Annotated in this window: 105 protein-coding genes, 9 tRNA genes and 1 riboswitch (1 of these 115 running past the window's edge); of the genes, 36 read left to right on the top strand and 78 right to left on the bottom strand. The window is 55.5% G+C overall.

Going from position 1 to position 115,343, the window contains the following annotated elements:
- The first annotated feature begins 472 nt into the window (after positions 1-472).
- Positions 473-2,062, top strand: coding sequence for a bifunctional phosphoribosylaminoimidazolecarboxamide formyltransferase/IMP cyclohydrolase (gene purH / locus L350_RS04465; protein ID WP_022646715.1), 1,590 nt, complete (start codon positions 473-475; stop codon positions 2,060-2,062).
- Between the two features lie 15 nt (positions 2,063-2,077).
- The gene (gene purD, locus L350_RS04460) at positions 2,078-3,370 is read left to right on the top strand and encodes a phosphoribosylamine--glycine ligase (protein ID WP_022646714.1); all 1,293 of its coding nucleotides are present in this window, start codon (positions 2,078-2,080) and stop codon (positions 3,368-3,370) included.
- Between the two features lie 48 nt (positions 3,371-3,418).
- Here the strand turns inward: purD and L350_RS04455 are convergent, their stop codons facing one another.
- From L350_RS04455 to nudC, 6 genes are all read right to left on the bottom strand, one after another.
- The gene (locus L350_RS04455) at positions 3,419-4,111 is read right to left on the bottom strand and encodes a DUF1481 domain-containing protein (protein ID WP_032626488.1); all 693 of its coding nucleotides are present in this window, start codon (positions 4,109-4,111) and stop codon (positions 3,419-3,421) included.
- A gap of 11 nt (positions 4,112-4,122) precedes the next feature.
- Entirely contained in the window at positions 4,123-4,395 is a 273-nt protein-coding gene (hupA, locus tag L350_RS04450) for a nucleoid-associated protein HU-alpha (RefSeq protein WP_002445246.1), read from the bottom strand.
- Positions 4,396-4,581: 186 nt separating this feature from the next.
- Positions 4,582-5,172 carry a YjaG family protein gene (locus L350_RS04445; RefSeq protein WP_032626491.1) on the bottom strand — a complete coding sequence of 197 codons (591 nt, stop codon included), beginning with the start codon at positions 5,170-5,172 and terminating at the stop codon, positions 4,582-4,584.
- 41 nt (positions 5,173-5,213) lie between these two features.
- Positions 5,214-5,885, bottom strand: coding sequence for a deoxyribonuclease V (nfi, locus tag L350_RS04440; protein ID WP_003862312.1), 672 nt, complete (start codon positions 5,883-5,885; stop codon positions 5,214-5,216).
- Between the two features lie 9 nt (positions 5,886-5,894).
- Positions 5,895-6,959 (bottom strand): uroporphyrinogen decarboxylase, encoded by a 1,065-nt coding sequence (gene hemE, locus L350_RS04435; protein WP_023299076.1) that lies wholly within the window; start codon positions 6,957-6,959, stop codon positions 5,895-5,897.
- 38 nt (positions 6,960-6,997) lie between these two features.
- Positions 6,998-7,771, bottom strand: a complete 774-nt coding sequence (gene nudC, locus L350_RS04430) for an NAD(+) diphosphatase (RefSeq protein WP_022646710.1) — start codon at positions 7,769-7,771, stop codon at positions 6,998-7,000.
- A 95-nt stretch (positions 7,772-7,866) separates the two neighbouring features.
- Between nudC and L350_RS04425 the strand changes: the two genes are divergently transcribed.
- The 10 genes from L350_RS04425 to L350_RS04380 all read left to right on the top strand — a co-directional run bounded on the left by L350_RS04425 (position 7,867) and on the right by L350_RS04380 (position 16,652).
- Complete coding sequence (locus L350_RS04425) at positions 7,867-8,364, top strand: Rsd/AlgQ family anti-sigma factor (protein ID WP_023299075.1); 498 nt, start codon at positions 7,867-7,869, stop codon at positions 8,362-8,364.
- 54 nt (positions 8,365-8,418) lie between these two features.
- A riboswitch (TPP riboswitch) is annotated at positions 8,419-8,528 on the top strand.
- A gap of 78 nt (positions 8,529-8,606) precedes the next feature.
- Positions 8,607-10,502, top strand: coding sequence for a phosphomethylpyrimidine synthase ThiC (gene thiC, locus L350_RS04420; protein WP_032626494.1), 1,896 nt, complete (start codon positions 8,607-8,609; stop codon positions 10,500-10,502).
- The gene (thiE, locus tag L350_RS04415; RefSeq protein WP_032626496.1) at positions 10,502-11,143 is read left to right on the top strand and encodes a thiamine phosphate synthase; all 642 of its coding nucleotides are present in this window, start codon (positions 10,502-10,504) and stop codon (positions 11,141-11,143) included. The genes thiC and thiE overlap by 1 nt, the downstream gene beginning before the upstream one ends.
- A complete protein-coding gene (gene thiF, locus L350_RS04410) occupies positions 11,130-11,885 on the top strand; it encodes a thiazole biosynthesis adenylyltransferase ThiF (protein WP_032626498.1) in 756 nt (251 codons plus the stop codon). The genes thiE and thiF overlap by 14 nt, the downstream gene beginning before the upstream one ends.
- A complete protein-coding gene (gene thiS, locus L350_RS04405) occupies positions 11,869-12,069 on the top strand; it encodes a sulfur carrier protein ThiS (protein WP_032626499.1) in 201 nt (66 codons plus the stop codon). Before thiF ends, thiS begins: the two co-directional genes overlap by 17 nt.
- A 1-nt stretch (position 12,070) precedes the next feature.
- Positions 12,071-12,838: a thiazole synthase gene (gene thiG, locus L350_RS04400; RefSeq protein WP_023299071.1), complete on the top strand. Its 768-nt coding sequence runs from the start codon at positions 12,071-12,073 to the stop codon at positions 12,836-12,838.
- Entirely contained in the window at positions 12,838-13,971 is a 1,134-nt protein-coding gene (thiH, locus tag L350_RS04395; RefSeq protein ID WP_032626501.1) for a 2-iminoacetate synthase ThiH, read from the top strand. Before thiG ends, thiH begins: the two co-directional genes overlap by 1 nt.
- 333 nt (positions 13,972-14,304) lie before the next feature.
- A complete protein-coding gene (locus L350_RS04390; protein WP_032626503.1) occupies positions 14,305-15,846 on the top strand; it encodes a sensor domain-containing diguanylate cyclase in 1,542 nt (513 codons plus the stop codon).
- A gap of 180 nt (positions 15,847-16,026) precedes the next feature.
- Positions 16,027-16,335, top strand: coding sequence for a PTS sugar transporter subunit IIB (locus L350_RS04385; protein WP_010425948.1), 309 nt, complete (start codon positions 16,027-16,029; stop codon positions 16,333-16,335).
- Positions 16,335-16,652, top strand: a complete 318-nt coding sequence (locus L350_RS04380) for a PTS lactose/cellobiose transporter subunit IIA (protein WP_003862327.1) — start codon at positions 16,335-16,337, stop codon at positions 16,650-16,652. The genes L350_RS04385 and L350_RS04380 overlap by 1 nt, the downstream gene beginning before the upstream one ends.
- 115 nt (positions 16,653-16,767) lie before the next feature.
- On the opposite strand, the gene rpoC is transcribed toward L350_RS04380, so the two are convergent.
- The 13 genes from rpoC to L350_RS04315 all read right to left on the bottom strand — a co-directional run bounded on the left by rpoC (position 16,768) and on the right by L350_RS04315 (position 30,830).
- A complete protein-coding gene (gene rpoC / locus L350_RS04375; RefSeq protein WP_023299069.1) occupies positions 16,768-20,991 on the bottom strand; it encodes a DNA-directed RNA polymerase subunit beta' in 4,224 nt (1,407 codons plus the stop codon).
- 76 nt (positions 20,992-21,067) lie between these two features.
- Entirely contained in the window at positions 21,068-25,096 is a 4,029-nt protein-coding gene (rpoB, locus tag L350_RS04370; RefSeq protein ID WP_023299068.1) for a DNA-directed RNA polymerase subunit beta, read from the bottom strand.
- Between the two features lie 319 nt (positions 25,097-25,415).
- Complete coding sequence (gene rplL / locus L350_RS04365) at positions 25,416-25,781, bottom strand: 50S ribosomal protein L7/L12 (RefSeq protein WP_002445276.1); 366 nt, start codon at positions 25,779-25,781, stop codon at positions 25,416-25,418.
- Between the two features lie 66 nt (positions 25,782-25,847).
- Entirely contained in the window at positions 25,848-26,345 is a 498-nt protein-coding gene (gene rplJ / locus L350_RS04360; protein WP_003862338.1) for a 50S ribosomal protein L10, read from the bottom strand.
- Between the two features lie 289 nt (positions 26,346-26,634).
- Positions 26,635-27,339, bottom strand: coding sequence for a 50S ribosomal protein L1 (gene rplA, locus L350_RS04355; protein ID WP_006810530.1), 705 nt, complete (start codon positions 27,337-27,339; stop codon positions 26,635-26,637).
- Between the two features lie 3 nt (positions 27,340-27,342).
- The gene (gene rplK, locus L350_RS04350) at positions 27,343-27,771 is read right to left on the bottom strand and encodes a 50S ribosomal protein L11 (RefSeq protein WP_003862340.1); all 429 of its coding nucleotides are present in this window, start codon (positions 27,769-27,771) and stop codon (positions 27,343-27,345) included.
- A gap of 156 nt (positions 27,772-27,927) precedes the next feature.
- Positions 27,928-28,473 carry a transcription termination/antitermination protein NusG gene (gene nusG / locus L350_RS04345; protein WP_003862341.1) on the bottom strand — a complete coding sequence of 182 codons (546 nt, stop codon included), beginning with the start codon at positions 28,471-28,473 and terminating at the stop codon, positions 27,928-27,930.
- A 1-nt stretch (position 28,474) separates the two neighbouring features.
- A complete protein-coding gene (secE, locus tag L350_RS04340; protein WP_003862342.1) occupies positions 28,475-28,858 on the bottom strand; it encodes a preprotein translocase subunit SecE in 384 nt (127 codons plus the stop codon).
- Between the two features lie 227 nt (positions 28,859-29,085).
- Positions 29,086-30,270 (bottom strand): elongation factor Tu, encoded by a 1,185-nt coding sequence (tuf, locus tag L350_RS04335; protein ID WP_022646700.1) that lies wholly within the window; start codon positions 30,268-30,270, stop codon positions 29,086-29,088.
- Positions 30,271-30,388: 118 nt separating this feature from the next.
- Positions 30,389-30,464 (bottom strand) — tRNA-Thr (locus tag L350_RS04330).
- Positions 30,465-30,470: 6 nt separating this feature from the next.
- A tRNA-Gly gene (locus tag L350_RS04325) sits at positions 30,471-30,545 on the bottom strand.
- Positions 30,546-30,661: 116 nt separating this feature from the next.
- Positions 30,662-30,746: transfer RNA gene (locus tag L350_RS04320), tRNA-Tyr, on the bottom strand.
- 8 nt (positions 30,747-30,754) lie between these two features.
- Positions 30,755-30,830, bottom strand: a tRNA-Thr gene (locus L350_RS04315).
- A 317-nt stretch (positions 30,831-31,147) separates the two neighbouring features.
- Between L350_RS04315 and coaA the strand changes: the two genes are divergently transcribed.
- Complete coding sequence (coaA, locus tag L350_RS04310; RefSeq protein WP_032622068.1) at positions 31,148-32,098, top strand: type I pantothenate kinase; 951 nt, start codon at positions 31,148-31,150, stop codon at positions 32,096-32,098.
- Positions 32,099-32,140: 42 nt separating this feature from the next.
- On the opposite strand, the gene dppF is transcribed toward coaA, so the two are convergent.
- From dppF to L350_RS04265, 9 genes are all read right to left on the bottom strand, one after another.
- Entirely contained in the window at positions 32,141-33,139 is a 999-nt protein-coding gene (gene dppF / locus L350_RS04305; RefSeq protein ID WP_032626505.1) for a dipeptide ABC transporter ATP-binding subunit DppF, read from the bottom strand.
- Positions 33,136-34,119 (bottom strand): dipeptide ABC transporter ATP-binding protein, encoded by a 984-nt coding sequence (gene dppD, locus L350_RS04300; RefSeq protein ID WP_032626506.1) that lies wholly within the window; start codon positions 34,117-34,119, stop codon positions 33,136-33,138. Before dppD ends, dppF begins: the two co-directional genes overlap by 4 nt.
- A 10-nt stretch (positions 34,120-34,129) precedes the next feature.
- Entirely contained in the window at positions 34,130-35,032 is a 903-nt protein-coding gene (gene dppC / locus L350_RS04295; protein WP_022646697.1) for a dipeptide ABC transporter permease DppC, read from the bottom strand.
- Positions 35,033-35,041: 9 nt separating this feature from the next.
- Positions 35,042-36,061, bottom strand: coding sequence for a dipeptide ABC transporter permease DppB (dppB, locus tag L350_RS04290; protein WP_022646696.1), 1,020 nt, complete (start codon positions 36,059-36,061; stop codon positions 35,042-35,044).
- 161 nt (positions 36,062-36,222) lie between these two features.
- Complete coding sequence (dppA, locus tag L350_RS04285) at positions 36,223-37,830, bottom strand: dipeptide ABC transporter periplasmic-binding protein DppA (RefSeq protein WP_022646695.1); 1,608 nt, start codon at positions 37,828-37,830, stop codon at positions 36,223-36,225.
- A gap of 621 nt (positions 37,831-38,451) precedes the next feature.
- Positions 38,452-38,528, bottom strand: a tRNA-Pro gene (locus L350_RS04280).
- A gap of 91 nt (positions 38,529-38,619) precedes the next feature.
- Positions 38,620-40,314, bottom strand: a complete 1,695-nt coding sequence (gene eptB / locus L350_RS04275; protein WP_032626508.1) for a kdo(2)-lipid A phosphoethanolamine 7''-transferase — start codon at positions 40,312-40,314, stop codon at positions 38,620-38,622.
- 239 nt (positions 40,315-40,553) lie between these two features.
- Positions 40,554-41,756, bottom strand: a complete 1,203-nt coding sequence (locus L350_RS04270; protein ID WP_023299065.1) for an L-lactate MFS transporter — start codon at positions 41,754-41,756, stop codon at positions 40,554-40,556.
- Between the two features lie 236 nt (positions 41,757-41,992).
- Positions 41,993-42,535, bottom strand: coding sequence for a lipase (locus L350_RS04265; RefSeq protein WP_023299064.1), 543 nt, complete (start codon positions 42,533-42,535; stop codon positions 41,993-41,995).
- 160 nt (positions 42,536-42,695) lie between these two features.
- On the opposite strand from L350_RS04265, the gene tag reads away from it, so the two are divergent.
- Positions 42,696-43,277, top strand: coding sequence for a DNA-3-methyladenine glycosylase I (tag, locus tag L350_RS04260; RefSeq protein WP_032626511.1), 582 nt, complete (start codon positions 42,696-42,698; stop codon positions 43,275-43,277).
- Positions 43,255-43,695: an N-acetyltransferase gene (locus tag L350_RS04255; protein ID WP_022646690.1), complete on the top strand. Its 441-nt coding sequence runs from the start codon at positions 43,255-43,257 to the stop codon at positions 43,693-43,695. Before tag ends, L350_RS04255 begins: the two co-directional genes overlap by 23 nt.
- Here L350_RS04255 and L350_RS04250 read toward each other — a convergent pair.
- Complete coding sequence (locus L350_RS04250; RefSeq protein WP_050595084.1) at positions 43,664-46,033, bottom strand: molybdopterin guanine dinucleotide-containing S/N-oxide reductase; 2,370 nt, start codon at positions 46,031-46,033, stop codon at positions 43,664-43,666. The two genes, L350_RS04255 and L350_RS04250, sit on opposite strands and share 32 nt — an antisense overlap.
- Positions 46,034-46,155: 122 nt before the next feature.
- On the opposite strand from L350_RS04250, the gene L350_RS04245 reads away from it, so the two are divergent.
- The 6 genes from L350_RS04245 to ghrB all read left to right on the top strand — a co-directional run bounded on the left by L350_RS04245 (position 46,156) and on the right by ghrB (position 52,185).
- Positions 46,156-46,818, top strand: a complete 663-nt coding sequence (locus L350_RS04245; protein WP_022646688.1) for an OmpA family lipoprotein — start codon at positions 46,156-46,158, stop codon at positions 46,816-46,818.
- Between the two features lie 157 nt (positions 46,819-46,975).
- Complete coding sequence (locus L350_RS04240; protein WP_032626516.1) at positions 46,976-47,992, top strand: LacI family DNA-binding transcriptional regulator; 1,017 nt, start codon at positions 46,976-46,978, stop codon at positions 47,990-47,992.
- Between the two features lie 102 nt (positions 47,993-48,094).
- On the top strand, positions 48,095-48,844 hold the full coding sequence (locus tag L350_RS04235) for a sugar phosphate isomerase/epimerase family protein (protein ID WP_032626518.1): 750 nt from the start codon (positions 48,095-48,097) through the stop codon (positions 48,842-48,844).
- Between the two features lie 3 nt (positions 48,845-48,847).
- Positions 48,848-49,786, top strand: a complete 939-nt coding sequence (locus L350_RS04230; RefSeq protein WP_032626520.1) for a sugar kinase — start codon at positions 48,848-48,850, stop codon at positions 49,784-49,786.
- 117 nt (positions 49,787-49,903) lie between these two features.
- Positions 49,904-51,184 carry an MFS transporter gene (locus tag L350_RS04225; RefSeq protein WP_001089079.1) on the top strand — a complete coding sequence of 427 codons (1,281 nt, stop codon included), beginning with the start codon at positions 49,904-49,906 and terminating at the stop codon, positions 51,182-51,184.
- Between the two features lie 26 nt (positions 51,185-51,210).
- On the top strand, positions 51,211-52,185 hold the full coding sequence (gene ghrB, locus L350_RS04220) for a glyoxylate/hydroxypyruvate reductase GhrB (RefSeq protein WP_032626523.1): 975 nt from the start codon (positions 51,211-51,213) through the stop codon (positions 52,183-52,185).
- Positions 52,186-52,243: 58 nt separating this feature from the next.
- Here the strand turns inward: ghrB and cspA are convergent, their stop codons facing one another.
- Positions 52,244-52,456, bottom strand: a complete 213-nt coding sequence (cspA, locus tag L350_RS04215) for a transcription antiterminator/RNA stability regulator CspE (RefSeq protein WP_003860775.1) — start codon at positions 52,454-52,456, stop codon at positions 52,244-52,246.
- A 243-nt stretch (positions 52,457-52,699) separates the two neighbouring features.
- Complete coding sequence (locus tag L350_RS04210; protein ID WP_023299059.1) at positions 52,700-53,410, bottom strand: DUF3053 domain-containing protein; 711 nt, start codon at positions 53,408-53,410, stop codon at positions 52,700-52,702.
- A gap of 330 nt (positions 53,411-53,740) precedes the next feature.
- Here L350_RS04210 and L350_RS04205 point away from each other — a divergent pair, with 330 nt between their 5' ends.
- Complete coding sequence (locus L350_RS04205) at positions 53,741-54,028, top strand: HTH-type transcriptional regulator (RefSeq protein WP_003860776.1); 288 nt, start codon at positions 53,741-53,743, stop codon at positions 54,026-54,028.
- A gap of 38 nt (positions 54,029-54,066) precedes the next feature.
- Here L350_RS04205 and L350_RS04200 read toward each other — a convergent pair whose 3' ends face one another.
- The 3 genes from L350_RS04200 to ubiD form a co-directional block, all read right to left on the bottom strand.
- A complete protein-coding gene (locus L350_RS04200) occupies positions 54,067-55,686 on the bottom strand; it encodes an ABC-F family ATP-binding cassette domain-containing protein (RefSeq protein WP_032626525.1) in 1,620 nt (539 codons plus the stop codon).
- Positions 55,687-55,903: 217 nt separating this feature from the next.
- Positions 55,904-56,605 (bottom strand): NAD(P)H-flavin reductase, encoded by a 702-nt coding sequence (gene fre / locus L350_RS04195; RefSeq protein WP_032626527.1) that lies wholly within the window; start codon positions 56,603-56,605, stop codon positions 55,904-55,906.
- Positions 56,606-56,644: 39 nt separating this feature from the next.
- Positions 56,645-58,138, bottom strand: a complete 1,494-nt coding sequence (gene ubiD / locus L350_RS04190; protein ID WP_088581798.1) for a 4-hydroxy-3-polyprenylbenzoate decarboxylase — start codon at positions 58,136-58,138, stop codon at positions 56,645-56,647.
- A gap of 172 nt (positions 58,139-58,310) precedes the next feature.
- On the opposite strand from ubiD, the gene rfaH reads away from it, so the two are divergent.
- On the top strand, positions 58,311-58,802 hold the full coding sequence (rfaH, locus tag L350_RS04185) for a transcription/translation regulatory transformer protein RfaH (RefSeq protein ID WP_032626529.1): 492 nt from the start codon (positions 58,311-58,313) through the stop codon (positions 58,800-58,802).
- Here rfaH and tatD read toward each other — a convergent pair.
- The 9 genes from tatD to udp form a co-directional block, all read right to left on the bottom strand.
- Positions 58,799-59,581 (bottom strand): 3'-5' ssDNA/RNA exonuclease TatD, encoded by a 783-nt coding sequence (tatD, locus tag L350_RS04180; RefSeq protein ID WP_032626531.1) that lies wholly within the window; start codon positions 59,579-59,581, stop codon positions 58,799-58,801. The two genes, rfaH and tatD, sit on opposite strands and share 4 nt — an antisense overlap.
- A gap of 41 nt (positions 59,582-59,622) precedes the next feature.
- Complete coding sequence (gene tatC / locus L350_RS04175; protein ID WP_022646678.1) at positions 59,623-60,393, bottom strand: Sec-independent protein translocase subunit TatC; 771 nt, start codon at positions 60,391-60,393, stop codon at positions 59,623-59,625.
- A 2-nt stretch (positions 60,394-60,395) separates the two neighbouring features.
- The gene (tatB, locus tag L350_RS04170) at positions 60,396-60,938 is read right to left on the bottom strand and encodes a Sec-independent protein translocase protein TatB (protein ID WP_032626534.1); all 543 of its coding nucleotides are present in this window, start codon (positions 60,936-60,938) and stop codon (positions 60,396-60,398) included.
- A 3-nt stretch (positions 60,939-60,941) separates the two neighbouring features.
- Positions 60,942-61,196 (bottom strand): Sec-independent protein translocase subunit TatA, encoded by a 255-nt coding sequence (gene tatA, locus L350_RS04165; protein WP_022646676.1) that lies wholly within the window; start codon positions 61,194-61,196, stop codon positions 60,942-60,944.
- Between the two features lie 76 nt (positions 61,197-61,272).
- Complete coding sequence (gene ubiB, locus L350_RS04160; RefSeq protein WP_022646675.1) at positions 61,273-62,913, bottom strand: ubiquinone biosynthesis regulatory protein kinase UbiB; 1,641 nt, start codon at positions 62,911-62,913, stop codon at positions 61,273-61,275.
- Positions 62,910-63,515 (bottom strand): ubiquinone biosynthesis protein UbiJ, encoded by a 606-nt coding sequence (ubiJ, locus tag L350_RS04155; RefSeq protein ID WP_022646674.1) that lies wholly within the window; start codon positions 63,513-63,515, stop codon positions 62,910-62,912. The genes ubiB and ubiJ overlap by 4 nt, the downstream gene beginning before the upstream one ends.
- A gap of 13 nt (positions 63,516-63,528) precedes the next feature.
- The gene (ubiE, locus tag L350_RS04150) at positions 63,529-64,284 is read right to left on the bottom strand and encodes a bifunctional demethylmenaquinone methyltransferase/2-methoxy-6-polyprenyl-1,4-benzoquinol methylase UbiE (RefSeq protein ID WP_022646673.1); all 756 of its coding nucleotides are present in this window, start codon (positions 64,282-64,284) and stop codon (positions 63,529-63,531) included.
- Between the two features lie 66 nt (positions 64,285-64,350).
- Positions 64,351-65,808, bottom strand: coding sequence for a DNA recombination protein RmuC (rmuC, locus tag L350_RS04145; protein ID WP_032626536.1), 1,458 nt, complete (start codon positions 65,806-65,808; stop codon positions 64,351-64,353).
- Between the two features lie 138 nt (positions 65,809-65,946).
- Complete coding sequence (udp, locus tag L350_RS04140) at positions 65,947-66,708, bottom strand: uridine phosphorylase (RefSeq protein WP_003860792.1); 762 nt, start codon at positions 66,706-66,708, stop codon at positions 65,947-65,949.
- Between the two features lie 259 nt (positions 66,709-66,967).
- Here udp and L350_RS04135 point away from each other — a divergent pair, with 259 nt between their 5' ends.
- Positions 66,968-67,774 carry a dienelactone hydrolase family protein gene (locus tag L350_RS04135; RefSeq protein ID WP_023299052.1) on the top strand — a complete coding sequence of 269 codons (807 nt, stop codon included), beginning with the start codon at positions 66,968-66,970 and terminating at the stop codon, positions 67,772-67,774.
- A gap of 47 nt (positions 67,775-67,821) precedes the next feature.
- On the opposite strand, the gene metE is transcribed toward L350_RS04135, so the two are convergent.
- The gene (metE, locus tag L350_RS04130; protein WP_032626541.1) at positions 67,822-70,083 is read right to left on the bottom strand and encodes a 5-methyltetrahydropteroyltriglutamate--homocysteine S-methyltransferase; all 2,262 of its coding nucleotides are present in this window, start codon (positions 70,081-70,083) and stop codon (positions 67,822-67,824) included.
- Between the two features lie 115 nt (positions 70,084-70,198).
- On the opposite strand from metE, the gene metR reads away from it, so the two are divergent.
- Positions 70,199-71,152: an HTH-type transcriptional regulator MetR gene (metR, locus tag L350_RS04125; protein WP_015570000.1), complete on the top strand. Its 954-nt coding sequence runs from the start codon at positions 70,199-70,201 to the stop codon at positions 71,150-71,152.
- On the opposite strand, the gene L350_RS04120 is transcribed toward metR, so the two are convergent.
- The 3 genes from L350_RS04120 to pldB form a co-directional block, all read right to left on the bottom strand.
- Positions 71,040-71,939 (bottom strand): carboxylate/amino acid/amine transporter, encoded by a 900-nt coding sequence (locus tag L350_RS04120; protein WP_003860795.1) that lies wholly within the window; start codon positions 71,937-71,939, stop codon positions 71,040-71,042. The two genes, metR and L350_RS04120, sit on opposite strands and share 113 nt — an antisense overlap.
- Before the next feature lie 82 nt (positions 71,940-72,021).
- Positions 72,022-72,822, bottom strand: coding sequence for a sugar/pyridoxal phosphate phosphatase YigL (gene yigL / locus L350_RS04115; protein ID WP_023299050.1), 801 nt, complete (start codon positions 72,820-72,822; stop codon positions 72,022-72,024).
- Between the two features lie 31 nt (positions 72,823-72,853).
- Positions 72,854-73,846 (bottom strand): lysophospholipase L2, encoded by a 993-nt coding sequence (pldB, locus tag L350_RS04110; protein ID WP_022646668.1) that lies wholly within the window; start codon positions 73,844-73,846, stop codon positions 72,854-72,856.
- A gap of 111 nt (positions 73,847-73,957) precedes the next feature.
- On the opposite strand from pldB, the gene rhtB reads away from it, so the two are divergent.
- Positions 73,958-74,578 (top strand): homoserine/homoserine lactone efflux protein, encoded by a 621-nt coding sequence (rhtB, locus tag L350_RS04105; protein WP_006812363.1) that lies wholly within the window; start codon positions 73,958-73,960, stop codon positions 74,576-74,578.
- Here the strand turns inward: rhtB and rhtC are convergent.
- From rhtC to pldA, 3 genes are all read right to left on the bottom strand, one after another.
- Positions 74,575-75,195, bottom strand: a complete 621-nt coding sequence (rhtC, locus tag L350_RS04100; protein WP_006179256.1) for a threonine export protein RhtC — start codon at positions 75,193-75,195, stop codon at positions 74,575-74,577. The two genes, rhtB and rhtC, sit on opposite strands and share 4 nt — an antisense overlap.
- 61 nt (positions 75,196-75,256) lie before the next feature.
- Positions 75,257-77,086, bottom strand: coding sequence for an ATP-dependent DNA helicase RecQ (gene recQ, locus L350_RS04095; RefSeq protein ID WP_032626543.1), 1,830 nt, complete (start codon positions 77,084-77,086; stop codon positions 75,257-75,259).
- A gap of 90 nt (positions 77,087-77,176) precedes the next feature.
- Entirely contained in the window at positions 77,177-78,046 is an 870-nt protein-coding gene (gene pldA / locus L350_RS04090; RefSeq protein ID WP_022646666.1) for a phospholipase A, read from the bottom strand.
- A 160-nt stretch (positions 78,047-78,206) separates the two neighbouring features.
- On the opposite strand from pldA, the gene yigI reads away from it, so the two are divergent.
- Entirely contained in the window at positions 78,207-78,674 is a 468-nt protein-coding gene (gene yigI, locus L350_RS04085; protein WP_006812366.1) for an acyl-CoA thioesterase YigI, read from the top strand.
- Positions 78,675-78,725: 51 nt separating this feature from the next.
- Entirely contained in the window at positions 78,726-79,622 is an 897-nt protein-coding gene (gene rarD, locus L350_RS04080) for an EamA family transporter RarD (protein ID WP_023299047.1), read from the top strand.
- 43 nt (positions 79,623-79,665) lie between these two features.
- On the opposite strand, the gene corA is transcribed toward rarD, so the two are convergent.
- The 8 genes from corA to lptM form a co-directional block, all read right to left on the bottom strand.
- On the bottom strand, positions 79,666-80,616 hold the full coding sequence (corA, locus tag L350_RS04075) for a magnesium/cobalt transporter CorA (RefSeq protein ID WP_003860807.1): 951 nt from the start codon (positions 80,614-80,616) through the stop codon (positions 79,666-79,668).
- A gap of 150 nt (positions 80,617-80,766) precedes the next feature.
- A complete protein-coding gene (gene ysgD, locus L350_RS24565; RefSeq protein ID WP_212743980.1) occupies positions 80,767-80,823 on the bottom strand; it encodes a YsgD/CorL family protein in 57 nt (18 codons plus the stop codon).
- Between the two features lie 149 nt (positions 80,824-80,972).
- The gene (gene uvrD / locus L350_RS04070) at positions 80,973-83,135 is read right to left on the bottom strand and encodes a DNA helicase II (RefSeq protein ID WP_017383586.1); all 2,163 of its coding nucleotides are present in this window, start codon (positions 83,133-83,135) and stop codon (positions 80,973-80,975) included.
- 74 nt (positions 83,136-83,209) lie between these two features.
- The gene (gene yigB / locus L350_RS04065; protein WP_022646664.1) at positions 83,210-83,926 is read right to left on the bottom strand and encodes a 5-amino-6-(5-phospho-D-ribitylamino)uracil phosphatase YigB; all 717 of its coding nucleotides are present in this window, start codon (positions 83,924-83,926) and stop codon (positions 83,210-83,212) included.
- Positions 83,926-84,828, bottom strand: a complete 903-nt coding sequence (xerC, locus tag L350_RS04060) for a tyrosine recombinase XerC (protein ID WP_022646663.1) — start codon at positions 84,826-84,828, stop codon at positions 83,926-83,928. The genes yigB and xerC overlap by 1 nt, the downstream gene beginning before the upstream one ends.
- Complete coding sequence (locus L350_RS04055; protein ID WP_023295731.1) at positions 84,825-85,532, bottom strand: DUF484 domain-containing protein; 708 nt, start codon at positions 85,530-85,532, stop codon at positions 84,825-84,827. The genes xerC and L350_RS04055 overlap by 4 nt, the downstream gene beginning before the upstream one ends.
- Entirely contained in the window at positions 85,529-86,353 is an 825-nt protein-coding gene (dapF, locus tag L350_RS04050; protein WP_023299045.1) for a diaminopimelate epimerase, read from the bottom strand. The genes L350_RS04055 and dapF overlap by 4 nt, the downstream gene beginning before the upstream one ends.
- Positions 86,354-86,388: 35 nt before the next feature.
- Positions 86,389-86,592 carry an LPS translocon maturation chaperone LptM gene (gene lptM / locus L350_RS04045; RefSeq protein ID WP_003860815.1) on the bottom strand — a complete coding sequence of 68 codons (204 nt, stop codon included), beginning with the start codon at positions 86,590-86,592 and terminating at the stop codon, positions 86,389-86,391.
- Positions 86,593-86,727: 135 nt separating this feature from the next.
- Between lptM and cyaY the strand changes: the two genes are divergently transcribed.
- Positions 86,728-87,048: an iron donor protein CyaY gene (gene cyaY, locus L350_RS04040; protein ID WP_032626549.1), complete on the top strand. Its 321-nt coding sequence runs from the start codon at positions 86,728-86,730 to the stop codon at positions 87,046-87,048.
- Between the two features lie 137 nt (positions 87,049-87,185).
- Here the strand turns inward: cyaY and cyaA are convergent, their stop codons facing one another.
- Positions 87,186-89,729: a class I adenylate cyclase gene (cyaA, locus tag L350_RS04035; protein WP_032626550.1), complete on the bottom strand. Its 2,544-nt coding sequence runs from the start codon at positions 89,727-89,729 to the stop codon at positions 87,186-87,188.
- Between the two features lie 349 nt (positions 89,730-90,078).
- Here cyaA and hemC point away from each other — a divergent pair, with 349 nt between their 5' ends.
- From hemC to hemY, 4 genes are read left to right on the top strand one after another with little or no spacing between them, the layout of a single operon-like run.
- The gene (gene hemC / locus L350_RS04030) at positions 90,079-91,020 is read left to right on the top strand and encodes a hydroxymethylbilane synthase (protein WP_023305227.1); all 942 of its coding nucleotides are present in this window, start codon (positions 90,079-90,081) and stop codon (positions 91,018-91,020) included.
- A complete protein-coding gene (gene hemD, locus L350_RS04025; protein ID WP_023299041.1) occupies positions 91,017-91,757 on the top strand; it encodes a uroporphyrinogen-III synthase in 741 nt (246 codons plus the stop codon). The genes hemC and hemD overlap by 4 nt, the downstream gene beginning before the upstream one ends.
- Positions 91,758-91,777: 20 nt before the next feature.
- Positions 91,778-92,971: a uroporphyrinogen-III C-methyltransferase gene (gene hemX / locus L350_RS04020; RefSeq protein ID WP_022646657.1), complete on the top strand. Its 1,194-nt coding sequence runs from the start codon at positions 91,778-91,780 to the stop codon at positions 92,969-92,971.
- Between the two features lie 2 nt (positions 92,972-92,973).
- A complete protein-coding gene (hemY, locus tag L350_RS04015; protein WP_032622057.1) occupies positions 92,974-94,173 on the top strand; it encodes a protoheme IX biogenesis protein HemY in 1,200 nt (399 codons plus the stop codon).
- Between the two features lie 539 nt (positions 94,174-94,712).
- On the opposite strand, the gene L350_RS04010 is transcribed toward hemY, so the two are convergent.
- From L350_RS04010 to trxA, 17 genes are all read right to left on the bottom strand, one after another.
- A tRNA-Pro gene (locus L350_RS04010) sits at positions 94,713-94,789 on the bottom strand.
- Between the two features lie 44 nt (positions 94,790-94,833).
- Positions 94,834-94,920: transfer RNA gene (locus L350_RS04005), tRNA-Leu, on the bottom strand.
- Positions 94,921-94,941: 21 nt separating this feature from the next.
- A tRNA-His gene (locus tag L350_RS04000) sits at positions 94,942-95,017 on the bottom strand.
- 67 nt (positions 95,018-95,084) lie between these two features.
- Positions 95,085-95,161 (bottom strand) — tRNA-Arg (locus L350_RS03995).
- Between the two features lie 102 nt (positions 95,162-95,263).
- Positions 95,264-96,649 carry a bifunctional threonine/serine APC transporter ThrP gene (locus L350_RS03990; RefSeq protein WP_023305225.1) on the bottom strand — a complete coding sequence of 462 codons (1,386 nt, stop codon included), beginning with the start codon at positions 96,647-96,649 and terminating at the stop codon, positions 95,264-95,266.
- A 197-nt stretch (positions 96,650-96,846) separates the two neighbouring features.
- Positions 96,847-97,587 (bottom strand): lipopolysaccharide N-acetylmannosaminouronosyltransferase, encoded by a 741-nt coding sequence (gene wecG / locus L350_RS03985; RefSeq protein ID WP_015570015.1) that lies wholly within the window; start codon positions 97,585-97,587, stop codon positions 96,847-96,849.
- Positions 97,588-97,599: 12 nt separating this feature from the next.
- Positions 97,600-98,952: an ECA oligosaccharide polymerase gene (gene wzyE / locus L350_RS03980; RefSeq protein WP_017693948.1), complete on the bottom strand. Its 1,353-nt coding sequence runs from the start codon at positions 98,950-98,952 to the stop codon at positions 97,600-97,602.
- Positions 98,949-100,028 (bottom strand): TDP-N-acetylfucosamine:lipid II N-acetylfucosaminyltransferase, encoded by a 1,080-nt coding sequence (locus L350_RS03975; RefSeq protein WP_032626551.1) that lies wholly within the window; start codon positions 100,026-100,028, stop codon positions 98,949-98,951. The genes wzyE and L350_RS03975 overlap by 4 nt, the downstream gene beginning before the upstream one ends.
- Positions 100,025-101,275 (bottom strand): lipid III flippase WzxE, encoded by a 1,251-nt coding sequence (gene wzxE / locus L350_RS03970; RefSeq protein ID WP_032626552.1) that lies wholly within the window; start codon positions 101,273-101,275, stop codon positions 100,025-100,027. The genes L350_RS03975 and wzxE overlap by 4 nt, the downstream gene beginning before the upstream one ends.
- A 1-nt stretch (position 101,276) precedes the next feature.
- Positions 101,277-102,407, bottom strand: a complete 1,131-nt coding sequence (gene rffA / locus L350_RS03965; protein ID WP_032608214.1) for a dTDP-4-amino-4,6-dideoxygalactose transaminase — start codon at positions 102,405-102,407, stop codon at positions 101,277-101,279.
- 4 nt (positions 102,408-102,411) lie between these two features.
- Positions 102,412-103,089, bottom strand: a complete 678-nt coding sequence (gene rffC / locus L350_RS03960) for a dTDP-4-amino-4,6-dideoxy-D-galactose acyltransferase (RefSeq protein WP_032626554.1) — start codon at positions 103,087-103,089, stop codon at positions 102,412-102,414.
- Entirely contained in the window at positions 103,086-104,348 is a 1,263-nt protein-coding gene (gene wecC / locus L350_RS03955) for a UDP-N-acetyl-D-mannosamine dehydrogenase (protein ID WP_032626557.1), read from the bottom strand. The genes rffC and wecC overlap by 4 nt, the downstream gene beginning before the upstream one ends.
- Positions 104,345-105,475, bottom strand: coding sequence for a non-hydrolyzing UDP-N-acetylglucosamine 2-epimerase (wecB, locus tag L350_RS03950; protein ID WP_032626559.1), 1,131 nt, complete (start codon positions 105,473-105,475; stop codon positions 104,345-104,347). The genes wecC and wecB overlap by 4 nt, the downstream gene beginning before the upstream one ends.
- 56 nt (positions 105,476-105,531) lie before the next feature.
- Complete coding sequence (gene wzzE, locus L350_RS03945; protein WP_032626561.1) at positions 105,532-106,578, bottom strand: ECA polysaccharide chain length modulation protein; 1,047 nt, start codon at positions 106,576-106,578, stop codon at positions 105,532-105,534.
- Between the two features lie 13 nt (positions 106,579-106,591).
- Positions 106,592-107,695 carry a UDP-N-acetylglucosamine--undecaprenyl-phosphate N-acetylglucosaminephosphotransferase gene (gene wecA / locus L350_RS03940; RefSeq protein ID WP_022646645.1) on the bottom strand — a complete coding sequence of 368 codons (1,104 nt, stop codon included), beginning with the start codon at positions 107,693-107,695 and terminating at the stop codon, positions 106,592-106,594.
- A 240-nt stretch (positions 107,696-107,935) separates the two neighbouring features.
- Positions 107,936-109,195 (bottom strand): transcription termination factor Rho, encoded by a 1,260-nt coding sequence (rho, locus tag L350_RS03935; RefSeq protein WP_001054528.1) that lies wholly within the window; start codon positions 109,193-109,195, stop codon positions 107,936-107,938.
- A gap of 341 nt (positions 109,196-109,536) precedes the next feature.
- Positions 109,537-109,866: a thioredoxin TrxA gene (gene trxA, locus L350_RS03930; RefSeq protein WP_006812392.1), complete on the bottom strand. Its 330-nt coding sequence runs from the start codon at positions 109,864-109,866 to the stop codon at positions 109,537-109,539.
- A 144-nt stretch (positions 109,867-110,010) separates the two neighbouring features.
- On the opposite strand from trxA, the gene rhlB reads away from it, so the two are divergent.
- Both rhlB and gppA read left to right on the top strand, forming a co-directional pair.
- Entirely contained in the window at positions 110,011-111,279 is a 1,269-nt protein-coding gene (rhlB, locus tag L350_RS03925; protein WP_022646644.1) for an ATP-dependent RNA helicase RhlB, read from the top strand.
- 6 nt (positions 111,280-111,285) lie between these two features.
- Positions 111,286-112,770, top strand: a complete 1,485-nt coding sequence (gene gppA, locus L350_RS03920) for a guanosine-5'-triphosphate,3'-diphosphate diphosphatase (protein WP_032626729.1) — start codon at positions 111,286-111,288, stop codon at positions 112,768-112,770.
- 51 nt (positions 112,771-112,821) lie between these two features.
- Here gppA and rep read toward each other — a convergent pair whose 3' ends face one another.
- Positions 112,822-114,846, bottom strand: a complete 2,025-nt coding sequence (rep, locus tag L350_RS03915) for a DNA helicase Rep (protein WP_022646642.1) — start codon at positions 114,844-114,846, stop codon at positions 112,822-112,824.
- An 85-nt stretch (positions 114,847-114,931) separates the two neighbouring features.
- Between rep and ppiC the strand changes: the two genes are divergently transcribed.
- The gene (gene ppiC / locus L350_RS03910) at positions 114,932-115,213 is read left to right on the top strand and encodes a peptidylprolyl isomerase PpiC (protein ID WP_006812396.1); all 282 of its coding nucleotides are present in this window, start codon (positions 114,932-114,934) and stop codon (positions 115,211-115,213) included.
- A 54-nt stretch (positions 115,214-115,267) separates the two neighbouring features.
- On the opposite strand, the gene cysE is transcribed toward ppiC, so the two are convergent.
- Positions 115,268-115,343: the final stretch of a serine O-acetyltransferase gene (gene cysE, locus L350_RS03905; RefSeq protein WP_022646641.1), read on the bottom strand. The gene runs 746 nt beyond the window's last position; 76 of the gene's 822 nt are visible here — the last part of the coding sequence; the start codon falls outside the window, past its right edge; its stop codon occupies positions 115,268-115,270.

Consider the following 115,343-nt stretch of genomic DNA (forward strand, 5'->3'; position numbering starts at 1 on the left):
GAATCCATGTCACTTTGAGTGCCCACACAGATTGTCTGATAAATTGTTAAAGAGCAGTTGCGACGCGCTTCAGCGCTCTGTCGCGAGGTGGCGTATATTACGCTTTCCTCTTTCAGAGTCAACCCGTTATTTCAGGATTTTTTCTCTTCAACCGACCGGGTTGTCTGTGAAGTGATTCACATCCGCCGTGTCGATGGAGGCGCATTATAGGGAGTTCCCAAGCGACCGCAACAGAAAAGTTGCAAAAAAATGACTGACTGCTGTATTCCCCAGCAAAACCCCGCCTTATACCCTTTTACGCACAGAGTTATCCACAGCGCTTCGAAAAAGTGAAAATATGCGAGCGTTGCGCAAACGTTTTCGTTAAAATGCTCGCGCTTAACAAGGAGGCCTCGTCAGGTGTGTTAGATGAGTTTTTCGCTGGAAAATTCATCTAACGCTCTCTGTAATCGTGAAATCCAGGGGATTTACCATGCAACAACGTCGTCCAGTCCGCCGCGCTCTGCTCAGTGTTTCTGATAAAGCCGGTATCATCGAATTCGCTCAGGCACTTTCCGCACGTGGTGTGGAGCTGCTTTCTACAGGCGGTACCGCTCGCCTGTTAGCAGAGAAAGGTCTGCCGGTAACCGAAGTGTCCGACTACACCGGTTTCCCGGAAATGATGGATGGACGCGTCAAAACCCTGCACCCGAAAGTGCACGGCGGCATTCTGGGTCGTCGCGGTCAGGACGACGGCATTATGGAGCAGCACAATATTGCCCCCATCGACATGGTTGTCGTTAACCTCTATCCCTTCGCCCAGACCGTCGCCCGCGAAGGCTGTTCTCTGGAAGATGCCGTAGAGAACATTGATATCGGCGGCCCGACCATGGTGCGCTCCGCAGCCAAGAACCATAAAGATGTGGCCATCGTAGTGAAGAGCAGCGACTACAGCGCCATTATTAATGAGATGGACGCCAACGAAGGGTCCCTGACGCTTGATACGCGTTTCGACCTCGCCATCAAAGCCTTCGAACACACCGCCGCGTACGACAGCATGATCGCCAACTACTTCGGTAGCCTGGTTCCTGCCTACCACGGTGAAAGCAAAGATCCATCTGGTCGCTTCCCGCGCACCCTGAACCTGAACTTCATTAAGAAGCAGGATATGCGCTACGGCGAGAACAGCCACCAGCAGGCAGCCTTCTATATAGAAGAAGAGGTGAAAGAAGCCTCTGTTGCGACTGCTCAGCAGGTACAGGGCAAAGCCCTCTCTTATAACAACATTGCTGATACCGACGCCGCGCTGGAATGCGTGAAAGAGTTCAGCGAGCCGGCCTGCGTTATCGTCAAGCACGCCAACCCATGCGGCGTCGCAGTAAGCACCTCCATTATGGATGCCTACGATCGCGCCTACAAAACCGACCCGACCTCCGCGTTCGGCGGCATTATCGCCTTCAACCGCGAGCTGGATGCGGAAACCGCGCAGGCCATCATCTCCCGTCAGTTTGTCGAAGTGATCATCGCGCCATCCGCATCCGAAGAAGCGCTGAAAATCACCGCGGCGAAACAGAACGTGCGCGTGCTGGTTTGCGGTCAGTGGGCGGAACGCGTGCCGGGCCTGGACTTCAAGCGCGTGAACGGCGGTCTGCTGGTTCAGGATCGCGATTTGGGTATGGTGACAGAAGCCGACCTGCGCGTGGTGACCAAACGTCAGCCGACCGAACAGGAGCTGCGCGACGCGCTGTTCTGCTGGAAAGTGGCGAAGTTCGTGAAGTCTAACGCCATTGTTTACGCCAAAGAGAACATGACCATCGGGATAGGCGCAGGCCAGATGAGCCGCGTTTACTCTGCGAAAATTGCGGGTATTAAAGCAGGTGACGAAGGTCTGGAAGTCAAAGGTTCCGCCATGGCCTCTGACGCCTTCTTCCCGTTCCGCGACGGTATTGATGCGGCCGCTGCTGTGGGCATCACCTGTGTGATCCAGCCTGGCGGTTCAATCCGTGATGACGAAGTGATTGCCGCTGCCGACGAACACGGCATCGCAATGATCTTTACCGACATGCGCCACTTCCGCCATTAATTTCCGGAGCAGAAAATGAAAGTATTAGTGATTGGTAATGGCGGGCGCGAGCACGCTTTGGCGTGGAAAGCAGCGCAGTCTCCGCAGGTTGAAACCGTCTTTGTGGCACCGGGTAACGCCGGTACCGCACTGGAGCCCGCGCTACAGAACGTCGCCATCGGCGTAACCGATATCCCGGCGCTGCTGAGCTTTGCCCGGAACGAGAATATCGATCTGACGATTGTGGGCCCGGAAGCGCCGCTGGTGATCGGCGTTGTAGATGCCTTCCGCGCCGCGGGCCTGAAAATTTTCGGCCCAACGGAAGGTGCCGCACAGCTGGAAGGTTCAAAAGCCTTCACCAAAGATTTCCTCGCGCGTCATAACATCCCGACGGCGGAATATCAGAACTTCACCGAGGTAGAGCCTGCTCTGGCTTACCTGCGTGAAAAAGGCGCGCCGATTGTGATTAAAGCCGACGGTCTGGCTGCCGGGAAAGGCGTTATCGTGGCGATGACCCTTGAAGAAGCGGAAGCCGCTGTGCAGGATATGCTGGCGGGTAACGCCTTTGGCGATGCGGGCCACCGCATCGTGATTGAAGAGTTCCTCGACGGCGAAGAAGCGAGCTTTATCGTGATGGTTGACGGTGAGCACGTCCTGCCGATGGCCACCAGCCAGGATCACAAGCGCGTAGGCAATGCCGACACGGGTCCAAACACCGGCGGGATGGGTGCTTACTCCCCTGCTCCAGTGGTCACTGACGAAGTACACCAGCGCACCATGGACCGCATCATCTGGCCAACCGTAAAAGGGATGGCGGCGGAAGGCAATACCTACACCGGTTTCCTCTACGCAGGCCTGATGATCGACAAGCAGGGTAACCCGAAGGTGATTGAATTCAACTGCCGCTTCGGCGATCCGGAAACTCAGCCGATCATGCTGCGCATGAAGTCCGATCTGGTTGATCTGTGTCTGGCGGCGTGCGAAGGCAAGCTGAATGAGAAAACTTCCGAGTGGGACGAGCGTGCCTCTTTAGGTGTGGTGATTGCTGCGGGTGGCTATCCGGGTAGCTACAACACCGGGGATGAGATCCACGGCCTGCCGCTGGAAGAGATTGACGGTGCGAAGGTGTTCCACGCCGGTACAAAGCTCTCTGACGATGACCGCGTGCTCACTAATGGTGGACGCGTGCTGTGTGCGACCGCGCTGGGTCATACCGTGGCAGAGGCGCAGAAGCGCGCCTATGCGTTGATGGCGGATATTCACTGGAACGGCAGCTTCAGCCGCCAGGATATCGGCTATCGTGCCATTGCGCGGGAGCAGGGGGAGTAATTTCACACCCTCACCCTAACCCTCTCCCAAAGGGAGAGGGGATTTACGTCAGAAACTCTTTTCTGTCGGCTGCCAGGTGCAGAAATCTTCGTTCGCCACCAGCAACAGCTGAGAGCCTTCCGGCGCTTCCAGCCATGCCACACTCACCTCAACAGATGAATGCCGCTGACGACGCTGAATGTGTTCGGTTGCCCAGGATTCAAGCTCAGGTTTCACTGTCTGCCCTTCGCAGGTGGTCACCGTGCCGTCGGCATGCCAGCGCCCCTGGCGCAGCACCACGCGGCCCTGACGCAGCGCATCGCTGGTCTGGCGAAGTTGTTCAGCACGGTAGCGGTAGAGCGCGACCTGATCGCTGGAAAGCTGCTGTTTCAGTCCACTGACCTCATGCTGCATAAAGCTCAGCTCGCCGTGGTCGTCAAAACGCACCTTCACATGTTCGGGAGTCTTACTGTAGATATTCAGTTCAATGAGCGACAGCGCATCGCCCTGCCAGCGGTATTCTGCGGTCGAGGTATTGCCGTTATGCCACGGACTGAACGCGGTAAGCATATGCACTTCATCGCTGGAATCTTTGCGCCAGATCCTGACCGCACCCTGGTTGTCAGCGTAGCCGCTGGCGGTAAACGGGGGGAGTGAGGAATCATGACTACAGGCAGACAGCAACAGTACGCCTGCCAGCGCGAGCGGTCCACGCCATAATGACAAAAGGGGCGTTGCCGCCCCTTCGTTAAAACTGTTCACTGCCACGCGTCTTACTTAACTGCGTCTTTCAGTGCTTTACCAGAAACAAATGCCGGCACGTTAGCTGCGGCGATTTTGATTTCTTTACCGGTCTGCGGGTTGCGGCCAGTACGCTCAGCGCGGTGGTTCACTTTGAAGGTACCGAAACCAACCAGTTGTACAGCATCGCCTTCTTTCAGAGACTCAGTAATAGCAGCCAGGGTAGATTCCAGAGCAGCTTTAGCCTGCACTTTAGACAGATCAGCCTTGTCCGCAATTACATCAATCAGTTGAGTCTTGTTCATAAGTTATCCTTTCAATGTGTTTATCGCTTGCTAAGCATCGAGTGCGACGAAAATGCCAAAAAAGCACTCTCCTGCATACACGCACCGATAGCCACTTTTTTTCGCCCCCCAAATGTAGACCAGACGGGGGGCGAAAGGGAAGAGTCGAGGAGTGACAAAACAGGCGTTAAATCACGTTTTGTTGTCTCATTGGTTAAAAATTATACCAATATTGCTCTCACCGGCCTCGCGCAGGTCCGCGCGAAGCCCTTTGATCAGCTCAATATCACGTTCTTCACACTCCGCCAGCAGACGGAAAATTTCCCACTGAATATCCCATTCCTGTTCAACCCCCGGGTTAGCACGCAGCTCTTCGTCGGTCATTTCACGGCCTTCCTGGGTCATTTCCAGCATCGCGACGGTCGTGATGGATGCCTTACTGACTTCAATGGCGTGCTCCAGGGTTTCACCGCTCAGACGGGAGTGGATCAGCTCGCTCAACGCCACACAGGCATCGATAGCCGGGTAGACACCATACAGGTCGTAATCGTCCGCCGCAGGGATTGCCTCTTCCAGCTTTTCAAGCTGAGAGTCGAAGTTTACCTTTGCGTCTTTGACCGTCAGCGTCTCCCAGATCAAATCCAGGATACGTCGATAAATCTGGCCTTCGCCAAACTCCGTTTGCTTACAGAACGCGGCATAGTTGGGGTACATGCGCTCGCACAGGCAAGCCATAAACGTCACGTGCTGCCAGCTTTCCAGCTTCTCAAGGCGCAGATGAATCGGGTTTTGTAACATGATGATGTCTCGAATCGAAAATTAGCCGCAGTTTACCTGAATCACGGCTGAATTTCCTGCCAACGAATGAATGCCGGACGTGAAGAGGCAACGGCGTCAGCCCAGCGGGTAGGCTCAGGTAAGCGGTAGCCCTTCATACAGCGTTGCACCCATGCCAGGGCGCTGTCCATGCTGACCCGATGCCCGGTTGCGATAAACAGCGGATTGCAGCGCGCTTTACTGCGCCAGACCCACGCCAGCTGCTCGCCTTTATGGATAAGCGGCGCCAGCGCGCCCGGTTCGGCAGAGAGCGGCTCAAACGCGCCGCACAGGCGTTTTTTCGCCACGCCGATGGTCGGCACGTCTACCAGCAGACCAAAGTGGCTGGCAACGCCCAGGCGACGCGGATGGGAGATGCCGTGCCCATCCACAAACAGCAGATCGGGTTTTTGCGAGAGTTGCTCCCACGCGGCCAGCAGCGCGGGATATTCGCGGAAGGAGAGAAAGCCGGGGATATAGGGCATGGTGGTGGCGATACGCGCCACCTTGTACTCCACCAGCTCCAGCGACGGGTATTTCAGCACCACCATCGCCGCTCGCGTCACTTCACCGCCTTGCTCAAACCCGACATCCGCCCCGCCAATGTATCGCGGAGGGTCCGTATCCAGACGATCCTCGCGGATCACCGATGAAGCCAGTTCGATTTGCTGAGCGCGTAGCGACGCGAGATCCATAACCACTCCTTACTTGTGATACTGGGCAGAAAGCCGATGCACCGCCTCCACAAATACGCCAGCGTGTTCTGGCGGTACATCCTGATGAATACCGTGACCAAGGTTGAAGACGTGGCCTTCGCCCTGGCCGAAACCAGACAGTATAGTCGACACTTCTTCTTCGATACGGGCAGGCTGTGCATAGAGCATGGACGGGTCCATGTTGCCCTGGAGCGCCACTTTATCCCCCACGCGACGACGCGCATCGGCAATATCAGTGGTCCAGTCGAGGCCCAGCGCATCACAGCCGGTGGCCGCCATCGCTTCCAGCCACTGACCGCCGCCTTTCGTAAACAGCGTTACCGGCACGCGACGGCCTTCGTTTTCACGCAGCAGACCATCGACAATTTTGTGCATGTAGTACAGGGAGAACTGCTGATAATCACGCCCGGTCAGCACGCCGCCCCAGGTGTCGAAAATCATCACCGACTGCGCGCCCGCTTTAATCTGCGCGTTGAGATAGAGCGTGACGCTCTTCGCCAGCTTGTCGAGCAGGGCATGCAGGGCCTGCGGCTCTGCGTACATCATCTTTTTGATGACGGTAAAGGCTTTGCTGCTGCCACCTTCCACCATGTAGGTTGCCAGCGTCCACGGACTACCGGAGAAGCCAATCAGCGGCACGTCGCCTTTGAGCTCGCGGCGGATGGTGCGCACGGCGTTCATCACATAGCCCAGCTCGCCTTCCGGATCGGGGATCGGCAGCTTATCAACGTCGGCTTTGCTTTTGATCGGTGAGGTAAAACGCGGCCCCTCGCCGGTTTCGAAATAGAGCCCAAGGCCCATCGCGTCCGGAATGGTAAGAATGTCCGAAAAAAGAATGGCGGCATCGAGCGGGAAGCGGCGCAGCGGCTGGAGCGTCACCTCACAGGCCAGTTCGGCGTTTTTGCACAGCGACATAAAATCGCCCGCCTGCGCACGCGTGGCTTTGTACTCTGGCAGATAGCGTCCCGCCTGGCGCATCATCCACACCGGGGTGACATCAACGGGCTGGCGCAGCAGCGCACGCAGATAACGATCGTTCTTCAGTTCGGTCATTTTGCAGTTCCTTATTGCGTCAGTCCGTCAGTGTAACACTACTCATACTCGGCCCGACACATTGCCACGGTATCTTCTATCAGGCGACGCGCCACCGTTCCCGGCGGGGGCAGCAGCGGTAAATCGTCGTAGCGATACCAGTTCGCCTCCAGCAGCTCTTTCTGATCGATAACAATCTCGCCGCTGTCGTATTCCGCCATAAACGCGGTCATCAGGGACATCGGGAACGGCCACGGCTGCGACGTCACATAGCGCAGGTTTTTCACCTTAATGCCGCTCTCCTCCATCACCTCGCGCGCCACCGCCTGTTCCAGCGTTTCGCCGACTTCCACGAACCCGGCGAGGACGGTGTGAATGCCGTTGCGATGGCGGGTATGCTGCGCCAGCAGGATGGAATCATCACGGCGGATGGCGACAATGATGCACGGTGCGATTTGCGGGTAGTAACGTTCACGGCAGTGGCCGCAGAGCAGCGCCCACTCGGTTTTGCTCGGGTGCATGGTGTGGCCGCAGTAACCGCAGTATTTGTGCGAGCGGTAAAACTCCGCCAGCTGTACGCCGCGCCCCGCCAGCTGGAACAGGCCGACGTCCAGATCCAGCACCTGACGTACGGATCCCATATCCTGACGGCGCGCCTGTTGGATCAACCACACGGGATCGCCCTGCCACTCGCCGATCTTCAGCGCGGACTGGCCCACCAGATCGAACGTTTCCGCGGCACCGTAGGGCAACTCTCCTGAGGGTAGCCATAATTTTTGTTCGTGGCTGACGATCCACCAACCCAGATCTGATTTTTCAATAATACGATCCATATCTATTGCACTACCTTCGCTTCACTGACATGTTGTTAGCATTGTGGTTACATTTTGGATAAGCAGATCCCATTTTAAACCTTATGGAGTCGACCATGTTAAACCAGCTGGAAAGCCTGACTGAGCGCGTTGGAGGAAGTAACACCCTGGTGGATCGCTGGCTACATGTGCGCAAGCATCTCCTTGTGGCGTATTACAATCTGGTTGGACTTAAGCCTGGCAAAGAATCCTTTATGCGACTCAATGAAAAAGCGCTGGACGACTTTTGTCAGAGCCTGGTCGACTACCTCTCCGACGGCCATTTCAACCTTTATGAACGCATTATCCGCGAAATGGAAGGGACAACGCCGTATTTAGCGGCCAGTAAACTCTGTCCGTTGCTTGAAGCCAACACCCAGCAGATCATGGACTACTACGATTCCACGCTGGAGAACGCTATCGATCACGATAACTATCTTGAGTTTCAGCAGGCGCTTTCCGACCTTGGCGAAGCACTGGAAGAGCGATTCACGCTGGAAGACAAGCTCATCGCCCTCGTGCTGGACAACAACCTGACTATCAGCACCAGCGATAACGTTGCGCGCCCTGCTTGAGTTCTTAATCGTTAACGAGTAATTTACAACCATTCGCCCCTCTGCGGAGGGGGATTTTTCTTGTCGGAGTGCCCAGTGTGAAAGCACGGGCTGAGACCGTTAATTCGGGATCCGCGGAACCTGATCAGGTTAATACCTGCGAAGGGAACAAGAGTCACACTGCTGTTGTATCGCCCTCGGGCGATCTTCTCTTGCTTCATCCGTCGTCTGACAAGCCATGTCCTTCACATCTGGAATGAGCTATGTCTACAACAAAACTGACCCGCCGCGAACAGCGCGAACACGCACAACGCTTCATCGACACCCTGGAAGGCACCGCTTTCCCGAACTCAACGCGCATCTACATCACCGGTTCACAGGCCGATATCCGCGTGCCGATGCGCGAAATCCAGCTCAGCCCGACGCTTATCGGCGGCAGCAAAGAGCACCCGCAGTTTGAAGACAACGAAGCCGTGCCGGTGTATGACACCTCCGGCCCGTACGGCGATCCTGATGTTGCTATCAACGTGCAGCAGGGTCTGGCAAAGCTTCGCCAGCCGTGGGTTGATGCCCGTAACGACTGCGAAGAACTGAGCGTGCGCAGCTCGGCGTACACCAACGCGCGCCTGGCCGACGACGGTCTGGACGAGCTGCGCTTTACTGGCCTGCTGACGCCGAAACGCGCTAAAGCGGGCAAATGCGTAACCCAACTGCACTACGCGCGACAGGGTATCGTCACGCCGGAGATGGAGTTCATCGCCATCCGCGAAAACATGGGCCGCGAGCGCATTCGCAGCGAAGTGCTGCGCCACCAGCATCCGGGTGAAGGGTTTGGCGCTCGCCTGCCGGAGAACATCACGCCGGAATTCGTGCGTGATGAAGTAGCCGCCGGGCGCGCGATTATTCCCGCCAACATCAACCACCCGGAATCCGAGCCGATGATTATCGGCCGCAACTTCCTGGTGAAGGTCAACGCCAACATCGGCAACTCTGCCGTCACCTCTTCCATCGAAGAAGAGGTGGAAAAGCTGGTCTGGTCGACGCGCTGGGGCGCGGACACGGTGATGGACCTCTCCACCGGCCGTTACATTCACGAAACCCGCGAATGGATCCTGCGTAACAGCCCGGTTCCGATTGGCACCGTCCCGATTTATCAGGCGCTGGAGAAGGTCAACGGCATCGCCGAAAACCTTACCTGGGAAGCGTTCCGCGACACGCTGCTGGAGCAGGCGGAACAGGGCGTGGACTACTTCACCATTCACGCGGGCGTACTGCTGCGCTACGTGCCGATGACCGCGAAGCGTCTGACCGGTATCGTTTCACGCGGCGGTTCGATTATGGCGAAATGGTGCCTTTCCCATCATCAGGAAAACTTCCTCTACGAGCACTTCCGCGAAATCTGCGAGATCTGCGCCGCTTATGACGTTTCTCTGTCGCTGGGCGACGGCCTGCGTCCTGGCTCCATCCGTGACGCGAACGACGAGGCGCAGTTTGCCGAGCTGCACACGCTGGGCGAGCTGACCAAATTCGCCTGGGAGTACGATGTGCAGGTGATGATTGAAGGCCCGGGCCATGTGCCGATGCAGATGATCCGCCGCAACATGACCGAGGAGCTGGAGCACTGCCACGAAGCACCGTTCTACACCCTGGGGCCGTTGACCACCGATATTGCGCCGGGCTATGACCACTTCACTTCCGGGATCGGCGCGGCGATGATCGGCTGGTTCGGCTGCGCCATGCTCTGCTACGTGACGCCGAAAGAGCACCTCGGGCTGCCAAACAAAGAGGACGTGAAGCAGGGGCTGATCACCTACAAGATTGCCGCCCACGCGGCGGATCTGGCGAAAGGCCATCCGGGCGCGCAAATTCGCGACAACGCCATGTCCAAAGCGCGCTTTGAATTCCGCTGGGAAGACCAGTTCAACCTGGCGCTGGATCCGTTCACCGCCCGCGCCTACCACGACGAAACCCTGCCGCAGGAATCGGGCAAAGTCGCGCACTTCTGCTCCATGTGTGGGCCGAAGTTCTGCTCGATGAAAATCAGCCAGGAGGTACGCGATTACGCCGCCGCGCAGACCATTGAAGTCGGCATGGCAGACATGTCCGAAACCTTCCGCGCCAAAGGCGGCGAAATCTACCTCAAAAAGGAGGAGGCGTAATGTACCAGCCCGATTTCCCACCTGTCCCCTTCCGCTTAGGGCTTTACCCGGTGGTGGACAGCGTGGCGTGGATAGAGCGCTTGCTGGAGGCAGGCGTTCGCACCCTCCAGCTGCGCATCAAGGATAAACGCGACGAAGAGGTGGAGGCCGACGTGGCCGCCGCTATCGCGCTGGGACGTCGCTACCACGCCCGCCTGTTTATCAACGACTACTGGCGGCTGGCGGTTAAACACCAGGCGTATGGCGTGCATCTGGGACAGGAAGATCTGGAAACGACCGATCTCAACGCAATCCGTGACGCCGGTCTGCGGCTGGGCGTTTCCACCCACGATGATATGGAGATCGACGTGGCGCTGGCGGCCCGCCCCTCCTACATCGCCCTCGGCCACGTTTTCCCGACGCAAACCAAACAGATGCCGTCTGCCCCACAGGGTTTGGCTCAGCTGGCAGCCCACGTTAAGCGCCTTGCCGATTACCCCACCGTCGCCATCGGCGGAATCAGCCTTGAACGTGCGCCCGCCGTGCTGGAAACCGGCGTCGGCAGTATCGCCGTCGTCAGCGCTATCACCCAGGCCGCAGACTGGCAGACCGCCACCGCACGGCTTTTACAACTGGCAGGAGCAGGCGATGAAAGATCGTGATTTTATGCGCTACAGCCGCCAGATCCTGCTGGAGGATATCGCCATTGACGGGCAGCAAAAGCTGCTCGCCAGCCGGGTACTGATTGTCGGTTTGGGTGGCTTGGGCGCGCCCGCCGCGCTGTATCTGGCCGGGGCGGGCGCGGGAACGCTGGTACTGGCCGATGACGATGAGGTACACCTCAGCAACCTGCAACGGCAAATCCTCTTCACGACAGAAGATGTTAACCAGCCTAAAGCACAGGTTACGCGCAAGCGGCTGAACCAGCTTAACCCCGATATTGAACTGGTGGCGCTCCAGACGCGGCTGAGCGGAGAAGATCTGCAACGCGAAGTTGCCCTTGCCGACGTGGTGCTGGACTGCACGGACAATATGGCGACGCGTCAGGCCATTAATGCGGCCTGTGTTGCACAGAACACGCCGCTGATCACCGCCAGCGCGGTCGGTTTCGGCGGGCAGATAATGGTGCTTACGCCGCCGTGGGCGCAGGGCTGCTACCGCTGCCTGTGGCCGGACGAGGCTGAACCGGAGCGTAACTGCCGCACGGCTGGCATTCTTGGGCCGGTGGTGGGCGTGATGGGTACCCTTCAGGCGCTGGAAGCCATCAAGTTGCTCAGCGGCATGGAAACAGAGCGCAACACGCTCCGGCTGTTCGACGCCCGTTCCAGCGGCTGGTGCCATCTGGCGTTAAACCGCGCCAACCGCTGCCCGGTATGCGGAGGCCGCGATGCGCATTCTGTTTAACGATGAGCCGATGACGTGTGACGACGATCTCACCGTTGCCGCCCTGCTCGACACGCTGCGCCAGCTGAAGCCGGGAACGGCACTGGCGCTCAATCAACAGATCCTGCCGCGCGAGCGGTGGGAACATCAGCAGGTCATTGAAGGCGACCAGATCCTGCTGTTTCAGGTTATCGCAGGGGGCTGAGATGTTACGTATTGCCGACAAAGTCTTTGATTCACATCTGTTTACCGGAACCGGAAAATTCGCCTCCCCGCAGCTAATGGTGGATGCTATTCGTGAAAGCGGCAGCCAGCTGGTAACGCTGGCGATGAAGCGCGTGGATCTGCGTCAGCACAACGATGCCATACTTGCGCCGTTACTGGAGGCAGGCGTGACGCTCTTACCCAATACCTCCGGTGCGAAAACGGCCGAGGAAGCAATTTTCGCTGCGCATCTGGCCCGGGAAGCCCTCGGCACCTGCTGGCTGAAGCTGGAAATTCATCCGGACGCCCGCTGGCTGTTGCCCGATCCGATCGAAACCCTGAAAGCGGCAGAGACGCTGGTGCAGCAGGGATTCACCGTTCTGCCCTACTGTGGTGCCGATCCCGTGCTGTGTAAGCGTCTGGAAGAAGTCGGCTGCGCGGCCGTGATGCCGTTAGGGGCGCCCATTGGCTCCAACCAGGGACTGGAGACCCGCGCGATGCTGGAGATCATCATCGAGCAGGCGACCGTGCCCGTGGTGGTGGATGCGGGCATCGGCGTACCCAGTCACGCCGCGCAGGCGCTGGAGATGGGGGCCGATGCGGTGCTGGTCAATACCGCGATTGCGGTGGCCGACGACCCGGTGATGATGGCGCGTGCGTTCCGCCTTGCCGTGGAGTCCGGTCTGCTGGCACGACAGTCCGGCCCCGGCTCGCGCAGCTTTCAGGCGCAGGCCACCAGCCCGCTGACCGGTTTTCTGGAGGCACTCTGATGGCTACCTTTATCGATCGCTGGCGTCAGCTTAACTGGGACGATATTGCCTTACGCATCAACAGTAAAACCTCTGCGGACGTAGAGCGGGCATTAACAGCCCGGCATGTGACCCGCGAGGATTTGATGGCCCTGCTTTCTCCGGCAGCCAGCGCATACCTTGAACCGATGGCGCAGCGCGCGCAACGCCTTACCCGCCAGCGCTTTGGCAACACGGTGAGCTTTTACGTGCCGCTTTATCTCTCTAATCTGTGCGCCAACGACTGCACCTACTGTGGCTTCTCAATGAGCAACCGCATTAAGCGTAAAACGCTGGATGAGCATGAGATCGCCCGCGAGTGTGCGGCTATTCGTGAGATGGGTTTTGAACATCTCTTACTGGTGACGGGTGAACATCAGGGCAAAGTGGGGATGGACTATTTTCGCCAGCATCTTCCGGCCATCCGCCGCGAATTTGCCTCATTGCAAATGGAAGTGCAGCCTCTGTCGCAAGAGGAATATGCGGAACTGAAAACCCTCGGGCTGGACGGCGTAATGGTTTATCAGGAAACCTACCATGAGGCGACCTATGCCCGACATCACCTGAAAGGGAAGAAGCAGGATTTCATCTTCCGGCTGGAAACGCCGGACAGGCTGGGGCGCGCCGGTATCGATAAAATTGGGCTGGGCGCGCTTATCGGTCTGTCCGACAGCTGGCGGGTTGACTGCTATATGGTGGCGGAGCATCTGCTGTGGCTACAGCAGTACTTCTGGAAAAGCCGCTATTCCATCTCCTTCCCACGGCTGCGTCCGTGTACGGGAGGCATTGAACCCGCCTCGCTGATGGATGAGCGCCAGCTGGTGCAAACCCTGTGCGCATTTCGCCTGTTCGCGCCGGAAGTGGAATTGTCGCTCTCCACGCGTGAATCCCCCGCGTTTCGCGACCGCGCGATCCCTCTGGCGATCAACAACGTCAGCGCCTTTTCCAAAACGCAGCCGGGCGGTTACGCGGACGATCGCCCGGAACTGGAACAGTTTGCACCGCACGACGGACGACGGCCCGACGCGGTGGCGGAAGCCCTGACTGCACAGGGGCTACAGCCCGTGTGGAAAGACTGGGACAGCTGGCTGGGAAGAGCTTCGCATTTGCGCTGAAACCGCCTGCAACAATGCGGAAAGGTTACGAGACGGCTCGTAAGATCAACGCCGGGCGATTGAGGAGATCTGCCCGGTTTTATTAGGATTAACCACGTCAGCAACGGACGCTGACCAGGGTGAAAATGCTTCTTCCTCGTTTCGCCCTGCCCTCCGCCCCTTAAACAAAATTTCAATTGATAAAATAAATACGTCGTTTCTTATCTACTCTTAAGATAAATCAACCCGTCGGAAATCGCTTTCTGTATAATTTACTACCAGCAATCTGACAGCGACTATGCTGAGGATATCGACAGACGCAACGCGTCTACCATCTGGATTGATGCACAACTCATGGCACTCCACAGTAAAAAGCTCTCTTTCACCCGACCAATTATGGTCAGCTTCGCGGGGATTCTGTTCAGTTTCGCGATAATCGCGATCCTGGTCATCCTTTCACAACGGAAGGATTTTATTGAGGATTATCATAAAATTAATGGCAACTTCACCCATAATCTGGCGGTGAACTATACCGAATCCATTCTGCGAGAAAACGACTATATTCTTGGTCGCGCTGCGATGTACTACGCCCGTGAAGACAGAGTGAATCAGACGATAAATATCGATCCGACACAGGGTTTGCAGATGTTAATGCATTTGCAGAACCTGATGCCCACGGTGTCGTCTATCTCTCTGGCGGACACCGAAGGGCACCATCTGCGCGCGCCGGAAGTACTGCCAACGGAGAAGAGTAGGTCGTTCGACGCACGAACACGCCCATGGTTTATCGGGCAAGCGGAAGCCAGCAACTTTCCTCACTACACCCGCCCCTATCTGGACTATTTCACCCAACATCCTACGGTCACCCTCTATAAACCGGTCATTTCACCGGAAGGCCGTCTGAAGGGCACGCTCGCTTTCCATCTTGATTTAACCTCCATGGGGTATACCCTGCGCCAGATGGTGGCACCGGTTCAGGGTGAGTTTTTTGTCGTGGAACGTGACGGCGCCGTTGTGCTGCATCCGGACACGGGGGCGCTCTTTAAGCAGTACGTAAGCGAAGCGCTGATGGACAAAATGACCAGCGGCGAAGGGCATCTTTTCGACCCCAAAAGTAAAACCTGGTATTACTACTACTCTTTCACCAATCCGGACTGGTTTGTGATTTATCGGGTCTCCGATGCCACGCTTTCCGTCATCACCCGGCATGAAACCACCGTCGTCGGCTGGGGATTTGCGCTGGCGGCAATCATCATCATTCTGTTCGGGCTCTATCTGCGCCATGCCTCGCGTTCTGTGCTGATGAACATTATCAACGCCATCAAAACCGGAGACGTCAATCAGGCGCCACGTCTTGAGGCGATGCTCAGCCATACCATTCGAACCAATAAAGAACGCGAGCTGGCCTATGTCCGTCAGGCCACCCATGATGCGCTGACAGGCTGCAAGAACCGCCGTGCTTTCGACAACGATGTGGATGAGCTGCTGACCGCTCATCAACCCTTCGTTCTGGCGCTGGTCGATATCGATAACTTCAAATCTATTAACGACACCTGGGGCCACCTGAGCGGGGATATTGTTCTGCGCAGCGTGGCGCGCGAAGGTATTCAGATCATGCAGCCTCACCACGTTTCCGTTTACCGCTACGGTGGGGAAGAGTTCGGGGTGATTTTCCCGGCCGAGCTGATGAACTCCGCGCACGCGCTACTGGAAGCCTGGCGCACCGCCGTGGAAAAACGGACCTGGCGGGAAGAGAACCTGCGAGTAACCTTCAGCGCGGGGGTGGGAGAGTGGCACTTCGAACCGCTGGAACAATTTATCGGCAGCGTAGATGAAGCGCTGTATACCGCTAAACAACAGGGTAAAAACCGCATCGTAAGCACGGCCAGCCGATAATACCCTTCCTGAAATTCCGCCCGTTAAGACGGGCAGAATGCTTTCATGTATAAAATTGTAACCGGTTTCAGAAAAATGCCGATTTCTTTGTGATGCCTGACACACAATCGCGGTAAAGCGGTTGTTGAAGCGGTCTGCGCGGGATAATTATCAATAAACACATGTAGATCGAGGCTGACTATGAAGAACATCGTTTTATGCTGTGCAGCGGGAATGTCAACCAGCATGCTGGTTCAACGTATGAAAGATGCCGCGCAGAAAAAAGGAGTCGAAGTAACCATTAAAGCCGTTCCGGTCGCGGAGTTTAAAGATAACATCGCGACGGCTGATATCGTATTACTGGGGCCACAGGTTAAATACGAACAGGCAAAACTCCAGGCGCAGGCCGATCCGCTCGGAAAAAAGGTCGCGGTTATCGACATGATGGATTACGGCATGATGAAAGGTGATGCCGTACTGGAAAAAGCGCTCAAGCTGCTGGAGTCATAATGGAAGACTTAGAAACCACAATCATGGAGCTATTGGTCAATGCAGGTGCGGCGCGCAGTGCGGCCCTGACAGCGTTGCAGATGGCGCGAAAAGGTGACTTTGACGAAGCCGAGAAAGCGATGGAAGAGTCGCGTGAATATGTGAAACATGCGCATACTATCCAGACGCAGCTCATCGGTCTTGACGAAGGGACCGGGAAACTTCCGGTTAACCTGATCACCGTTCACTCTCAGGATCACCTGATGAACGCGATGGTCATTCAGGATCTGGCGGGCGATATGATTGAGCTTTATCGACGCATCCCGTTAGTGAATTGAAGACATACAGACGTAAAAAAACCCGCCGAGGCGGGTTTTTTATTGTCGGGTGGCGCTGCGCTTACCCGACCTGTGATTCATATGCCCGGTAATTTTACCTACCGGGCATCAACGATTACTCGTTGTCGGAACCGCCCAGACCTGCGTTCAGCAGTTCTGCAAGGCTCGCGGATGCATCTTCGGCAGTCACCTGCGGTGCAGCTGGCAGTTCACCCGCTGCACGACGACGCATACGATCCTGGTGGTACGCATAACCGGTACCGGCCGGGATCAGACGACCCACGATAACGTTCTCTTTCAGACCGCGCAGTTCATCACGTTTACCTGCAACAGCCGCTTCGGTCAGGACACGAGTGGTTTCCTGGAACGATGCAGCAGAGATGAAGGACTCGGTTGCCAGAGACGCTTTGGTGATACCCAGCAGATCGCGTGCAAAGGTCGCACCGATTTTGCCGTTCGCTTCCAGATCGCGGTTAGCGATCTTAACGCGTGAGTATTCAACCTGCTCGCCTTCCAGGAAGTCGGAGCTGCCCGCGTTTTCGATGGTTGCTTTACGCAGCATCTGACGAACGATAACTTCGATGTGCTTATCGTTAATCTTAACGCCCTGCAGACGGTATACGTCCTGTACTTCGTTAACAATGTAACGAGTAACAGCATGCACACCACGCAGACGCAGGATGTCGTGCGGCGCTTCTGGACCATCGGAGACCACGTCACCACGTTCCACGCGTTCACCTTCGAACACGTTGAGCTGACGCCACTTAGGAATCATCTCTTCGTACGGCTCGCTGCCATCTACTGGCGTGATAACCAGACGGCGCTTACCTTTGGTCTCTTTACCGAAGGAGATGATACCGCTGATTTCAGCCAGGATAGCAGGCTCTTTCGGACGACGTGCTTCGAACAGGTCCGCAACGCGTGGCAGACCACCGGTGATGTCCTTGGTACCGCCGGATTCCTGAGGAATACGCGCCAGGGTGTCACCAGAGCTGATCTGTACGCCATCTTCCAGCTGTACAATCGCTTTACCCGGCAGGAAGTACTGCGCAGGCATATCGGTGCCAGGGATCAGAACGTCATTACCCTGAGCATCAACGATTTTCAGTGCAGGACGCAGATCTTTACCACCGGTAGTACGTTCAGCAGAATCCAGAACCACCAGAGAAGACAGACCGGTCAGCTCGTCGGTCTGACGAGTAATGGTCTGGCCGTCGATCATGTCAGTGAAGCGGATGAAACCACTTACTTCGGTGATAACCGGCATGGTGTGTGGATCCCAGTTTGCTACGGTTTCGCCGCCGGCAACCTGCTCGCCATCACCTTTCGCCATAACCGCACCGTAAGGCACTTTATAGCTCTCTTTGGTACGACCGAATTCGTCGATCAGCTTCAGCTCGGTGTTACGAGAAGTCACAACCAGCTTGCCTGCGGAGTTAACAACAGACTTCGCGTTGCTGAGCTTGATGCTACCTTTGTTTTTCACCTGGATGCTGGATTCAGCAGCCGCACGAGATGCCGCACCACCGATGTGGAACGTACGCATCGTCAGCTGTGTACCCGGCTCACCGATGGACTGTGCCGCGATAACGCCGATAGCCTCACCTTTGTTGATGATGTGGCCACGCGCCAGGTCACGACCGTAGCAGTGCGCACACACACCAAAGTCGGTGTCACAGGATACAACGGAACGCACTTTCACAGAGTCAACAGAGTTCGCTTCCAGCAGGTCACACCACTGTTCGTGCAGCAGAGTGTTGCGTGGAACCAGAATGTCTGCGGTGCCCGGCTTCAGGATGTCTTCCGCGGTCACACGACCCAGTACGCGATCGCGCAGCGGCTCTTTAACATCACCACCCTCGATAACCGGGGTCATGGTGATACCTTCGAGGGTGCCACAATCGTCTTCGGTGACGACCAGATCCTGCGCAACGTCAACCAGACGACGCGTCAGATAACCGGAGTTCGCCGTTTTCAATGCGGTATCCGCCAGACCTTTACGCGCACCGTGCGTGGAGATGAAGTACTGGAGTACGTTCAGACCTTCACGGAAGTTCGCGGTGATTGGCGTTTCGATGATGGAGCCATCTGGCTTCGCCATCAGACCACGCATACCTGCCAGCTGACGAATCTGTGCCGCAGAACCACGCGCACCGGAGTCGGCCATCATGTAGATGCTGTTGAAGGAGACCTGCTGCTCTTCTACGCCGTCACGGTTAATCACGGTTTCGGTTTGCAGGTTATCCATCATCGCTTTGGATACACGATCGTTCGCCGCAGCCCAGATATCGATAACTTTGTTGTAACGTTCGCCTGCGGTTACCAGACCAGACTGGAACTGCTCCTGGATCTCAGCAACTTCAGCTTCCGCTTCAGAGATGATCTCGTGTTTCTTCTCTGGGATGACCATGTCATCGATACCAACAGATGCACCTGAACGCGCTGCATAAGCAAAGCCGGTGTACATTGTCTGGTCAGCGAAGATAACGGTCGGCTTCAGGCCCAGAATGCGGTAACAGGTGTTCAGCATTTTGGAGATCGCTTTCTTGCCCAGCGCCTGGTTGACGATGGAGAAAGGCAGACCTTTCGGTACGATCATCCACAGAATCGCACGGCCAACGGTCGTGTCTTTCAGGCTGGTAATCGCCACGAATTCGCCGTTTTCATCTTTTTCGTATTCGGTGATACGCACTTTAACGCGCGCATGCAGAGAGGCCAGGCCAGCGCGATAAATACGCTCAGCTTCTTTCGGGCCAGTCAGCACCATGCCTTCGCCTTTGGCGTTAACACAGTCACGGGTCATATAGTACAGACCCAATACAACGTCCTGAGAAGGAACGATGATAGGTTCACCGTTCGCTGGAGACAGGATGTTGTTGGTAGACATCATCAGCGCACGCGCTTCGAGCTGGGCTTCCAGCGTCAGCGGTACGTGAACAGCCATCTGGTCACCATCGAAGTCGGCGTTATAGGCCGCACAAACCAGCGGGTGCAGCTGGATCGCTTTACCTTCGATCAGGACTGGCTCAAATGCCTGGATACCCAAACGGTGCAGAGTTGGTGCACGGTTCAGCAGTACCGGGTGTTCGCGGATCACTTCGTCCAGGATATCCCAAACGACAGCTTCTTCACGCTCAACCATTTTCTTAGCGGCTTTGATGGTGGTGGCCAGGCCACGCAGTTCCAGCTTGCCGTAGATGAACGGTTTGAACAGCTCCAGAGCCATTTTCTTAGGCAGACCGCACTGATGCAGACGCAGGTATGGACCTACGGTGATTACAGAACGACCGGAGTAGTCAACACGCTTACCGAGCAGGTTCTGACGGAAACGACCCTGCTTACCTTTGATCATGTCGGCCAAAGATTTCAGAGGACGTTTGTTAGAACCGGTGATCGCACGACCGCGACGACCGTTATCCAGCAGGGCATCTACCGCTTCCTGCAGCATACGTTTTTCGTTGCGTACGATGATGTCCGGCGCAGCCAGATCCAGCAGACGTTTCAGACGGTTGTTACGGTTGATCACGCGACGGTACAGATCGTTCAGATCCGACGTTGCGAAACGACCACCATCCAGCGGAACCAGCGGACGCAGATCTGGCGGCAGAACCGGCAGAACGGTCAGGATCATCCACTCTGGTTTGTTACCAGACTGAACGAACGCTTCCAGCAGTTTGATACGCTTGGTCAGCTTTTTACGCTTGGTTTCGGAGTTGGTTTCGTTCAGCTCTTCGCGCAGAGTTTCACACTCTTGCTCCAGATCCATACTCTTCAGCAGGGCCTGGATAGCTTCCGCACCCATCTTCGCGTCGAATTCGTCACCGAACTCTTCCAGCGCGTCCAGATACTGTTCTTCGGTCAGAATCTGGTTACGTTCCAGATTCGTCATCCCGCCTTCGATCACAACATAAGATTCGAAGTACAGAACACGTTCGATATCGCGCAGCGGCATATCCAGCAGCAGGCCGATACGGGACGGCAGAGATTTCAGGAACCAGATGTGAGCAGTTGGAGACGCCAGCTCAATGTGGCCCATACGCTCACGGCGTACTTTGGTCTGGGTCACTTCAACGCCGCACTTCTCACAGATCACACCACGGTGTTTCAGGCGCTTGTACTTACCGCACAGGCACTCGTAGTCTTTTACTGGCCCGAAAATACGCGCACAGAAAAGGCCGTCACGCTCAGGTTTGAACGTACGGTAGTTGATGGTTTCCGGCTTTTTAACTTCACCAAAAGACCATGAACGGATCATGTCTGGCGAAGCCAGAGCAATTTTGATCGCATCAAACTCTTCGGTTTTAGTCTGCGCTTTCAGAAACTTTAATAAATCTTTCACGGATTTGCTCCCGTCGGAGTTAGCACAATCTGGTGTCGGGGGTTAACCCGACACCAGTGACCTGTTTGAGCGAGAATTACTCGTCTTCCAGTTCGATGTTGATACCCAGCGAACGAATCTCTTTCAACAGTACGTTGAAGGATTCTGGCATGCCCGGTTCCATCTGATGGTTGCCGTCTACGATGTTCTTATACATCTTAGTACGACCGTTCACGTCATCAGACTTAACGGTGAGCATTTCCTGCAGGGTGTATGCTGCGCCGTATGCTTCCAGCGCCCACACTTCCATCTCCCCGAAGCGCTGACCACCGAACTGAGCCTTACCACCCAGCGGCTGCTGAGTAACCAGGCTGTAAGAACCGGTAGAACGAGCGTGCATCTTGTCGTCGACCAGGTGGTTCAGTTTCAGCATGTACATGTAACCTACGGTTACCGGACGCTCGAACTGTTCACCGGTACGGCCGTCAAACAGCGTAATCTGACCAGACGTTGGCAGACCACCCAGTTGCAGCAGCTCTTTAATTTCAGCTTCTTTTGCACCGTCGAATACCGGCGTTGCAATTGGCATACCCTTACGCAGGTTTTCCGCCAGACGCAGAACTTCATCATCGCTGAAGGTGTTCAGGTCGACTTTCTGACGCACGTCGGTACCCAGATCGTAGGCACGCTGGATGAACTCGCGCAGTTTCGCGACTTCTTCCTGCTGCTTCAGCATGGCGTTAATCTTGTCGCCGATACCTTTCGCAGCCATACCCAGGTGGGTTTCCAGGATCTGACCGATGTTCATACGAGACGGTACACCCAGTGGGTTCAGTACGATATCTACCGGCGTACCGTTAGCATCGTGCGGCATATCTTCGATCGGGTTGATCTTAGAGATAACACCCTTGTTACCGTGACGACCTGCCATCTTGTCACCAGGCTGGATCTGACGTTTAACAGCCAGATACACCTTAACAATCTTCAGCACGCCTGGTGCCAGATCGTCGCCCTGAGTGATTTTGCGGCGTTTCGCTTCGAGTTTTTTCTCGAACTCGTGTTTCAGTTCGTCATACTGCTCAGCCAGCTGTTCCAGCTGATTCTGTTTCTCTTCGTCGGTCAGGCCCAGCTCCAGCCAGCGATCGCGTGGCAGTTTGTCGAGCTTCTCAGCTTCAACGCCACCGGCAACCAGCACCGCATAGATACGGCTGAACAGACCTGCTTCGAGGATCTGCAGTTCTTCAGACAGGTCTTTCTTAGCCTGTTTGAGCTGCATCTCTTCGATTTCCAGCGCACGCTTATCTTTCTCAACGCCGTCACGAGTGAAGACCTGAACGTCGATAACCGTACCGGAAACACCGTTTGGTACGCGCAGAGAAGAGTCTTTAACGTCAGACGCTTTCTCACCGAAGATAGCACGCAGCAGTTTCTCTTCTGGCGTCAGCTGGGTTTCGCCTTTCGGTGTAACCTTACCAACCAGAATGTCGCCGCCGGTCACTTCCGCACCGATGTAAACAATACCGGATTCATCCAGTTTGGAGAGCGCAGCTTCACCCACGTTAGGGATGTCGGCAGTGATCTCTTCTGGCCCCAGCTTGGTGTCACGGGACACACAGGCCAGTTCCTGAATGTGGATGGTGGTGAAACGATCTTCCTGAACCACACGCTCGGAGACGAGGATGGAGTCTTCGAAGTTGTAACCGTTCCACGGCATGAACGCTACGCGCATGTTCTGACCGAGCGCCAGTTCACCGAGGTCGGTGGACGGACCGTCTGCCAGCACGTCGCCGCGCTCAACTGGCTCACCCAGAGATACGCAAGGCATCTGGTTGATACAGGTGTTCTGGTTAGAACGGGTGTATTTGGTCAGGTTGTAGATGTCGATACCCGCTTCGCCCGGATACATCTCGTCTTCGTTAACTTTGATAACGATACGGGATGCGTCAACGTACTGAACGGTACCGCCACGCTTAGCAACTGCTGTAACACCGGAATCAACGGCAACAGCACGTTCCATACCGGTACCAACCAGCGGCTTATCAGCACGCAGAGTTGGAACGGCCTGACGTTGCATGTTCGCACCCATCAATGCACGGTTGGCGTCATCGTGTTCCAGGAACGGGATCAGGGACGCACCGACGGATACCACCTGTTGGGTGGATACGTCCATGTAGTCAACCTGGTCGCGGCTGAACAGGCTGGATTCGCCTTTGCTACGGCAGGTAACCAGATCTTCTACAAAGTGGCCTTCGTCATCCAGGTTGGAGTTCGCCTGAGCGATAACGTAGTTGCCTTCTTCGATAGCAGACAGGTAATGAATTTCGTCGGTAACCACACCGTCGGTCACTTTACGATACGGGGTCTCAAGGAAACCGTATTCGTTTGTCTGTGCGTACACGGACAGGGAGTTGATCAGACCGATGTTTGGACCTTCAGGCGTTTCGATTGGACATACGCGACCGTAGTGAGTCGGGTGTACGTCTCGAACTTCAAAGCCTGCACGTTCACGGGTCAGACCGCCTGGGCCGAGTGCAGAGATACGACGTTTGTGCGTGATCTCAGACAGCGGGTTGTTCTGGTCCATGAACTGAGACAGCTGGCTGGAACCGAAGAACTCTTTCACTGCCGCAGAAATCGGCTTGGCGTTGATCATATCCTGAGGCATCAGGGTATCCAGATCGCCCAGAGACAGACGCTCTTTCACCGCACGCTCTACACGAACGAGGCCAACGCGGAACTGGTTTTCCGCCATTTCGCCTACGGAACGGATACGACGGTTGCCGAGGTGGTCGATATCGTCCACTTCGCCTTTACCGTTACGGATATCGATGAGCTTCTTCATCACTTCAATGATGTCGTCTTTGCTCAGGATACCGGAACCTTCGATTTCGTCGCGCAGCAGAGAACGGTTGAACTTCATACGACCTACCGCGGACAGATCGTAGCGGTCTTCGGAGAAGAACAGGTTCTCGAACAGGCTTTCAGCCGCTTCGCGAGTTGGTGGCTCACCAGGACGCATCATGCGGTAGATTTCAACCAGCGCGCTCAGACGATCGTTGGTTGGGTCGACGCGTACAGTCTCAGAGATGTACGGACCGTGGTCCAGATCGTTGGTGAACAGCGTTTCGATACGTTTGTGGCCAGACTGGCTCAGCTTAGCCAGCAGATCCAGGCTCAGCTCCATGTTCGCCGGGCAGATCAGCTCGCCAGTTGATTCATCAACGTAATCTTTCGCGGCTACTTTTCCTGCAATGTATTCAACCGGAACTTCGATGTGTTTGATATCATCTTTTTCCAGCTGGCGGATGTGGCGCGCGGTGATACGGCGACCTTTTTCCACATACACTTTGCCGTCGGCTTCGATGTCGAACGACGCGGTCTCACCACGCAGACGTTCCGGCACCAACTCCATCTGCAACTTGTTGTCGCGGATTTCAAAGATCACTTTCTCAAAGAACAGGTCCAGGATCTGCTCAGTGGTATAGTTCAGTGCACGCAGAATGATGGTTGCAGGCAGCTTACGACGACGGTCGATACGGACAAACAGGTTGTCTTTTGGATCGAATTCGAAGTCCAGCCATGAACCACGGTAAGGAATGATGCGTGCGTTATACAGTACTTTACCGGAAGAGTGCGTTTTACCTTTATCGCTGTCGAAGAAGACGCCCGGGCTACGGTGCAGCTGGGAAACGATAACACGCTCAGTACCGTTGATAACGAAAGTACCGTTGTCCGTCATGAGTGGAATTTCACCCATGTAGACTTCTTGTTCTTTAATGTCTTTTACGGTGCCTTCCGGCGCTTCGCGCTCGTAGATCACCAGACGCAGTTTTACGCGCAGCGGTGCGGAATAGGTCACGCCACGGATCTGACATTCCTGAACGTCAAACACCGGTTCGCCAAGGCGGTAGCTGACGTACTGCAGCTCGGAATTACCGCTGTAGCTCTGAATCGGGAACACGGAACGGAAGGCTGCTTCCAGGCCGTACTGCCCTTCAGGATCTTGCTCGATAAACTTCTGGAACGAGTCAAGCTGGATAGAAAGGAGATATGGAATGTCCAGAACTTGTGGACGTTTACCAAAATCCTTACGAATACGTTTTTTCTCGGTATAGGAGTAAACCATAGGGTTCCTCAGCTCGCTGACAAGTCGACCCATCTGTCCGACGAAGGGACAGTTTGTGCAACACCATTTTGTGGACCGGAAAATTGAATACTTTCCGCAATACCTGTTGCTATCACGCTTAAACCATTTCATTGCGATTTACACAGAGCGAGCACCCTGTCGCAGTATATTAAGTCGTCGATAGAAACAAGCATTGTCAGGACAACCAGCAGTCAAACAGTGTGAAATGCTGCTGATGCCTTACAGCGCAAAAAGGCTGGTGACTAAAAAGTCACCAGCCATCAGCCTAATTACTTAGGCTGCAACCAGAAAAGTTGGCTTATTTAACTTCAACTTCAGCGCCAGCTTCTTCCAGAGATTTTTTCAGTGCTTCTGCGTCGTCTTTGCTCACGCCTTCTTTCAGCGCAGCTGGAGCAGATTCTACCAGGTCTTTAGCTTCTTTCAGACCCAGGCCAGTTGCGCCACGTACTGCTTTGATTACAGCAACTTTGTTCGCGCCAGCAGCTTTCAGAATTACGTCGAATTCAGTTTTTTCTTCAGCAGCTTCAGCCGGGCCCGCAGCTACAGCTACAGCAGCAGCAGCAGAAACACCGAATTTTTCTTCCATTGCAGAAACCAGCTCTACAACGTCCATTACGGACATAGCTGCTACTGCTTCAATGATTTGATCTTTAGTGATAGACATTTAAATTGTTCCTGAAAATCAGAATAAGTTTATACGTAAGCAAATGCTTTATAAAGATAACTGCGATTAAGCAGCTTCTTTCGCATCGCGTACAGCAGCCAGAGTGCGAACCAGTTTGCCAGCCGCAGCTTCTTTCATGGTTGCCATCAGGCGTGCAATTGCTTCTTCGTAGGTCGGCAGGGTGGCCAGGCGATCGATTTGCGATGCCGGGATCAACTCACCTTCAAAGGCTGCAGCTTTGACCTCAAATTTTGCATTCGCTTTCGCGAACTCTTTGAACAGACGAGCAGCAGCGCCCGGGTGTTCCATAGAGTATGCAATCAGGGTCGGACCAACAAACGTGTCTTTCAGGCACTCGAACTGAGTACCTTCAACTACGCGACGCAGCAGGGTGTTACGAACAACACGCATGTATACGCCAGCTTCACGACCTGCTTTACGCAGTTCAGTCATTTTGTCTACAGTAACGCCACGGGAATCCGCAACTACTGCAGACAGCGCGCCTTTGGCTACTTCGCTGACTTCAGCAACAATCGCTTGTTTGTCTTGAAGATTTAAAGCCATTAGCTTTGCTCCTGGATGTTTGCCGGAACTCATGTTCCGGAACTCACTTCACTCGACCCAACGGGAAGAGCGTCTTAATACGGTGAGCAGAAACAAGCCAGAGTATTTAAAATAATCTTAGCGTTCTGTCACCGTCTACGCAGGGGATTAAGTTTCTTGCGAAACACCTGCGGTCTTCGACGGAGGCCTGGATAGGCCAGGCTCCAACGAACAATTCTTTTAGCCGCTAACTTTTGTTAGCAAACGTGGGGGTAAGATTGTAGACAAAATCACCGCCCACGTAAAGGCATTAGTTTGCAGCAGCGCTCAGGCCAGCCTGGTCAACTGCAACACCTGCACCCATGGTGGTGGAGATGCTAACTTTCTTGATGTACACGCCTTTCGCCTGAGTTGGTTTAGCTTTTTTCAGCGCAACCAGCAGAGCTTCCAGGTTTTCTTTCAGTTTGTCAGCGTCAAAGTCCACTTTACCGATGGTGGTGTGGATGATGCCGTTTTTGTCGTTACGGTAACGAACCTGACCTGCTTTAGCGTTCTTAACCGCTTCAGCAACGTTAGGAGTTACAGTACCCACTTTCGGGTTTGGCATCAGGCCGCGTGGACCCAGAACCTGGCCCAGCTGGCCAACAACGCGCATTGCATCTGGAGAAGCAATAACAACGTCAAAGTTCATTTCGCCTTTCTTGATCTGATCAGCCAGATCTTCCATACCTACCAGTTCAGCGCCGGCAGCTTTAGCCGCTTCAGCGTTTGCACCCTGAGCAAATACAGCTACGCGTACGGAACGGCCAGTACCGTGTGGCAGTACAGTTGCGCCACGAACGTTCTGATCGGATTTACGAGCGTCGATGCCCAGGTTAACGGCAACGTCAACGCTTTCAACGAACTTAGCAGTTGCCAGTTCTTTCAGCAGAGCGATAGCTTCGTTGATGTCGTACTGTTTGGTCGCATCAACTTTGTCACGGATCACGGACATGCGCTTGGTCAGTTTAGCCATTTCTTAGTCCTCCACTACCAGGCCCATGGAACGTGCAGTACCTTCAATGGAGCGAGTCATCGCTTCAATGTCGGAACCAGTCATGTCGGCAGCTTTGGTCTGCGCGATTTCCTGCAGCTGAGCGCGGGAAATTTTACCCACTTTGTCTTTGTTCGGCTTACCGGAACCAGACTTGATGCCCGCTGCTTTCTTCAGCAGAACTGCTGCTGGAGGGGTTTTGGTAACGAAAGTGAAAGAACGGTCAGCGTAAACAGTGATTACAACTGGGATTGGCAGACCTTTTTCCATGGATTCAGTTTTGGCGTTGAACGCTTTACAGAATTCCATGATGTTCACACCCTGCTGACCCAGAGCTGGACCAACTGGTGGACTTGGGTTCGCCATACCTGCTGCAACCTGCAGCTTGACGTAGGCTTGTACTTTCTTAGCCATTCTAAAATCCTCTGATTGGGTAATAACGCCTCGGAGAGGCTCCCCGTGAATAAAATTCGTTTTACGGGTCGGAACCCATAAAAACAAAAGGCGCGAAATTGTATTCCAATCTCGCGCCCTGTGCAACGATTAAATCGTCGCTTTTTTGATCGCTGCTTAGGCTTTTTCTACCTGAGCAAAGTCCAGCTCTACCGGGGTCGCACGACCAAAGATAGAAACGGAAACTTTCAGGCGGGACTTCTCGTAGTCCACTTCTTCGACGACGCCATTAAAGTCAGCAAACGGACCGTCGTTAACACGAACCATCTCACCCGGTTCAAACAGCGTTTTCGGACGCGGTTTATCACCCACCTGCTGGAGGCGGTTCATAATCGCATCAACTTCTTTGTCGCTGATTGGCGCCGGACGGTCAGATGTGCCGCCGATAAAGCCCATCACGCGTGGTACGCTGCGCACCAGGTGCCAGCTCGCGTCGTTCATCACCATCTGAACCAGCACGTAACCCGGGAAGAATTTACGCTCGCTTTTGCGACGTTGGCCGCCACGGATCTCAACCACTTCTTCGGTCGGAACCATAACTTCGCCAAATAACTCTTCCATATTGTGTAATTTGATATGCTCACGCAGCGACGTAGCTACGCGGCCTTCAAAACCGGAAAACGCCTGAACGACGTACCAGCGCTTTTTAGGGGCTTCAGACATCTCAGAACCTCAGGCCAGTGATAAAGGATACCAGGCGAACCAGAATACCATCCAGTCCCCACAGGATCAGTGACATTACAGCGGTTACCGCCGCTACAATCAGCGTGGTGTGCAATGTTTCCTGGCGAGTCGGCCAAATGACCTTGCGGACTTCGGTACGCGCTTCGCGGGCAAACGCAACGGTCGCTTTGCCTTTCGTCGTCAACAGCGCGACACCACCCGCCGCAGCAATCAGAATTACCACTGCAAGCGCGCGTAGCGGCAGCATCATGTCACGATAAAGATAGTTGCCGACAATCGCCACAATCAGCAGCACGGCTACAACTACCCATTTCATCGCTTCCAGGCCGCGCCCGCTCCCTTGAGCTTCGGTATTCGCACTCATAAACCAACCTGTCAGAAGTATTCTACAAACATTTTCACCCCGCGAGTGCGAGGCAAACCAATCGAAATGCTATTCGCTTTTCGTATTATACGCTCTCCGCAGAGCCTGTCTCAGCAATGATTATGACAAAATTAATCACTGATGAGCCAGGTTCTGATGTGAAAGCGTGCAAAAAGGGCATCAAATGATGCCCTTTTATTGCGCATTGCGTCAAATGTTATCAGCGATTAGCCGAGAACTTTAGCAACAACGCCCGCGCCAACGGTACGGCCGCCTTCACGGATTGCGAAACGCAGACCGTCATCCATCGCGATTGGGTGGATCAGAGTCACAACCATCTTGATGTTGTCGCCTGGCATTACCATCTCTACGCCTTCTGGCAGTTCGATGGTACCGGTCACGTCAGTTGTACGGAAGTAGAACTGTGGACGGTAGCCTTTGAAGAACGGAGTATGACGGCCGCCTTCGTCTTTGGACAGAATGTACACTTCAGATTCGAACTTAGTGTGTGGCTTGATTGAGCCTGGCTTCGCCAGAACCTGACCACGTTCGATTTCCTCACGTTTGATACCACGCAGCAGAACACCAACGTTCTCACCAGCACGGCCTTCGTCCAGCAGTTTGCGGAACATTTCAACGCCAGTACAGGTAGACTTCGCAGTCTCTTTGATACCAACGATTTCAACTTCTTCACCAACTTTGATGATACCGCGCTCTACACGACCGGTAACAACGGTACCACGACCGGAGATGGAGAATACGTCTTCGATTGGCAGCAGGAATGGCTTGTCAATCGCACGCTCTGGTTCTGGGATGTAAGAATCCAGGAAGCCAGCCAGTTCGATGATTTTCGCTTCCCACTCTGCGTCGCCTTCCAGCGCTTTCAGCGCGGAACCACGAACGATTGGAGTATCGTCGCCTGGGAAATCGTACTGAGACAGCAGTTCACGAACTTCCATCTCTACCAGTTCCAGCAGCTCTTCGTCATCAACCATGTCGCATTTGTTCAGGAACACGATGATGAAAGGAACGCCTACCTGACGACCCAGCAGGATGTGCTCACGAGTCTGAGGCATAGGGCCGTCAGTCGCAGCAACAACCAGGATCGCGCCGTCCATCTGCGCAGCACCGGTGATCATGTTTTTAACATAGTCGGCGTGGCCTGGGCAGTCTACGTGTGCGTAGTGGCGAGTCGGGGTGTCATACTCAACGTGAGAGGTGTTGATGGTGATACCACGAGCTTTTTCTTCTGGTGCGTTATCGATCTGGTCGAAAGCACGAGCAGCACCGCCGTAGGTTTTAGCCAGTACGGTAGTGATTGCAGCGGTCAGCGTTGTTTTACCATGGTCAACGTGGCCGATAGTACCGACGTTAACGTGCGGTTTTGTACGTTCAAACTTTTCTTTAGACATCGATTGTCCCTCTAAGACACGGATAAATCGGTGATATCACCACATCAACCAGGCGAAAATGCCTGAACTGTTGAATACATTTACATTGAAACAGAGAGAAAGGGAGGGAGAAGTGAAGTGGTGCTGATACCCAGAGTCGAACTGGGGACCTCACCCTTACCAAGGGTGCGCTCTACCAACTGAGCCATATCAGCACGTATTGGAGCGGGCAGCGGGAATCGAACCCGCATCATCAGCTTGGAAGGCTGAGGTAATAGCCATTATACGATGCCCGCATCCTGAAACTCGGCTACCCAGTTCTTTCTGTAACAAAAAAAGAGATTTCTCTCTTTTCTGTTCGAGCTGGTCAATTTTTCCAACCAGCTCCGGCGGCGTTGACGCTGCCAGAAAGTGGTGGTGGGGGAAGGATTCGAACCTTCGAAGTCTGTGACGGCAGATTTACAGTCTGCTCCCTTTGGCCGCTCGGGAACCCCACCGGACTTGATGGTGCCGACTACCGGAATCGAACTGGTGACCTACTGATTACAAGTCAGTTGCTCTACCTACTGAGCTAAGTCGGCATCAAGTAGCGCGCATTCTATGGAGACCTGCGCAGTCATGCAACTAAAAAATTGCATAAAACGTTCTTTCGCTCACATTTTATTCGAAACCAGGGCTAACCGCTGTAAATTCATCCGCTCGCGATTAAAAATCCAACATGAACGCCTGATTTCGGCACGCTATAGCCCCGGGTGATGCCTGCCCGGTTAAGCATCGCTTTCCCATATTTTTTCTTATTATTCCTCTCATCTGGTGTTAACCTCCTGCCCATTGTCCAAAATTAACTATGTGATGAGCCCGCACCCGCCGTTTCGTGATGGTTCACAGAAGCATGCTTATGAGCAAAAAAGAGCAAACGTTAATGACGCCCTATCTTCAGTTTAACCGTAGCCAGTGGGCAGCCCTGCGTGACTCCGTCCCTATGACACTGACGGAAGGTGAAATCGCACGGCTAAAAGGGATAAACGAAGATCTCTCCCTGGAAGAGGTGGCAGAAATCTATCTCCCCCTCTCTCGCTTGCTTAACTTTTACATCAGCTCCAACTTGCGTCGTCAGGCCGTACTGGAACAGTTCCTCGGCACGAACGGTCAACGTATTCCTTATATCATCAGTATTGCGGGCAGCGTGGCAGTGGGTAAAAGTACCACCGCGCGCGTGCTACAGGCGCTGCTGAGCCGCTGGCCGGAACACCGCAGCGTGGAGCTGATCACCACCGACGGCTTCCTGCATCCCAATGAGGTGTTGAAAGAACGCGGCCTGATGAAGAAGAAGGGCTTCCCGCTCTCTTATGATATGCACCGCCTGGTAAAGTTTGTCTCTGATTTAAAATCGGGCGTGCCGAACGTTACCGCACCGGTCTACTCGCATCTGATCTACGACCGCATCCCGGATGGTGACAAAACGGTGGTGCAGCCCGACATCCTGATTCTGGAGGGCTTAAACGTACTGCAAAGCGGGATGGATTACCCTCACGATCCGCATCACGTGTTTGTCTCTGACTTCGTCGATTTCTCAATTTATGTGGATGCGCCTGAAGATCTGTTGCAACGCTGGTATATCAACCGCTTCCTGAAGTTCCGTGAAGGGGCGTTCACCGACCCGGATTCTTACTTCCACAACTACGCTCAGCTCTCTGAAGAAGAGGCTATCAACGTGGCGACCGGGCTGTGGAATGAGATCAACTACGTCAACCTCAAAGAGAACATCCTGCCGACGCGCGAACGTGCAAGCCTGATCCTCACCAAGAGTGAGAAACACGCCGTTGACCAGATTCGTTTACGGAAGTAGATCTCAGACGTAAAAAAACCGGCTTATCGCCGGTTTTTTCCTTTATGCATGCGGCTTTTCGCCGTTTTCATCCTGATCGACCGCGAAGCAGGCCACCAGCTGTCCGCCATAATCTTTCAGTTGTGGCTGCAACTGCGTACACGGACCGAAGCGGCGACGGCAGCGGGCGTTGAACGCACATCCCGGCGGCGGGTTAAGCGGGCTTGGTAACTCGCCGGTCAGCTTAATGCGCTCACGGCGGTCATCCGGGTTCAGTCGCGGCGTCGCAGACAGTAGTGCCTGAGTATATGGATGACGCGGGTTATTAAAGATCTGATCTTTCGTCCCCTTCTCTACGCAGCGTCCCAGATACATCACCATCACCTCATCGGCAATGTGCTCAACCACAGACAGGTCATGGGAGATGAAAACGTACGACAGCCCAAGATCCTGCTGTAAATCCATCATCAGATTCAGCACCTGCGCACGCACGGATACGTCGAGCGCCGAAACCGGTTCATCGGCAATCACCACGTCCGGGTCGAGCATCAGACCACGGGCGATGGCGATACGCTGACGTTGACCGCCAGAGAACGTATGCGGATAGCGATCGTAATGCTCGGTTTTCAGGCCCACCTTCGCCATCATCGCCAGCGCTTTTTCACGACGCTGCTCTTTGCTCAGGTTGCTGTTGATCAGCAGCGGCTCTTCCAGAATCTGCCCCACTTTTTTTCGCGGGTTCAGCGAACCATACGGATTCTGGAACACAATCTGGATTTTCTGACGTCGCAGTTTCTGCGCCTGCGGATCGTGCTTGAGCAGATCCTGGCCCTGATAGTAAAGCTCGCCGCCAGTCGGAACTTCAATCATCGTTAACAGACGGCCCAGCGTGGACTTCCCACAGCCAGATTCCCCTACCACCGCCAGCGTTTTTCCGCGTTCGAGAGTAAAGGAGACACCATCCAGCGCTTTTACCAGGCGCTCAGGAGCAAAGAGGCCCTTCTTCACCGGGTAATGTTTTTTCAGGTCGATGGCCTGCAACAGCATTTGTTGCGTACTCATAGTGTTGGCCTCCCGGCATCATCGAGTGGGTAGTGGCATTTCGACTGACGTCCGTCAGCTAACAGGTTCAGCTCCGGCTCGTCGACGCGGCATTTATCCGTCGCATACGGGCAGCGCGGGTTAAGCAGACAGCCCTGAGGACGGTCATATTTACCCGGTACCACCCCCGGCAGCGAGGCCAGACGCGCTTTATCCTGCGCGAACTCCGGCAGCGCGCGCAGCAGCGCCTGCGTATAGGGATGACGCGGGGCCCGGAAGATATCGTGTGAACTCCCGGTCTCCACCACCTGGCCTGCATACATCACAATGATTTTGTTTGCCGCTTCAGCCACCAGCGCCAGATCGTGCGTAATCAGCACCAGCGCCATATTCTCTTTCTGCTGCAACTCCAGCAGTAGCTCAATAATTTGCGCCTGAATGGTCACGTCCAGCGCGGTTGTCGGTTCATCGGCAATCAGCAGTTTTGGTCGACAGGCAATGGCCATCGCGATCATTACACGCTGACTCATCCCACCGGACAACTGGTGCGGATAAACGTCCAGACGCGATGCCGGATCGGGTATACCCACCTGCGTTAGCAGGTCAATAGCGCGCTGGCGACGGGTTTGCTTGTTACCGCCCTGGTGCACCTTAATGGCTTCCATAATCTGGAAACCCACGGTGTAACACGGGTTCAGACTGGTCATCGGGTCCTGGAAGATCATCGCCACTTCCGCTCCCACCAGCTGGCGGCGCTGTTTTTCGGAAATGCGCTGCAGATCCTGACCATTGAACTCCAGGCTTTCCGCCATTACGCGGCCGGGATAGTCAATCAGCCCCATGATTGCCAGTGAACTCACTGACTTACCGGAACCGGACTCCCCAACGATACCAACCACTTCGCCCTGATTTACGCTATAGCTGATGCGGTCCACAGCACGAAACGGTGTGCCTTCATCGCCGAAGTGCACCGATAATTTATCTACATTTAATAACGCCATCTCGTGCCTCTTACTGCTTCAGTTTGGGATCAAGTGCATCACGCAGACCATCACCCATCAGGTTAAATGCCAGCACCGTCAGCAGAATCGCCAGACCCGGGAAGGTGACGACCCACCAGGCGCTTTGCGCGAACTGCAACACGTCGGAGAGCATGGTGCCCCATTCCGGTGTTGGCGGCTGCGCACCCATGCCAAGGAAGCCAAGAGCGGCCATATCGAGAATGGCGTTAGAAAAACCGAGCGACGCCTGAACAATCAGCGGTGCAAGGCAGTTAGGAAGAATATTGACGAACATCTGGCGCATCGCCCCCGCACCCGCCACTCGAGATGCCGTTACATAATCGCGGTTCACCTCGACCAGCACGGCCGCACGGGTTAATCGGACATAGTGAGGAAGCGCAACGAACGTTAGCGCGAGCGCGGCATTGCCTATCGAAGGACCAAAGACCGCGACCAGCACCAGGGCCAGCAGAAGGCTTGGCAATGCCAGCATGATATCGACGATACGCATGATGACGTTATCAACGATGCCGCCGAAGTAGCCCGCCACCAGACCAAGCACAACGCCCATGATCAGCGACAACACCACAACGAGACAGCCAACCAGCAGAGAGAGGCGCGCGCCGTACATCAGACGAGACAGCACATCGCGGCCAACGTCATCAGTACCGAGCAGGTGCGTCAGGCTACCACCTTCCTGCCAGGCCGGTGGCGCGAGCAGCGCATCACGGAACTGGTCCGCGGGGTTATACGGCGCAAGGAAGTTCGCAAACACCGCAATCAGGATCATGATGGAAACATACACCAGCCCGACGACCGCGCCTTTGTTGCGCTTGAAGTAGTGCCAGAATTCCTGCATCGGCGTCATTGGCACCGGTGCGGTAACCGCTTTATTTTGAGTAACTTGTGACATGATGGCCCCTTACTTCTTATGACGAATACGCGGGTTCACCACGCCGTACAGCAAATCGACCAGCAGGTTGACGAGGATAATCATCGTCGCGACCAGCAATACACCGCCCTGCACAACCGGATAGTCACGGCGTTGCAGCGCATCAATTAGCCAGCGTCCAAGGCCTGGCCAGGAGAAGATGGTTTCGGTCAGGATCGCCCCGGCCAGCAGCGTACCGACCTGCAAACCGATAACGGTCACCACCGGCAGCATGGCGTTACGCAGGGCATGAATGATGATGACGCGCATACGGGTCAGACCTTTAGCGCGGGCAGTACGAATATAATCTTCGCCCAGCACTTCCAGCATGGAGGAACGAGTCATACGCACGATCACCGCAAGTGGGATGGTGCCCAGCACCATTGCAGGCAGGATCATGTGCGCAACCGCATCAATGAAGTTGCCCTCTTCGCCCCAGATCGCCGTATCAATCAGCATAAAGCCGGTTAACGGGTTGGTGTCGTCAAGGAAAACCATATCGCTGACACGTCCGGAGACCGGCGTCAGGTTCCACTGCACCGAGACCAGCATGATCAGCATCATGCCCCACCAGAAGATAGGCATGGAGTAGCCGGTCAGTGCCAGGCCAACGGCGGTGTGGTCGAAAATAGAGCCACGCTTAACGGCAGCCAGCACGCCGACGGGAATCCCCACCGCGGTCGCGAAGATCATGGCGCAGATGCCGAGTTCCAGCGTCGCCTGGAAACGCGGCACGAACTCGTCCCACACCGGAAGACGGCTTTTCAGTGAAATCCCTAAATCGCCGTGTAATACGCCCCAGATGTAGTGGAGGTACTGCTGCCACATCGGCTTATCAAGGCCGAGTTCAGCCAGCAGTTGCGCATGACGTTCAGGGGAGATACCACGCTCGCCCGCCATAATCATCACCGGATCACCCGGGATCATATGGACGAAGGCAAAAGTGAGAAGGGTGATACCGATAAACGTCGGGATAACCAGTCCCAGACGTCGGAGGATGAACTGCAACATAACCCGGATTCTCTCTGATGACGCACGCTCAGTAGCGTGACGTCTGTATTGCTCACAAATGTAAATTCCCTCTCCCTGTGGGAGAGGGTTAGGGTGAGGGGATGCATGCACGCCCCTCACCCCTGCCCTCTCCCACAGGGAGAGGGAGAACACCCTACTTATTATTCAACAGACACGTTTTCGAAGTGGTGTTTGCCCAGTGGATCGACCACGTAGCCCTTCACTTCTTTACGCACTGGCTCGTACACGGTGGAGTGAGCAACAATCAGCGCCGGAGCCTGATCGTGCATGACAACCTGCGCTTGCTTGTACAGTTCGATACGTTTGTTGTGATCATCGGTCGCACGCGCCGGCTGGATCAGGTCTTCAAACGGCTTGTAGCACCAGCGAGAGTAGTTGGAACCGTCTTTCGCTGCCGCACAGCTGAACAGGGTCGCGAAGAAGTTGTCCGGATCCCCGTTGTCGCCGGTCCAGCCCATCATGACCGCCTGGTGTTCGCCCGCTTTGGCGCGTTTCAGGTACTCGCCCCACTCGTAGGTCACAATTTTGGCCTGTACGCCAATCTTCGCCCAGTCAGCCTGAACCATTTCCGCCATACGACGTGCGTTCGGGTTGTAAGGACGCTGTACCGGCATCGCCCACAGCTCAACGGTGAAACCTTTATCCTGGCCCGCTTCTTTCAGCAGCGCTTTCGCTTTCTCAGGATCGTAGGTGTAGTCCTTAATGTCGTCGTTATAGCCCCACATGGTTGGTGGGATCAGGTTCTTGGCCGCAACGCCAGCGCCCTGGTAAACGGCTTTGATGATCGCTTCTTTGTTCACCGCGTAGGTCAGCGCCTGACGCACTTTCACGTCATCGAACGGTTTCTTCTCGGTGTTGAAGGAGAGATAACCCACGTTCAGGCCCGCCTGCTCCATCAGGTTGATATTTTTGTCCTGCTTCATGCGCGCGATGTCAGCCGGGTTTGGATACGGCATCACCTGACATTCGTTTTTCTGCAATTTTGCGTAACGCACGGATGCGTCAGGCGTGATGGAGAAGACCAGACGGTCGATCTGCGGCTTGGTGCCCCAGTAGCCCGGGAAGGCTTTATACAGAATACGGGAATCTTTCTGGTACTGAAGCAGCTGGAACGGGCCGGTACCGATTGGGTTCAGGTCCACTTTTTCCGGCGTGCCGGCTTTCAGCATGTTGTCCGCGTACTCTTTAGAGAGAATAGAGGCGAAGTCCATCGCCAGGTCAGCGAGGAATGGCGCTTCCGGACGCGTCAGCACGAACTGAACGGTTTTATCGTCCACTTTTTTCACTTCAGCAATCAGGTCTGGCAGACCCATCCCTTCGAAGTATTCATAGCTGCCGCCAGACACTTTATGGTACGGGTTCTGGGCATTTTTTTGACGGTCGAAGGAGAACACTACGTCGTCGGCGTTAAAGTCGCGCGTAGGTTTGAATTCTTTGCTGTCCTGCCACTTCACGCCCTGACGCAGGTGGAAGGTATAGGTTTTACCGTCTTCGCTGATATCCCACTTTTCAGCCAGGCCAGGAATCACTTCCGTGGTACCGGTTTTAAATTCAACCAGACGGTTATAGATCGGTACAGAGCTTGCGTCGTAAGTCGTACCAGAGGTAAAGAGCTGTGGGTTAAAGCCTTCCGGAGAGCCTTCAGAACAGTAAACCAGGGTTTTTGCCTGTACGCTTGCTGCGACGGTCATGGCCACCAGGCTCAGACCAAGCTTCAGCATCCCTGACTTCTTCAAGGAAATACTCATTATTGTGCTCCAATGTGATGTTTTGCTTTGTTGTGTTACGCCGCCTGACCTTTATTTATTTTTTACCCGGTCCGGTCGGTGATGCCCGAGGGCGTTAAAAGGGATAGAGAATCCTTTCAGAAGAGCGTTTGAGTTGCAGCGCAGATCCTCCCTGAAATGCCCCTCGTGCCCTACAATCTGTCAACAGAATGTGAAAACGTCAATACAGGTGGCGGGGATTTACGTGGAGTGTGAGAAACCGCAAACAAAGATTAAAAAAACTCTGAATGCCAGTTTTCAGCAGAGAAATTTATGCTACTCGCCATGTTGCAGCACAAACCCCTCCCTATTTCGCAACACCCAGTGATTAAGTTTTATTCAGAATGGGTAAATTTTCTTACAGAATGGTGATTATCTGAGCACTAAATACCGCGAACGTTAAAACGCACAGCGAAAAATGCTGAGGTTATCCATAAGCAACGCGAAAAAAGATCAAACTATATATAAAAAAATACAATGGATTATGTCACAAAACCGCAAGCAGGCAGGGGGAAGCAGGGCTAAGGGGTATTTTGAGGACTCGGGTGGGGTAACGCGTTAATGCAAAAAGGGCTAACCTTGCGGTTAGCCCTTTTTAGAATGTGGTCGGCGAGAGAGGATTCGAACCTCCGACCCACTGGTCCCAAACCAGTTGCGCTACCAAGCTGCGCTACTCGCCGAATGCGGAGCGCATCTTACTGCTGAGGTGCGCCCTCGTCAATCCCTTATTTTCAAAAAGCCATTCAACTGGCGATATTCTCGCCAGACCAGCTACTGCGCGGCTTTTGTGGTGTTATCAGGGAGTTTACACCAGTTGTTGTTTTCGTTAATCCCACCGTTCGGTGAGGTATAGCCGAGACAGCCCATAATAGTGTCGTACAGCTCAACGTGACGGCGCGGTACCTTAATCTCTGCCTGCTGTTTCAGGTGGGCAAACATTTTGGCTTTGTCCGGGTTTTCCAGATACTTGTCCGACATCCACATGATCATCGGCACGCGGAACTGCTCTGGTGGCGCCAGCTTACGCGGCGTACCGTGTAAATGCTCTTTCTCGTTGATGGACTCGCCGTGGTCGGCCGCGTAGATCACAATCGCTTTCTTATCGCGAAGCTGGTCAATCACCCGGCTGAGGAAGGTATCCACATACAGAATCGAGTTATCATAGGCATTGATCAACTCCTGCTTGCTACAGTTCTTGTTAATGCCGACGCACTCAGGCGTCCATTTGGCGAAATCGCGCGTGTAACGCTGATAGTAGCTGTAGTGTGACCCTTTGGTATGCAGAACAATAAGGTGCTTACCCTGCGGATAGTTTTTCAGCGACTGTTCCATCTCAGAGAGCAGCAGCATGTCATCAACGTTCTTTCCGCGGTTACGCGGCTCGGCGCCAATCTGCTCGCGGTAGGCGATGTTATCAGCCATGGTGTTGGTGTAGAACCACATCTCACTTTGCATGGCGAACAGATCGGAGCTAAATCCAAGCTGCTTCAGAACAGCAAATACGTTTTGCTCTTTGAGAGTGCGCTGAGGGTTATCACTCGCACCGCCCTCGCGAACAAACATACAGCGCAACGAGAGCTTCGTGGCGGTATCGCAGGAGTAGCCGCGGTATGCCACCAGATTCTTTTCCTGCGCCAGTTTCGGGGTGGTATCGCGGTCATAACCGAGAATACCCATATGATCCCAGCGCGTCGTTTCGCCGATAACGAAGACCACGTAAGTATCATCCAGCCCGTCAGCCGGAGCCTGGTAGGTGAACTTTTTGGTTGGGTTAATCAGCGATTTCACATCGCTGGATTCGTCCGCCTGAGCCCAGGCATAAAGACCTAACGCCGACAGCCAGTTAGACGGCAGGTACGAGTTAGCCACCACGCCGCCGTAGCTTGGCATATCCACGCCTGTCGCTTTTTCGATCCGTTTTTGCTGCTTTTCCATCAGGCGAATAGGCGCCCATACCAGCAGACCCGCCAGAAGAACGACGGCGACGTTGCGGATGCGCTGTCCCCGGGTACGCAACTGGCGTAACAGGGTGTAGCGACAGGTGTTACTCCAGATAAAGAAGAGCGGGATCAGGCAGGTCAGAATCGTCCACAGGATGAACCCTTGACCCACCACCTCTTTCGAGAGGTCGATGTCCGTGGTCATCACCGAGGCCACAATACCGTAGCCAATGACCACGTTCATGAATGTCATGTAATAGCTTGCGGCGGCGGAGATAATCACCACCAGCGAGGCCAGAATTTGCCATGTACGACGGCCAAAGAGAGAGAGCAGGCGTAACAGGAAGAAGGTCGCCAGAATTGAGCCAAACACTTCAATCGCGGCAAAAATTCCATTTCTTACAGTGAGGTGTTCGAAATAACCTTCCACTCGTCTGAACAGCACCGCGCCATTCAGAAACAAACCGATATAGACAGCCAGCATCAGACACAATCTTTGCTGGGTAAGAGACCTAATATATTTCATGCAAACAACCCTGGGGGAAGGGGTATAAAAACCCGCCGAATCTCAGTGAGAAAGCTGACAGAGTAAGTAGATGCGAGAGAAACCGTTATCAGAAACGTCTACAAGCGCGATAAGTAGACCACAGCAGGGAAGAAAAGTGGCAGCAGAGAATGTGAATCGATGAAGATTTTTACAAAATAGCAAGTCCGGAAGCGATTTAGAAATAAATAAAAGAGGCCCAGCGGCCTCTTTTCATCGCATCATACATGCGCTTCTTTATACAGTTCGCGCTGCGGCTGACGGATCGTGGTGGACAGCGCCAGCGAAATAATCAGCAAAGCGAATATCACGCAGAAGGTCACGTAGAAGCCGCCAAACAGCGAGGCAATCAGTGAACCGCAAATACTGCCGATACCGAAGCCGAGATAAATGACGCCGTAGTTTTTCGCCAGGTTGTTCAGGCCGAAGAACTCGCTCACCAGTGACGGGAAGACGGTAATAGTGCCGCCAAAGTTAAAGGCTACGCAGGCAATTGCTGCAAAGAATGTCGCCTCGTTCAGCGGAGCGAACAGCAGTGCTGCCATACCCACCAGGGAGATGACCTGCCCCAGCGTAATCACACGGATACGGGCGATTTTGTCAGACAGGATACCCAGTACCAGACGACCCGAGAGGTTAGCGATGGAGATGACCGTCACCGCGTTCGCCGCCGTCGCCGCGTCCAGTTTTACCATCCCCTGCGCGATATCTTTCGCCACACCGATGACATACAGACCGCTCATGCAGGCCGTCAGGAACATCACCGCCAGCATCCAGTACTGCGGCTTACGCATGGACTGAGCGAGGGTGAAATCGTTCTCCACCACGCCGTTAACGGTTTTCACTTCCTGCTGCGGCGCATCTTTCATCAGCGTGGCGCCGAAGAGGATCATTACCAGCACAATCACGCCCCAGATCATAAAGGTTTTCTCAAGCCCCACCGAGGCCAGCAGATGGGAGTCAATGAATTTGAACCCCAGGCTGCCCAGGCCATATGAACCAATGGCAAACGCGGAAATAAGCCCTTTACGCTCCGGGAACCACTTCACGCAGTTAGACAGCGTCAGCAGATAACCTGCGCCGTCCGCCAGACCCACCAGCACCCCGGCGCTTAACCACAGCATCATCAGGTTGTTTGAATGTGCCGTCAGGAAGAAGCCCACGCCCAGCAGGATCCCGGAGGCCATGGTTACGCGCTTCACGCCGAAGCGCTCCTGAAGTTTGCCCGCCACGGAAGAGGAAATCGCTAATCCAAGGCTCAGCAAGCCGAAGGAGAATGCCACCTGGCTTATCGGTGCGCCGAGCTTATCGGACAGGGCGCTGTTAAACAGGCTCCAGGTATAGACCGAGCCCAGTGCGAACTGGGTAACGATGGTGCCGAAAAGCGTCAGCCAACGCGTGCGGTTATAAGTTGATGTGTTCATGGCAGTGTCCTGCAAGAGAAATTAAGGAAGTTCGCTGAGGACACGATAAACAAAACCCCAAAACGCCAGGGGTAAAACGGCATGAAATGCAGGAGATACGGAATGAAATGCCTGGAAGCGGGAATGAATGACCTTGCCGGAAAAGAAAACGCTTAAAGGTGAGTGACCACTATCACCACAGCCCGCGCCGTTATTGTATTAAATATGTTACCGCAGCGTTTAAAAAAGTAACAACCCTAAAATTTGGCGCTTAAGCCCAGGGTGTACAAATATTCTTCCTCCGACTGCTGGTTGTAGCTGATCTTCGCCCAGGGATGTAAATCACCATACTGCGTATCAACGCGCCACCCCAACGAGTTCACGCTGGCATGCCAGAGGGGATCGGTAAGCGGCTGCGTGGTAGTTACCTCACCAAATGCATTCACCGTTGCAGGGGGAGCGCCATCAGTGCGCCACGCCATGACGGGGCCGGTGGTAAAATGTCCCGCCACGGGAAAATTCCAGCCAACGCTCAGAACGGTTTCCGCATCTGAACCGGATGGGTCGTTCAGGGCAAAGCCCGCAGCATTCTGCGAATGGTTGATACGCTCCGCGAGAATATCTTCATAACGAGGTTGGTGATCGGCGTCCCATGTATAGCGTTCCGTCGTATTACTTTGTGCATCTGAAACGATATATTCCTGTTGCCACGCAAAAGCGGTGTTACATATAAGCAGGCAGGCTGAGACACCCACCAGGCCAGAAGCAGCATGGCGACCACTGATTTTTTTTAACATCATCAAAGCGACTCCAGAAAGAGCCGAGTTCGGCGATATATGTCATTGTTCGAAGAGGTATTAGGGCGTATAGCCCTGTATTAACTATTGTCTCTTTAGCAAACACGTCAAGCCGGGCAGATTGAAATTTTTGCGTTTACCGTATCAGGAAGGGAGATGACCTATGCAACGTTGCGGCTGGGTAAGCCAGGATCAGCTTTATATCGATTATCACGACAAGGAATGGGGCGTGCCGGAAACCGACGGTAAAAAACTGTTTGAAATGATTTGCCTTGAAGGCCAGCAGGCCGGGCTGTCGTGGATCACCGTTCTGAAAAAGCGTGAGAACTATCGCAAGGCCTTCCACCATTTCGATCCGGTTGCGGTGGCCGCCATGACCGACGAAGACGTGGAAAGGCTGGTTCTGGATACCGGTATCATCCGCCATTGCGGTAAAATTCAGGCCATTATTGGTAACGCGCGTGCTTATCTGGCGATGGAGCAAAACGGCGAACCCTTCTCAGCTTTTGTCTGGTCGTTTGTGGATAACGAGCCGAAGGTGACGCAGGCCGCCACGCTTGCAGAGATCCCAACGTCGACCCCCGCCTCAGATGCCCTGTCAAAAGCGCTGAAAAAACGCGGCTTTAAGTTTGTGGGCACCACCATCTGTTACTCCTTTATGCAGGCCTGCGGGCTGGTCAATGACCATATTAAGGGCTGCTTCTGCCACCCGGAGGGCCACCATGATCCGCAAATGGCAAAGTGAGGATACCGCTCCGCTTTTGAGTCTGTGGCTGGAGAGCACCACCGAGGCGCATCCGTTTATCGACGCAAGTTACTGGCAAGCGAATGAAGCGGTAGTGCGGGATGATTACCTTCCCGCCGCCGAGACCTGGGTCTGGGAGGAAAACGGTACCCTGTGCGGTTTTATCAGCGTCATGCAGTTCCAGTTCGTGGGGGCGTTGTTTGTCGCCCCGGCGTTCATCGGAAGGGGGATCGGGCGTGCGCTGCTGAACTATGTTCAGCAGCACTACCCGTATTTAACCCTGGAGGTGTATCAGAAAAACGTGCGGGCGGTGAATTTCTATCATGCTCAGGGTTTTCGCATCGAAGACAGCGCCTGGCAGGATGATACCCAACACCCGACGTGGATCATGAGCTGGCAGGCGGATCAAATGCCGTAAGGGGAAGCGCCGGCCCCTCATATTTCTCCACCCATGCCAGCGCCGTATTCCCCGCACAGCCGTTCCCCAGCTTCGAGCTGGGGAGATCTTTGGTCAGCACGTTTACGGCGCCGTTCTTACAAATACCGCCCTCGTCCAGCGCCAGATCCGGCCATGCTCCCTGATGAATGCAGAACACGCCTGGGCGGATCCCGTCACTCACCACGGCGCCAGCCAGCACCTGCCCGCGTGCGTTCCAGACGCGAACGAGATCGCCGTCGTTAATCCCCCGCGCCTTTGCATCGTCGCTATTCAGCGCGATCGGCTCACGACCCGCCACCGCATACTGCTCGCGCAGAGCCGAATAGTTGAGCTGGCTGTGCAGACGATGGGCAGGATGGGCAGACAGCAGCTGAAGCTGCCCCGGCTGCGCATTGCCATGCCATTCGTCCGGCTCCAGCCACGCCGGGTGCGGCGGGCAGTCCGCGTAGCCAAAGCTGGCGATGCGCTCGCTGTGGATCACAATCTTCCCGCTTTCGGTTTTTAACGGGTGATTCTCCGGATCGCGACGGAAGTCAGCAAAGCGCACAAACCGCGCGTTCTGCTCGCTTTCCGGCATTTCGAAGAGTTGATTCGCCTCCCAGAACTCAGCAAATGACGGCAGCGTCACGCCCTGCGCAGCCCCGCGCTGGCTTGCAATCTGGTAAAACGTTTCCAGCCATTGCAGATCCGTTTTGCCCTCGGTGAAACGCTCCCGTCCGCCCGCTTCCCATAATTCACTCAGGTCAGCAAAGACGTCATAATCATCCCGCGCTTCATCCCGGGGAGCCACGACGCGCTTCATCGGCACCATATGCTGGTTGCTGTAATCCCCCGTCATGGTGAGATCGTTACGCTCGAACGAGGTCGTGGCGGGCAAAACGATATCGGCATGTTTCGCTGACGCGGTCCAGAAGCACTCCGAGATCACCACCAGCTCCGGTTTCTGCCAGGCGCGGATCAGGCGGTTGGTATCCTGGTGATGGGTGAAGTTGGCCCCACCCGCCCACCAGACAAACTTAATATCCGGGAAATGGCGATCCTGACCGTTGTGCTGATAAAACCCGCCGGGGTTCTCCAGAGCTTCAACAATGCGTGCCACCGGAATTTTATCCACAGCGTCCACGCCCCCCTGCACCGAGCCCTGCATGGACGCCAGCACCGCCGCTTTACGCGTCGGGTTGCCGCCGTTGGCAAAGTGATAGGAAAGGCCAAAACCGCCGCCGGCTGTGCCAATCTGCCCAAGCATCGCGGCGAGCGTCACCAGCATCCAGTGCTTCTGCTCGCCAAACTGCTGGCGCTGCATCCCCCATCCGGACATGAGCATCGTGACATTGCTATGGAATAACGCTGCCAGTTCGAGGATTTTAGCGGCATCAACGCCGCAAATCGCCGCAGCCCACTCTGCGGTTTTGGCGATACCGTCGGTTTTGCCCGTCAGATAGTCGGCAAATTTATCGAACCCCGTTGTGCAGCGCGTCAGAAATTCCGTATCGTGCCAGCCGTTCTCCACCAGGGTGTGGGCGATACCCAGCATCATCGCCACGTCGGTGCCCATATGCGGCGCGATCCAGTCGGCGCTGTCGCCGAAGAAATCAAGCGTTTCAGAACGCATCGGATCGATACAGATGATGCGCTTGCCGCTTTTGCGCAGCGCATCGAAGTAGGAAACGCCCTGCTCGTCGGACGCATTCCAGGCAATTTTAAGGGTATTGAGCGGGTTGGCGCTCCACAGCACCACCACCTCTGTATGCTCCAGCACCAGCGGCCAGCTGGTCTGCTGCTGATAAACCTCATTTCCGCCCACGACATACGGCATGATCGCCTGCGCCGCGCCGGTCGAGTAATCACCCAGATGGCCGGTATATCCTCCGGCCAGGCTCATATAGCGTTGCAGCAGGGTTGCGGCCTTATGCAGCACGCCGTTTGAGCGCCAGCCATAGGAGCCGGCAAAAATGGACGACGGGCCATAGCTGTCGCGGATGCGTTTATGCTGCGTATGGATCAGCGCCAGGGCATCGTCCCAGCTCACGCGCACGAACTCATCCTGCCCGCGAATACCTTGCGGTTTATCCGGTGACGCCAGAAAGCCTTTACGCACCATCGGCCAGCGTACGCGGGTTTTGCTATGTACCTGATCGCGAACGACGGTCTGTAAAGAGTTGAGATGGCGCGAAGGCAAAGCCCCGCGAGACGACAGCACGGTGTCGCCATCGGTTTCGACCAGCATCGGCCCCCAGTGGGCGGCGGTCAGAATGGTTTTTGTTGAGGTGCTCAAAGCGTGCGCTCCTGGTTGCGTGCAGGTATGACGGCCTTTCATTGAGGCAGTTTATCGTTTGTGACAAATTTCAGAGTTATACACTGAATTTTCTCCGTATTCGGACGTCATAATCCACTGCCACGTCCGTCGTGGCAAAGAATAAAAAGGATTAAGGAAATAAGATGAAAAAACGCGTACTCGTTATTGCCGCTCTGGTGAGCGGTGCACTGGCTGTTTCAGGCTGCACAACCAACCCTTACACCGGCGAACGCGAAGCGGGTAAATCCGGCATTGGCGCGGGTATTGGTTCCCTGGTGGGCGCTGGCGTTGGCGCACTCTCCTCCTCCAAGAAAGATCGCGGTAAAGGTGCGCTGATTGGCGCAGCGGCAGGCGCAGCCCTGGGCGGCGGCGTGGGTTATTACATGGATGTGCAGGAAGCAAAACTCCGTGACAAAATGAAAGGTACAGGCGTGAGCGTGACGCGCAGCGGTGACAACATCATCCTGAACATGCCAAACAACGTGACCTTTGACAGCAGCAGCGCGACGCTGAAACCCGCAGGCGCGAACACCCTGACCGGCGTGGCCGCGGTGCTGAAAGAGTACAACAAAACTGCCGTGAACGTGATTGGCTACACCGACAGTACCGGCAGCCAGGATCTGAACATGCGTCTGTCGCAGCAGCGTGCCGATTCCGTGGCCAGCTCGCTGATCACCCAGGGCGTAGAAGCGAACCGCATCCGCACCAGCGGCATGGGTCCGGCTAACCCGATCGCCAGCAACAGCACGGCGGAAGGCAAAGCGCAGAACCGCCGCGTTGAGATTACGTTGAGCCCTGTGCAGTAGGTAAAAGCAAAACGGCAACCCTGTTGCCGTTTTAGTGTTTGCGCCCTCTCCCGTGGGAGAGGGTTGGGGTGAGGGCATCAGACCGCCACCCGGCAAATTGCTTGATTCGTCAGATTTTCCCGCTAAGGTATTCTCACTAATTTCAGGGAAATCAGCGATGAGCAAACCAACCCGGGCCACCATCAGCGACGTGGCGAAAGCCGCCAAAACCGGTAAAACCAGCATTTCACGCTACCTCAACGGCGAGAAACACCTGCTTTCCGATGCACTGCTGGCGCGAATTGAACAGGCCATTGCCGATCTCGACTACCGTCCCAGCCTGATGGCGCGCGGCCTCAAACGGGGTCGTACCCGTCTGATTGGCCTCATCATCGCCGATATCACCAACCCTTACTCCGTTAACGTCCTCAGCGGCATTGAGGCGGCGTGCCGTGAGAAAGGCTTTACCCCGCTGGTCTGTAACACCAATAACGAAGTTGATCAGGAGTTGCACTACCTCGATCTGCTGCGCAGCTATCAGGTGGAAGGGATCGTGGTCAATGCCGTCGGGATGCGCGAAGAGGGACTAAATCGCCTGCAACAATCGTCGCTGCCGATGGTGCTTATTGACCGCAAAATCCCGGAATTTGCCTGCGATGTGGTCGGGCTGGATAACACCCAGGCGGCCACCACTGCCACCGAACATCTGATTGAACAGGGTTTCGAAGCCATTTTGTTCCTGAGCGAACCGCTGGGTATGGTTAACACCCGCCGCGACCGCCTGGCTGCATTTCGTGCCACGCTGGCGCGTTATCCCGGTGTGATCGCCGAAAATGCCGAAATCCCCCTCCATGAAGCCGGTCAGCTGGATAATACCCTGCGCCAGTTCCATACCCGCCATCGGGGTATGCGCAAAGCGGTGATCTCCGCGAACGGGGCGCTGACGCTTCAGGTTGCCCGCTCGCTTAAACGCATTGGCCTGCACTGGGGCAGCGACATCGGCTTACTCGGCTTTGATGAACTGGAGTGGGCTGAACTTGCTGGCGTAGGCATTACGACCCTCAAACAACCCACCTGGCAGATCGGCTATGCCGCGGTTGAACAAGTGGTTCGCCGCATTGAAGGCACCCGCGACGCCGTACGCGAGCAGGTTTTTTCTGGCGAGCTGATCGTTCGCGGCTCTACTGCCCGTTAATTTCCCCTTCGTGACAGCGATCATAAATTCAGCATCCCGATCTTTTCTTTGGAACCGGTTCCATCTAGCGTAATACTATCGATTACGCCCTGGAGTCAGGAAATGAGCAGGAAAATTATGGTGGTCACCGCCGCGTATGGCGCGGATCAGGTGCGACAAGCAGGCGGTCAACGGGCGATGCTTCCCGTTATTGCCGGCGCAGGGGCTGATGGCGTTGAAATCCGCCGCGAGCTCTTCAGCAGCGACGAGTTAATGGCCCTGCCTGCGCTCGGCGAGTCCATTGAACTGCTGGGTTTACTGGCGTGCTACTCCGCCCCGGCCCCCCTGTTTATGCCCGATGGAACCCTCAACCCGGATCTTCCGCGCTACCTTAGCGAAGCCAGCACCCTGAACGCCCTGTGGCTTAAAGTCTCGCTGGGCCATTTCAGCGACAAACAACAGCTTGAAGCCCTGCGCGTACTGCTGGATGAAAGCGGCATGACGCTGGTGGTGGAAAACGACCAGACCGACTGCGGTCAGCTCGCTCCGATGCAGCGCTTCAAAGCCGCCTGCCGGGTAATGGCGCTGCCGGTCACGCTGACGTTCGATATGGGCAACTGGCTGTGGGTTGGCGACTCCCCGGAAGAGGCTGCACGTCAGTTGGCTCCCGCCGTGAGCTACATTCATGTGAAGGCCGCGGTCCCGCATAAGGCGCAATTCCGCGCCGTCGCGCCGGATCAGACCGATTCTCGCTGGCGGGATCTGCTTAATCAACTGCCTGCCGATGCGCCACGCGGTATCGAATTTCCGCTGGAAGGGACGGATCTCACCGCCGTCACCCGCCATTACGTCAACCTGCTGCGCGAGGAGTAAACCATGCACAAGACGCTGGATGTCATCACCATCGGCGAGGCCATGGCGATGTTTGTCGCCACCGAAACAGGCGAGCTGAGCGCAGTGGAGCACTTTATCAAACGCGTTGCAGGTGCTGAGCTGAATGTTGCTACCGGCCTTGCGCGGCTGGGGCTGAATGTTGGCTGGGTAAGCCGCGTGGGAAATGACAGCTTTGGCCATTTCGTACTCGACTCGCTGAAAAAAGAGGGCATTGATGCCGCAGGCGTGACTCTCGACGGACGCTTCCCGACGGGCTTTCAGCTGAAATCTAAAGTTGAAAATGGAACCGATCCCATCGTGGAGTATTTCCGTAAAGGCTCAGCGGCAAGCCATCTCTCCGTGGATGATTATCACGCCGCGTATTTCTCCTCTGCGCGCCACCTGCACCTGAGCGGCGTGGCGGCGGCGCTCTCGGCCAGTTCGTACGATTTACTCGATCATGCCGCTTCGGCAATGAAAGCGCAGGGCAAAACGATCTCCTTTGATCCAAACCTGCGTCCGGTGCTGTGGAAAAGCGAAGCGGAGATGGTTGAGAAACTCAACCGACTGGCGTTTCAGGCGGACTGGGTACTGCCGGGGGTAAAAGAGGGAATGATCCTCACTGGCGAGAGCACGCCGGAAGGCATTGCTGATTTTTACCTCAACAAAGGAGTAAAAGCCGTGGTGCTGAAAACCGGTGCTGACGGTGCATGGTTCAAAACTGCCGACGGCGAGCAAGGCGCCGTCGCTGCGGTAAAAGTCGACAACGTGGTCGATACCGTGGGTGCGGGCGATGGGTTTGCCGTCGGGATCATCAGCGCCCTGCTGGAGGGCAAACCGCTGTCGCAGGCCGTGGCGCGAGGCAACAAAATTGGTTCGCTGGCGATTCAGGTGCAGGGCGACAGCGAAGGATTACCAACACGAGCAGAGCTCGGAATCTAAATTCTCTCTCCCACAGGGAGAGGGCCAGGGTGAGGGCAGCAATCCGCACCAGATAATTAAGCCACCGTGTACCCTACAGACAACGGCGGCAACAACCTCAACAACAGAGGCAAGCCTATGAACAGTTCGACCAATGCAGTAAAACGCTGGTGGTACATCATGCCAATCGTGTTTATCACGTACAGCCTGGCGTACCTGGATCGTGCCAACTTCAGTTTTGCATCCGCCGCCGGGATCAACGAAGACCTCGGGATCACCAAAGGGGTCTCCTCCCTGCTGGGCGCCCTCTTCTTCCTGGGTTATTTCTTCTTCCAGATCCCCGGCGCGATTTACGCTGAACGCCGCAGCGTGCGAAAGCTCATTTTCATCTGCCTGATCTTATGGGGTGCCTGTGCATCGCTTACTGGCGTGGTGAATAACATTCCTGCTCTGGCGGCTATTCGCTTTATTCTCGGCGTGGTTGAGGCGGCCGTCATGCCAGCAATGCTGATTTACATCAGCAACTGGTTCACAAAATCTGAGCGTTCACGTGCCAATACGTTCCTGATACTCGGTAACCCGGTCACCGTGCTGTGGATGTCGGTGGTTTCCGGCTATCTGATCCAGTCCTTCGGCTGGCGCGAGATGTTCATCATCGAAGGGGTTCCCGCGATTATCTGGGCCTTCTGCTGGTGGGTGCTGGTGAAAGATAAGCCAGCCCAGGCAAAATGGCTTTCTGAAGACGAAAAAGCCGCACTCCAGGCGCAGCTGGATAAAGAGCAGCAGGGGCTGAAAGCGGTACGTAACTACGGCGAAGCCTTCCGCTCCCGGAACGTTATTCTGCTATGCGCACAGTATTTTACCTGGAGTATTGGCGTGTACGGCTTTGTTCTGTGGCTGCCGTCGATTATCCGCAGCGGCGGTGAAAACCTTGGCATGGTGGAAGTGGGCTGGCTGTCATCAGTGCCTTACCTGGCTGCAACCATCGCGATGATTATCGTCTCCTGGGCATCGGACAAGCTGCAAAACCGTAAGCTGTTCGTCTGGCCACTCCTGCTGATCGCTGCTTTTGCCTTCATTGGTTCCTGGGCCGTAGGCGCGAACCACTTCTGGGCCTCGTATACGCTGCTGGTGATTGCGGGTGCGGCCATGTATGCCCCGTATGGTCCGTTCTTTGCCATCATCCCGGAAATGCTGCCGCGTAACGTCGCAGGGGGCGCGATGGCGCTGATCAACAGTATGGGTGCGCTGGGTTCGTTCTTTGGCTCGTGGTTTGTGGGCTATCTGAACGGCGCCACCGGCAGCCCTTCAGCTTCTTACATCTTTATGGGGGTGGCGCTTTTTGCCTCGGTATGGCTTACTCTGATCGTTAAGCCTGCTAATAATCAACAGCTACCCGTCGGCGCACGCCACGCCTGAATCCTTTTAAATCAACGGAGATTAGCATGAAGCCGTCCGTCATTTTGTACAAAACACTGCCTGAAGATCTGCAAAAACGCCTGGAGGAACACTTTACCGTTACCCGGGTAAAGAACCTCAGCCCGCAAACCGTGGCACAGCACGCCGACGCGTTTGCCTGCGCCGAGGGCCTGCTGGGTTCAAGCGAAAAGGTGGATGCAGCGCTGCTGGAGAAAATGCCGAAGCTTCGTGCAACCTCAACCGTTTCTGTGGGCTACGACAATTTCGACGTGGATGCGCTTAACGCGCGCAACATCCTGCTGATGCACACGCCACATGCTCTGACGGAAACCGTCGCCGACACGCTGATGGCGCTGGTGCTCAGCACTGCTCGTCGCGTGGTGGAGGTGGCTGAGCGCGTGAAAGCGGGCGAATGGACGAAAAGCATTGGCCCGGACTGGTTCGGCGTGGACGTACATGGCAAAACGCTGGGGATTGTTGGGATGGGCCGTATCGGTCTGGCGCTGGCACAGCGCGCCCATTTCGGCTTCAACATGCCCATTCTGTATAATGCCCGCCGTCATCACGCTGAAGCTGAAGAACGTTTCAACGCCCGTTACTGCGAGCTTGATACGTTGTTGCAGGAAGCCGACTTTGTCTGCCTGATCCTGCCGCTGACGGATGAAACGCGTCATCTCATCGGCAGGGCGGCGTTTGAAAAGATGAAGAAATCGGCCATTTTCATCAACGCAGGTCGCGGCCCGGTGGTCGATGAGAAGGCGCTGATTGAGGCACTGCAAAACGGTGAGATCCACGCCGCCGGTCTGGACGTGTTTGAACAGGAGCCACTGCCGGTGGATTCTCCGCTACTGAACATGCCAAACGTCGTCGCCCTGCCCCACATCGGCTCTGCAACTCATGAAACACGCTACAACATGGCGGCGACCGCCGTGGATAACCTGATTGCCGCGCTCGGCGGTAAAGTGGATAAGAACTGCGTTAACCCGCAGATACAACAGTAGAAACGAAAAAACCCGCCAGAAGGCGGGTTTTTGAATTTTGTGCTACTGGGTTGGAAGCTTACAGGCTTACAACGTTACCAGCTGCTGGGCCTTTAGCGCCGCTTTCGATGGTGAAGGAAACTTTCTGACCTTCATCCAGAGATTTGTAGCCATCGTTCTGGATAGCAGAGAAGTGTACGAACACGTCTTTAGAGCCATCGTCAGGAGTGATGAAGCCGAAACCTTTATCAGCGTTGAACCATTTTACCAGACCAGTCATTTTAGCAGACATAGAAATTACCTTATTAACAAATATATTGTGCCTTCCGGCTTGATGGATTGCGTTACAGATTTTTAAGCGATGAAGGAAGGGTCACTACGAAGGGTATCTATGGATAACAATCTGGACTGCTTTACTAAACTGCTTTAGGTCTGTGTAACAAACCGACGAAGATAGTTATACCGATATGGTAGAAGAATGACAAGCGTTATTTTCATCATGCATAAAAAAACCCCGCCGAAGCGGGGGTTTTTCTTATTCCGTTGCAGCGACCGCTGCGCTCCAGGCCTGGCTAAAGGCCTGATGCTGGGACGCCAGCGGCCCAATCAGCGTATTGTACTGACTCGCCTGCTGGGAGGTCGGGAACTGGATACCGTTAGAGACGAAGCTCACCTGCGTACCCTGCTCATTAATAAAGTCACCCACCTGAACCAGCTGCTGAGTAAAGACTTGCGCCGCCGGGATCAGTGGTTGCAAGGCGTTTGACGGCTTGGTCACGACTTTCTCATACACCTGGTCATAAACCGGCTTGAGATCCTCGTCCTGCTTCAACGCGGAGCGCGACGCATCAGCCTGCATTTTGGCATTTTGCAACTGCTGGCTCAGCACCCCAAGGGCGCCGTTGGACTGGCGCAGCGGTTCGCGCTGGGTCATATAATCCTGTGGAACGCGAATGGCATTGACGCTATCCACGACCGGGCGAATGCCCGAATCCATCGCCTGGCTTACCTGCTGTGAATAGCCATACAGAATGGCGTAATCCGACACGAATGGACCAAACTGTTTTTTCTGATCCGCAGTCAGCGTTGGTAAACGCTCGCCGCTACGCATCACTGTATTCTGTAAAAAATCGATAAACGCTTTGCGCTGATCGCCTTCTTTATCGAAACACCCACTCAGGCTAACAACCATCAACAACGCCGCAATAGGCGCAAACCAGCGAGAGCAGGACTTTCCTGTCGCCATTTTATTACTCCTTTCACCCAAAAAGCGCACACCGGCACACGCGTGCCCAACGCTGACAAGGATAGTCCAGGTCAGCCTTGCAAGATAGAGTTTTCATGCAAAACGGGTATTGCCGTTTTTGTACTGACTATTTACAAAAAAATACCTGTGCATCCCTACATATGATTAATCAGGTAATTAGCATAACTATCCATATAGCTGAAACGGGTAAAGCGATCGTTATCGCACAATTAATCACAACCGTGACGATCCTGTGTTTGGTTTAGGGACTATTCTTAACATGCTCTCTGATGTTCATGATCCCGATGTGTGATTTATGAGGAGTTCTCAATGGAATTAAAAGATCCTGAGTTTGAGCTGCTGAGCAGCCTGGAACAGATTATTTTTAAAGATGTACCGCCGACGGTTACCCTGAATCAAAAGTCCAATCCTTTTAGTGAATTTGAGCGTTTACGCAAAGGGTCGGGCCTGAAAACAGATGAATTCGCAAGAGCGATGGGTGTCAGCGTAGCGATGGTGCTGGAGTGGGAGTCAAAGCGTGAAAAACCTACCCCAGCCGAGCTAAAGCTGATGCGCCTGATCCAGGCAAACCCTGACCTTCGCAAGCAGTTAGCCTGATAAAGTTTGTTTGCCCCCGCCCTTGCGGGGGCTTGTGTTTAGAGGCTTTCACATCGCCATCCCGACTCTTCCCACACCAGCTCATGCGTCAGCTTTAATCCTGCTAAAAACGCTTCATCGTGCGACACCACCAGCAGCGCGCCGGGATAATCGGCAAGGGCCGCTTCAATGGCCTGAACAGAAGCCAGATCGAGGTGGTTGGTCGGCTCATCCAGAAGCAACAGCTGCGTTGCCGCTTCACGCCACAATACGCAGGCCAGCGCGGCCTTCAGGCGCTCGCCGCCGCTTAGATCGGCCAGTGGAAGTGTCACTTTCTCCGCGCCCAGCTGAAGCTGCGCTAAACGGGTACGCAGCGCCCCCTCTTCGAGCGGCGTATTGCCCAGGCTAAGGTGTGTCATCACCGACTGCGACAGATCCAGCCGGGAAAGATGCTGATCGAGATAAGCACATCTGACGGAGACCTTACAGGTTCCCGTAACAGGGGCGGTTTCGCCCAACATCACTTTCAACAGCGTGGATTTCCCACAGCCGTTCGGCCCGCGTAGCGCCACGCGCATCGGGCCATCCATTCGCCAGTTTATCGGGGAGACAGGCACGTGCGGAAGCACCAGTTCTTCCAGCACCAGCACCTGTTTTCCTTCCGGGATTTCACTGCCCGGCAGGGTAAACATCACCGCGTTATCTTCTTCAACCCGCTCGCGTGCCTGGTGAACCGCAGCGTTCAGGGCATGATTTTGATCGCTATGCTGTTTTTTCCAGGAACCAATCCGCTCTTTCGCCGCCCCTTTGTATTTGACCCGTTCAAACGAGGCGATGTTAAGGCTGTCGACCGTGCGAAGCGTTTTGGCCGAACGCCGCTGGCTGTCGTCATGCTCTTTATGCATACGGGCGCGGGTACGCTTGCGTTCGGTGGCAGCATGCTCCAGCGCGGCGCGGGCAGCCAGCTGCTCAGCATCACGCTGGGTTCGATAGTCAGCATAATTCCCGCCGTAGCTGCGCAAGCCCAACGCGCTCAGTTCAAGGATACGCGGTACCTGGGCCAGCAACTCACGGTCGTGAGAGGCCACCAGCACCCCGCCCTGATACCGGGAAAGCTGCTCGTAGAACCACACGCGGCCTTGACTGTCGAGGTGGTTGGTCGGTTCGTCCAGCAGCAGGAAATCAGCATCCGCGGTGAATGCACCGCACAGCAAGGCACGAATGCGCTCGCCGCCGCTTAGCTCTGCCGCGCGTTTGTTCGGCTCAAAAGAGGGAAGTTTTGCAGCGATAAAAGCCTGGCTTAGCCGTTCAGCCAGATCCCAGTAACCATCGAGCGTGTCGAGATCGTCGGGTTCATAATGACCGCCGTCGATGCGCGTGCGCGCCGCAAAGATCGCGTCGTAACCAAGCAGTCCGGCAAGAGTCGTATCCGCAGAAATATCCTGCTGCTGCGCCACATAGACGTGTGTACCAAAGCGCTCAATGTGACCGCTGGCGGGTTCATCAACCCCTGCCAGCAGACGCAGAAGGCGTGTTTTACCGCTGCCGTTGCGGCCAACCAGCGCACACACTGACGCATCCAGAGAAAGATTCAGTGGACCAAAAAGGATATCGCCCGTCGCAAACTGACAGGTGACCTGATGCAAAATAAAAGAGGGGGATTGCGCAAAATGAGCCATAAGCACTCCTGAATGAAATCAAAACATCCCCTGCCGACGCGATGCGTTGAGCAAGGATCGAAATTCATCAGTCGTGTTTGTTCATTTTTGGGGGGCGCTCCTGAGGGCGAAATTTAACGGGAACAAGAATAACGGCAATGCGCCGCCCATTTCAAGGTTAAATTTTCACCAGCGCTATTGCCCGAGCGTAAAAAACCCGCCGAAGCGGGTCTCACAATCAGATAAACGCAAACGCATCGCCAAACAGACGATCTTCCCGCGCGTCACGCTCGTTGCAGAACAGGTCGCGGGCAATTTTCGCCATTTCAAAGCGACCGGCAATGTAGATATCGTGCCCGGCCAGCGTTCCGTGATCCTGCAATACCGCAGTCAGCACCGTGCCGCTGCGCCCGCGCCAGCCCTCTTCCGGCTGCTCGACAACCGGCTCGATGCGCAGGTTTGGATGATTGACGCTCAGCGCTTCCAGCTCAGACAGATCGTAAAGGTGCTTCTCTTCACGGCCGCCCCAGTAGATGGTGATATCGCGATTTGGATTACGCGCCAGCGCCGTCAACAGAATAGAGCGGACATAGGAGAAGCCTGTACCACCGGCAATCAGGATCAGCGGACGGTCTTCGTCTTCACGCAGCCAGGCCTCGCCATGAGGAATATCGACCACGATTTCACGCTCTTTCAGGATGCGATCCATCACGGCCATCGCGTACAGGTTAAGCTCAGACGCACCAATATGCAGCTCAAAAAATTCCTTCTCTGCTGGCGTTGAGGCCATAGAGAAAGGACGCTTATCACGCTCGTCCATCACGACCATCAGGTACTGACCGGCACGGAATGAGAATGCCGCTTCAGGAACCAAACGGACGCGATATACGGTGTCGGTAATAGCATCTACCGACGTCACTTTACAGCTTAAGGTTGTCATTCGCTCTCTCTGTCGGGAAGTCTATAGGGCTAAACGGTCTTATTCTGCCTTACCGTTATTCATTATGGCCAGCTCGTCCCAGATCGCGTCAATTCGCGCGGTCACGGCAGGATCTTTTTCGATCGGGCGACCCCATTCACGGTCGGTTTCGCCAGGCCATTTGTTCGTGGCATCCAGTCCCATTTTTGAACCAAGGCCGGAAACCGGCGAGGCAAAGTCCAGATAATCAATCGGCGTGTTTTCCACTAACACCGTATCACGCGCCGGATCCATACGCGTGGTGATGGCCCAGATGACGTCATTCCAGTCGCGGGCATTGACGTCATCATCGCAGACAATCACAAACTTGGTATACATAAACTGGCGCAGGAAAGACCATACGCCCATCATCACGCGCTTAGCGTGACCGGCATACTGCTTCTTCATCGTCACCACCGCCAGGCGATACGAACACCCTTCCGGCGGCAGATAAAAATCAACAATTTCCGGGAACTGCTTTTGCAGGATCGGCACGAACACTTCGTTCAGCGCCACGCCAAGTACCGCCGGTTCATCCGGTGGGCGGCCGGTGTAAGTTGAATGATAAATGGCATCTTCACGCTGGGTAATGTGCGTGACGGTGAATACCGGAAAGTTATCCACTTCGTTGTAATAGCCGGTGTGGTCGCCGTACGGCCCTTCGGGTGCCAGCTCGCCCTGTTCAATGTAACCTTCCAGCACGATCTCTGCGCTGGCTGGCACTTCCAGGTCATTGGAGATGCACTTCACCACTTCGGTTTTGGTACCGCGCAGCAGCCCTGCAAAGGCATATTCAGACAGCGTATCAGGAACAGGCGTCACCGCGCCCAGAATGGTTGCCGGATCGGCACCCAGCGCGACGGAAACCGGGAAGCGTTCGCCCGGATGGGCCGCGCACCACTCCTGGAAATCCAGCGCGCCACCGCGGTGGGACAACCAGCGCATGATGAGCTTGTTTTTGCCAATCAGCTGCTGGCGGTAAATGCCGAGGTTTTGACGCTCTTTATGCGGCCCACGCGTCACGGTGAGGCCCCAGGTAATCAGCGGTGCGGCATCTTCAGGCCAGCACTGCATGATCGGAATTTTGGTCAGATCAACTGCATCGCCTTCCAGCACTTTTTGCTGGCATGGCGCGCCGCGCAGGCGTTTGGTGGGCATATTCAACACCTGCTTAAACTGCGGCAGCTTGTCGAACAGGTCGCGGAACCCTTTTGGCGGCTCCGGCTCTTTCAGAAAGGCCAGCAGTTTGCCCACTTCACGCAGCGCCGTGACATCTTCCTGCCCCATGCCCATCGCCACGCGGCGAGGTGTGCCAAACAGGTTGCACAGTACCGGCATAGCGTAGCCTTTTGGGTTTTCAAACAGCAACGCCGGGCCGCCCGCGCGCAGGGTGCGGTCAGCGATTTCTGTCATTTCCAGATACGGATCAACAGGAAGCGTAATGCGTTTGAGTTCGCCCTGCTTTTCCAGCAGCGCCAGGAAGTCGCGTAGATCGTGGTATTTCATGCAGTTAATCATGGCCTCTCTGTAAGCGCTTCATTATACGGCGTAAGACCGCGTGATGCTGTAATTTTGTTAAATTAGCGTGAACTTCCACGACTTACTCTCTTTTTCGCCATTATAATCACCTTAGCGATCCCGCCAGGGTTTTGGTATGCTTGCGCCCCGAACAATGGGAAGAGTGATTATGCAGGCCTGGTATTTACTGTATTGCAAACGCGGGCAACTTCAGCGCGCACAGGAACATCTTGAACGTCAGTCTGTTAACTGCCTGACGCCCGTGATCACGCTTGAAAAAATGCAGCGTGGAAAACGCACGACCGTCAGTGAGCCTCTGTTCCCGAACTATCTGTTCGTTGAGTTCGACCCCGAAGTGATCCACACCACGACGATCAGCGCCACGCGCGGCGTCAGCCATTTTGTACGTTTTGGCGCCCATCCGGCAAGAGTACCGTCATCGGTTATTCATCAGCTCTCTGTCTACCAGCAGCCTGAAGATATTACCGATCCGGAAACCCCTTATGCCGGGGACAGCGTGGTGATCACCGAAGGCGCTTTTGAAGGGTTACAGGCCATCTTCGCTGAACCAGACGGTGAAGCGCGTTCTATGCTGCTGCTCAACCTGCTGAACAAAGAGGTGTTGCAGAGCGTTAAAAACACCGATTTCCGCAAAGTTTAGAACTGCACGCCGAACAGACGACGCACGTTGTCATCGGTTTGGGCTGCCAGCCACTGCGCATCTTCCCCGCGCCAGTACGCCACTCGCTCAGCAATGTGTCCCAGATAAGCCGGTTCGTTACGTCGTGATGCCGGTTTGGGCTGCATATCCCGGGGCAACAGATACGGCGCATCCGTTTCCAGCAACAAACGATCGGCCGGGATTACGGATAACAGCTCGCGTAGCTCCAGCCCACGACGCTCATCGCACACCCAGCCCGTGATACCCAAGTAAAGCCCGCGGTTCAGGCAATCCAGCGCTTCCTGACGGGAGCCCGTAAAGCAGTGCAACACCGCGCCTGGCAGTTTCTCCAGCCAGGGGTCCAGTAGCGCCAGAAAACGTTCATGCGCATCGCGACAGTGCATAAACACCGGCATCCCCAGCTCTGCAGCCAGCGCGAGCTGGGCGGTAAATGCCTTCTCCTGCTCTTCAGGCGTCGAGAAGTTACGGTTGAAATCAAGCCCGCATTCGCCAATGGCAACCACTTCTGGCGTAGCCGCCAGACGATGAAGCGCCTCAGCGCTTTCCTGCGTCCACTGGCTGCTGTCATGAGGATGCACGCCTGCAGTGGACCAGCAGTGTTGATAGCGTTGCGCCAGCTGCCGTGCCTGCTCACTCTCATGCAGATTTGTTCCCGTCAGTAACAGCCCGTTCACGCCGGCGGCAAAGGCGCGCGCCACCACCTCATCGCGGTCTTTCGCAAACTGGGCGCTGGTCAGGTTAAGCCCGATATCAAACATACGTATCCCCATATGACAACCGCCCTGACGGGCGGTTGGTTTTATTCTTTAGTGGTCTCTTCAGACGGCTCGTCTTCTTCGTCCCGGGTACGCCCCTTTCCGACGTAGAAACGAGCGAAGAATACGCCGACTTCAAACAGGCAGTACATGGGTATCGCCAGTAAGGTTTGCGAGAAGACGTCCGGTGGCGTTAACAGCATACCTACGACAAATGCCCCTACCAGGATGTACGGGCGCTTCTTACGCAGATCGTCAGGCGTGGTCACCCCCACCCAGCAGAGCAGGACAATCGCGACGGGCACCTCGAAGGCGACACCAAAGGCCATAAACAGCGCCATAACGAAGCTGAGGTAGCTGGCGATGTCCGTCGACACCTGTACCCCTTCCGGCGCGGTATGCGTCAGGAAGCCGAAGGCCAGCGGGAAGACAACGAAGTAGGCGAACGCCATACCGATATAAAACAGCAGCGAACTGGACACCAGCAGCGGAATAACCAGCTTGCGTTCATGCCTGTACAGCGCGGGTGCCACAAATGCCCAGACCTGATACAAAATGACCGGCGCAGAGGCAATCAACGACACCCAGAAGGTCAGCTTGATCGGGGTAAAGAACGGCGAAGCAACGTCCGTTGCAATCATCGTTGCGCCCAGCGGCATCTGCTTAATCAGCGGTGCGGAAACCACCTGATAGATATCGTTGGCAAAATAGACCAGACATAAAAAAATGAGGAAAACCGCAATAATGCAGTTTAACAGACGCTTACGCAGCTCAATGAGGTGCGTAATCAGCGGTTGAGTATCATCTACTGCCATGTTTACGCTTTATCACTCGACGAGGGGGATGATTCGGAATCGGGCGCGGCGGGTTTTACCTCAGCCGTTTTGACCACGGGCTCTTCCGGCGGCACCTGCTTTTTCACTTCGGGCTCCTGCGGCGATTGCTCTGGCGAAGCAGCCTGATGCTCCGCGCTGGAAGGCGTCACACCCTCGCGCTGCTCTTCGCTGCCCTTCACCACCGGATTATGGATGGTGTTTGCTTCATCACTCGCCTTCTCAGGATCGTTAACGCTGTATGAGCGCTTCATGGATTCAGCCGCTTCGCGCAACTCATCCATGGATGCTTTCAGCTCCGGCGTCAGGTTATCCATGCTCGCCTTTTCAACCTTTTTCAGGCTGTCCTGAAATTCCTGAAGCTTCAGTTCCTGCGCCAGCTCGTTCTGCACGGTCGTTGCCAGCGAACGGAGCGCACGCACCCAGCCCACGACAGTTTTTACCGCAACGGGTAAACGCTGCGGCCCCAGCACAATCAAACCAATCACAAAGACCAGCAGTAACTCACCAAAACCAATGTCGAACACGAATTACACCTGCTCTTTATCGTGACGTTTGGCCTCTTCCTTTTTGGCTTCGTCCTGCTTATCGGCGATAGATTTAGCGGTAAAATCAGCGTCCTGACCGCTTTTTTCCTGCTTATTCTCATCATCGCTCATGGCTTTCTTGAAGCCTTTGATTGACGCGCCCAGGTCGGAACCAATTGATCCGAGTTTTTTCGTGCCGAACAGCAGCACAACGATGACGGCAATGATCACTAACTGCCAGATACTGATACCACCCATGCGTGTTCCCCAGTGATAGATGATTAATTAGTCAGATCGCATTATACGTATGCAATCCCTCGATAGCGACGCTAATTCAGCGTGTTTTTTGCCAGCCAGCAAGCCAGACAACCACACCGGCAGCCATAATCCAGGCTGGCATCATTTCCCAGTCCGGACGATTGATCAACAGCAACGTGCCGCTTATCAGCAGCGTCGCGCCAATTCCGAAGAGATAGCGGGACTGCCCCTGACGCACGCGACTGGATTGAAGCTCGTGCGCGATTTTATCCATGCTGTGCTGAAGGTTCTTGCTCTGACGCAAACTGTCGTAAACCAGTTCAGGAATTTCTGGCATTTTTTCAATCCAGAACGGGCCTTTCTCTTTAAGCGAGCGAACCAGGGCTGGAATACCGACCTGATCCTTAATCCAGGATTCGAGGAACGGTTTCGCGGTTTTCCACAAGTCTAACTGAGGATAGAGCTGGCGGCCTACGCCCTCAACGTAAAGTAATGTTTTCTGAAGTAAAACTAATTGTGGCTGCACTTCCATATTAAAACGGCGTGCGGTGTTGAACAGGTTGAGCAGAACATGCCCGAAAGAGATCTCTGAGAGCGGCTTTTCAAAAATTGGCTCACAGACGGTACGGATCGCAAATTCAAACTCTTCCACGTTGGTATCTGGCGGAACCCAGCCTGAATCCACGTGCAGTTCGGCCACCTTACGGTAGTCGCGATTGAAGAAAGCGATAAAGTTCTCGGCGAGATAACGCTTATCCTCTTTATTCAGCGAGCCGACAATACCGCAGTCGATGCCAATGTACTTCGGATCTTCCGGGTGCTCATAGCTGACGAAAATGTTGCCCGGATGCATGTCAGCATGGAAGAAGCTGTCGCGGAAAACCTGAGTAAAGAAGACCTGCACACCGCGCTCGGCCAGCAGCTTCATGTTGGTGCCCTGTTTTTCCAGCGCTACCACGTCCGAGACCGGGATGCCGTAGATACGTTCCATCACCATCATGTTCTGACTGCAATAGTCAGAATAGACTTCCGGAACATACAGCATCGGACTGTCTTCAAAGTTTCGACGCAGCTGAATGGCGTTCGCCGATTCACGCAGCAGGTTAAGTTCATCGATGAGCGTTTTTTCGTATTCCCGTACCACTTCCAGCGGACGCAGACGGCGGCCATCCGGCAACAGACGCGGCACCCAGCGAGCCAGGCGATAGATCAGCTTCATGTCCGCTCTGATAACCGGCAGGATATCCGGGCGAATCACCTTAATGACCACCTCTTTGCCATTCTCCTTCAGGCGCGCGGTGTGAACCTGCGCAATAGAGGCAGAGGCCAGAGGCTGAATGTCGAAATCATCAAACCAGGTCTCGATGGGGATATTGCCCATCGCTTCTTCGATTTGTTTCTTCGCTCTCTCTCCGTCAAACGGAGCGACGCGGTCCTGCAATAGCGCGAGCTGATCGGCAATCTGCGGCGGGAAAAGGTCGCGACGCGTTGAGAGCATCTGCCCAAACTTGATCCAGACCGGTCCCAGCTCCTGCAACGCAAGACGCAGGCGTGCGCCCAGCTCCTGATCCTTATGGCGATTCGGCATCCAGAACAGCGTGCGACGCCAAAGCCGAAGCGGCAGGGTGATACGCATTCTGGGGATAAGCTCGTCGAGCCCGTAGCTCAAAAAGGTGCGAACGATAAAATAGAGGCGCCGAATTTCACCAGGCGTCATTTGCCCTCCAGTTTTTCAAGCCGTTTGGTTAACGCATCAACTGCGCGCTCAACTGCCGCGGTCTCTTCTGCAAACCAGGCGACTTCTAAAGGCCCAGGGGCCATACGCCACTCTTCGGTCAGCACCTCGGCAGCATAGCGCTGTTGACGGAGCAGGCCTTTACGCAGGAAAGTGGAACCCGTGCGCAGCGTTTTGCTTATCCCTTCAGCCGCGATGTCGCCGATATAGGGCGCCAGCAGTTCCGCGGGGTCAAATTCAGCCTGATCGCTGAGTGCAACGAAGTTCTGTACCACCTGAATATCGCCCTCGACCTCCAGCTCACCGCTGCGAATAAGCGCCGTCATCTGCTGACGGTCACGCAGTTTTGGCAATACGCTCATGTGCGTAATCACCGAGCAGTCAGCCTCGCCTTCCCACTCCCCCAGAACGTCAAGCTGGCGTTCGCTGAAGACCAGCACAAGCGGCGTCGAGAACTCTTTTAAAACGATACGCAGCACCTTTCCGTTAAGCCGCTGACGTGCGGTTTTCAGCGCCGGGGCGCGATACAGAAAGGCATTCAGTACATTCTCGATGCCTGCGGTGACTAAGGGTTTAATGGGCACGGGAAACCTCCACTCAGAACTTGTAACCACGATGCAGCGCGACGACACCCGCCGTCATATTGAAGTATTCCACGTTTTCAAACTCCGCATCCTGCATCATCGCTTTCAGCGTGTCCTGATCCGGGTGCATTCGGATGGATTCGGCCAGATAACGGTAACTTTCTGCATCGTTTGCCACCAGCTCGCCGATGCGCGGCAGAACGTGGAAGGAATAGGCATCGTAAGCTTTGCTCAGCGGGTCGATAATCGGTTTAGAAAACTCAAGTACCAGCAGTCGGCCACCCGGCTTCAGCACGCGGTACATAGAGCGCAGCGCTTTATCTTTATCGGTCACGTTACGCAGGCCGAAGGAGATGGTGATGCAGTCGAACGTATTGTCCGGGAACGGCAGCGCTTCGGCGTTGGCCTGAACATATTCAACGTTGCCTACCACGCCGATGTTACGCAGCTTTTCGCGTCCCATTTTCAGCATGGAGTCGTTGATATCTGCCAGCACCACGCGACCGGTTTCGCCAACCAGACGGGAGAATTTAGCGGTCAGATCCCCTGTGCCGCCGGCTAAATCCAGCACCTTTTGTCCACGGCGCACGCCGCTGCAATCAATAGTGAAGCGCTTCCACAAGCGATGAATGCCAAACGACATCAAATCATTCATCACATCGTACTTCGCCGCCACGGAATGAAATACGTGGGCCACCATGTCAGCTTTCTGCGCTTTGGCGACAGTCTGAAAGCCAAAGTGCGTTGTGTCTTGTGAATCGTCAACCATCTCAGAGCCTGCTAATCAGTCAAATGTTCGTGAAGTGTAACAGATTGGGCGCATTTGCCCTACGTTTCAACCACCGCGAAAGAAACGCGCCGACTGCGCTTCGGGGGATAAACTCGCCGCTAACCCATTGTCTTCATTGCGGCTATTTTGCTCACCATCGCCTTCACGCAAACGAAACTCCTCGTCCTGAGCCGTAGCCTGCTCCACCAGTTCCGGATTAATCTCGCGTTTAACTTCCACCCCCAGACTGCGAAACGCCTCCGCCTGCGCCAGCAAATTGCCGCGCCCGGAGGAGAGTTTTTTCATCGCCTGGCGGTAGTTATCCTGCGCGCGATCCAGGCTTTGCCCCACCGAGGACATATCATCCACAAACAGCCGCATTTTGTCGTACAGCTTGCTGGCGCGATCGGCAATCTGCTGCGCGTTACGGCTTTGGTGCTCATAACGCCACAGGTTGGCAATGGTACGTAACGCCACCAGCAGCGTGGTGGGGCTGACCAGCATAATGTTATTTTTCAGCGCTTCGGTGATCAGTTCGGGCTGTCTGTCGAGCGCCAGCAGGAAGGCAGGCTCAACCGGAATGAACATCAGCACATAATCCAGCGATCGCAGCCCCGGCAATTGTTGATAATCTTTTCTGCCCAGCAGACGGATATGGTTACGCACGGAGGCGATATGCTCCTGCAACGCTGTTTCGCGGGTATAGTCATCCTCCGCGTTGAAGTAGCGCTCATAGGCCACCAGCGTCATTTTGGCGTCGATAACCACATCTTTGCCCTGCGGCAGACGAACAATGACATCCGGCTGCATCCGCGAGCGCGCATCGTTTTCAATGCTGACCTGCGTTTCGTATTCGTATCCTTCACGCAGGCCAGAGGCCTCCAGCACGCGCGTCATGACCACTTCGCCCCAGTTTCCCTGCGCTTTGTTATCACCTTTCAGTGCGCGCGTCAGGTTAACCGCCTCCTGAGCCATCTGCGCATTCAGCTGCTGGAGATTACGGATCTCATGCGCCAGCGTGTGGCGCTCGCGAGCCTCCTGACCAAAGCTGTCCTGCACCTGACGGCGAAAGCCGTCCAGCTGTTCACGCAGCGGCGTCAGAAGGCTGTTCAGGCTCTGGCGGTTCTGCTCATCCACGCGGCGATTGCTGTGCTCAAAAATGCGGTTCGCGAGGTTCTCAAACTGCTCGCTAAGACGCTGCTCGCTGTTGATCATCTGACGGATTTTGTCTTCGGCGTGCAGTTGGGTGGATTCAAGGCGGGTGGTCACTTCCCGGAGATCGGCCTCCAGCGAGGTGTTAATGTCGCGAAGATTGCGCAGTTCGTTATTGAGCAGTTCACACTCATCGCGCCAGTGGTCACACAGCGCAAGCTGTTGTTTCGTCGCGCTGAGTTCGGCGACGATCTCTTCGCGCTCTGCCAGCTGTTCGGCTTTCTGCTGAGCATGTTGGTAGCCGCAAATGAGCCAGCCAATTCCCACGCTCACCAGCGCAATCACTGCATAAATCAGGATTGAGATATCCACAATGCCCCCTGCATCAACGTATTACCGCACAAAATAGAATTGTGCTGTATGAACGTCCAGTTTGAAAGGGTTTTCCTGCGAGGCGTTACGCAAAAAAGAAAGGCCGAGCATGTCGGCCTTTTAGCACTGAAGAGAGAATTAGATCAGACGGCGCGCCGCTTCAACCACGATTTTCACCGCATGGCTTTCCGTCTGCTTCATGGTTTCAGCGTTCGGGATCTCCTGCTGGGTACGGTTGACGATAACGCCCGCCACCATACCGGCACGCAGACCCTGGCTTGCGCACATGGTCAGCAGCGTCGCAGATTCCATTTCGTAGTTCATGACGCCCATCGACTGCCACTCTTCCATTGAGCCTTTGAAACGGCTCACCACGCGACCAGAGAAGGTGTCGTAACGCTCCTGGCCCGGGTAGAAGGTATCGGAAGAGGCAGTGACGCCCACGTGGGTGGTGGCGCCCACGGACTTCGCGGCTTCAACCAGCGCGGTGGTGCATTCGAAATCAGCCACTGCCGGGAATTCCATCGGTGCAAAGTGCAGGCTTGCCCCGTCCAGACGCACGGATGCGGTGGTAACCAGCACGTCGCCCACGTTGATGTGCGGCTGAATGGCGCCTGTGGTGCCAATGCGCAGGAAAGTACGAATGCCCAGCTGTGCCAGCTCTTCAACGGCGATAGAGGTAGACGGGCCACCGATACCGGTAGAGCACACGATCACCGCTTTACCGTCCAGCTCTGCGCGCCAGGTGGTGAATTCGCGATGCGCTGCCAGCTTAACCGGCTTATCCATCAGCGCGGCGATCTTTTCCACACGCTCAGGATCGCCAGGGACGATAGCAAGCGTAGCCCCTTGTAAATCGTTTTTAGTGAGGCCGAGATGAAAAACATCAGACTTAGACATAGGTGACTCCTCTGTGGGTCGGTTTGTCAGAAGAAGTAAAACGGTACTTTACAGAAGCAATGTGCATTATTTCGTGACACACCTCACCATGAATGAAAATGATTGCAGTTAATTTCCATAAAATGGTGATTCACATCACATTAACAAGTTATATCGCCGGGTGCTGCACAAAAGATAGACGCTATAAGGCACTGTGGGTTGTTAACCTGGTGTCTATATTTATCTTTGCGCTAATCCATTCATTGGTACGGAGAATGCCATGACTGAAAAAACCGGTTTTGCACCTGCTGCGGCCCCGCATGCTTCAACCATCGTCTCAACCCCTGAAGAGGCCATTACCGCAGGTGAGACCTCCATTCCCTCTCAGGGAGAGAACATGCCAGCGTACCACGCGAGGCCAAAATCCGCCGATGGCCCGCTGCCCATCGTGATCGTGGTGCAGGAAATATTTGGCGTTCATGAACATATTCGCGACCTCTGCCGCCGTCTGGCGCTGGAGGGTTACCTGGCCGTTGCGCCGGAACTCTATTTCCGTCAGGGCGATCCGAATGATTACAGCGACATCCCGACGCTGTTCAGCAACCTGGTCAGCAAAGTGCCGGACGCGCAGGTGCTGGCCGATCTCGACCACGTTGCCAGCTGGGCAGCGCGCAACGGTGGCGATGCGCATCGTCTGATGGTGACTGGCTTCTGTTGGGGCGGACGCATTAGCTGGTTGTACGCCGCGCATAACCCGCAGCTAAAAGCGGCCGTGGCCTGGTACGGCAAGCTGGTGGGTGAAAAAACGCTGAATTCACCGAAGCAACCTGTTGATATTGCGACGGATTTAAATGCGCCTGTGTTGGGGCTCTATGGCGGTCAGGATACCGGGATCCCGCTTGATACGGTCGAGACCATGCGCCATGCGTTGCGGGCGGCAAACGCGAAGGCGGAAATTGTGGTGTATCCGGAAGCCGGGCACGCCTTTAATGCCGATTATCGTCCGAGCTATCACGCGGAATCGGCGAAAGATGGCTGGCAGCGGATGCTGACATGGTTTAGCCAGTACGGCGGGAAAAAAGCGTAAAAGCAAAAAGCCCGGTGGCGGCTACGCCTGACCGGGCCTACATTTCATCAAGCCTGACGCAAATTCTGCGCCGCCTGCACCATGTTCGCCAGCGCCGCGCGGGTTTCAGGCCAGCCACGGGTTTTCAGGCCGCAGTCCGGGTTTACCCACAGACGTTCCGCCGGGATGCGCTGGGCCGCTTTTTGCAGCAGCGATTCAATCCACTCCACGCTTGGCACATTCGGGGAGTGAATGTCGTACACGCCCGGCCCGATTTCGTTCGGGTAGTCGAACTCTTCGAACGACTCCAGCAGTTCCATGTCTGAACGCGAGGTCTCGATGGTGATCACATCGGCGTCGAGCGCGGCAATGGAGTCCATGATGTCGTTAAATTCGCAGTAACACATGTGGGTGTGGATCTGCGTATCGTCCTTCGCGACGGCCGCGTTGAGGCGGAACGCCTCCACGCCCCACTGTAAGTAAGCATCCCAGTCGCTGCGACGCAGCGGCAAACCTTCACGCAGCGCAGGTTCGTCGATCTGAATGATGCCAATCCCGGCCGCTTCCAGATCCGCAACTTCATCGCGCAGCGCCAGGGCGATCTGTTTGGCGATGGTTTCCCGGGTTACGTCTTCACGCGGGAACGACCAGCAGAGAATGGTCACCGGACCCGTCAGCATGCCTTTTACCGGTTTGTCGGTCAGAGACTGGGCATACTTCGCCCACTCCACGGTAATCGCTTCCGGGCGGCTGACGTCGCCGATTACTACCGGCGGCTTCACGCAGCGGGAGCCGTAGCTCTGCACCCAACCGTTCTGGGTAAAGACAAACCCGTCCAGGTGCTCACCGAAGTATTCCACCATGTCGTTACGCTCGGCTTCACCGTGCACCAGCACGTCCAGTCCTAAACGTTCCTGCTCGATAATCGCCTGTTTGATGTGTTCCGCAATACCGGTGCGGTAGTGATTCGCATCCAGATTGCCCTTTTTGAAGTCCAGGCGCAGGCTGCGGATCTCGGTAGTCTGCGGGAAGGAGCCGATTGTCGTGGTCGGCCACGCGGGCAGGTTAAAGCGCGCACGCTGGGCTTCGGCGCGCACTTCATACGGGCTCTGGCGCTGGCTGTCCCGGGCGGTGATGGCCGCCAGACGTTTTTCCACTGCCGGGTTATGCACGCGCGTCGAGTGACGGCGCGCCTGGATCGGAGCGCTCCAGTCGCTAATCGCTGCCGTGTCGCCGCTGTTCAACGCGTCGCGCAGCAGAGCCAGCTCCTCACACTTTTGCAGGGCGAAGGCAAACCAGCTTTTCACCTCAGGGTCGAGTCGGGTCTCCACGCTCAGGTCAATCGGGCTATGCAGCAGGGAACAGGAAGAGGCCACCCACAATTCACGTTTACCGACTATGTCTTTAATTTGTGCATATTTCTCGGTGAGATCGGCACGCCAGACGTTACGACCATTCACCAGACCGGCAGAGAGCAGCCAGTCCACTGGCAGACGCGTGTGCAACTCTGCTACATCGTCTTTGCCGTGAACGAGGTCAACGTGCAGACCCTGAACCGGCAGCGCGGTAATGGTTTTCAGGTTCGGCGTTACGCCTTCGAAGTAGGTGGTCAGCAGCAGCTTCACCTGCCCGGTGAGCGCGTTATACGCCGGTTTGAAGGCGTCCAGCCACGCCTGCGGCAGCTCAAGCACCAGCGCCGGTTCATCGATTTGCACCCACTGAATGCCGCGTTTGCCCAGCTCAATCAGCACCTGCTTATAAACCGGCAGAATGTCGTTCAGCAGGCTGAGGCGGTCGAACTGTTCGCCTTTCACTTTGCCCAGCCACAGGTAGGTTATCGGCCCCAGCAGCACGGGTTTCACCTGGTGACCCAGCGCCAGCGCTTCGTCCACTTCATCCAGAAGCTGGGTCCAGGTCAGTTTGAACTGCTGGCCTTTAACGAACTCCGGCACCATATAGTGATAGTTGGTGTTGAACCACTTGGTCATTTCCGCCGCCGCCGCTGGCTCACCCGTTGGCGCGCGGCCACGGCCGATGCGGAACAGGGTATCGATATCCACCGATCCATCGTTGTTCTGATGACGAGCCGGCACGTTGCCAAGCAGCAGGCTGGTGGTCAGAACATGGTCGTACCAGGCGAAATCGCCCACCGGCAGCAGGTCAATGCCCGCCTGTTTTTGCTGATCCCAGTGACGCGCGCGCAGCTCACGTCCCACCGCCAGCAGTTCTTCACGGGTGGCGTTACCTGCCCAGTAGCTTTCTTGCGCTTTTTTTAGCTCGCGACGCAGGCCAACGCGAGGGAAACCGAGAGTGTGAGTGCGGATTGTCATGGTATGCCCCTTGTGAAATTCGTTATTTAGACGTCCAGATGTTTACACATCTATAATTGGCAGGTACTGTATATTCCTCAAGCGCAAAATGTTCATGGCGAAGTGAAGGACTTTCATGATCGAGATAAAACACCTGAAAACGCTACAAGCGTTGCGGAACTGCGGTTCTCTTGCGGCGGCAGCGGCCACGCTGCACCAGACTCAGTCTGCCCTTTCTCACCAGTTCAGCGATCTGGAACAACGCCTCGGCTTTCGTCTTTTTGTGCGTAAGAGCCAGCCTTTGCGCTTTACGCCGCAGGGCGAAATTTTGCTTCAGCTGGCGAACCAGGTGCTGCCGCAGATTGCCAGCGCGTTGCAGTCCTGCAACGAGCCGCAGCAGACCACCCTGCGCATCGCCATTGAGTGTCACAGCTGTATTCAGTGGCTGACCCCCGCGCTTGAGAATTTCCGCCAGAAGTGGCCGCAGGTGGAGATGGATTTCAAGTCCGGCGTCACGTTTGATCCGCAGCCGTCACTTCAGCAGGGTGAGCTGGATCTGGTGATGACCTCAGATATTCTGCCGCGCAGCGGTCTGCACTATTCGCCAATGTTTGATTTTGAGGTGCGTCTGGTGCTGGCCCCGGACCATCCGCTGGCCGCCAAAACGCGTATCACGCCGGAAGATCTGGCAACGGAGACGCTGCTGATTTATCCGGTACAGCGCAGTCGTCTGGATATCTGGCGCCATTTCCTGCAACCCGCAGGCATCAGCCCACAGCTGAAAAGCGTGGATAACACGCTGCTGTTAATTCAGATGGTGGCGGCCAGAATGGGAATTGCGGCGCTGCCGCACTGGGTGGTCGAGACGGTTGAACGCCAGGGTCTGGTGGTTACCAAAACCCTGGGTGAAGGACTGTGGAGCCGGCTGTACGCCGCCGTGCGCGACGGCGAGCAGCGTCAGCCGATTACGGAAGCGTTTATTCGCTCAGCGCGGAACCACGCGTGCGACCATCTTCCGTTTGTGCGGAGCGCGGAGCGACCCAGCGGCGATGTACCCACAGCGAAGCCAGGATCACCGTTCCCCCAATAAGGAAACTCGGCCAGTGCGGCTGTTCCTGCCAGATGGCGAGGTTCACCAGTAGCCCCGCCGGCACGTGCACGTTGTTCATGATCCCCAGCGTTCCGGCGTCTACCTGCGTCGCGCCGTAGTTCCACATAAAGTAGCCCAGCCCCGAGGCCACCACGCCCAGCCAGACCAGAACGCTCCACTGCACGGGGGTGGTCGGCAGCTTTTGCGGGTTGCCGAGCATAAACCATGCCGCAATCGCGACAATCGCTGCGCCCATATAGAACCACGCAAACGCGTTATGCTGCGGCATCGGGCGGGTCTCCATGAGGCGTTTGTAGCCCACCATCCCGATGGCGAAGCTGATATTGGCGAGCTGGACGAACATCAGCCCGGTCCAGAAGTGATCGCTCACCTTGTCATAGCGAATTATCGCCGCGCCAATGACTGCCAGCGCCGCGCTCAGCAGATATCCCCAGCGCAGGCGGCGCCTACTGAGCAGGTCGTAAATCAGCGTGATATAGAGCGGCGTGAGCACGGTAAAGAGCAGAAATTCCGAGACGGAGAGGTAGACGTAAGCCCGGAAGCTGAACAGGTACATGATGCCGAGCTGCATCGCGCCCACCAGCATATACAGCAGAATGGTTTTCAGCGATTGCCCGCGGGTACGCAGGAACGGCAGGAACACCAGCGCCGCCAGCCCCACACGCATCAGCACCGAAAAGTAGCTGTCGACCGATCCGGCAAGGTATTCGCCAATCAGGCTAAAGGAGAAGGCCCACAGGATAGTGGTGATAATGAGTAGCGCCACAATGCTTGTCTCTCAGAAAGAAGGAGAGGCATTGTAGCGAACTCTTTAGTTGACATCTGAACAATAAACAATCAAATGAAGATTATTCAAGGAACAGTTTGCGCAAATACTTAGGTACCGCGTTGTCTGCGTTGGTACCAATCACTTCCAGCTCCGGGTGCAGATCTTTCAGGCGCTGGTGCGCGTTCTGCATGATGCAGCCTTTGCCCGCCATGGAGAGCATCTCGGCATCGTTCATGCCATCGCCGAACGCGATGCAGTCTTTCAGATCAAAGCCCAGACGCTTCGCGACCGCTTCCAGCGCGTGACCTTTGGACACCCCGCCCGCCATCACTTCCAGACAAGTCAGCGTGGAGAAGCTCACGTTCACGCGGTCTCCCCAGCGGGCGTTGATCGCCTGCTCCAGCGGAAGCAGCGCTTCGTGACTTTCGCAGGTAAAGAACACCTTGCTGATCCCTTCAGGATCCAGCAAACCCGGTTCATACAGGGAGTAGTTGAAGACGGCTTCCTTGAAGAAACGCATTTCGTCCGGGCGATGACGGTTCATAAACCACTCGTCGTCGCGGTAAACGTTAGTGACGATATCCGGGTTGTTATGCACAATGCCGAACAAATCAGTGGCGATGTCGCGATCGAGATTGTGGGTAAAAATCAGGTTGCCGTCCGTGTCGTGTACGCGCGCACCGTTGGAGGTGATCATGTACGACTTGATCTCCAGGTTATCGCGGATCTGCCCCACGTCCACGTGGTGGCGGCCGGTGGCGAACACAAAGTTCACGCCGCGGGCAGTCAGGAGTTTTAAGGTCTCTTTCGCATAAGGCGACAGGGTGTGGTCGGGGGAAAGCAGCGTGCCATCTAAATCAGATGCAACAACCTGGTACATAGGGATTTCAACCTCTGGTGGAAAACAATAATCAGTTATGCCTGTTGAAAAATTCAACAATGGCGTTGAGCGCGACTGAGCGCATAGCGTCCTTTTCAAAAAGGATCTCATGGTACGCACCGTTGATGACCAGCGGTTTACCCCCTTCACAGGGATGGCCCGCCGCGGCGCGAAGTTCACAATAGCGGTCATGCATGCGGTTATCCACCACACGCTCTTCTTCCGCCTGGATCAGAAGCGTCGGCGTGTCATCATCGCCTACGCCCGCCAGCACCTGCTCACCGGCATGAATACCTTCCCGCACCCAGTGCCAGGTGGGGCCGCCGACCCGCAGACGCGGTTCATCGGCATAAAAACGCAGGTTGCGGCGATAACGCTGCCGACTGTGGGTTAACACGTTGATGGCAAACGGCAACGCCCGCCAGCGTCCTGTTCCTATGGCATAGCCTTCACGAATGCGCTGATGACCCTCAGCCCAGTCGAGAAGATGGCGCACCATCCAGTCAGGAAAACGTATCACAATGCCGTACATCGGCGCGGTCAGCGCAATGGCGTCGCACTGGTGCTTATGGCGCTGCAAAAACAACGTCGAGATCGCGCCCCCCATGGAGTGGGCAAGAATATAACGCTTGCGCCACGGTCCGGGCTGCACTTCCTGCTGCCAGAACGCGGCCAGATCGTCGACGTAATCGCTGAAGTTATCCACGTGGCCGCGATGGGTATCCGGCAGCATCCGGCCGGAAAGCCCCTGCCCGCGATGGTCGATAATTAACACATCAAAGCCCAGATGGAACAGGTCATACGCCAGCTCGGCATATTTGATATAGCTTTCGATGCGCCCGGGGCAAACCACAATCACCCGGTCATTTTTTTCATCATGGAAACGAACGAAGCGTACCGGGATATCCCCGACGCCCATAAACTCATCTTCCTCACGCTGGCGCCAGAAATCGGTCAGCGGCCCCATGGAGAAAGCAGCAAATGCGTTTTCTCGTGTTTCCCAGTCCTTTTTCTGCTGAAACATTGGGTTTCCACCCCCCGTAATTCAGGGAATATCGTTTTTTTCGTCACCGGTCACAAAATGACTCAACAATAGCGTATTGTGGCATAAAAACAGACGATCCGGGAGTTTCAAATGACCTTCGAGTGGTGGTTCGCTTACCTGCTGACATCCATCATCCTCAGCCTTTCACCTGGCTCGGGCGCAATCAACACCATGACCACCTCCATTAATCACGGCTATCGCGGCGCGGCGGCGTCAATTGCCGGTTTACAGACAGGGCTTGGCATTCACATTGTGCTGGTGGGGATTGGTCTGGGCACGCTGTTCTCCCGTTCGGTGCTGGCCTTCGAAGTGCTGAAATGGGCTGGCGCAGCGTATCTTATCTGGCTGGGCATTCAGCAGTGGCGCGCCGCAGGCTCGATTGATCTGCATACGCTCTCCCGGACGCAAACACGCGGCCACCTGTTTAAGCGCGCGGTATTCGTTAACCTGACCAACCCGAAAAGCATTGTGTTCCTCGCCGCCCTGTTCCCGCAGTTTATCGTGCCGCATCAGCCCCAGGTGATGCAGTACGTGGTGCTGGGCGCGACCACCATTATTGTCGATATCATTGTGATGATTGGTTACGCGACGCTGGCGCAGCGAATTGCGGCGTGGATCAAAGGGCCTAAGCAGATGAAGGCCCTGAACAAAGTCTTTGGTTCGCTGTTTATGCTGGTTGGCGCGCTGCTTGCGTCAGCGCGTCATGCTTAGCGAGAAATGATGAGATGAATGCCGAAGCCGGCGAACAGTGCGCCGGCAAAGCCGTCGATCCACTTCGCGATGCGCTGGTAGCCGCGACGCATCGCCGGTAAAGCAAACAGGCTTGCCACAACGGTAAACCAGGCGAACGTCTCAACAACGATTAGCAGGAAGATCCCCCAGCGCGCGCCCGCACCGACGTTATCCCCCACAAACAGCGAGAACACAGAGCCGAAGTAAATAATCGCTTTCGGGTTCGCCAGGTTTGTCAGCAGCCCTTTCACAAAGCTACGGCCACCCGTTGCCAGCTCAACCTTTGGCTCTTCCGGCTTTTTCTCTTCTTTCTTCAGCGCCCCGCGCAGCATCTGGTAGCCCATCCAGCACAGGTACAGACCGCCGCCAACCATGATGATGTTATGCAGCCACGCCATTTTCGCCAGGATCAGGTTCAGACCAAGCAGCGCAACCGCCGCCCAGACCATAACGCCCATGGTGATACCGAGCACACCCATCATCGCCTCTTTGCGGGAGCGGCTGACGGCCGTTTGTGACACGAAGAAGAAGTCAGGGCCAGGGCTCATCAGCGCAACGATGTGCACTAACGCCACGGTGAGAAATAGCATTAACATAATTAGCTCGCGGGGAAATAATGTAGTGAGTCATCATCCTGGCACTTTTTCGCCCGGCTGACTACTCCTCATCATCACCATCAGCGTGGGAACGGATAAGCGCCATAAACTCTTTACCAAAGCGCTCCAGTTTGCGCGTGCCGACGCCGTTGACGCTGAGCATCTCGCTGGCGCTGAGTGGCATTTGCTCGGCCATCTCGATCAGCGTCGCGTCATTGAACACCACGTATGGCGGGATGTTCTCTTCATCGGCAATGGCTTTACGCAGCTTGCGCAGCTTGGCGAACAGCTTGCGATCGTAGTTGCCGCCGTAGGATTTCTGCATCACGCGCGGCTTCAGGGCGACGACGCGCGGAACGGCGAGCTTCAGTTCAACCTCACCGCGCAGGACCGGTCGCGCCGCTTCGGTAAGCTGAAGCGCAGAGTGCTGGGCAATATTTTGCGTGGCAAAGCCGAGATGGATCAGCTGGCGGATGATGCTTACCCAGTGCTCGTGGCTCTGGTCTTTCCCGATGCCGTAAACCGGCAGCTTGTCGTGACCCATATCGCGGATACGCTGGTTGTTAGCCCCACGCAGCACTTCGACGACGTAGCCCATCCCAAAGCGCTGGTTAACGCGTCCGATAGTCGAGAGCGCTTTGCGCGCGTCCATCAGACCGTCGTACTGCTTCGGCGGGTCGAGGCAGATATCGCAGTTGCCGCACGGCGCCTGTCGCCCTTCACCAAAGTAGTTGAGCAGTACCAGACGGCGGCAAGTTTGCGCTTCGGCGAAGGCACCCATCGCGTTAAGCTTGTGGCGTTCGATATCCTGCAACTGCCCCTGCGGTTTCTCCTCGAGACAGCGGCGCAGCCACGCCATATCCGCCGGATCGTAAAACAGCATCGCTTCCGCAGGCAGGCCATCACGCCCGGCGCGGCCGGTTTCCTGATAATAGGATTCGATATTGCGCGGGATATCAAAGTGCACCACAAAGCGCACGTTGGGCTTGTTGATCCCCATCCCGAACGCCACCGTTGCGACCACGATTTGCAGGTCGTCGCGCTGGAATTTTTCCTGTACGTCGGCGCGGATGTGGTTTTCTAACCCGGCATGGTATGCCGCCGCGCTAAAGCCGCGATTTTGCAGACGCGCAGCGGTGTCTTCCACCTTCGCGCGGCTGTTGCAGTAGATGATGCCGGACTTGCCGCGCTGCTCCTGCACGTAGCGCAGGAGCTGATCCAGTGGCTTGAATTTTTCCATCAGCATATAGCGGATGTTCGGCCGGTCGAAGCTGCTGACCTGAATATAGGGGTCTTTCAGCCCCAGCAGGCGAACGATGTCCTGACGCGTGGTGTCATCCGCCGTGGCGGTAAGCGCCATAAACGGCAGCTCAGGGAAGCGCTGACGCAGCTGGCCGAGGGCGGCATATTCCGGGCGGAAATCGTGCCCCCACTGGGAGATACAGTGCGCTTCATCCACCGCCAGCAGCACCGGGTTCCAGTGCGCCAGGTGGTCGAGGAAGTTGTCCAGCATCAGGCGCTCTGGCGCGATATACAGCAGGCGGATCTGCCCGGTGCGGCACCCGGCCATCACCTCTTGCTGCTGCTCGCGGGTTTGCGTCGAGTTAAGACAGGCCGCCGCCACGCCGTTGGCAAGCAGCTGGTCGACCTGGTCTTTCATCAGGGAAATAAGGGGGGAGACCACAACCGTCAGGCCATTAAGTACCAGCGCGGGCACCTGATAGCAGAGCGATTTTCCGCCGCCGGTCGGCATGACCACCAGGCAATCGCGGCCTTCCAGCACGGTTTCAATGATGGTTTCCTGGCCAGGACGGAACTGCTGGTAGCCAAAGGTTTCATGCAAAACCTGTTTAGCCAGCGATTCCTGATTCAATACTTCCGCCTGCGCCACGTTAACCCCATATGCCAGAAATGAAACAGGCGCTATTTTCAGCGCCTGAGAGAGAAACTTCAACGTTTAACGCAAAAACATTCGAGCAGCTTAGAAAATATCGTTCAGCATGACGCCCACACCAACGCGGGTCTGGTTGAAGTTATAGTCGATCAGCGATTCGCCATAACCGCTATACACCTGGGTATAGAGACGAACGTGTTTCGTCACCGGGTAGCTCAGGCCCAGCTCTGCGCCGCCGTAGCCGGTATTCCAGTTGTACTGCCCTTTGGCGCTCAGCACCGCGTCACCCAGCTGATAGCCCACTTTAAGCTGATAATAGCCCATGTATTTGGTGATATCCGGGTTGTCATCGGTGCTGCCCACCACGTACCACGGCTTCACTTCCACCATGAAATTGCCGTTCTGCGCCATCAGACGCGTATAGACGCGATTCCAGCTGCGTGAGGTTGGGTCGGAACGACCGTTGGAATCGTGGTTATAGCCCACCTCCACGTCGCGCAGCGTCCAGCCTGCAAACTCATAATCAGTGGCGAAACCGAGGAACAGCTGCGGTTCATAGTTGGTTTCGCGGAACGGTGAAGATTCCCCGCTGTTGGAGAGCTGCCACCATGACTTCTGCGTGTAAGATGCACCAAGCACCGAGTTCGGCCCCAGGATGCCGCGCCATAACGGGAAGGCCAGGCTGAGCTGGAATTTCACCTCATCTTTACGCGCATTGTCAGACCAGTTATAGGAGCTTATCGCCTCTTTGTTGAGATCGCTGGTCTGGGTATAGATCACGTAGTTTGTGTCATAGGGGTAGAGCGTGAACGGATTGTCATGCTCCTGAAGCATATTGGCGATGATGCTGCCCTGAACGGCAGGTTTATCATGCACTTCTTTGATCGTCGCTTCCTGCGCATATGCTGTGAGGGGCAGCGCAACCGCCGCCAGTAACCAACCCAGATACGTCCGCATCGGTGGTGTTCTCCTGAAATTGTGACATTTAATGAATAGTTTTGTCCGGGCATTCTACAGACTTCTGCGATAACTTCCGCTTCCTCGTTTCTTAAAGTGGCATTCCTTTATCCTGAAGCATAAAATCAACATTTTGTTAACAACAAGGATGCCACGTCAGATGTCAGCCACACTCACCGCCGAAGAAACCTTAAAGCTCGTGGGCGAGATTTTTGTGTACCACATGCCATTCAACCGTGCACTGGGTCTTGAGCTGGAGCGATACGAAAAAGACTTCGCTCAGCTGAGTTTCAATAATCAGCCAATGATGGTCGGTAACTGGGCGCAAAGCATTTTGCACGGCGGAGTGATTGCCTCTGCGCTGGACGTGGCGGCCGGTCTGGTGTGCGTGGGTAGCACGCTGACGCGCCACGACACCATCAACGAAGATGAGTTACGCCAGCGCCTCTCGCGCATGGGAACCATCGATTTACGCGTCGACTATCTGCGTCCGGGACGCGGAAACCGCTTCACCTGCACCAGCAGCCTGCTGCGCGCCGGGAATAAAGTTGCCGTCGCCCGCGTTGAGCTGCATAACGAGGAGCAGGTTTATATCGCCAGCGCAACCGCCACTTATATGGTGGGTTGAGGCGGCAAATTCGGGTAAAATTACTTCACTTTTTTGTAACGGATTTTCCCGATGGATGCTAAACAGACGCGGCAGGGCGTTTTACTCGCCCTTGCCGCTTATTTTATTTGGGGTATCGCGCCGGCGTACTTCAAGCTTATCGCCTATGTCCCGGCGGACGAGATCCTCACTCACCGCGTCATCTGGTCGTTTTTCTTTATGATTGCGCTGATGAGCATCAGCCGTCAGTGGTCAGGCGTCAAAACGCTACTGAAAACCCCGAAGAAGGTCTTCCTGCTTGCCCTCTCTGCGGTGCTGATTGGCGGAAACTGGCTGCTGTTTATCTGGGCGGTGAATAACCATCACATGCTCGAAGCCAGCCTGGGCTACTTCATTAACCCGCTGGTGAACATCGTGCTGGGGATGATTTTCCTCGGCGAACGTTTCCGCCGGATGCAGTGGGTGGCGGTGATTCTGGCCCTCTGCGGCGTGCTGGTGCAGCTGTGGACCTTCGGTTCACTGCCGGTTATCGCCCTGGGGCTGGCGTTCAGCTTTGCCTTCTACGGCCTGGTGCGTAAAAAAATCGCCGTGGAAGCGCAGACGGGAATGCTGTTTGAAACCCTGTGGCTGCTGCCTGTCGCGGCGATCTACCTGTTCGGTATTGCCGACAGCGCCACCAGCCACATGGGCAGCAACCCATGGTCGCTGAACCTGATGCTGATGGCGGCGGGCGTGGTCACGACGATTCCCCTGCTGTGCTTCACCGGCGCGGCAACGCGTCTGCGTCTCTCGACGCTTGGCTTCTTCCAGTACATCGGCCCGACGCTGATGTTCCTGCTGGCGGTGGTGTTTTACGGCGAGGTGCCGGGTGCGGATAAGATGGTGACGTTTGCCTTTATCTGGGTGGCGCTGGCGATTTTCGTTGCGGATGCAATTTATACCCAGCGCAGGACTCGCAGAGGAATTTAGGTGCTTTGTAGGGCGGGTAAGCGCAGCGCCACCCGCCTGATTTTTACAACCAGTTCTTCCGCTTGAAGTACAGGTACGGCGCCAGCCCGGCGAGGATCATAAAGATAATCGCCCCCGGGTAGCCAAAGCTCCACTTCAGCTCCGGCATAAACTCAAAGTTCATCCCGTAGCTGGATGCCACCAGCGTCGGCGGCAGGAACACCACGGAAACCACCGAGAAGATCTTGATGATGCGGTTCTGCTCGATGTTGATAAAGCCCATTGCCGCCTGCATCAGGAAGTTGACCTTCTGGAACAGGGATTCGTTGTGCGGTAGCAGGGATTCAATATCGCGTAAGATCTCACGCGCCTGCTCCAGCTGACCGCCCGGCAGACGCGCCTTGCGCACCAGGAAGTTCAGCGCGCGCTGGGTATCCATCAGACACAAACGCACCTTCCAGCCGATATCTTCCAGCTCTGCAAGCGTGGACAACGCTTCGTCGTACTCATCGCCCTGATGGCCTTCCATGATCACGCGGCTCAGCTTTTCCAGGTCGCTGTAGATGTTTTCGATTTCATCCGCCAGCTGTTCGATTTTGGTTTCGAACAGATCCAGCAGCAGCTCATAGGCGTTACCGTCCATCATCGCCTGGCTGCGGGCGCGCATGCGGTAGAGACGAAACGCAGGCAGTTCGCGCTCGCGCAGGGTGAACAGGCGGCCATCGCGGATGGTGAACGCCACAGTGGAGTTCCCCGCGTGGTCTTCGGCATCTTCGAAGAAGAAGAAGGAGTGAATGTGCAGGCCGTCTTCGTCTTCAAAAAAACGGGCGGATGCTTCGATGTCTTCCAGTTCCGGGCGTGTCGCCAGGCTTTGCCCCAGTTCAGATTGTACGCGAAGGCGCTCATCGTCGTCCGGCTCGACCAGATCCACCCATACGGCATCAATGAGGGGCTGTGACTCTTCGGCTTCAAGCCGAGTCAGTCGGTTATTTTCGAGTTGAAATGCGCTCAACATGACCGGGACTCCCAATGCAAAAAATATCGGACAGTTCGGTGGGCACACAGAAACAAATTGGGTTTCAGACCATTAAACAGCCTGACTCAGCGCGACGGGAATGATGCAGTCGCTGACAACCACTAAGGCCATCAGCAAGAGGAGATAGCCTTAGGAGTTGTTCCTGGATGACAGGGAATTGAGCCAGTATCTACTGGGTGTGTCCAAGGCGAATGTCCTCTTAGCGTAATCGTGCGCGCATGTTACGCCAGCAATAACTGTGGCGTCAACACGCAACGGAACGCTGAAGGGCATTAATTGACCTTCAACGTATAAGGCTAGCAGATTATTACAAAATAGTGATATTTTTCTGAAAGTTACACACTTTCCAGCTTGGCATAGGCTGCCACCAGCCATTTGATCCCCTGCCCCTGGAACGCGACCTGCAAACGGCTGTGCTCGCCGCTGCCTTCCAGATTGACGATGGTGCCTTCGCCAAACTTCGAGTGGCGCACGCGCTGGCCCAGCTTGTATCCGGTATCGGTTTCCGAGATTGGCGAGCCCATACGCTGATGACTGACCGGACGGCTGATGCTTGCGCGCAGGCGCACCTCTTCCACACACTCTTCCGGCAGTTCGCCGATAAAGCGCGACGGACGGTGATACACCTCTTTCCCGTACAGGCGGCGGGTTTCCGCGTAGGTCAGGGTCAGTTTCTGCATCGCACGGGTCACACCCACGTAGGCCAGACGACGCTCCTCTTCCAGACGCCCGCCTTCATCCAGCGACATCTGGCTCGGGAACATCCCCTCTTCCATCCCGACGATGAACACCTGCGGGAACTCCAGACCTTTCGCGGAGTGCAGGGTCATCAGCTGAACCGCATCCTGCCAGGTATCGGCCTGCCCTTCCCCCGCCTCCAGCGCGGCGTGAGAGAGGAATGCCTGCAACGGCATCAGGTCTTCGTCTTCTTCGTTGTAGCTGAACTGTCGCGTTGCCGTCACCAGCTCCTCTAAGTTCTCAATACGAGTCTGGCCCTTCTCGCCTTTTTCCTGCTCGTACATGGTGCGCAGGCCGGAATCTTTGATTACCCGGTCAGTCTGGACGTGCAGCGGCATGTCGGCCGTTTCCTGCGCCAGCGCGTCGATTAACTCCAGGAAGCGCTGCAATGCGCTGGCGGCGCGCCCGGCGAGGGCTTTTTCCTGTAACAGCTCGCGGCATGCCTGCCATAGCGTGAGCTGACGATCGCGCGAGGCCTGACGCACCACGTCCAGCGTACGATCGCCGATGCCACGCGTCGGCGTGTTCACCACGCGCTCAAACGCCGCATCGTCGTTACGGTTGGCAATCAGACGCAAATACGAGAGCGCATCTTTGATCTCCTGACGTTCGAAGAAGCGCATACCGCCATAAATTCGGTACGGCATGCTCACCTGCAACAGCGCCTCTTCCAGCACGCGCGACTGGGCGTTGCTGCGATAGAGAATGGCACACTGCTCCAGCGCACCGCCGTTCTCCTGCCAGGTTTTAATGCGGTTCACCACGAAGCGGGCTTCGTCGAGCTCGTTGAAGGCGCAGTAAATCGAAATCGGTTCGCCGTCGACGCCATCGGTCCACAGCTTTTTACCCAGGCGCCCGTTGTTGTTCTCAATCAGGGCGTTGGCCGCGCTCAGTATGTTGCTGGTAGAACGGTAGTTCTGCTCCAGACGGATGGTTTGCGCGCCGGGGAAATCGTTGAGAAAGCGCTGGATGTTCTCCACCTGCGCGCCGCGCCAGCCGTAGATGGACTGATCGTCATCGCCCACGATCATCACCTTGCCGGTATCCCCGGCCAGCAGGCGGATCCACGCGTACTGAATGTTGTTGGTATCCTGGAATTCGTCCACCAGAATGTTGGTGAAGCGTTCACGGTAGTGTTGCAGGATATGTGGTTTGTTGAGCCACAGCTCGTGGGCGCGAAGCAGCAGTTCGGCGAAATCCACCAGACCGGCGCGATCGCACGCTTCCTGATAGGCCTTGTAGACGTTCTGCCAGGTCTGCTCAACCGGGTTACCGAAGCTTTGAATGTGGTGCGGACGCAGCCCTTCGTCTTTCTGACCGTTGATGTACCACATCGCCTGACGCGGCGGCCACTGCTTCTCGTCGAGGTTCATCGCCTTGATCAGACGTTTCAGTAAGCGCAGCTGATCTTCGCTGTCGAGGATCTGGAAATCCTGCGGCAGGTTAGCGTCCATATGGTGCGCGCGCAGCAGACGGTGCGCCAGGCCGTGGAAGGTGCCAACCCACATGCCGCCCTGGCTGGTGCCCATTAGCTGTGCGATACGGTGGCGCATCTCCGCCGCCGCCTTGTTGGTGAACGTCACGGCCATAATCGAGTACGGCGAGCAGTTCTCCACGCTCTGTAGCCAGGCGATACGGTGAACCAGCACGCGCGTCTTACCACTGCCCGCTCCAGCCAGTACCAGCAGGTTTGTACGCGAGGCGGCAACCGCGTCACGCTGTTTGTCATTAAGGCTGTCGAGCAGGTAAGAAACGTCCATTGGCACCGTCATGTCGGGCGGGCAAATGTTTCCATTCGCCAAAACCCTGTTAATTTATACAGAACAATTGATGATTATATCAGCGTCGTGAGGGATGCCAACCGTGAAATTTCCACGTGCGGCAGAAGACGGCTATCCGGGGTAGTCATCAGATCGGCATTTTCCGGCTTGATCCAGCAGGCCTGCATGCCGCAGCGGATCGCCCCGGCGACGTCCGTGGTCAGGTCGTCGCCCACGTGCAGGATCTCACCGAGCGGCAAATCCAGTTTTTCCGCCGCCAGATGATACATATCGTTGAACGGCTTCGAGCGTCCGTGCGGGCCCGCGCGCAGCACGAACTGAAAATAGTTCCCCAGACCAAACAGTTCAGGCTGAGCGTTGCCGTTGGTAATGGCGACCAGCGGCCACTTTTCGGCGAGCTTCGCCAGCGTGTCGTGGGTCTCCTGCGGCACGTCGATTCGGCTGCGCCATTTGGCGAAGTTTTCCATGGCCGCTTCAGCACCCATGGCCGCGTCCTGCGCGCTCAGGCCGGCATTGAGCATCGCCTGCTCAACCGCACGGCGGCGCCATTCGGTCACGTCATGGTAAATTTCCGGCTCGGTTTCCCGCAGGGACTGACGCAGCTTCTGGAACTCTTTGTTCTGGATCGCTTTCAGCGCAGGATGGTAGTTTTGCACAAACGCCAGCGACTCCTGCTCGGTACGCAGGATCACTGGGCGGTTGTCGTAAAGGGTGTCATCAAGATCAAACGTCAGGGCTGAGATCTGACCGAGTGGGCGGTAAAAACGCATTATTTCCCCCGTTTGGCGCGTGGATGCGCCGCGTCATACACCGAGGCAAGGTGTTGGAAGTCTAAGTGGGTATAGATTTGGGTGGTCGACAGATTCGCGTGACCAAGCAGCTCCTGTACGCCGCGCAGGTCGCCGCTTGATTCCAGCATGTGCGTCGCAAAAGAGTGGCGCAGCTTATGCGGGTGAACGTGGCTGTTCAGCCCCTGCTTAATGCCCCACTCCGCAAAGCGCTTCTGCACGTTACGCGCCGAGATCCGCTTGCCGAGCTTCGACAGGAACAGCGCATCCTCTTCCGCGCCAAACAGACCGCGCAGATCCAGCCAGTGCTCAATCCAGGAAACCGCATTGCGGCCGATCGGCAGGCGGCGCTCTTTGCTGCCTTTGCCCATCACCCACACTTCGCCAGATTCCAGATCGAGGTGCTTTAAGTCGAGGTTCACCAGCTCAGAAAGACGCAGGCCCGCGCCGTACATCACCTCCAGCATCGCGCGGTCGCGCACGGCCAGCGGATCGTTGAGATCGATATCCAGCAGGCGGTTTACGTCGTCGACGTCGATATTTTTCGGCAGATGACGCGGGGCCTTTGGCGTGGCGATCCCTTTTGCCGGGTTGGCTTTCAGACCGCCCTGACTGACCAGCCAGTCGAAGAAACTGCGCAGGGCAGAGAGCCGGAGCGCCAGGCTCGCCGGGCTTAAGTTTTTTTTACGGCTACGCACAACGAAGCCGCGAACCGTGGCGGCGTCACATTGTTGCCAGCTTTTCAGGCCGATTTCATCGGCAATCTGCATGATGGCATCAAGCTGACGCTGATAGTTGAGCAGCGTAATAGGGCTAAGCTGGCGTTCTACGCCAAGATAGCGCAGAAAACGGGTGACGTCAGTGGCGAGCAGTCCGTCCGTCATACGCGCTCAATCCAGCGCTCCAGCAGCTCAGGCAGCATCAGGGCGATCTCCTGCAACAGTTGCGTACCCTGCCCCTGTTCATAGTGATGCGCGTCGCGGCTGGTAAATAACATCACACCCAGGTCACCATCGCGCCCCATCAGCGACATCGCCACCGAGCCGATAGCTTTGGCTTCCGGCAGCACCACCAGCAGTTCTGGCCCGTTAAGCGGCCCCAGATAGTGGTGCTCATGGCCCAGACGTTGAATGCGCAGCGGTTCAAACGCCTGACGGCTCAGCGCTAGATGGGTAAACCCGGACGGCGCGCCAATGCGCCAGCGGTCGGGAAAGAGACGGATCGTCGCGCCTGCCAGCCCCAGCTCGCGCGCCCAGCGGTGGAAGCGGTTGAGGAACTCTTCGAGACTGTGCGCGGAAGCCAGACGCGCCTGAAGGTGCAGAAGACGATAGAACAGGCTTTCGTTATTGCTGGCCTGCTCCATCAGCAGCGTCATGTTCTCTTCGAGCTGATTGATGTGGTTGCGCGAGCGCGCCATGTGCCATTCAACCAGCGACACGGTCTCGCGAACCGGATGCGGCACGCGCATCCTTTCGACGACGCGTGCATTGCGGATAAAAAACTCAGGATTGTGCAGCAGGTAATCCACAACAGCGCTGTCATCCAGCTCCGTTACAGGTTCCCGCAGTTCTTCCCCTGGTTGCTTCATAGATGGATAAACCCGTCATAAACATGTGTCGCCGGGCCAGTCATGTACAGTGGATGACCCGCTCCTTTCCAGGCGATATCAAGACGCCCGCCCGGTAATTCCACGCGAACCTCTTCCGCCAGTAACCCCTGCGAGATACCGACGGCCACCGCCGCACAGGCACCGCTTCCGCAGGCCTGGGTTTCGCCCGCGCCGCGCTCGTAAACCCGCAGGCGAATGTGTTCACGCTTCACCACCTGCATGAAACCGATGTTCGCCCGCTCCGGGAAGCGCTCGTGGCTTTCCAGCACCGGGCCGAGCGTTTCAACCGCCGCGGTTTGCACATCATCTACCTGAATCACGCAGTGCGGGTTACCCATCGAGACGACGCCGCACAATACTGTCTGCTCGGCGGCACGCATAATATAGGTCTTTTCCGCTTTGTTGGCGCGAAACGGCACGGCAGCGGGTTCGAAGTTCGGCTCGCCCATGTTCACGCGCACCAGTTCGTCGTCGGTGACGCTGAGCACCATCCGGCCATTGGCGGTGCTGACGCGGATATCGCGCTTGTTGGTCAGCCCTTTCAGCCGAACAAAGCGGGCAAAACAGCGTGCGCCATTGCCGCACTGGGAAACTTCGCTGCCGTCGGCGTTAAAAATGCGATAGTGGAAGTCCAGGTCAGGATCGTAAGGCGGCTCCACCACCAGCAGCTGGTCAAACCCCACGCCCACGTGCCGATCCGCCAGACGACGGATCAGTTCCGGGGAGAAAAAGACATTCTGCGTTACCGCGTCGACGACCATAAAGTCGTTGCCAAGGCCATGCATTTTAGAGAACTGCATCATTTGCTCCATTGCGCGGGTACAGAACGTAATCGTCAGAGATTGACCTGAGTCGGGCCGCCGTTATTGCCGCGATCGTTGGTATCCGGCGTAGATGACTCGATACCACTTTGCACCGGTTTTGTCGGCGGTGGTGCGTTTTTATCCTCTGGCGGGAAGTACAGTGGTCCCTTCAGTCCACAGCCGGTCAGGCTAAACAGAGTGACAAGAACGACAAGCGTTCGGAAGACGTTTTTCATGTAGAGGTTGCCCGTAAGTTCAAATCTGTTTCTATCATCGCAGGAGAAGACACAAAAGCAAGAGTTTGCCGCTTTCCTGCAACGGGAATTATTTAGCGTTATACTGCCGCCATCACGAAAAACAGGAATAAAACCATGAACGACAGTGAATTTCATCGCCTTGCCGATACCCTGTGGATGACCATCGAAGAGCGTATCGACGAGTGGGACGGCGACAGCGATATCGATTGTGAAATCAACGGCGGGATCCTGACCTTAAGCTTCGAAAACGGCAGCAAGATTATTATTAACCGTCAGGAGCCGCTTCACCAGGTGTGGCTGGCGGCGAAACAGGGCGGCTATCACTTTGATCTAAAAGGTGACGAGTGGATCTGCGACCGCAGCGGCGAAACGTTCTGGGATCTGCTGGAGCAGGCGGCGACCGCGCAGGCGGGTGAGAACGTGAGTTTCAGGTAGTTTTGTTGCCCGGTGGCGGCTACGCCTTACCGGGCCTACAACGGCTCGAACCATAGTCCGGGTAAGCGTGAGCGCCAACCGCAACAGCAGCTCGGACCGTAGGCCGGGTAAGCGTTAGCGCCACCCGGCGAAAAGGGTCAGGAGAAATACTGCTGCAACAGCGGCGCAGTTTCCTGGTTAGCGGGCGCCGCAGGGGTAATCGCCTGCGTACGGAACGGGATCACCTGCGCTCGTCCATCCACATTCACAATCTGGTAGAACTGCGGCAGGTTGAAGTTGATAAAGCTTGAGCCGTAGGTAAAGCGATCGTGCGAGGATGAATAGAACCGGCTGACGTCGCGCACCAGCTCCTCTTTGCTGCCTTCACAGTGGTGATACACCTCGGCACGGTTGGTTTCATCCAGAATGTAGATATTAAACCCGGCGTTATCGCCCGACTCCTCGAAGAAGAACTGAATAATCCCTTCACTCGCAAAGCCATCCACCACCTGCGGCAGCTTAACGTGGTTGGTTTCCACCTGAACCGACAGGCCATGCAGTTTGTTGTGTGAAATCGCGCCGTAGAATTCAATGGCGTTCTCCAGCTTCTGCACCGACACGTTCAGGCGCTCAAAGAACAGCCCCCAGGTCTGGCCGGAGACGCGCAGCGCTTTAAAGCGTCCGGTTTCATTCCGGGTGCTGGAAAGACGCAATTCGATGCACTCAGACACCAGCTGCTGCACGCGGGTACGAATCAGGCCGCGAAGGTGCTGGCTGTAGCAGAACACCTCCACGCTGTCCGGCGGCGCGGCGTCCTGGTGCATCTTGCCGAGGATCGTTTTCAGCGCCTCGATCATCGCCTGCTCGCCGTTAAAGTGCAGGGTACGCACTTCGTTCCACGAGTTGCGGTACAGCAGATCCACGCTGCCCACCAGGCAGTTTTGCTGCTCACCGAAGCTAAAGACGTCCAGCTTACGGAAGTCAAAGTGAACCACCTGATTGCGGAAGGCCGCCGTCGGGTCGTATTCCAGGTTGACGATGATCGCCAGATGGCGAATCTCACACGGGCTGTAGAGCGCTTTTGGCGTCGGCGCAGGCAGACGCAGTGGGAAGTGGTGCGAGACATCCGCCACCATCTCCTGCAATTTGGCTAAATCGACCACCTCGTTGCCCTTGATAAACAACCGGGTGCGTGAGGTGAGAAGGCCGTTAAACCAGGCCCAGGCCACCAGCTTGTTAAGGTAGCGGTTATACTCCAGCGGCTGATGGCTGATGATCGAATCCATGCTTGGCGCACGGTTGTACAGATACCACCCGGTGCGGTTTGCGCGGCCCGGCGGCACGTAGATAAAGGTCAGATTCGGTTCAGACAGGTCAGGCGAAATCTGTGGGTTCACCAGCGTTACCTTGCCCGGCAACGCTTCAAACGCGGCGTACAGTTTACGGGTCAGCACCCCGATATCCTGTGGGCTGGCAGAAACGCTAAGGTTGTTACGGCGGGCAAAGCGGATCAGGTTGCGGTAGCTCTGCATCATCGCATCAAGCAGCTCGTTGTGCGCCTCGCGCACCTGATCGATTTTCCAGTTGGCGCGGTTGTCGAGCATGGCGAGACGCGCTTCGTCCCATCCCCACTCTTTGACTAACTGGCTGACCACTTCGCGGCGCCAGCCAACGCAGGCGCGCTCGCGGCTCAGTTTTTCACAGACTTTGAGATAGAAACATCGACGCACCAGGTCAAGACGCGTGGCGTCATCAATGGCCGTCAGGTATTCGGTGACGCGTTCCAGCATCATGCAGTAGGCATCAAGCCCGTAGGAGACGATCTCCCCGTCGTGCAGACGCTGCTTAATATCTTTCGCCAGCAGACGCGGGGTGGGGTATTCCCAGGAGTAGGCTTCCAGCAGCAGGGTTTTCAGCACCGCTTTGTAAGGTGAATCAATGCTCTTATAGAGCTGCCAGAGGCTTGCACCAAAGTACTCTTCGGCGGACAGGGAGCTCAGACCGCCCAGATCCAGCCACTCGTTTGGCGTCAGTACGCCCTGCGAGTAAAGCGACATGACGTAGTCGTCATAATTCTCTTCTTCATCGCACGGCACCATATTCCACAGAATACGTTTTCCGGCCAGGCGAACCGCAGTACGGTAAAACTCATCCAGCAACAGAATGTGCTGAGTCGAGCCGCAGTCTTCACCACCCAGACTGCCGCTTTCGTTATGGCGGAAACGGTTTTCATCAATCATGAAGAAGCTCACTTCCACGCCGAGCGACGCCGCCCAGCTCTCCAGCAGACTGCATTTACGCTGCAACAGCTGGCGCTCTTCATTGTCGAGCCAGGACTGATGGCAGACCCAGATATCCAGGTCAGAAGAACAACTTTGCCCAACCGATGACGTGCTGCCCATGGAGTAAACCCCGGTAATCGGCAGCTCGCCTTTCGGCGAAACCTGCGGCGGCATACCACGGTAAAGCTCAAGTTCAGTCAGATAGTGCTGTTGGGTTTCATCAGGCGTGAAGAGGCAAATGCCCTGGGGAACGTTACCATCGAGGTAACCCGGCATTAGCGGATGGTGATAGTGCAACAATGTCGGCAGTAGACTGTATACCTGCTGGAAAGCAGGGCCCATGGCAGCAAGCGCGCGATCCACACGCAATTGATTGATGGCATCCAGTCTCTGTTTCAGAGTCTCAATATAGAGGTACAAGACGTATCGCCTGATGTTTCCGGGTGTCGCACGCCAGTCAAAACAGAACAAGCAGCGGACCCGCAGTATTTCAAAAAATAACCGTTACCCTTTTTCGCCTTGTTGTTTTCTGGTGGTACAGACGAAAAAATGGTCTAAAACGTGATCAATTTAACACCTTGCCGGTTGACCGTAAAGAAAGATGCGCTACATACAAGTGTAGCACCGTTCTGTACGTGTAAATTCCTGAATACGGCGGTGGCTGACGCGAACGCCGCCCTGTCCCTCTCACTCTTCATCAACCGTAAAACTGCCATCCGAGTGTCAACAATGTTAGGATGGTTAGCGATTGATAATGACGGTAACAAGCATGTTAGACAATGTTTTGAGAATTGCCACACGCCAAAGTCCTCTTGCGCTCTGGCAGGCACATTATGTTAAGCAGCGCCTGGAAGCCTGCCACACCGGATTACGCGTTGAGCTGGTGCCAATGGTCACGCGTGGCGATGTCATTCTTGATACGCCGCTGGCCAAAGTGGGCGGAAAGGGTCTGTTTGTCAAAGAGCTGGAACTGGCATTGCTTGAGAACCGCGCCGATATCGCCGTGCATTCGATGAAGGATGTGCCCGTTGAGTTCCCGGAAGGGCTGGGGCTGGTGACCATCTGCGAGCGCGAGGATCCGCGCGATGCGTTTGTCTCTAATCGCTATGACTCGCTTGATGCGTTGCCGGCAGGCAGCGTGGTCGGCACGTCAAGTTTACGCCGCCAGTGTCAGCTGGCAGAACGTCGCCCGGATCTGGTGATTCGCTCGCTGCGTGGGAACGTCGGCACACGCCTTGGCAAGCTGGATAACGGCGACTACGATGCCATTATTCTTGCGGTTGCGGGCCTGAAACGCCTGGGGCTGGAAGAACGTATTCGCGTGGCGTTGCCGCCGGAGCTGTCGCTCCCCGCCGTCGGCCAGGGTGCCGTCGGCATTGAGTGTCGTCTGGATGATGCGCGTACTCAGGCACTGCTCGCGCCGCTGAATCATGACGATACCGCCGTTCGCGTAAAAGCCGAGCGCGCGATGAACACTCGCCTCGAAGGAGGCTGTCAGGTGCCAATTGGCAGCTATGCTGAATTAACTGACGGTGAGCTGTGGCTGCGTGCGCTGGTTGGCGCGCCGGACGGCTCGCAGATGGTTCGCGGTGAACGTCGCGGCAAGCCGCAGGATGCCGAGGCGCTTGGCGTATCGCTGGCGGAAGAGCTGCTGAATAACGGCGCGCGTGAAATTCTGGCTGAGGTCTATAACGGAGAGCCCCCTGCATGAGCATACTTGTCACCCGCCCTTCTCCCGCAGGAGAGCAGTTAGTGAGCCGTCTGCGCGCACTGGGGCAGGTGGCCTGGAGTTTTCCGTTGATTGAATTCTCCCCCGGTCGCGAGCTGCCTACGCTCGCTGACCAGATGCGTGCCTTGCAGGAAGGTGATCTGCTCTTTGCGCTATCGCAGCATGCCGTGGAATTTGCCCATGCGCAGCTGCAACAGCAGGGCGTTAACTGGCCCCACGCACCCCGCTATTTCGCCATCGGGCGCACCACGGCGCTGGCCTTACATACCGCGAGCGGAATCGATGTTCGTTACCCGTTAGATCGGGAAATCAGCGAAGTCTTGCTACAATTACCTGAATTACAAACTATTGCCGGAAAGCGTGCGCTCATTTTGCGCGGCAACGGTGGCCGCGAACTGCTGGGCGAGACGCTGCGCGAACGCGGCGCAGACGTGACGTTTGTGGAGTGCTATCAGCGCTGTGCGAAACACTATGATGGCGCGGAAGAAGCCATGCGCTGGCATGCGCGCGGCATTAATACGCTGGTGGTTACCAGCGGTGAAATGTTACAACAGCTTTGGTCGCTGATTCCGCTTTGGTATCGCGAAAACTGGTTACTCCGCTGTCGGCTTCTGGTCGTCAGCGAGCGTCTGGCGAACCACGCCCGGGAACTGGGCTGGCAGGATATTCGGATCGCTGATAACGCCGACAACGATGCGCTGCTGCGCGCATTACAATAACTCTCAAATGGGAAGCCATAATGACGGAACACGAAAAATCCTCCGCCGTGGTTGAAGAGACCAGGGAGACTGTGGACACCACGTCACAGCCAGAGACGACAGACAAAACCGTTGAGAAGAAAAACGGCAGCAATAAAACCAGCCTCACGCTGAGCGTGATTGCCATCGCGATTGCGCTGGCCGCAGGCGTGGGTCTCTACGGACTGGTGAAGAAACAAGGCACCAACCAGACGGCCACCAGCGACGCGCTGGTTAACCAAATCACCGCCCTACAGAAAGCGCAGGAGACGCAAAAAGCTGAGCTGGAAGGCGTGATCAAACAGCAGGCTGCCGCCCTCGCCGACGCGAACAGCAAACGTGAAGAGTTGACCAAACAGCTGAGCGAAGTGCAGGAGAAAGTCGCCACGATTTCGGGAACCGATGCCAAAACCTGGCTGCTCTCACAGGCCGATTTTCTGGTGAAGCTGGCCGGGCGCAAGCTCTGGAGCGATCAGGATGTCACCACCGCCGCCGCGCTGCTGAAAAGCGCCGACGCAAGCCTGGCCGATATGAACGATCCGAGCCTCATCAACGCACGCCGCGCTATTACGGAAGATATCGCCAGCCTGTCTGCGGTTTCTCAGGTCGACTACGACGGTATCATCCTTAAGGTAAATCAGCTCTCCAATCAGATTGATAACCTTCAGCTGGCCGATAACAACGACGATGACTCCCCGATGGATTCTGACGGCACCGAGCTGTCCAGCTCCCTGAGCGAATGGCGTATCAACCTGCAAAAGAGCTGGCAGAACTTTATGGACAGCTTTATTACCATTCGCCGCCGCGATGAAACCGCCGTGCCGCTGCTGGCACCGAACCAGGATGTTTATCTGCGCGAAAACATTCGCTCCCGCCTGCTGGTGGCTGCTCAGGCCGTACCGCGTCACCAGGAAGAGACCTACAAACAGGCGCTGGATAACGTTTCAACGTGGGTACGTGCTTACTACGATACCAATGACGCAACCACGACCGCGTTCCTGGAGGATATCGACAAGCTGAGCCAGCAAAACATCACCATGAACGTGCCGGACAAGCTGGAAAGCCAGCCGATTCTGGAGAAGATCATGCAGACGCGCGTGCGTAACCTGCTGGCCCAGCCGGGCGTTCCGGCAGAGCGCCCGGCTGAAGCACCTGCCGCCGCGCCAGCGCCTGAAAGCGCGCCGCAAGGAGAGTGATGATGCTAAAAGTCTTCTTACTCTTCATCCTGCTGATCGCCGGAATTGTACTGGGGCCGATGCTCGCGGGTCACCAGGGTTACGTATTGATCCAGACCGATAACTACAACGTCGAAACCAGCGTGACAGGGCTGGTGATCATCCTGATCCTGGGTGTGGTCGTCCTGCTGGCAGTGGAATGGATCCTGCGTCGGATTTTCCGTACCGGCGTTCACACGCGCGGCTGGTTCGTTGGCCGTAAGCGCCGTCGCGCCCGTAAGCAGACCGAGCAAGCGTTGCTGAAGCTGGCCGAAGGCGACTATCAGCAGGTTGAAAAGCTGATGTCGAAAAATGCCGACCATGCAGAACAGCCGGTTGTTAACTATCTGCTGGCCGCTGAGGCGGCACAACAGCGAGGCGATGAGGCCCGCGCCAATCAGCATCTTGAACGCGCATCTGAGCTCTCAACTAAGGATCCGATTCCGGTTGAGATCACCCGCGTTCGTCTGCAACTGGCGCGCAATGAAAACCATGCCGCACGTCACGGCGTTGACCGTCTGCTGGAAATTACCCCTCGTCATCCGGAAGTGCTGCGTCTTGCGGAGCAGGCATACATTCGGACCGGTGCCTGGGGTTCGCTGCTGGACATTATCCCTTCCATGGCGAAAGCCGACGTGGGCGATGATGAACATCGTGATGAACTTCAGCGTCTGGCCTGGATTGGCCTGATGGATCAGGCGCGCGCCGATCTTGGCAGCGACGGCCTGAAAACCTGGTGGAAAAACCAGAGCCGCAAAACGCGCCAGCAGGTTCCCCTTCAGGTGGCGATGGCAGAACATCTGATTGAGTGTGACGACCATGACACCGCGCAGGAGATCCTTCTCGACGGTCTCAAGCGACAGTATGATGACCGCCTGGTGATGGTCATCCCGCGTCTGAAAACCAACAATCCGGAACAAATAGAAAAAGCATTGCGCCAGCAGATCAAAACCGTGGGCGATCGCCCGCTGCTGTGGAGTACGCTGGGCCAGTCTTTGATGAAACACGGCGAGTGGCAGGAGGCGAGTCTCGCCTTCCGCGCAGCGCTGAAGCAACGCCCGGACGCATTTGATTACGCCTGGCTTGCTGATTCGCTGGACAAGCAGCACAAGCCGGAAGAGGCCGCAGCCATGCGGCGTGATGGGCTTCTGCTTACGCTACACAATAACGGAACGCAGCAGTAATTATCCAGGAGGCCAGATGGCCTCCTTTTTTGTACCCATAAAAAAACGCCTGCTATAAAAGCAGGCGTTAAAACAGGTCTGTAAGACAACATATTTGGTGCTTCACTCAACGTTATGTCCATGGTGTTTGATGAGGCCGAAGCGACATCTGTCAGTGGACGATAAGCACCGTAAACGGCTCTGCGTCATTCCTGAGTTTATGAGGCCGTAGGGCGAACATAAGAGATGGAATGAGCATCTACACGCATATTATTGCATGTAATGTGCCAGGTTTACACGCATAACTTTTACATCGCGCAACATTTTAAGATAAAAGGAAATTATGTTGTTAAGAGCCGCCTTACGCCATACAAACTCGCGCTAAGGGCGGCAATCTGTCGTCACCAGGAGACAGGTTAAGAGAGAAAATAATAAATTCTTTATTATTAAAGGCTTATATGTCGCTGAATCGCGACAAGGATATAGAGTGTTGTCGGGGAATGGCTACAGGATGAAAAAGCGCAGAAAACAAAAAACCCCGCCGAAGCGGGGTTCAAAATTGGTCGGCGAGAGAGGATTCGAACCTCCGACCCACTGGTCCCAAACCAGTTGCGCTACCAAGCTGCGCTACTCGCCGATGTACTGCTTTTTTGAATTTTTAGTTCAACTCATTAAAAGTCGTGGTGCGAGGGGGGGGACTTGAACCCCCACGTCCGTAAGAACACTAACACCTGAAGCTAGCGCGTCTACCAATTCCGCCACCTTCGCAATTCACAACTCTTTCAATAATGGGGTGGCTAATGGGATTCGAACCCACGACAACTGGAATCACAATCCAGGGCTCTACCAACTGAGCTATAGCCACCACTGTATTCTTTCACGCGGTTCTGACTACTTCTCAGACCACCGCAGCTCTAGCGCCGGGACTAAAATGGCGCGCCCGACAGGATTCGAACCTGAGACCTCTGCCTCCGGAGGGCAGCGCTCTATCCAGCTGAGCTACGGGCGCTTAGCGCCGTTGCGGGGCTGGATATTACGTACCTCCGACCCCGCTGTCTAGTGCTTTTTTGAAAAAAATGCGCGTTTGGTTATGGTTTGCACATTTTGCCGCTTATTCCTCCACTTTATGGGCGGAGCCACGGCGACCCAGGCCAAAAAGTTTATATGCAGCTGTGACGGCAGCCAGGAAGATCATCCCGACAAACAGCGACATGCGGGTATCTTCATTAAAGTACATTCCAATTAATACGCAAATCAGGAACGCCATCGTCAAATAGTTCGCATACGGGAACAGAATGGAACGGAATGGATGGCTGGCGATCGCTTCTTTGTGCGCCTGTCGGAAACGCAGCTGGCTAATCAAAATGACAAACCACGGTACCATCCCCGGCAGCACGCTGGCGCTATAAACATAAACAAACACGCGCTGCGGATTCGGGATGATGTAGTTCAGGCAAGAGCCAATCAGCAGAATCACAATCGACACCGCTACGCCCGCCACCGGTACACCCACGCGGGAGACTTTACCCATCACCGCCGGCAGCTGTTTGTTTTGCGAGAGCGCGTAAAGCATACGCCCACAGCTGTACATTCCGCTGTTACAGCCGGAGAGCGCCGCCGTCAGCACCACAAAGTTGATAATGGCGGCTGCCGCCGTGATGCCAATCTTAGCGAAGGTTAAGACAAACGGGCTGCCGGTGGTGCCGATCTCGTTCCATGGGAAAATGGTCACGATAACGAAGATCGCGCCCACATAGAAAATCAGGATACGCCACAGTACCTTGCCTACCGCGCTACGCAGCGTGACCTGCGGGTTTTTCGCCTCACCTGCGGTAATGCCGATCAGCTCAACGCCCTGATAGGAGGCGACAACGATACAGAGCGCCGTCAGAAAGCCCTTCCAGCCCCCCGCAAAGAAGCCGCCGTGCCCGGTCAGGTTACCAAAACCGATAGCGTGCCCGCCGTTACCGAAGCCAAAGAAGATGACCCCAAGGCCAACGACAATCATCACGATGATGGTGGTGACTTTGATCATCGCAAACCAGAACTCGATTTCGCCGTAAAGACGAACGGCGGCAAGGTTCGCCAGCGCCACCAGCCCTACGGCAATAAGCGCGGGTATCCACTGGGCCATCTCCGGGAACCAGAACTGCACGTAGACCCCGATGGCGGTGATCTCCGAAATCCCCACAGCCATCCACATAAACCAGTACGACCAGGCCGTGAGATAACCAAAGAACGGGCTCATATACCGGTGGGCGTAAACGGCGAAAGAGCCCGTCACCGGCTCCAGGAACAGCATTTCGCCCATTGAGCGCATGATGAAGAAGACGAACAGTCCGGCAATAATATACGCCAGCAGGACGGAAGGCCCCGCCCACTTCAGCGTGCTTGCCGAGCCCATAAACAGGCCAACGCCGATAGTCCCGCCCAGCGCGATCAGTTCAATATGTCGAGCTTCCAGCCCACGCTGAAGCTCCGGTTTTTTCTCTGCCATAATTCCTCGGTTGTGTTTGCTGTTTCCCGACTTGTTGCCGGGTATTGTTTTGAGGGGTACTGAAATACGGAGCGAATGGTTTCTTAAATTCTGGCAAATGGCAAACAATGCATTAAAAAAATGAATGCATTGCACATAAACTCAGCAGTTTTGCAGGGGGCGTTGCAGCGCGAACAGCAGATCGCGCTGCATATTGATTACATTTTCCCGGTGTAGTGCCAGGCGAGGTAGCGCAGAAGGCGAATCTGTCGTTTTATACGCGTCGGTTGGGAGAGCAGGCGGTAGAGCCACTCCAGCCCCAGGTTTTGCCAGACTTTGGGCGCACGCTTAACGTGGCCGGTAAAGACGTCGTAGGTGCCGCCAACGCCCATATAAAGCGCATCCGGGCTGACCAGACGGCAATCGCGCATCAGTATTTCCTGGCGCGGCGACCCCATAGCGACAGTGACAATTTTCGCCCCGCTGTCGCGCACGCGCTCATATAACGCCTGGCGATCTTCCGGCCTGAAATAGCCATCCTGGCTGCCCACTATGTTAACATTCCACTGGCTACGCAGCTTTTGTTCGGTCTGCGCCAGCACCTCTGGCTTGCCGCCGATCAAAAATACCGGCGTGCCTTCAGCGCCAGCGCGCTCCATAAGCCGCTCCCAAAGGTCAGCACCCGCCACGCGAGACACATTAGCGTCTGGAAACTTTTTACGAATTGAACGCACCACGCTAATACCGTCTGCGTATTTAAACTCTGCGGCTTCAATCAGGCTTTTCACTTCCGCATTATCTTCAACCGCCAGCATTTTTTCTGCGTTAATGGCCACCAGCGTGCCCGACTTCATCTGCCCGTCCGCGAACAGAAAATCCAGCGCATGCTGCATGTCACGCCAGCCAATCAGCTGTAGCCCGCGCAGCGCATAACGCGGGGCTGAAGTTGTATCCGTCATGATAATCCCTACTCAGACTTGCGACAGCGTTGTGCTGCCCTGTGGCTCACGTCTGTGCACAAGCCCTGCACTGTCAAACAACCAGTACAGCAGTTTTGCCAGCAGCAGACAGAGTCCGAAAACGACCATAAAGAACACCACGCGTGAGACGAATGAATCCAGCCCCTCGCGCGCCAGAACGATCATATTGAAAATGGCACCGAAACAGAAACTGTGCAAAACAGCGGCTTTGTAGCGGTTGGTCTCTTCGTTACCCAGCGTATATAGCCAGTCGAACCATTTTATTATCAGCCCTACCGCGATCGCGCCAGGCAGGATAAACCACGTTCCGCCCATCACTACCAGCGAGCCAATCAGGGTTGGGGAAATCGCCAGACCCGAATGGTTGTTCAGCACTTCCCAGGTGAAGTAGTTCGCCGTGTTCAGGACAATGCCGGGACGATCGGGCCACAGCCACGTCGGTATAAAGACATAGAAATCGCGAACAATCGGCGCCAGCCCCTGGAATTCGATTTTGTCGTAGTTTTGCAGCAGTAATGCCAGGTTTTCCCACGGCGAGAAGGTGTCGCGCGTCAGATACAGGAAGGTGTAAAACGCTTCGTCGCCGGCCACGTTCAGCCCGTAGCGCTTCAGCGCCAGCCAGAACATCCCCACAATGCCAAAGACGCCTGCCGCCGCCAGCATCCACAGCGAGATCCAGCCGCGAATAATGCCGATAAACAGGAAAATCGCGAAGGCGATAATGATGTTGGCGCGGGTGCCGCCGACGATCATGTAGGTCAGAATGCCAAATGCGACGGTGCTGACCAGGAAGAACAGCCAGGCTTTGCTGTCCTGACGCAGGAAAAAGACCACCAGCATCGCCGGGATAAAGAAATAGAAGAAACGCTTGAGCGCGACGCCGGAGACTTCGGCGGAGAAAATCTGGCTATAGGACTGCAACTTAAACAGTAAAAAGCCGTTATGCATGAAGAAAATCGCCACGCTGACGAGGGCGATAGTCATCAGCATAACCCACGTCAGATGGGTTTCTACCCGGTTCATGGTAAACAGCGGACGACGGGGGGTGGTGTCTTTTGCCGCGCGCAGGCGCGTTTTATAAGTGACGTAGTACACCGCGTAGAAGCAGGTCGCAGAGAGCAGCGCCTGCAACAAGATTTCCGGCGGCGCGACGCCAACATCAAAGCGGAACACGAGGATGCTGGTCAGCGGGAAGCCAAAGAAAAAGGTCAGCAAAAACAGCAGCGAGAAGAATACGTTGAAGTTAAAACGTACCCGCCGGAATTCAAACCAGGTGAGCGTGGCGATAAACAGCGTGCTCAGCAGCCAGACCACCAGCAAGCCGCTAAACTGCAACTGGCTCATGCGTTGTCTCCTGAAGCAATACGCAGCGCGCGGTGCCACGGCGTGAAGTAGTTCGGGCTGAAAAAGTCGATGCTATTTTTATCCACCAGCGTGAGCTGACGCTGCGCTTCCCGTACCACCTCGACATTAAGCGTGTCAGAGGTAAACAGCACCGGAATATGCTGCTCGGCCATGTCCTGCCAGAACGGGTTTTCGCGGTTGAGCACGCAGGGTACGCCCGCCTGAATCAGCAGACACAGCGTGCCAATCCCCTGCTGACGGGCAAAGATGAAATAGCCCAAATCGCATTTTCGCAGCAGCGCGAGATAGTCATCAAATTCCAGCTTATCGCTGAGAATGTGCAGGTTTTCTGCGCTAAACAGCGCAAGCCCCTGCTGGCGAACTTCATCGATGTAGGCGTCGTTATTGGCGGGATAGCCCATCGGCACCACCACGTTCACCGTGTCGCCAAACTGCTGATGCACCGCCCTCAGCGCCGCGACATGCTCGTTACTGCGATCTCCGGAATTCCCCACCAGGATGGTCAGCTTGCCCTCTCGAACCGTGTCATTCGCCATGGTGTTCAGCGCCGGATCCATACGGGTCGGGAAATAGAGCAGCTCCCCGCGAACCTTCGGGTGCTGTTTAGCAAAATAGTTGAGATCGCCTCGGGTAGCAAAAACGCAGCCCACGCGCGCCTGCGCCAGACGACGCAGCGGATAGAAAAGTCGGAACTTCCAGCCACGGGAGACTTCGTAGAGATCCGCTCCCCAGATATGCCAGCTGAACTGAGAAGGTTTGATCCCGCCGCTTAACAGCGCCAGCCACACTCCGGTATTGAACTGTCCATGGAAGAAGAAACGTTGGCTTCGATCCGCTTTGGCTTTAGCAACCACGGCCTTCGTCAGCGCCGCTTTGTCTGGCCAGAAGGTGATATGCAATGCCGGACACGCCGCGCCCAGGCCGCTGTCGCGTCCAACGACCATAAACTCACGCGCATCGGGCGTGCCGGATGCCAGTTCATCGTTGAAGAACCGCAGAACGGTCTGGTTATGATGCGGGATATCCGATCCCAGTATGTGTATCAGTGCAGTCATGCGCGTTTACGCCAAAGTAAAAATACGCCGCAACAGGCAGCGAAATAAACGATATAAGTTGCCATATAGGCCTGCGCCGCCCCCAGCGCACCGTGGGTGGGGATCAGCCAGTGAGAAAATGCCGTTAGCAGCGCAAACTGGCCGATCTCTGCCAGGATATACAACCGCAGCGAAGCCTTCGCAATCACCAGATAGCCGAAAACGTATGCCCCCACTTTCAGCACATCGCCGACCAGTTGCCAGGCAAACAGATCGCGCATGGCGGTAAACTTCGCTGAAAACAGCAGCCAGATGGCGAAATCACGCAGTAACCACACGGTAAAGCTGGCGATCGCAACCGCCGGCAACACGAAACGCAGGGCGCGAAAAATCTCGCGGGTAATATCCTGCCTGGACGTCAGGCGCGATAAGGTTGGCAGCAAATAGACGCTAAAGGAAGCCGTAATAAATTGGAGGTAAGCATCTGAAATGCTGCTCACGCCCTGCCAGATCCCCACTTCATCCCAGCTGTAATGCGCTGCCAGCAGGTTTCGCATCATCACGTAAGCCACGGGAAGCGTTACCGAAGTGATGAGCGCCATCAGGGTAAACTTTCCTAGCTGCCCCGCCAGCATCTTGTCCCACTGCGGTTTCAGGTAACTCAGCGGGACATTGCCTCTGCGCATCAGCATAAACGCTGCCGGAACGACAACGAGCGCAGGCACCAGCGCCAGCCCCAGCAGCGCGCCTTCATAGCCGCCCAGCCGATAGCAGAAGTAGTAGGCGATAACGCCGATAATGCTGCCGAGGATCAGCGCCAGCGCATTCCCGGCGGCATCACGGAAGCCTTTCATCAGCGCCAGCAGCAGGTTCGCCCAGGCGATGCCCATCTGAACGAGCGCCACCAGGCGCACCAGTCCCTGATAGTGCGTGTGTCCGAACAGTCCCTGACTAACAGGTGCCGCCGCCAGCAAAAAGACGATGGCCAGCAACGTAGAGAAGCCCAGCACCATAGCAGAGGAGGTGCCCACCACCGTGCGAAGCTTTTCGGCATCGTCATGATGCTGCGCGACGTATTTGGTGACGCCATTGAATATCCCGGCACCTGCCAGCACGCCAAGCACCGTGACCAGCTGGCGGAAGTTCCCTGCCAGCCCAACGCCTGACGGACCAAATGAGACGGCCAGCAGCTTGACGACCAGTAACCCGGCGCCAATTTTTACTAGCGTGGACGCTGCCGTCCACACCGACGCTTTTGCCAGAGACATATCAGGCGAAATAACTCAGAAGCGAATTGATCACCGTACGCTGGTTCACCGGCGCGAGGTTGTAGAACAGGGGCAGGCGGAGCAGACGTTCGCTCTCTTTGGTGGTGTAGCGGTCTTCACCGGCAAACATCCCGAAGGCTTCGCCAGCCGGGCTGGAGTGCAGCGGAATATAGTGGAATACCGCCATAATTTCCGCCTCTTTCAGCCAGGCAATCAGCTTGCTGCGATCGTCGTTATCGCGCAGCTTGATATAGAACATGTGGGCGTTGTGGATGCAGTCTGCCGGAATGGTCGGCAGTTCAATACGTCCGGCTTTAGCCAGCGGCTCCAGCGCGTCGTAGTAGGTTTGCCACAGGGAGAGGCGTTGCAGATTGATTCGCTCTGCCGCTTCCAGCTGCGCCCAGAGATACGCGGCCTGCAAGTCCGCCATCAGGTAGCTTGAGCCGATATCGCGCCAGGTGTATTTATCCACCTGACCGCGGAAGAACTGGCTACGGTTGGTCCCTTTTTCACGGATCACTTCCGCACGCTCCACAAGGGCACGATCGTTAATCAGCGTCGCGCCGCCTTCGCCGCCTGCGGTGTAGTTTTTGGTTTCGTGGAAGCTAAAGCAGCCGATATGACCGATGGTTCCCAGCGCGCGACCTTTGTAGGTGGACATCACGCCCTGCGCGGCGTCTTCCACCACGAACAGGTTGTGCTTTTTGGCGATGGCCATGATGGTGTCCATTTCACAGGCCACGCCCGCGTAATGCACCGGAACAATCGCCCGCGTTTTGTCGGTGATCGCCGCTTCAATCAGCGTTTCGTCGATGTTCATGGTATCCGGACGGATATCCACAAACACGATTTTCGCCCCGCGCAGGACAAACGCGTTCGCCGTGGAGACGAAGGTGTAGCTCGGCATGATCACTTCATCGCCGGGCTGAATATCCAGCAGCAGCGCGGCCATTTCGAGCGATGCGGTACAGGACGGCGTCAGCAGCACCTTGGCACTGTGAAAACGTTGCTCCATCCACTGCTGGCAGCGACGGGTAAAACCACCGTCGCCACAGAGCTTGCCGCTGCCCATAGCCGACTGCATGTAATCAAGTTCAGTGCCCACAACGGGAGGCGCGTTAAATGGAATCATCTTGTCACCTGTATAACCAGTAGGCGGTGGCGTCGATGCTGGCACCACTCGCAATATAACGTTTAAGCGCAGCGGTGTTGCCCATCTGGGTTGCGACCCGCAGCGTCGATACCTGTTGTTGCTCCGCCCAGTGCAGCGCCGCCTGCATGAGTTTTTCGCCCATGCCGCGCCCGGCTAACAAACCGATGCGCGCCTCTTGCTCGTTGAGCCTGCGAAGCGAAACAAAACCTTGAATCTGCCCACCGGCAGTACGGAACACCAGACAGACGTGGTCAAACGTGCCTTTAACCGCATTCTCTATCCACCGGGCATAAAAGCGGCCGCTGTCATCGGGCGCATACCAGGGCGCCCGGAAACGGCTTTGAGCGAAAGCCAGCGCCGCCATCTTGCGCAGCGCGGGGATATCCTGCTCCGTTGCAATTTCCGCGCCCGGTGAGCCGTGGCGGGCCACGGTAACAGTGAGATCAACCTCGCCCTCGACCAGCCGGAATCCGTGCTGCTGGAGCGCGTCCAGCAGATCGGCGCGGTCCGCCGGGATCTTAGCCTGTACGCGCTGCCAGGCGCTGAAGTCTGCGTCCTGCAACGCAGGAGCGTTATCGCGCAGACGCACTATCGCTGAGGGGAGCGAAAAAAATACGCTTTCCCACTCAAGGGACTCCAGCACGCCGTTGAGAGTAATCAACGCCAAACGCCCTTAGTATCAACAATATACTGCTGACGCACGGCATCACCGGAGACCGCTTTAAACGCATTGTGATCCACCAGCAGCACCAGCACATCCGCCGTCGCCAGCGCGTCATCCAGTGCGGTAAGGGTGCAGTGACCGGCAAGTTTTGCCGGCAACGCATGAATATTCGGCTCAACCACCAGCGTTTCACCGCTGTGCCAGGCTGCGATCGTTTCGGCAATTTCCATTGCCGGGCTTTCGCGAAGATCGTCAATATTCGGTTTGAATGCCAGACCAAAGCAGGCAATTTTCAGCTCACTGGCACGTTTACCGCTGTCGGCGAGGCAATCCGCCACCGTGGCTTTCACCTGGTTGATAACCCAGTGCGGTTTGTGGTCGTTTACTTCGCGCGCGGTGCGAATCAGGCGTGCCTGTTCCGGATTCTGCGCCACGATAAACCACGGATCGACAGCGATACAGTGCCCACCCACACCCGGCCCCGGCTGAAGGATGTTCACGCGTGGGTGACGATTGGCAAGGCGAACAAGTTCCCAGACGTTAATCCCCTGATCGGCGCAAATCAACGACAGTTCATTCGCAAATGCAATGTTAACATCGCGGAAGCTGTTTTCGGTCAGTTTGCACATCTCGGCGGTGCGGGAGTTGGTCACCACGCATTCGCCTTCAAGGAAGATCTTATACAGCTCGCTGGCGCGCGCGGAGCAGACTGGGGTCATGCCGCCAATCACGCGGTCATTTTTAATCAGTTCCACCATCACCTGGCCTGGCAGTACGCGCTCAGGGCAGTAGGCGATGTTGATATCGGCCTGGTCGCCCGCCTGCTGGGGGAAGCTGAGATCGGGACGCGCCTCGGCCAGCCACTGTGCCATCTGCTCGGTTGCCCCAACAGGTGAAGTGGACTCAAGAATAACCAGTGCCCCTTTCTTCAGCACAGGCGCAATGGATTTTGCCGCCGCCTCGACGTAAACCATGTCAGGCTCGTGATCGCCTTTAAAGGGCGTAGGCACCGCAATCAGGTACGCATCGGCTTCTACCGGCGTGGTGCTGGCGCGCAGGAAGCCACCGTCCACCGCCTTTTTCACCACGCGATCGAGATCGGGCTCCACGATATGAATTTCGCCACGGTTGATGGTTTCTACCGCATGCGCGTTGATATCTACGCCAATAACCTGCTTTTGACGAGAGGCAAAGGCCGCCGCAGTAGGCAGCCCGATATAGCCGAGACCAACAACAGAGATGGTAGTAAAACTCATAGCGTTACCCGATTGTGTTTAAGTGCGTGCAAAATACGTCCACAAGCCTGCCCGTCCCCGTACGGGTTATGGGCACGGCTCATCGCCTGATACTCTTCTTCGTCATGCAGTAAGCGCGTGACCTCTTCGACAATACGACGCGGATCCGTTCCCACCAGACGCACGGTACCGGCAGTGACCGCTTCCGGACGTTCAGTGGTTTCGCGCATCACCAGTACCGGCTTACCGAGGGAAGGCGCCTCTTCCTGAATGCCGCCAGAATCGGTCAGGATCAGCCAGGCGTGGTTCATCAGCCAGACAAATGGCAGATAGTCCTGCGGCTCTATCAGGAGCACGTTTTCCACGTGGCCCAGGATACGGTTGACCGGTTCGCTGACGTTAGGGTTAAGGTGCACCGGATAGACAATCTGCACATCCTCATTCTGCGCGGCGATTTCAGCCAGCGCGTGGCAGATTTGCTCAAAGCCACGGCCAAAACTTTCGCGGCGGTGTCCCGTCACCAGAATCGTTTTCTTGCCGTTGTTCAGGAACGGATAGCGCGCAGCGAGTTCTGCCTGAAGCTCGCTGTTAGCCAGCACGCGGTCACGCACCCAAATCAGCGCATCAATGACCGTATTGCCGGTGACGAAGATCTTGCTGTCACTGATATTTTCGCGCAGCAGGTTCTGACGTGAGTTCTCGGTTGGCGCAAAATGGTACATCGCCAGGTGACCGGTGAGCGTACGGTTGGCCTCTTCCGGCCACGGGGAATAGAGATTGCCGGTACGCAGACCCGCTTCAATATGACCAACGGGGATACGCTGATAGAACGCGGCCAGGCTGGTCGCCACGGTGGTGGTGGTGTCGCCGTGCACCAGCACCACATCCGGCTTGAACGACTCCAGAATAGGCTTTAATTCTTGCAGAATACGGCAGGTGATTTCCGTCAGTCCCTGTCCCGGTTTCATTATATTGAGATCGTAATCCGGGACGATAGAAAAGAGGGTTAAGACCTGATCGAGCATCTCACGGTGCTGGGCAGTCACGCACACTTTCGCTTCAATATCAGGATCTCTGGCCAGCGCATGAACCAGAGGCGCCATCTTGATGGCCTCCGGCCTGGTGCCAAATACGGTTAGTACTTTCACATCGATTCTCTTCGATTAGACGATGAAGGCCGCAGCCTTCATCGTAGACGGCGTTCTTAGTTTGTGCGGCGACGCAATAACGCTACGCCAGCGCCAGTCAGTGCGCCCACAATCCCCCACATGATCATCAGGAATGCGCGACGCGGACTATCGCGTTTTACAGGCTCTTCAGGCGTTCTTAAATAACGATAGGTCTGAAAACGCGGGTCCAGCGTTGGACCGACGTTGAGCGTATTGAGCATGGCGCGGTTTTGGTCGTAATCAAGGTCAAAGTCAGGGCCAACGGCCTGGATATTTTCCAGACGTGCCTGAAGCATTGGGCGACCAAGAAGGAACATTTCTGAATCAGGGAGTTCGTCAGCCGGAACATCCGTTTCGCTACGGGAAATATTGTGCTGTTCCGCAATCTTCAGCGCCTGCTCAATATTATGCACGCGACGGGCGAAGATGGCCTTAGCGACCTCTTCCTGACGTTTGACCTGCGCTTTCATCTGGATAGTTCGCGCAGCCCAGGCGCCTTTCAGCTCGTCATTCAGATGACTGGCCGCACGCTGGCTGGCAAAAGCAACGTACTGACGCAACAGGTTATTGGCGTCCGGCGCCGTTTCCGCAATCAGCTTCACGCTGTCGCTAACGTTACGGAGCACATCGCCAGGCATAAACTGAATGTTGTTGATTAAATCATCCAGCAGCGCGGCATCCGCTTTGCTGTTACCGACCATGCGCTGCTTGTAGTAGTCTGTCTGGGACCAGAAATCGCGACGTGTATCCCACGACGCCAGCTGCATCACAAACTCTTTGTAGGACTCATCCATCACCGAGGCCTGATCCGGGGTCGCCAGATTGGCCTTGATATCAAGATTACGCAGGAATTGCTGCTGGGAGTAGTAGCCTCCAAGCATATTCACCGTTGGTCGGTCTGTGATCGCCGTGGCGCTCCACTCTTGTTTCGCAAAGAAGGTGTAGGCAAGCGCTAACAGCGCGAACCCCAGGCAAATCCCCACAATCCACAGTTTGCCCTGCCATAACACTCGAAACAAACCACGAATATCCAGCTCGTTCTCAGTGCCCACTGATTTCGCTCCCGCCAACGGTTGAGTCATCATAGTCCCGGTTTTACTTAGTTAATGTTGTGTTTTTGCCACTGTTCCGACGCATCCTGCGTTTTAAACGTTTAATAAAACGCGCGACTTTCCATGCACGCTTAATGCAGTAACCGTACATGAAAAATGCTAGCAAGAATAATACCAACATTACCCATTCAGGAATGAAATGAGCATATTCCGCGGCAACGCCAATCGCAGCCAGAATAGCAGCCGCTAGCGTAATCAGCACAAACGCCTGACGAGACGTGAAGCCGGCGCGCATAATCAGATGATGAATATGCTGCCGGTCCGCAGAAAATGGGCTCATTCCTTTACGCAGACGACGATACATAATCGCCACCATATCCATCAGCGGAATGGCAATGATCCAAAGCGCTGTAACCGGGCTGATTGGATGTGTTTTACCCTGAGTGGTTTCCAATAAGATCCAGATAATAGTGAAACCAATCAATGTGCTACCCGCATCGCCCATAAAGACTTTATAGCGACGGCCCAGCGCGCCAAGATTTAAAAGAATATAGGGCAGAATGGCCGCAATCATAGCAAAACACCACATTGCCAGGCTGTATTGACCATCAAACCATAAGATTATGCCAATGGCAGCAAATGAAACACAAGATAGTCCGCCCAATAAACCATCAATTCCATCTACCATATTAAATGCATTGATGGCGACCCATACGGCAAAGAGTGTAAGGAAGTAACCAAACGGCCCAAGTACCATCTCCCAAGAACCAAAAATGTATCCAAGACTGCTAAGGTGAAGGTTTGCCGCCACCATCATGGCAAGAGCAACTGCAGCCTGCACGAAGGCTCGAATTTTTACACTGATATCGTAGCGATCATCAAGTGCCCCCACAACAACCAGAACAGACGCACAGCACAGGTACAGCCTGGCATGTGGGATATAGTAATCCGCGATAGCAAAAGTGAAAGAAACACCTGCAAAAACGGAGATTCCGCCCACCAAGGGAATCATACCTTGGTGCCGTTTACGGAAGTTAGGTTTGTCCACTAAACCGACATATTTTGCTACCTTACGTGCTAAAAAAAGAAAGCAAGTAGTGAACAAAAAAATACTGGTGAGTTCAGCAAACGTATCGAATAGGTTCACAACGGATGTTCTCAACATATGTTAGTCAAAGAAGTATAACCATGATGGCATCAAGCCAGAAGGCATAAAGCACACCTCTTGCGACCCATTTGTTTATTATTCAAGCTATTAATATTTTTACTGTGCGAATTTTCTTATTGTCGCACCGACCGGGCAAAATTGGGAGTGTGTGGTAATAGCGTATAGCCCATAAATAAAAAACGCCACGTAAAAACGTGGCGTTTACTGGGATTATTTGCGTTACGAGCGTTTCATCATGTCGAAGAAATCGTCGTTCGTTTTAGTCATCGCCAGTTTGTTAATGAGGAATTCCATTGCGTCGATTTCGCCCATTGGATGGATGATTTTGCGCAGGATCCACATTTTCTGCAGCTCTTCCTGAGTGGTAAGCAGCTCTTCTTTACGGGTACCGGAACGGTTGTAGTCAATCGCCGGAAAGACGCGTTTTTCTGCGATTTTACGAGAAAGGTGCAGTTCCATGTTGCCTGTACCTTTAAACTCTTCGTAGATAACTTCGTCCATTTTGGAGCCGGTATCGATCAGCGCCGTCGCGATAATGGTCAGGCTACCGCCCTCTTCCACGTTACGCGCCGCACCGAAGAAACGCTTCGGACGATGCAGGGCGTTGGCATCCACACCACCGGTCAGTACTTTACCGGAAGCCGGCACCACGGTGTTGTAGGCACGCGCCAGACGGGTAATGGAATCGAGCAGGATGATCACGTCTTTCTTGTGCTCAACCAGGCGTTTCGCCTTCTCGATAACCATTTCCGCAACCTGAACGTGGCGGGAAGCAGGCTCGTCGAAGGTTGACGCAACCACTTCCCCTTTCACCAGACGCTGCATCTCGGTCACTTCTTCCGGACGTTCGTCAATCAGCAGCACCATCAGCACACAGTCTGGATGGTTGTAAGCAATGCTCTGCGCGATGTTTTGCAGCAGCATGGTTTTACCGGCTTTTGGCGGCGCCACAATCAGACCACGCTGGCCACGACCAATTGGCGATGCCAGATCCAGCACACGAGCGGTTAAGTCTTCAGTAGACCCGTTACCACGCTCCATACGCAGACGAGAGTTCGCGTGCAGCGGCGTTAAGTTCTCGAACAGGATCTTATTGCGGGAGTTTTCCGGTTTGTCGTAGTTGACTTCATTAACCTTCAACAGCGCAAAGTAGCGTTCACCCTCTTTTGGAGGACGAATCTTACCTGAAATGGTGTCACCAGTGCGGAGGTTGAAACGGCGGATTTGGCTAGGGGATACGTAGATGTCGTCAGGGCCGGCGAGGTAGGAGCTGTCTGCAGAGCGGAGGAAACCAAATCCGTCTTGCAGTATCTCCAGCACACCGTCGCCAAAGATATCTTCGCCACTCTTAGCGTGTTGCTTCAGGATGGCGAAAATGATGTCCTGCTTGCGCATACGAGCCTGGTTTTCCAGTCCCATATTTTCGCCGAGAGTGATCAGCTCAGAAACCGGCGTATTCTTTAATTCGGTAAGATTCATAATGGTGTGGGTTCTTAAACTCGGGGTGATTCTCGAACTTAATGTTGTGAATGGTATGGCAGGGTCATCCATGCCTGTTTAGCGGCCATCACCTCATGTCTGTTCGCTGTCTGGTCACAGGGAAAGAACGCAGAACTGAAACGACAAGACGGATTGAGTGACAAGCCCGGAATCTAGCAACTTCACGCACTGTTTAAGTTAACAACGGGAAGTATCGGGTAAAACAAGATTCAAACAACAAGATATGTTTAAAACGTAGTCATAGCTAACTTAGCACGACTAAAGCCGGGCGTCCAGAGCTCACCATTAATTAGGCGCTCTGGACGCTCAGCGGAGAAACCTTACGCCAGGTTAGCGTCCAGGAACTCTTTCAGTTGACCTTTGGACAGTGCGCCCACTTTGGTCGCCGCCACGTCACCGTTCTTGAACAGCAGCAGGGTCGGGATGCCACGGATACCGTATTTTGGCGCGGTGCCCGGGTTCTGGTCGATGTTCAGCTTGGCAACGGTCAGTTTGCCCTGATATTCGTCAGCGATTTCATCCAGAATCGGAGCGATCATTTTGCAAGGACCACACCATTCAGCCCAGAAATCAACGAGGATCAGCCCGTCAGCTTTAAGTACGTCCGTGTCAAAACTGTCGTCAGTCAGGTGAATAATTTTATCGCTCATATATAACTCCACAGGAATAAGCCTGGTACGTTGGTTTTGTCTCCACCAACGACGTGTTGATGTCGCATTAACCAACTAAAGGTTGACTTTATTTCACCGGATACGCTTTCGTAAAGCAATAGTAAGCTGATATTCTACCACACTATGAGCAAAACACATTTAACAGAACAGAAGTTTTCCGACTTCGCCCTGCACCCAAAGGTGATCGAAGCCCTTGAAACTAAAGGGTTTCATAACTGCACGCCCATTCAGGCTCTCGCCCTGCCGCTGACGCTGGCCGGTCGTGATGTTGCAGGGCAGGCGCAAACCGGTACTGGCAAAACGATGGCGTTTTTAACGTCAACGTTTCATTATTTACTTTCTCACCCAGCGATTGCAGACCGCAAAGTTAACCAGCCGCGCGCGCTAATTATGGCCCCGACGCGAGAACTGGCGGTACAGATCCACGCAGACGCTGAGCCCCTGGCGCAAGCCACCGGCCTGAAACTTGGCCTGGCCTATGGCGGCGACGGCTACGATAAACAGCTGAAAGTGCTGGAAAGCGGCGTAGATATCCTGATTGGGACCACCGGCCGTCTTATCGACTACGCTAAACAGAACCATATCAACCTCGGCGCAATCCAGGTCGTGGTGCTGGATGAAGCAGACCGCATGTACGATCTGGGCTTCATTAAAGACATCCGCTGGCTGTTCCGCCGTATGCCTGCGGCAAACCAGCGTCTGAACATGCTGTTCTCCGCAACCCTTTCATACCGCGTACGTGAACTCGCATTCGAGCAGATGAACAATGCGGAATATGTGGAAGTAGAACCGGAGCAGAAAACCGGGCACCGCATTAAAGAAGAGCTCTTCTATCCTTCTAATGAAGAGAAAATGCGCCTGCTGCAAACCCTGATCGAAGAAGAGTGGCCGGATCGCGCGATCATCTTTGCGAACACTAAACACCGCTGTGAAGATATTTGGGGCCACCTGGCGGCAGATGGTCACCGTGTGGGCCTGCTGACCGGCGACGTGGCGCAGAAAAAACGCCTGCGCATTCTCGACGAATTTACTCGTGGCGACCTTGATATTCTGGTCGCGACCGACGTGGCGGCCCGTGGCTTGCACATTCCAGCCGTGACGCACGTCTTTAACTATGACCTGCCAGATGACTGTGAAGACTATGTACACCGTATCGGTCGTACCGGTCGTGCCGGCGCAAGCGGTCACTCCATCAGCCTTGCATGTGAAGAGTATGCGCTGAACCTTCCGGCCATTGAGACCTATATCGGTCACTCTATTCCACAGAGTAAATACAATCCGGACGCGCTGATGAGCGAACTGCCGCCACCTAAGCGCCTTACCCGTCCACGTACCGGTAATGGCCCGCGTCGTTCCGGCGGTGCGCCGCGTAATCGTCGTCGTTCAGGTTAAAAAATGATGCTCAGTTCCACCTCGCTTTATGCGGCAATTGATCTCGGTTCGAATAGTTTTCATATGCTGGTTGTACGCGAGGTGGCGGGAAGCATACAGACGCTGACGCGCATCAAGCGCAAGGTCCGCCTGGCGGCGGGCCTGAGCAGCGATAATCACCTCTCTCCCGAAGCCATGGAACGTGGCTGGCAGTGTCTGCGCCTCTTTGCAGAGCGTCTGCAGGACATACCGCATGCCCAAATCCGCGTTGTCGCGACCGCGACGCTCCGTCTGGCGGTTAATGCCGTCGATTTTATTGCCAAAGCGCAGGAAATTCTCGGCTGCCCGGTGCAAGTTATCAGCGGTGAAGAAGAAGCGCGTCTGATATATCAGGGCGTGGCGCACACTACCGGGGGCGACGATCGCCGTCTGGTGGTGGATATTGGCGGAGCGAGTACTGAACTGGTGACCGGCACAGGTGCCCAGGCGACCTCGCTGTTCAGTCTGTCGATGGGCTGCGTAACCTGGCTTGAGCGCTACTTTACTGACCGCAATCTCGCGCAAGAAAACTTCGACGAGGCTGAAAATGCCGCGCGTGAAGTGCTGCGTCCGGTCATGGACGAACTGCGCTACCACGGCTGGAAAGTGTGTGTTGGGGCGTCAGGAACTGTACAGGCGTTGCAGGAAATCATGATGGCGCAGGGGATGGATGAGCGGATCACGCTTGCTAAACTCCAGCAGCTTAAACAGCGCGCCATTCAATGTGGTCGTCTGGAAGAGCTGGAAATTGAAGGGCTGACGCTCGAACGTGCGCTGGTCTTCCCCAGCGGGCTAGCCATTCTCATCGCCATTTTTACCGAGCTAAACATCCAGTGCATGACCCTGGCAGGCGGCGCACTGCGCGAAGGTCTGGTCTATGGGATGCTGCATCTTTCGGTGGATCAGGACATTCGAAGCCGTACGCTACGTAACGTCCAGCGCCGCTTTATTGTGGATACCGATCAGGCGCAGCGAGTGGGCCAACTGGCATCGCTCTTTGCGGATCAGGTTAAATCACGTTGGGATATCGAACCGTTAAGCCGCGATTTGCTGCTAAGTGCGTGTGCGTTGCATGAAATTGGGCTTAGCGTTGAGTACAAGCAAGCGCCGCTACACGCAGCCTGGCTGGTGCGTAATCTCGATTTGCCGGGCTACACTCCCGCGCAGAAAAAATTGCTCGCGACCCTGCTGCTGAATCAAACCAACGCCGTTGACCTCTCTTCACTCCATCAGCAAAACGCTGTACCGCCGCGCGTGGCCGAACATCTCTGCCGCTTACTTCGTCTGGCGATTCTGTTTGCCAGCCGGCGTCGCGACGATCTCCTCCCGGCCATTAAGCTGGTGGCAGACGATGAAAAACTGACGCTGACGCTGCCGGAAAATTGGCTAGAAGATCATCCGCTTGGAGCAGAGTTGATCGAGCAGGAGTGCCAGTGGCAGAGCTATGTGCACTGGGCGCTTGATGTGAAGTGACCCTTGAAGCGTGCCGGGGGGCGGCTTCGCCTTACCCGGCCTACAAAATTGTTATCCTTTCTCTTTGGCTTTCGCCAGCATGGCGCGTATGTTCGCCACGTTGGCTTGCCCCTTGTGCATCCGCTCTTCAGCGGTAATAGCTTTACGCTCCTGCTCCCAGATAAGATCGTCCTGAGGCAACTCCAGCAGGAAACGGCTCGGCTCCGGGCGCACCAGCTCACCATACTGACGGCGCTCTTTGCACAGCGTAAACGTCAGCTCTTTCTGCGCACGGGTGATCCCCACGTAGGCCAGACGGCGCTCTTCGTCGACGTTATCTTCATCAATGCTGCTCTGGTGCGGCAGCAGGCCCTCTTCCATCCCCACCAGATAGACATACGGGAACTCCAGCCCTTTCGAGGCATGCAACGTCATCAGTTGGACCTGATCAGCTTCTTCTTCACTCTCGCCGCGCTCCATCATATCGCGCAGCGTGAAGCGGGTGACCACCTGCGTCAGGGTCATCGGCTCGTCAATCTCAGATCCTTCAAGCATTTCGGTCATCCAGCTGAAGAGCTGGTTAACGTTTTTCATGCGCATTTCTGCCGCTTTCGGGCTGGCGGAGGTTTCATACAACCAGGATTCGTAATCAATGCCGTGGATCAGGTCGCGTACTGCCGCCACGGGTTCGCGCTCTGCCAGACGCTGCACCTCACCCAGCCAGTGCGTAAATCGGGTTAAGGCGTCATAGCCGCGCCCGGTCAGGGTCTGGCTCAGCCCCATATCGAAGCTGGCGGTGAACAGACTTTTGTTGCGGGTCATCGCCCATTCACCCAGCTTTTGCAGCGTCGCAGAGCCAATCTCGCGCTTCGGCGTATTTACAATGCGCAGGAAAGCGCTGTCGTCATCCGGGTTGGTCAGCACGCGCAGATAGGCCAGCAGATCCTTGATTTCCGGACGCGAAAAGAACGACGTACCGCCGGAGATTTTGTAGGGGATGCGGTTCTGCATCAGCATCTTTTCAAAGACGCGCGACTGGTGGTTACCGCGATAGAGGATCGCGTAATCCTTGTATTCAGTTTTGTTGACGAAGTGATGGGCAATCAGCTCGCCGGTTACGCGCTCCGCTTCGTGCTCTTCGTTATTGGCGCTAAGGACTTTCAGCTCGGTCCCGTAACCCAGTTCAGAGAACAGGCGCTTCTCAAAGACGTGCGGGTTGTTGGCAATCAGGATGTTCGCCGCCTTCAGGATACGCCCGGAAGAACGGTAGTTCTGCTCCAGTTTAATCACCTGCAACGCCGGGAAGTCTTTGCTCAGCAGCACCAGGTTTTGCGGACGTGCGCCACGCCAGGAGTAAATCGACTGATCGTCATCGCCTACGACGGTAAAACGCGCGCGCTGTCCTACCAGCAGCTTCACCAGCTCGTACTGGCTGGTGTTGGTATCCTGGTATTCATCCACCAGCAGGTAACGAATTTTGTTCTGCCAGCGCTCGCGCACCTCTTCATTCCGCTGAAGCAGCAGCGTCGGCAGCAGGATCAGATCGTCGAAATCCAGTACGTTGCAGGCTTTCATATGCGCGTCGTACAGGCCATAGCAGTGGGCAAAGATGCGGTCACGCTCGCCTTTGGCACTTGCCGCAGCCTGGGCCGGCGTCATCAGATCGTTTTTCCAGTTCGAGATCGTTGAGATCAGCTGTTGCAACAGCACTTTGTCATCTTCGATCAGCCCTTCCGTCAGCTCTTTGAGCAGCGCCACCTGGTCGGTGTCATCAAAGAGCGAAAAGTTGGACTTCATTCCCAGCGCCGCGTATTCGCGCTTGATGATATCCAGACCCAGCGTGTGGAAGGTGGAGATCATCAGCCCGCGCGCCTCTTTACGGCCCAGCGTCTGGCCGACGCGCTCTTTCATCTCACGCGCCGCTTTGTTGGTAAAGGTGACCGCCGCGATATGGCGCGCCTGATATCCACAACCCCGAATTAAGTGGGCGATTTTGTTGGTGATCACGCGTGTTTTACCGGATCCCGCTCCCGCCAGCACCAAGCAGGGTCCGGTGACGAATTCGACAGCTTGTTGTTGTCCGGGGTTTAAACGCATAAATGATCACTCAATGAAAGTCGGGAGAGGAGGAAAAACGCGTGGTAGTATACCGATCGTAAACTCGTTGACTCAAGGCACGATCATGGCAAAAACAGCAGCAGCACTGCATATCCTTGTTAAAGAAGAAAAACTGGCACAGGATCTGCTCGAACAGATTAAAAACGGCGCCGACTTCGGCAAACTGGCGAAGAAACACTCGATTTGCCCGTCAGGCAAACGCGGTGGTGACTTAGGCGAGTTCCGCCAGGGCCAGATGGTTCCGGCGTTTGATAAAGTGGTCTTCTCCTGCCCGGTGCTGGAGCCAACCGGCCCACTGCATACGCAGTTCGGCTATCACATTATCAAAGTGTTATACCGCAACTAATCAAAAGCCCGGTGCATTAACTCACCGGGCTTTTTTATTTGAGTGTTCCAGCGTTCAGATACCGTCGCCGTATTCGAAGGTGTGGTGAATACCGTTAAAGTGCTGATCCATATCCATCGACGGTTTATCG

Source organism: Enterobacter sp. MGH 4, from assembly GCF_000534735.1.
Taxonomy (GTDB): domain Bacteria; phylum Pseudomonadota; class Gammaproteobacteria; order Enterobacterales; family Enterobacteriaceae; genus Enterobacter; species Enterobacter intestinihominis.

Coding starts and splice junctions, on each gene's coding strand:
- L350_RS04055 (WP_023295731.1), bottom strand. CDS start 85,532: ATGAAGCAACCAGGGGAAGAACTGCGGGAACCTGTAACGGAGCTGGAT.
- thiC (WP_032626494.1), top strand. CDS start 8,607: ATGTCTACAACAAAACTGACCCGCCGCGAACAGCGCGAACACGCACAA.
- nfi (WP_003862312.1), bottom strand. CDS start 5,885: ATGGATCTCGCGTCGCTACGCGCTCAGCAAATCGAACTGGCTTCATCG.
- eptB (WP_032626508.1), bottom strand. CDS start 40,314: ATGAAATATATTAGGTCTCTTACCCAGCAAAGATTGTGTCTGATGCTG.
- dapF (WP_023299045.1), bottom strand. CDS start 86,353: ATGCAGTTCTCTAAAATGCATGGCCTTGGCAACGACTTTATGGTCGTC.
- L350_RS03975 (WP_032626551.1), bottom strand. CDS start 100,028: ATGACTGCACTGATACACATACTGGGATCGGATATCCCGCATCATAAC.
- coaA (WP_032622068.1), top strand. CDS start 31,148: ATGAGCAAAAAAGAGCAAACGTTAATGACGCCCTATCTTCAGTTTAAC.
- thiG (WP_023299071.1), top strand. CDS start 12,071: ATGTTACGTATTGCCGACAAAGTCTTTGATTCACATCTGTTTACCGGA.
- thiH (WP_032626501.1), top strand. CDS start 12,838: ATGGCTACCTTTATCGATCGCTGGCGTCAGCTTAACTGGGACGATATT.
- dppA (WP_022646695.1), bottom strand. CDS start 37,830: ATGAGTATTTCCTTGAAGAAGTCAGGGATGCTGAAGCTTGGTCTGAGC.
- L350_RS04445 (WP_032626491.1), bottom strand. CDS start 5,172: ATGTTACAAAACCCGATTCATCTGCGCCTTGAGAAGCTGGAAAGCTGG.
- wecC (WP_032626557.1), bottom strand. CDS start 104,348: ATGAGTTTTACTACCATCTCTGTTGTTGGTCTCGGCTATATCGGGCTG.
- yigL (WP_023299050.1), bottom strand. CDS start 72,822: ATGTACCAGGTTGTTGCATCTGATTTAGATGGCACGCTGCTTTCCCCC.
- rarD (WP_023299047.1), top strand. CDS start 78,726: ATGGATGCTAAACAGACGCGGCAGGGCGTTTTACTCGCCCTTGCCGCT.
- rffA (WP_032608214.1), bottom strand. CDS start 102,407: ATGATTCCATTTAACGCGCCTCCCGTTGTGGGCACTGAACTTGATTAC.
- L350_RS04385 (WP_010425948.1), top strand. CDS start 16,027: ATGAAGAACATCGTTTTATGCTGTGCAGCGGGAATGTCAACCAGCATG.
- hemX (WP_022646657.1), top strand. CDS start 91,778: ATGACGGAACACGAAAAATCCTCCGCCGTGGTTGAAGAGACCAGGGAG.
- dppB (WP_022646696.1), bottom strand. CDS start 36,061: ATGTTGCAGTTCATCCTCCGACGTCTGGGACTGGTTATCCCGACGTTT.
- rplA (WP_006810530.1), bottom strand. CDS start 27,339: ATGGCTAAACTGACCAAGCGCATGTCCGTGATCCGTGACAAAGTTGAT.
- rho (WP_001054528.1), bottom strand. CDS start 109,195: ATGAATCTTACCGAATTAAAGAATACGCCGGTTTCTGAGCTGATCACT.
- yigB (WP_022646664.1), bottom strand. CDS start 83,926: ATGCGTTTTTACCGCCCACTCGGTCAGATCTCAGCCCTGACGTTTGAT.
- L350_RS04270 (WP_023299065.1), bottom strand. CDS start 41,756: ATGAACACATCAACTTATAACCGCACGCGTTGGCTGACGCTTTTCGGC.
- nudC (WP_022646710.1), bottom strand. CDS start 7,771: ATGGATCGTATTATTGAAAAATCAGATCTGGGTTGGTGGATCGTCAGC.
- tatC (WP_022646678.1), bottom strand. CDS start 60,393: ATGGCAGTAGATGATACTCAACCGCTGATTACGCACCTCATTGAGCTG.
- L350_RS04390 (WP_032626503.1), top strand. CDS start 14,305: ATGGCACTCCACAGTAAAAAGCTCTCTTTCACCCGACCAATTATGGTC.
- L350_RS04245 (WP_022646688.1), top strand. CDS start 46,156: ATGAAAAAACGCGTACTCGTTATTGCCGCTCTGGTGAGCGGTGCACTG.
- rhtC (WP_006179256.1), bottom strand. CDS start 75,195: ATGTTAATGCTATTTCTCACCGTGGCGTTAGTGCACATCGTTGCGCTG.
- rhlB (WP_022646644.1), top strand. CDS start 110,011: ATGAGCAAAACACATTTAACAGAACAGAAGTTTTCCGACTTCGCCCTG.
- yigI (WP_006812366.1), top strand. CDS start 78,207: ATGTCAGCCACACTCACCGCCGAAGAAACCTTAAAGCTCGTGGGCGAG.
- uvrD (WP_017383586.1), bottom strand. CDS start 83,135: ATGGACGTTTCTTACCTGCTCGACAGCCTTAATGACAAACAGCGTGAC.
- L350_RS04240 (WP_032626516.1), top strand. CDS start 46,976: ATGAGCAAACCAACCCGGGCCACCATCAGCGACGTGGCGAAAGCCGCC.
- tuf (WP_022646700.1), bottom strand. CDS start 30,270: ATGTCTAAAGAAAAGTTTGAACGTACAAAACCGCACGTTAACGTCGGT.
- tag (WP_032626511.1), top strand. CDS start 42,696: ATGCAACGTTGCGGCTGGGTAAGCCAGGATCAGCTTTATATCGATTAT.
- rplL (WP_002445276.1), bottom strand. CDS start 25,781: ATGTCTATCACTAAAGATCAAATCATTGAAGCAGTAGCAGCTATGTCC.
- corA (WP_003860807.1), bottom strand. CDS start 80,616: ATGTTGAGCGCATTTCAACTCGAAAATAACCGACTGACTCGGCTTGAA.
- L350_RS04380 (WP_003862327.1), top strand. CDS start 16,335: ATGGAAGACTTAGAAACCACAATCATGGAGCTATTGGTCAATGCAGGT.
- nusG (WP_003862341.1), bottom strand. CDS start 28,473: ATGTCTGAAGCCCCTAAAAAGCGCTGGTACGTCGTTCAGGCGTTTTCC.
- L350_RS04205 (WP_003860776.1), top strand. CDS start 53,741: ATGGAATTAAAAGATCCTGAGTTTGAGCTGCTGAGCAGCCTGGAACAG.
- L350_RS03990 (WP_023305225.1), bottom strand. CDS start 96,649: ATGGCAGAGAAAAAACCGGAGCTTCAGCGTGGGCTGGAAGCTCGACAT.
- cyaY (WP_032626549.1), top strand. CDS start 86,728: ATGAACGACAGTGAATTTCATCGCCTTGCCGATACCCTGTGGATGACC.
- rep (WP_022646642.1), bottom strand. CDS start 114,846: ATGCGTTTAAACCCCGGACAACAACAAGCTGTCGAATTCGTCACCGGA.
- L350_RS04425 (WP_023299075.1), top strand. CDS start 7,867: ATGTTAAACCAGCTGGAAAGCCTGACTGAGCGCGTTGGAGGAAGTAAC.
- thiS (WP_032626499.1), top strand. CDS start 11,869: ATGCGCATTCTGTTTAACGATGAGCCGATGACGTGTGACGACGATCTC.
- ghrB (WP_032626523.1), top strand. CDS start 51,211: ATGAAGCCGTCCGTCATTTTGTACAAAACACTGCCTGAAGATCTGCAA.
- hemY (WP_032622057.1), top strand. CDS start 92,974: ATGCTAAAAGTCTTCTTACTCTTCATCCTGCTGATCGCCGGAATTGTA.
- wzxE (WP_032626552.1), bottom strand. CDS start 101,275: ATGTCTCTGGCAAAAGCGTCGGTGTGGACGGCAGCGTCCACGCTAGTA.
- rpoB (WP_023299068.1), bottom strand. CDS start 25,096: ATGGTTTACTCCTATACCGAGAAAAAACGTATTCGTAAGGATTTTGGT.
- hemE (WP_023299076.1), bottom strand. CDS start 6,959: ATGACCGAACTGAAGAACGATCGTTATCTGCGTGCGCTGCTGCGCCAG.
- rplJ (WP_003862338.1), bottom strand. CDS start 26,345: ATGGCTTTAAATCTTCAAGACAAACAAGCGATTGTTGCTGAAGTCAGC.
- metE (WP_032626541.1), bottom strand. CDS start 70,083: ATGACAATCCGCACTCACACTCTCGGTTTCCCTCGCGTTGGCCTGCGT.
- hemD (WP_023299041.1), top strand. CDS start 91,017: ATGAGCATACTTGTCACCCGCCCTTCTCCCGCAGGAGAGCAGTTAGTG.
- thiE (WP_032626496.1), top strand. CDS start 10,502: ATGTACCAGCCCGATTTCCCACCTGTCCCCTTCCGCTTAGGGCTTTAC.
- L350_RS04225 (WP_001089079.1), top strand. CDS start 49,904: ATGAACAGTTCGACCAATGCAGTAAAACGCTGGTGGTACATCATGCCA.
- L350_RS04230 (WP_032626520.1), top strand. CDS start 48,848: ATGCACAAGACGCTGGATGTCATCACCATCGGCGAGGCCATGGCGATG.
- L350_RS04265 (WP_023299064.1), bottom strand. CDS start 42,535: ATGATGTTAAAAAAAATCAGTGGTCGCCATGCTGCTTCTGGCCTGGTG.
- L350_RS04235 (WP_032626518.1), top strand. CDS start 48,095: ATGAGCAGGAAAATTATGGTGGTCACCGCCGCGTATGGCGCGGATCAG.
- rhtB (WP_006812363.1), top strand. CDS start 73,958: ATGACCTTCGAGTGGTGGTTCGCTTACCTGCTGACATCCATCATCCTC.
- purD (WP_022646714.1), top strand. CDS start 2,078: ATGAAAGTATTAGTGATTGGTAATGGCGGGCGCGAGCACGCTTTGGCG.
- pldB (WP_022646668.1), bottom strand. CDS start 73,846: ATGTTTCAGCAGAAAAAGGACTGGGAAACACGAGAAAACGCATTTGCT.
- dppC (WP_022646697.1), bottom strand. CDS start 35,032: ATGTCACAAGTTACTCAAAATAAAGCGGTTACCGCACCGGTGCCAATG.
- dppF (WP_032626505.1), bottom strand. CDS start 33,139: ATGAGTACGCAACAAATGCTGTTGCAGGCCATCGACCTGAAAAAACAT.
- xerC (WP_022646663.1), bottom strand. CDS start 84,828: ATGACGGACGGACTGCTCGCCACTGACGTCACCCGTTTTCTGCGCTAT.
- trxA (WP_006812392.1), bottom strand. CDS start 109,866: ATGAGCGATAAAATTATTCACCTGACTGACGACAGTTTTGACACGGAC.
- tatA (WP_022646676.1), bottom strand. CDS start 61,196: ATGGGTGGTATCAGTATCTGGCAGTTAGTGATCATTGCCGTCATCGTT.
- metR (WP_015570000.1), top strand. CDS start 70,199: ATGATCGAGATAAAACACCTGAAAACGCTACAAGCGTTGCGGAACTGC.
- udp (WP_003860792.1), bottom strand. CDS start 66,708: ATGTCTAAGTCTGATGTTTTTCATCTCGGCCTCACTAAAAACGATTTA.
- ppiC (WP_006812396.1), top strand. CDS start 114,932: ATGGCAAAAACAGCAGCAGCACTGCATATCCTTGTTAAAGAAGAAAAA.
- L350_RS04200 (WP_032626525.1), bottom strand. CDS start 55,686: ATGGCTCATTTTGCGCAATCCCCCTCTTTTATTTTGCATCAGGTCACC.
- gppA (WP_032626729.1), top strand. CDS start 111,286: ATGCTCAGTTCCACCTCGCTTTATGCGGCAATTGATCTCGGTTCGAAT.
- cspA (WP_003860775.1), bottom strand. CDS start 52,456: ATGTCTGCTAAAATGACTGGTCTGGTAAAATGGTTCAACGCTGATAAA.
- wzyE (WP_017693948.1), bottom strand. CDS start 98,952: ATGAGCCAGTTGCAGTTTAGCGGCTTGCTGGTGGTCTGGCTGCTGAGC.
- ubiE (WP_022646673.1), bottom strand. CDS start 64,284: ATGGTTGACGATTCACAAGACACAACGCACTTTGGCTTTCAGACTGTC.
- L350_RS04255 (WP_022646690.1), top strand. CDS start 43,255: ATGATCCGCAAATGGCAAAGTGAGGATACCGCTCCGCTTTTGAGTCTG.
- ubiB (WP_022646675.1), bottom strand. CDS start 62,913: ATGACGCCTGGTGAAATTCGGCGCCTCTATTTTATCGTTCGCACCTTT.
- L350_RS04135 (WP_023299052.1), top strand. CDS start 66,968: ATGACTGAAAAAACCGGTTTTGCACCTGCTGCGGCCCCGCATGCTTCA.
- wzzE (WP_032626561.1), bottom strand. CDS start 106,578: ATGACTCAACCGTTGGCGGGAGCGAAATCAGTGGGCACTGAGAACGAG.
- wecG (WP_015570015.1), bottom strand. CDS start 97,587: ATGACGGATACAACTTCAGCCCCGCGTTATGCGCTGCGCGGGCTACAG.
- dppD (WP_032626506.1), bottom strand. CDS start 34,119: ATGGCGTTATTAAATGTAGATAAATTATCGGTGCACTTCGGCGATGAA.
- fre (WP_032626527.1), bottom strand. CDS start 56,605: ATGACAACCTTAAGCTGTAAAGTGACGTCGGTAGATGCTATTACCGAC.
- hemC (WP_023305227.1), top strand. CDS start 90,079: ATGTTAGACAATGTTTTGAGAATTGCCACACGCCAAAGTCCTCTTGCG.
- L350_RS04210 (WP_023299059.1), bottom strand. CDS start 53,410: ATGGCGACAGGAAAGTCCTGCTCTCGCTGGTTTGCGCCTATTGCGGCG.
- L350_RS04250 (WP_050595084.1), bottom strand. CDS start 46,033: ATGAAAGGCCGTCATACCTGCACGCAACCAGGAGCGCACGCTTTGAGC.
- lptM (WP_003860815.1), bottom strand. CDS start 86,592: ATGAAAAACGTCTTCCGAACGCTTGTCGTTCTTGTCACTCTGTTTAGC.
- hupA (WP_002445246.1), bottom strand. CDS start 4,395: ATGAACAAGACTCAACTGATTGATGTAATTGCGGACAAGGCTGATCTG.
- purH (WP_022646715.1), top strand. CDS start 473: ATGCAACAACGTCGTCCAGTCCGCCGCGCTCTGCTCAGTGTTTCTGAT.
- secE (WP_003862342.1), bottom strand. CDS start 28,858: ATGAGTGCGAATACCGAAGCTCAAGGGAGCGGGCGCGGCCTGGAAGCG.
- rfaH (WP_032626529.1), top strand. CDS start 58,311: ATGCAGGCCTGGTATTTACTGTATTGCAAACGCGGGCAACTTCAGCGC.
- rplK (WP_003862340.1), bottom strand. CDS start 27,771: ATGGCTAAGAAAGTACAAGCCTACGTCAAGCTGCAGGTTGCAGCAGGT.
- thiF (WP_032626498.1), top strand. CDS start 11,130: ATGAAAGATCGTGATTTTATGCGCTACAGCCGCCAGATCCTGCTGGAG.
- tatD (WP_032626531.1), bottom strand. CDS start 59,581: ATGTTTGATATCGGGCTTAACCTGACCAGCGCCCAGTTTGCGAAAGAC.
- pldA (WP_022646666.1), bottom strand. CDS start 78,046: ATGCGGACGTATCTGGGTTGGTTACTGGCGGCGGTTGCGCTGCCCCTC.